The sequence below is a fragment of the Pseudomonas sp. TE3899 genome (assembly GCF_056279105.1).
In genome coordinates this window covers 6,185,343-6,300,685 of sequence record NZ_JBWBQR010000001.1, presented here as the reverse complement: position 1 = coordinate 6,300,685, position 115,343 = coordinate 6,185,343, and the positions used below count along the sequence as shown (strand labels likewise).

At 58.3% G+C, this 115,343-nt stretch carries 101 protein-coding genes, 1 other RNA gene and 2 pseudogenes (2 of these 104 cut by a window edge); 46 read left to right on the top strand and 58 right to left on the bottom strand.

Going from position 1 to position 115,343, the window contains the following annotated elements; all coding sequences use genetic code 11:
* The 4 genes from ACZ89E_RS28710 to ACZ89E_RS28695 form a co-directional block, all read left to right on the top strand.
* On the top strand, window positions 1-158 hold the final stretch of the coding sequence (locus ACZ89E_RS28710) for a helix-turn-helix domain-containing protein (protein WP_476256854.1). It extends 712 nt beyond the left edge of the window; 158 of the gene's 870 nt are visible here — the last part of the coding sequence; its start codon lies off the left edge, out of view; it ends in the stop codon at window positions 156-158.
* The gene (locus ACZ89E_RS28705; protein ID WP_476256853.1) at window positions 145-930 is read left to right on the top strand and encodes a hypothetical protein; all 786 of its coding nucleotides are present in this window, start codon (window positions 145-147) and stop codon (window positions 928-930) included. Before ACZ89E_RS28710 ends, ACZ89E_RS28705 begins: the two co-directional genes overlap by 14 nt.
* Entirely contained in the window at window positions 923-2,236 is a 1,314-nt protein-coding gene (locus ACZ89E_RS28700) for a tyrosine-type recombinase/integrase (RefSeq protein ID WP_476256852.1), read from the top strand. The genes ACZ89E_RS28705 and ACZ89E_RS28700 overlap by 8 nt, the downstream gene beginning before the upstream one ends.
* 311 nt (window positions 2,237-2,547) lie before the next feature.
* Complete coding sequence (locus ACZ89E_RS28695; RefSeq protein ID WP_476256851.1) at window positions 2,548-3,093, top strand: terminase small subunit; 546 nt, start codon at window positions 2,548-2,550, stop codon at window positions 3,091-3,093.
* Between the two features lie 55 nt (window positions 3,094-3,148).
* Here the strand turns inward: ACZ89E_RS28695 and ACZ89E_RS28690 are convergent, their stop codons facing one another.
* The 6 genes and pseudogenes from ACZ89E_RS28690 to ACZ89E_RS28665 form a co-directional block, all read right to left on the bottom strand.
* Window positions 3,149-6,847 carry an SIR2 family protein gene (locus ACZ89E_RS28690; RefSeq protein WP_476256850.1) on the bottom strand — a complete coding sequence of 1,233 codons (3,699 nt, stop codon included), beginning with the start codon at window positions 6,845-6,847 and terminating at the stop codon, window positions 3,149-3,151.
* Window positions 6,848-6,951: 104 nt separating this feature from the next.
* Window positions 6,952-7,155, bottom strand: coding sequence for a hypothetical protein (locus ACZ89E_RS28685; protein WP_476256849.1), 204 nt, complete (start codon window positions 7,153-7,155; stop codon window positions 6,952-6,954).
* A 139-nt stretch (window positions 7,156-7,294) separates the two neighbouring features.
* Window positions 7,295-7,496 (bottom strand): annotated as a pseudogene (locus ACZ89E_RS28680) (hypothetical protein); the annotation flags it as partial.
* 138 nt (window positions 7,497-7,634) lie between these two features.
* Window positions 7,635-8,678, bottom strand: a complete 1,044-nt coding sequence (locus ACZ89E_RS28675) for a histidine kinase (RefSeq protein ID WP_476256848.1) — start codon at window positions 8,676-8,678, stop codon at window positions 7,635-7,637.
* An 11-nt stretch (window positions 8,679-8,689) separates the two neighbouring features.
* Window positions 8,690-9,370: a hypothetical protein gene (locus ACZ89E_RS28670; protein ID WP_476256847.1), complete on the bottom strand. Its 681-nt coding sequence runs from the start codon at window positions 9,368-9,370 to the stop codon at window positions 8,690-8,692.
* Window positions 9,371-9,689: 319 nt separating this feature from the next.
* Complete coding sequence (locus ACZ89E_RS28665) at window positions 9,690-10,256, bottom strand: hypothetical protein (RefSeq protein ID WP_476256846.1); 567 nt, start codon at window positions 10,254-10,256, stop codon at window positions 9,690-9,692.
* Window positions 10,257-10,600: 344 nt separating this feature from the next.
* Here ACZ89E_RS28665 and ACZ89E_RS28660 point away from each other — a divergent pair, with 344 nt between their 5' ends.
* The 5 genes from ACZ89E_RS28660 to ACZ89E_RS28640 all read left to right on the top strand — a co-directional run bounded on the left by ACZ89E_RS28660 (window position 10,601) and on the right by ACZ89E_RS28640 (window position 26,354).
* Window positions 10,601-10,819 (top strand): hypothetical protein, encoded by a 219-nt coding sequence (locus tag ACZ89E_RS28660; protein ID WP_476256845.1) that lies wholly within the window; start codon window positions 10,601-10,603, stop codon window positions 10,817-10,819.
* Between the two features lie 271 nt (window positions 10,820-11,090).
* Window positions 11,091-16,364, top strand: a complete 5,274-nt coding sequence (locus ACZ89E_RS28655; RefSeq protein WP_476256844.1) for a hypothetical protein — start codon at window positions 11,091-11,093, stop codon at window positions 16,362-16,364.
* 720 nt (window positions 16,365-17,084) lie between these two features.
* Window positions 17,085-17,414, top strand: coding sequence for a hypothetical protein (locus tag ACZ89E_RS28650; protein WP_476256843.1), 330 nt, complete (start codon window positions 17,085-17,087; stop codon window positions 17,412-17,414).
* A 560-nt stretch (window positions 17,415-17,974) separates the two neighbouring features.
* Complete coding sequence (locus tag ACZ89E_RS28645) at window positions 17,975-25,552, top strand: CHC2 zinc finger domain-containing protein (RefSeq protein ID WP_476256842.1); 7,578 nt, start codon at window positions 17,975-17,977, stop codon at window positions 25,550-25,552.
* A gap of 490 nt (window positions 25,553-26,042) precedes the next feature.
* On the top strand, window positions 26,043-26,354 hold the full coding sequence (locus tag ACZ89E_RS28640; RefSeq protein WP_463258405.1) for a DUF3077 domain-containing protein: 312 nt from the start codon (window positions 26,043-26,045) through the stop codon (window positions 26,352-26,354).
* A gap of 143 nt (window positions 26,355-26,497) precedes the next feature.
* Here ACZ89E_RS28640 and ACZ89E_RS28635 read toward each other — a convergent pair whose 3' ends face one another.
* Both ACZ89E_RS28635 and ACZ89E_RS28630 read right to left on the bottom strand, forming a co-directional pair.
* Window positions 26,498-26,866, bottom strand: coding sequence for a PH domain-containing protein (locus tag ACZ89E_RS28635; RefSeq protein ID WP_149658098.1), 369 nt, complete (start codon window positions 26,864-26,866; stop codon window positions 26,498-26,500).
* A 12-nt stretch (window positions 26,867-26,878) separates the two neighbouring features.
* The gene (locus tag ACZ89E_RS28630) at window positions 26,879-27,331 is read right to left on the bottom strand and encodes a hypothetical protein (RefSeq protein ID WP_476256841.1); all 453 of its coding nucleotides are present in this window, start codon (window positions 27,329-27,331) and stop codon (window positions 26,879-26,881) included.
* A gap of 378 nt (window positions 27,332-27,709) precedes the next feature.
* Between ACZ89E_RS28630 and ACZ89E_RS28625 the strand changes: the two genes are divergently transcribed.
* From ACZ89E_RS28625 to ACZ89E_RS28610, 4 genes are read left to right on the top strand one after another with little or no spacing between them, the layout of a single operon-like run.
* Complete coding sequence (locus ACZ89E_RS28625; RefSeq protein ID WP_463258407.1) at window positions 27,710-28,189, top strand: formate dehydrogenase subunit gamma; 480 nt, start codon at window positions 27,710-27,712, stop codon at window positions 28,187-28,189.
* Window positions 28,186-29,718, top strand: a complete 1,533-nt coding sequence (locus tag ACZ89E_RS28620) for a formate dehydrogenase beta subunit (protein WP_463258408.1) — start codon at window positions 28,186-28,188, stop codon at window positions 29,716-29,718. Before ACZ89E_RS28625 ends, ACZ89E_RS28620 begins: the two co-directional genes overlap by 4 nt.
* Entirely contained in the window at window positions 29,715-32,597 is a 2,883-nt protein-coding gene (fdhF, locus tag ACZ89E_RS28615; protein WP_476256840.1) for a formate dehydrogenase subunit alpha, read from the top strand. The genes ACZ89E_RS28620 and fdhF overlap by 4 nt, the downstream gene beginning before the upstream one ends.
* Complete coding sequence (locus tag ACZ89E_RS28610) at window positions 32,594-32,815, top strand: formate dehydrogenase subunit delta (protein ID WP_149658103.1); 222 nt, start codon at window positions 32,594-32,596, stop codon at window positions 32,813-32,815. The genes fdhF and ACZ89E_RS28610 overlap by 4 nt, the downstream gene beginning before the upstream one ends.
* A gap of 55 nt (window positions 32,816-32,870) precedes the next feature.
* Here ACZ89E_RS28610 and ACZ89E_RS28605 read toward each other — a convergent pair whose 3' ends face one another.
* Window positions 32,871-33,620 (bottom strand): tetratricopeptide repeat protein, encoded by a 750-nt coding sequence (locus ACZ89E_RS28605; RefSeq protein WP_476256839.1) that lies wholly within the window; start codon window positions 33,618-33,620, stop codon window positions 32,871-32,873.
* Between the two features lie 198 nt (window positions 33,621-33,818).
* Between ACZ89E_RS28605 and ACZ89E_RS28600 the strand changes: the two genes are divergently transcribed.
* Window positions 33,819-35,081: a VWA domain-containing protein gene (locus ACZ89E_RS28600; RefSeq protein ID WP_476256838.1), complete on the top strand. Its 1,263-nt coding sequence runs from the start codon at window positions 33,819-33,821 to the stop codon at window positions 35,079-35,081.
* A gap of 54 nt (window positions 35,082-35,135) precedes the next feature.
* On the opposite strand, the gene ACZ89E_RS28595 is transcribed toward ACZ89E_RS28600, so the two are convergent.
* The 14 genes and pseudogenes from ACZ89E_RS28595 to ACZ89E_RS28530 form a co-directional block, all read right to left on the bottom strand.
* Complete coding sequence (locus ACZ89E_RS28595) at window positions 35,136-36,119, bottom strand: hypothetical protein (protein ID WP_476256837.1); 984 nt, start codon at window positions 36,117-36,119, stop codon at window positions 35,136-35,138.
* Window positions 36,120-36,208: 89 nt separating this feature from the next.
* Window positions 36,209-36,787 (bottom strand): TerD family protein, encoded by a 579-nt coding sequence (locus ACZ89E_RS28590; RefSeq protein ID WP_133840490.1) that lies wholly within the window; start codon window positions 36,785-36,787, stop codon window positions 36,209-36,211.
* Between the two features lie 32 nt (window positions 36,788-36,819).
* Window positions 36,820-37,395 carry a TerD family protein gene (locus tag ACZ89E_RS28585; protein ID WP_149658108.1) on the bottom strand — a complete coding sequence of 192 codons (576 nt, stop codon included), beginning with the start codon at window positions 37,393-37,395 and terminating at the stop codon, window positions 36,820-36,822.
* A gap of 33 nt (window positions 37,396-37,428) precedes the next feature.
* Window positions 37,429-38,463 carry a TerC/Alx family metal homeostasis membrane protein gene (locus ACZ89E_RS28580; protein WP_149658109.1) on the bottom strand — a complete coding sequence of 345 codons (1,035 nt, stop codon included), beginning with the start codon at window positions 38,461-38,463 and terminating at the stop codon, window positions 37,429-37,431.
* Between the two features lie 12 nt (window positions 38,464-38,475).
* On the bottom strand, window positions 38,476-38,925 hold the full coding sequence (locus ACZ89E_RS28575; RefSeq protein WP_149658110.1) for a tellurite resistance TerB family protein: 450 nt from the start codon (window positions 38,923-38,925) through the stop codon (window positions 38,476-38,478).
* Between the two features lie 48 nt (window positions 38,926-38,973).
* A complete protein-coding gene (locus tag ACZ89E_RS28570) occupies window positions 38,974-40,155 on the bottom strand; it encodes a TerD family protein (RefSeq protein ID WP_149658111.1) in 1,182 nt (393 codons plus the stop codon).
* Window positions 40,152-40,739, bottom strand: a complete 588-nt coding sequence (locus ACZ89E_RS28565) for a TerD family protein (RefSeq protein ID WP_149658112.1) — start codon at window positions 40,737-40,739, stop codon at window positions 40,152-40,154. The genes ACZ89E_RS28570 and ACZ89E_RS28565 overlap by 4 nt, the downstream gene beginning before the upstream one ends.
* The gene (locus tag ACZ89E_RS28560; protein ID WP_133840496.1) at window positions 40,720-41,499 is read right to left on the bottom strand and encodes an HAD-IB family hydrolase; all 780 of its coding nucleotides are present in this window, start codon (window positions 41,497-41,499) and stop codon (window positions 40,720-40,722) included. The genes ACZ89E_RS28565 and ACZ89E_RS28560 overlap by 20 nt, the downstream gene beginning before the upstream one ends.
* Complete coding sequence (locus ACZ89E_RS28555) at window positions 41,496-42,446, bottom strand: HpcH/HpaI aldolase/citrate lyase family protein (RefSeq protein WP_149658113.1); 951 nt, start codon at window positions 42,444-42,446, stop codon at window positions 41,496-41,498. Before ACZ89E_RS28555 ends, ACZ89E_RS28560 begins: the two co-directional genes overlap by 4 nt.
* Window positions 42,446-43,540, bottom strand: coding sequence for a cysteine protease StiP domain-containing protein (locus ACZ89E_RS28550; protein WP_476256836.1), 1,095 nt, complete (start codon window positions 43,538-43,540; stop codon window positions 42,446-42,448). The genes ACZ89E_RS28555 and ACZ89E_RS28550 overlap by 1 nt, the downstream gene beginning before the upstream one ends.
* The gene (locus ACZ89E_RS28545; protein WP_476256835.1) at window positions 43,533-44,291 is read right to left on the bottom strand and encodes an HAD family hydrolase; all 759 of its coding nucleotides are present in this window, start codon (window positions 44,289-44,291) and stop codon (window positions 43,533-43,535) included. The genes ACZ89E_RS28550 and ACZ89E_RS28545 overlap by 8 nt, the downstream gene beginning before the upstream one ends.
* Window positions 44,281-45,418: pseudogene (locus tag ACZ89E_RS28540) on the bottom strand (phosphoribosyltransferase domain-containing protein). Before ACZ89E_RS28540 ends, ACZ89E_RS28545 begins: the two are co-directional and overlap by 11 nt.
* Before the next feature lie 69 nt (window positions 45,419-45,487).
* On the bottom strand, window positions 45,488-46,627 hold the full coding sequence (locus ACZ89E_RS28535; protein WP_463258417.1) for a trypsin-like peptidase domain-containing protein: 1,140 nt from the start codon (window positions 46,625-46,627) through the stop codon (window positions 45,488-45,490).
* Between the two features lie 78 nt (window positions 46,628-46,705).
* Complete coding sequence (locus ACZ89E_RS28530; RefSeq protein ID WP_476256834.1) at window positions 46,706-47,704, bottom strand: ATP-grasp domain-containing protein; 999 nt, start codon at window positions 47,702-47,704, stop codon at window positions 46,706-46,708.
* A 251-nt stretch (window positions 47,705-47,955) separates the two neighbouring features.
* Here ACZ89E_RS28530 and ACZ89E_RS28525 point away from each other — a divergent pair, with 251 nt between their 5' ends.
* The 7 genes from ACZ89E_RS28525 (at window position 47,956) to ACZ89E_RS28495 (ending at window position 52,352) form a co-directional block, all read left to right on the top strand.
* A complete protein-coding gene (locus ACZ89E_RS28525; RefSeq protein WP_178129038.1) occupies window positions 47,956-48,132 on the top strand; it encodes a hypothetical protein in 177 nt (58 codons plus the stop codon).
* An 81-nt stretch (window positions 48,133-48,213) separates the two neighbouring features.
* Window positions 48,214-50,115, top strand: a complete 1,902-nt coding sequence (locus tag ACZ89E_RS28520) for a metallophosphoesterase family protein (RefSeq protein ID WP_476256833.1) — start codon at window positions 48,214-48,216, stop codon at window positions 50,113-50,115.
* Window positions 50,116-50,123: 8 nt separating this feature from the next.
* A complete protein-coding gene (locus ACZ89E_RS28515) occupies window positions 50,124-50,639 on the top strand; it encodes a P-loop NTPase family protein (protein ID WP_476256832.1) in 516 nt (171 codons plus the stop codon).
* Between the two features lie 13 nt (window positions 50,640-50,652).
* Window positions 50,653-51,078 (top strand): bleomycin resistance protein, encoded by a 426-nt coding sequence (locus ACZ89E_RS28510; RefSeq protein WP_463258421.1) that lies wholly within the window; start codon window positions 50,653-50,655, stop codon window positions 51,076-51,078.
* Complete coding sequence (locus ACZ89E_RS28505) at window positions 51,063-51,647, top strand: DedA family protein (RefSeq protein WP_476256831.1); 585 nt, start codon at window positions 51,063-51,065, stop codon at window positions 51,645-51,647. The genes ACZ89E_RS28510 and ACZ89E_RS28505 overlap by 16 nt, the downstream gene beginning before the upstream one ends.
* A 199-nt stretch (window positions 51,648-51,846) precedes the next feature.
* A complete protein-coding gene (locus tag ACZ89E_RS28500) occupies window positions 51,847-52,101 on the top strand; it encodes a type II toxin-antitoxin system prevent-host-death family antitoxin (RefSeq protein ID WP_123410196.1) in 255 nt (84 codons plus the stop codon).
* A complete protein-coding gene (locus ACZ89E_RS28495) occupies window positions 52,098-52,352 on the top strand; it encodes a Txe/YoeB family addiction module toxin (protein ID WP_123410195.1) in 255 nt (84 codons plus the stop codon). The genes ACZ89E_RS28500 and ACZ89E_RS28495 overlap by 4 nt, the downstream gene beginning before the upstream one ends.
* A 6-nt stretch (window positions 52,353-52,358) precedes the next feature.
* Here ACZ89E_RS28495 and ACZ89E_RS28490 read toward each other — a convergent pair whose 3' ends face one another.
* Entirely contained in the window at window positions 52,359-53,534 is a 1,176-nt protein-coding gene (locus tag ACZ89E_RS28490) for an aspartate aminotransferase family protein (protein ID WP_463258423.1), read from the bottom strand.
* A gap of 102 nt (window positions 53,535-53,636) precedes the next feature.
* On the opposite strand from ACZ89E_RS28490, the gene ACZ89E_RS28485 reads away from it, so the two are divergent.
* From ACZ89E_RS28485 to ACZ89E_RS28470, 4 genes are all read left to right on the top strand, one after another.
* Complete coding sequence (locus ACZ89E_RS28485; RefSeq protein WP_463258424.1) at window positions 53,637-54,542, top strand: LysR family transcriptional regulator; 906 nt, start codon at window positions 53,637-53,639, stop codon at window positions 54,540-54,542.
* 75 nt (window positions 54,543-54,617) lie between these two features.
* Window positions 54,618-55,631: a sensor domain-containing diguanylate cyclase gene (locus ACZ89E_RS28480; RefSeq protein WP_149658126.1), complete on the top strand. Its 1,014-nt coding sequence runs from the start codon at window positions 54,618-54,620 to the stop codon at window positions 55,629-55,631.
* Complete coding sequence (locus ACZ89E_RS28475; RefSeq protein WP_149658127.1) at window positions 55,628-56,032, top strand: GNAT family N-acetyltransferase; 405 nt, start codon at window positions 55,628-55,630, stop codon at window positions 56,030-56,032. Before ACZ89E_RS28480 ends, ACZ89E_RS28475 begins: the two co-directional genes overlap by 4 nt.
* Window positions 56,033-56,076: 44 nt before the next feature.
* The gene (locus ACZ89E_RS28470) at window positions 56,077-56,559 is read left to right on the top strand and encodes an N-acetyltransferase family protein (RefSeq protein WP_476256830.1); all 483 of its coding nucleotides are present in this window, start codon (window positions 56,077-56,079) and stop codon (window positions 56,557-56,559) included.
* Here the strand turns inward: ACZ89E_RS28470 and msrA are convergent.
* From msrA to msrB, 3 genes are read right to left on the bottom strand one after another with little or no spacing between them, the layout of a single operon-like run.
* A complete protein-coding gene (gene msrA, locus ACZ89E_RS28465; RefSeq protein ID WP_149658129.1) occupies window positions 56,554-57,261 on the bottom strand; it encodes a peptide-methionine (S)-S-oxide reductase MsrA in 708 nt (235 codons plus the stop codon). The genes ACZ89E_RS28470 and msrA overlap by 6 nt on opposite strands.
* A 31-nt stretch (window positions 57,262-57,292) precedes the next feature.
* Window positions 57,293-59,044, bottom strand: coding sequence for a cytochrome c biogenesis protein DipZ (locus ACZ89E_RS28460; protein ID WP_476256829.1), 1,752 nt, complete (start codon window positions 59,042-59,044; stop codon window positions 57,293-57,295).
* 43 nt (window positions 59,045-59,087) lie between these two features.
* Entirely contained in the window at window positions 59,088-59,606 is a 519-nt protein-coding gene (gene msrB / locus ACZ89E_RS28455) for a peptide-methionine (R)-S-oxide reductase MsrB (protein ID WP_476256828.1), read from the bottom strand.
* A gap of 152 nt (window positions 59,607-59,758) precedes the next feature.
* On the opposite strand from msrB, the gene ACZ89E_RS28450 reads away from it, so the two are divergent.
* From ACZ89E_RS28450 to ACZ89E_RS28435, 4 genes are all read left to right on the top strand, one after another.
* Window positions 59,759-60,475, top strand: coding sequence for a response regulator transcription factor (locus ACZ89E_RS28450; protein ID WP_149658132.1), 717 nt, complete (start codon window positions 59,759-59,761; stop codon window positions 60,473-60,475).
* Window positions 60,472-61,986 carry a sensor histidine kinase gene (locus tag ACZ89E_RS28445; RefSeq protein WP_149658133.1) on the top strand — a complete coding sequence of 505 codons (1,515 nt, stop codon included), beginning with the start codon at window positions 60,472-60,474 and terminating at the stop codon, window positions 61,984-61,986. The genes ACZ89E_RS28450 and ACZ89E_RS28445 overlap by 4 nt, the downstream gene beginning before the upstream one ends.
* A gap of 56 nt (window positions 61,987-62,042) precedes the next feature.
* Window positions 62,043-62,546, top strand: coding sequence for a DUF6622 family protein (locus ACZ89E_RS28440; RefSeq protein ID WP_149658134.1), 504 nt, complete (start codon window positions 62,043-62,045; stop codon window positions 62,544-62,546).
* A gap of 134 nt (window positions 62,547-62,680) precedes the next feature.
* Complete coding sequence (locus tag ACZ89E_RS28435; protein ID WP_476256827.1) at window positions 62,681-63,385, top strand: hypothetical protein; 705 nt, start codon at window positions 62,681-62,683, stop codon at window positions 63,383-63,385.
* Between the two features lie 77 nt (window positions 63,386-63,462).
* Here ACZ89E_RS28435 and ACZ89E_RS28430 read toward each other — a convergent pair whose 3' ends face one another.
* On the bottom strand, window positions 63,463-63,957 hold the full coding sequence (locus ACZ89E_RS28430; protein WP_149658136.1) for a RidA family protein: 495 nt from the start codon (window positions 63,955-63,957) through the stop codon (window positions 63,463-63,465).
* 142 nt (window positions 63,958-64,099) lie between these two features.
* Entirely contained in the window at window positions 64,100-64,591 is a 492-nt protein-coding gene (locus tag ACZ89E_RS28425; RefSeq protein ID WP_149658137.1) for a RidA family protein, read from the bottom strand.
* A 121-nt stretch (window positions 64,592-64,712) separates the two neighbouring features.
* Between ACZ89E_RS28425 and ACZ89E_RS28420 the strand changes: the two genes are divergently transcribed.
* Window positions 64,713-66,131 (top strand): aminotransferase-like domain-containing protein, encoded by a 1,419-nt coding sequence (locus tag ACZ89E_RS28420; protein WP_463258428.1) that lies wholly within the window; start codon window positions 64,713-64,715, stop codon window positions 66,129-66,131.
* Between the two features lie 121 nt (window positions 66,132-66,252).
* On the opposite strand, the gene ACZ89E_RS28415 is transcribed toward ACZ89E_RS28420, so the two are convergent.
* The 9 genes from ACZ89E_RS28415 to hmpA all read right to left on the bottom strand — a co-directional run bounded on the left by ACZ89E_RS28415 (window position 66,253) and on the right by hmpA (window position 75,321).
* On the bottom strand, window positions 66,253-66,705 hold the full coding sequence (locus ACZ89E_RS28415; protein WP_149658139.1) for a hypothetical protein: 453 nt from the start codon (window positions 66,703-66,705) through the stop codon (window positions 66,253-66,255).
* Entirely contained in the window at window positions 66,689-67,228 is a 540-nt protein-coding gene (locus ACZ89E_RS28410; RefSeq protein WP_476256826.1) for a DUF6036 family nucleotidyltransferase, read from the bottom strand. The genes ACZ89E_RS28415 and ACZ89E_RS28410 overlap by 17 nt, the downstream gene beginning before the upstream one ends.
* A 483-nt stretch (window positions 67,229-67,711) precedes the next feature.
* On the bottom strand, window positions 67,712-68,599 hold the full coding sequence (gene cyoE / locus ACZ89E_RS28405; protein WP_149658140.1) for a heme o synthase: 888 nt from the start codon (window positions 68,597-68,599) through the stop codon (window positions 67,712-67,714).
* Window positions 68,600-68,610: 11 nt separating this feature from the next.
* Entirely contained in the window at window positions 68,611-68,946 is a 336-nt protein-coding gene (gene cyoD, locus ACZ89E_RS28400) for a cytochrome o ubiquinol oxidase subunit IV (RefSeq protein WP_054045505.1), read from the bottom strand.
* Entirely contained in the window at window positions 68,946-69,572 is a 627-nt protein-coding gene (locus ACZ89E_RS28395) for a cytochrome o ubiquinol oxidase subunit III (protein ID WP_133840526.1), read from the bottom strand. The genes cyoD and ACZ89E_RS28395 overlap by 1 nt, the downstream gene beginning before the upstream one ends.
* 3 nt (window positions 69,573-69,575) lie before the next feature.
* Window positions 69,576-71,606, bottom strand: coding sequence for a cytochrome o ubiquinol oxidase subunit I (cyoB, locus tag ACZ89E_RS28390; protein ID WP_149658141.1), 2,031 nt, complete (start codon window positions 71,604-71,606; stop codon window positions 69,576-69,578).
* A gap of 3 nt (window positions 71,607-71,609) precedes the next feature.
* Complete coding sequence (gene cyoA / locus ACZ89E_RS28385; protein ID WP_149658142.1) at window positions 71,610-72,554, bottom strand: ubiquinol oxidase subunit II; 945 nt, start codon at window positions 72,552-72,554, stop codon at window positions 71,610-71,612.
* Between the two features lie 800 nt (window positions 72,555-73,354).
* The gene (locus ACZ89E_RS28380; RefSeq protein ID WP_149658143.1) at window positions 73,355-73,864 is read right to left on the bottom strand and encodes a disulfide bond formation protein B; all 510 of its coding nucleotides are present in this window, start codon (window positions 73,862-73,864) and stop codon (window positions 73,355-73,357) included.
* A gap of 275 nt (window positions 73,865-74,139) precedes the next feature.
* Window positions 74,140-75,321, bottom strand: coding sequence for an NO-inducible flavohemoprotein (gene hmpA / locus ACZ89E_RS28375; RefSeq protein WP_476256825.1), 1,182 nt, complete (start codon window positions 75,319-75,321; stop codon window positions 74,140-74,142).
* 148 nt (window positions 75,322-75,469) lie between these two features.
* Between hmpA and norR the strand changes: the two genes are divergently transcribed.
* From norR to ACZ89E_RS28350, 5 genes are all read left to right on the top strand, one after another.
* On the top strand, window positions 75,470-77,020 hold the full coding sequence (gene norR, locus ACZ89E_RS28370) for a nitric oxide reductase transcriptional regulator NorR (protein WP_476256824.1): 1,551 nt from the start codon (window positions 75,470-75,472) through the stop codon (window positions 77,018-77,020).
* 291 nt (window positions 77,021-77,311) lie between these two features.
* Complete coding sequence (locus ACZ89E_RS28365; RefSeq protein ID WP_133840532.1) at window positions 77,312-78,214, top strand: chemotaxis protein CheV; 903 nt, start codon at window positions 77,312-77,314, stop codon at window positions 78,212-78,214.
* Window positions 78,215-78,240: 26 nt separating this feature from the next.
* A complete protein-coding gene (locus ACZ89E_RS28360; protein WP_149658146.1) occupies window positions 78,241-78,699 on the top strand; it encodes a GNAT family N-acetyltransferase in 459 nt (152 codons plus the stop codon).
* Between the two features lie 135 nt (window positions 78,700-78,834).
* Complete coding sequence (locus tag ACZ89E_RS28355; protein WP_476256823.1) at window positions 78,835-79,161, top strand: hypothetical protein; 327 nt, start codon at window positions 78,835-78,837, stop codon at window positions 79,159-79,161.
* Window positions 79,162-79,244: 83 nt separating this feature from the next.
* Complete coding sequence (locus tag ACZ89E_RS28350; protein WP_476256822.1) at window positions 79,245-79,994, top strand: YkgJ family cysteine cluster protein; 750 nt, start codon at window positions 79,245-79,247, stop codon at window positions 79,992-79,994.
* Between the two features lie 120 nt (window positions 79,995-80,114).
* Here ACZ89E_RS28350 and ACZ89E_RS28345 read toward each other — a convergent pair whose 3' ends face one another.
* Both ACZ89E_RS28345 and ACZ89E_RS28340 read right to left on the bottom strand, forming a co-directional pair.
* Window positions 80,115-81,257, bottom strand: coding sequence for a transporter substrate-binding domain-containing protein (locus tag ACZ89E_RS28345; RefSeq protein WP_476257077.1), 1,143 nt, complete (start codon window positions 81,255-81,257; stop codon window positions 80,115-80,117).
* A 142-nt stretch (window positions 81,258-81,399) separates the two neighbouring features.
* On the bottom strand, window positions 81,400-81,657 hold the full coding sequence (locus ACZ89E_RS28340) for a hypothetical protein (protein WP_123410172.1): 258 nt from the start codon (window positions 81,655-81,657) through the stop codon (window positions 81,400-81,402).
* Between the two features lie 363 nt (window positions 81,658-82,020).
* Between ACZ89E_RS28340 and ACZ89E_RS28335 the strand changes: the two genes are divergently transcribed.
* The 7 genes from ACZ89E_RS28335 to ACZ89E_RS28305 all read left to right on the top strand — a co-directional run bounded on the left by ACZ89E_RS28335 (window position 82,021) and on the right by ACZ89E_RS28305 (window position 91,986).
* Window positions 82,021-83,181 carry an efflux RND transporter periplasmic adaptor subunit gene (locus ACZ89E_RS28335; protein ID WP_476256821.1) on the top strand — a complete coding sequence of 387 codons (1,161 nt, stop codon included), beginning with the start codon at window positions 82,021-82,023 and terminating at the stop codon, window positions 83,179-83,181.
* On the top strand, window positions 83,178-86,270 hold the full coding sequence (locus ACZ89E_RS28330) for a multidrug efflux RND transporter permease subunit (protein WP_476256820.1): 3,093 nt from the start codon (window positions 83,178-83,180) through the stop codon (window positions 86,268-86,270). The genes ACZ89E_RS28335 and ACZ89E_RS28330 overlap by 4 nt, the downstream gene beginning before the upstream one ends.
* Window positions 86,271-86,279: 9 nt before the next feature.
* A complete protein-coding gene (locus tag ACZ89E_RS28325) occupies window positions 86,280-86,957 on the top strand; it encodes a heavy metal response regulator transcription factor (protein ID WP_463258435.1) in 678 nt (225 codons plus the stop codon).
* Window positions 86,947-88,311: a heavy metal sensor histidine kinase gene (locus tag ACZ89E_RS28320; RefSeq protein WP_149658152.1), complete on the top strand. Its 1,365-nt coding sequence runs from the start codon at window positions 86,947-86,949 to the stop codon at window positions 88,309-88,311. The genes ACZ89E_RS28325 and ACZ89E_RS28320 overlap by 11 nt, the downstream gene beginning before the upstream one ends.
* A gap of 293 nt (window positions 88,312-88,604) precedes the next feature.
* Window positions 88,605-88,829, top strand: coding sequence for a hypothetical protein (locus tag ACZ89E_RS28315; protein WP_149658153.1), 225 nt, complete (start codon window positions 88,605-88,607; stop codon window positions 88,827-88,829).
* A gap of 247 nt (window positions 88,830-89,076) precedes the next feature.
* Window positions 89,077-90,345 carry an OprD family porin gene (locus ACZ89E_RS28310; RefSeq protein WP_476257076.1) on the top strand — a complete coding sequence of 423 codons (1,269 nt, stop codon included), beginning with the start codon at window positions 89,077-89,079 and terminating at the stop codon, window positions 90,343-90,345.
* A 147-nt stretch (window positions 90,346-90,492) separates the two neighbouring features.
* Window positions 90,493-91,986 (top strand): sensor domain-containing diguanylate cyclase, encoded by a 1,494-nt coding sequence (locus ACZ89E_RS28305; protein WP_476256819.1) that lies wholly within the window; start codon window positions 90,493-90,495, stop codon window positions 91,984-91,986.
* Window positions 91,987-92,151: 165 nt separating this feature from the next.
* On the opposite strand, the gene lpxC is transcribed toward ACZ89E_RS28305, so the two are convergent.
* From lpxC to rsmI, 18 genes are all read right to left on the bottom strand, one after another.
* A complete protein-coding gene (gene lpxC, locus ACZ89E_RS28300) occupies window positions 92,152-93,063 on the bottom strand; it encodes a UDP-3-O-acyl-N-acetylglucosamine deacetylase (RefSeq protein ID WP_054045542.1) in 912 nt (303 codons plus the stop codon).
* 112 nt (window positions 93,064-93,175) lie between these two features.
* Entirely contained in the window at window positions 93,176-94,369 is a 1,194-nt protein-coding gene (gene ftsZ, locus ACZ89E_RS28295) for a cell division protein FtsZ (protein WP_033061342.1), read from the bottom strand.
* Between the two features lie 78 nt (window positions 94,370-94,447).
* Window positions 94,448-95,707, bottom strand: coding sequence for a cell division protein FtsA (gene ftsA, locus ACZ89E_RS28290; RefSeq protein ID WP_054045544.1), 1,260 nt, complete (start codon window positions 95,705-95,707; stop codon window positions 94,448-94,450).
* A 15-nt stretch (window positions 95,708-95,722) separates the two neighbouring features.
* Window positions 95,723-96,592, bottom strand: a complete 870-nt coding sequence (locus tag ACZ89E_RS28285; RefSeq protein WP_054045546.1) for a cell division protein FtsQ/DivIB — start codon at window positions 96,590-96,592, stop codon at window positions 95,723-95,725.
* A 4-nt stretch (window positions 96,593-96,596) separates the two neighbouring features.
* Window positions 96,597-97,553: a D-alanine--D-alanine ligase gene (locus ACZ89E_RS28280; protein WP_149661086.1), complete on the bottom strand. Its 957-nt coding sequence runs from the start codon at window positions 97,551-97,553 to the stop codon at window positions 96,597-96,599.
* A complete protein-coding gene (murC, locus tag ACZ89E_RS28275; RefSeq protein WP_149661087.1) occupies window positions 97,550-99,010 on the bottom strand; it encodes a UDP-N-acetylmuramate--L-alanine ligase in 1,461 nt (486 codons plus the stop codon). The genes ACZ89E_RS28280 and murC overlap by 4 nt, the downstream gene beginning before the upstream one ends.
* Complete coding sequence (gene murG / locus ACZ89E_RS28270) at window positions 99,003-100,073, bottom strand: undecaprenyldiphospho-muramoylpentapeptide beta-N-acetylglucosaminyltransferase (RefSeq protein WP_476256818.1); 1,071 nt, start codon at window positions 100,071-100,073, stop codon at window positions 99,003-99,005. The genes murC and murG overlap by 8 nt, the downstream gene beginning before the upstream one ends.
* Window positions 100,063-101,280, bottom strand: a complete 1,218-nt coding sequence (gene ftsW, locus ACZ89E_RS28265; RefSeq protein ID WP_149661089.1) for a putative lipid II flippase FtsW — start codon at window positions 101,278-101,280, stop codon at window positions 100,063-100,065. The genes murG and ftsW overlap by 11 nt, the downstream gene beginning before the upstream one ends.
* Window positions 101,277-102,623: a UDP-N-acetylmuramoyl-L-alanine--D-glutamate ligase gene (murD, locus tag ACZ89E_RS28260; protein WP_476256817.1), complete on the bottom strand. Its 1,347-nt coding sequence runs from the start codon at window positions 102,621-102,623 to the stop codon at window positions 101,277-101,279. The genes ftsW and murD overlap by 4 nt, the downstream gene beginning before the upstream one ends.
* A gap of 5 nt (window positions 102,624-102,628) precedes the next feature.
* Window positions 102,629-103,711: a phospho-N-acetylmuramoyl-pentapeptide-transferase gene (gene mraY / locus ACZ89E_RS28255; protein ID WP_149661091.1), complete on the bottom strand. Its 1,083-nt coding sequence runs from the start codon at window positions 103,709-103,711 to the stop codon at window positions 102,629-102,631.
* Window positions 103,711-105,078 carry a UDP-N-acetylmuramoyl-tripeptide--D-alanyl-D-alanine ligase gene (locus ACZ89E_RS28250; protein WP_149661092.1) on the bottom strand — a complete coding sequence of 456 codons (1,368 nt, stop codon included), beginning with the start codon at window positions 105,076-105,078 and terminating at the stop codon, window positions 103,711-103,713. The genes mraY and ACZ89E_RS28250 overlap by 1 nt, the downstream gene beginning before the upstream one ends.
* Complete coding sequence (locus ACZ89E_RS28245) at window positions 105,071-106,534, bottom strand: UDP-N-acetylmuramoyl-L-alanyl-D-glutamate--2,6-diaminopimelate ligase (protein ID WP_149661093.1); 1,464 nt, start codon at window positions 106,532-106,534, stop codon at window positions 105,071-105,073. Before ACZ89E_RS28245 ends, ACZ89E_RS28250 begins: the two co-directional genes overlap by 8 nt.
* Entirely contained in the window at window positions 106,534-108,276 is a 1,743-nt protein-coding gene (locus ACZ89E_RS28240; protein ID WP_149661094.1) for a peptidoglycan D,D-transpeptidase FtsI family protein, read from the bottom strand. The genes ACZ89E_RS28245 and ACZ89E_RS28240 overlap by 1 nt, the downstream gene beginning before the upstream one ends.
* Entirely contained in the window at window positions 108,273-108,566 is a 294-nt protein-coding gene (gene ftsL, locus ACZ89E_RS28235; protein WP_133840304.1) for a cell division protein FtsL, read from the bottom strand. The genes ACZ89E_RS28240 and ftsL overlap by 4 nt, the downstream gene beginning before the upstream one ends.
* Complete coding sequence (rsmH, locus tag ACZ89E_RS28230; RefSeq protein ID WP_169373143.1) at window positions 108,563-109,510, bottom strand: 16S rRNA (cytosine(1402)-N(4))-methyltransferase RsmH; 948 nt, start codon at window positions 109,508-109,510, stop codon at window positions 108,563-108,565. The genes ftsL and rsmH overlap by 4 nt, the downstream gene beginning before the upstream one ends.
* Window positions 109,507-109,962: a division/cell wall cluster transcriptional repressor MraZ gene (gene mraZ, locus ACZ89E_RS28225; RefSeq protein ID WP_008147486.1), complete on the bottom strand. Its 456-nt coding sequence runs from the start codon at window positions 109,960-109,962 to the stop codon at window positions 109,507-109,509. The genes rsmH and mraZ overlap by 4 nt, the downstream gene beginning before the upstream one ends.
* Window positions 109,963-110,373: 411 nt before the next feature.
* An RNA gene (gene rnpB, locus ACZ89E_RS28220) (RNase P RNA component class A) lies at window positions 110,374-110,727 on the bottom strand.
* 76 nt (window positions 110,728-110,803) lie between these two features.
* Window positions 110,804-111,709, bottom strand: a complete 906-nt coding sequence (gene rsmI, locus ACZ89E_RS28215) for a 16S rRNA (cytidine(1402)-2'-O)-methyltransferase (protein ID WP_476256816.1) — start codon at window positions 111,707-111,709, stop codon at window positions 110,804-110,806.
* A gap of 175 nt (window positions 111,710-111,884) precedes the next feature.
* On the opposite strand from rsmI, the gene ACZ89E_RS28210 reads away from it, so the two are divergent.
* The 4 genes from ACZ89E_RS28210 to ACZ89E_RS28195 form a co-directional block, all read left to right on the top strand.
* Entirely contained in the window at window positions 111,885-113,717 is a 1,833-nt protein-coding gene (locus tag ACZ89E_RS28210; protein WP_149661096.1) for a penicillin-binding protein activator, read from the top strand.
* Window positions 113,717-114,079, top strand: a complete 363-nt coding sequence (locus ACZ89E_RS28205; RefSeq protein ID WP_463258442.1) for a YraN family protein — start codon at window positions 113,717-113,719, stop codon at window positions 114,077-114,079. The genes ACZ89E_RS28210 and ACZ89E_RS28205 overlap by 1 nt, the downstream gene beginning before the upstream one ends.
* 104 nt (window positions 114,080-114,183) lie before the next feature.
* On the top strand, window positions 114,184-114,774 hold the full coding sequence (locus ACZ89E_RS28200; protein ID WP_149661098.1) for a phosphoheptose isomerase: 591 nt from the start codon (window positions 114,184-114,186) through the stop codon (window positions 114,772-114,774).
* Window positions 114,771-115,343, top strand: the 5' portion of a protein-coding gene (locus ACZ89E_RS28195) for a BON domain-containing protein (RefSeq protein WP_123410152.1). The gene runs 6 nt beyond the window's last position; the window shows 573 of its 579 coding nt (coding positions 1-573); its start codon is at window positions 114,771-114,773; its stop codon lies off the right edge, out of view. Before ACZ89E_RS28200 ends, ACZ89E_RS28195 begins: the two co-directional genes overlap by 4 nt.

The following is a 115,343-nucleotide window of genomic DNA, read 5'->3' as shown; positions in this document are numbered from 1 at the left end:
TGGCCAAGGCCGAAGCCTACCGCACGCTGTGGGCGACCAACGCTCAGGTCAATTCCGTCACGGCGCGGCAGATTGAGAACACCCAGGCCAACCTGGACACCGCCGAACAGGCCAAGGCCATGATCCGCAACGAGGGTTCGAAAAATGCTTTCCTCTGACGAAAAATCGCAACTGGTCGACGCCTTATGCGTCACGGCGGAAGCCATGGGCACCACCTTGAGTCCCGGCGCCGCGAAAATGATGGTCGATGACTTGGCCAGGTTTCGGGTGGACGAGCTGGTGATCGCCCTGCGCGCGTGCCGTCATGAGGTCACCGGGCGCCTGACCCTGGCAGCGATCATGCAGCGGGTCCAGGCGGCCGATGGCCGACCGGGCAAGGACGAAGCCTGGTCCATTGCGCTCGCCGCGAATGACCAATTCGACACCGTGGTAATGACCGAAGAAATTTTGCTGGCCATGTCGGTGGCTGAGCCCGTTCTACACCAAGGCGACAAGGTCGGGGCCCGCATGGCCTTCATCTCGGCGTATGAGCGCCTGGTGTGTGCTGCCCGCCAGCAACTCAAGCCTACCGACTGGCGGGTGTCGATGGGGTTTGACCCTCAACGACGGGTCATGGCCATCGAACAGGCCGTACTGATGCAGCGGTTATCTGCGGACGTAGCCAAGCAAACCCTGATCAGTTTGGCCTGTGCACCGATGACCGAAAATGCACAAGCGATTGCCGGTCTGATCACCGGCGAACCTGGTGCCCCCTCGCCCGAAGTCAGGGATCAATTGCGCAATCTCCGCGACACCACGCTGCGCCAACATGAGCATCAGGAAAAAGAACGACGCGCAAGCGTGCAGGTGTCATGCAACCACCTGGCACCGCGTATGAGTGATCGGGTGTCCAAGGCTGCCCCGCGCCAGCAGGAGCGCCAAGATGACTAAGGTAGCTGCGCCGAGCAAAACGCTGCACGTGCTCGTGACGGACGCCGAGATTCGCAAATATGCGGCAACCCAGGTCCGGCAGTTGCGCGACCCACGCTTCCCGGCCTTACGCTTTCGCTACTCCTCCACCAATCGGGCCAAAGGTTCGTGGTTTGTCGTGGTGGGTGACAAATGGGGCAAGGCAGGCAACTACCCGGATATCAACGCCAAGGCCATGCAGGCCACGCTGCCGGCGATTCTGCTGCGACGGGCTGCCGAGCCGGGGGCACGCTCGACGCTCAACCGCTGGCAAACGGTCGGTGATCTGCTGACGTGGTACCTGGAGCGCATGTCCCGTGATCGCGGTTTATCGGCCAAACGCAAAGCCAGCGCCAAGTCGGCCGTGCGTCGCCAATTACACCCCCGACTGAACGCCTTGCCGTTGGCCGGCCTGGACCGCGCCACCCTCGACCAGCTGTTGTTGTGGCCGATGCAGGAACAGTACGCCCTGTCGTTTGTTCGCTCGGTGTACGGCGTGTTGACCGTGGCCTTCCGCCAAGCCGCGCGACTGGGTCTGATCGCGATCAATCCCATGGCCAGCTTGAAATTCAACGATTTTGTGCAGACCCGGATCAAGCCCAAGCCGGCGCATTTACGCGCGGAAGACCTGGAGGAGGTCTTGGCGAACCTCAGCACCGAGTTCGCGACATCCCCGGTCGGAGGCATGCTGGTGCTGATGATGCTGTGCCATGGCACCCGTTTGGGTGAAACCCGGGTGGCGCGCTGGAAGCACATCGACCTGACCCGCCGCCACTGGTTCATCCCTGCCGACGACACCAAGACCAAGCGCGAACTCACGCTGCCCCTGACCGATCAAGTGTGTGCGTTGCTGCGGCGCTACCGCGAGCACCAAGCTGCTCACGGCTACGTCGGGACCTACCTGTTTCCCGGCCAGTCGCGACACCCCTTGAGTGCGAGCAAGGCCAGCCAGGTGTTTGTTCGTTTGGGTCAGGGCAACTGGACCAGCCACGACCTGCGCAAGGTGGCCCGCACCGCCTGGATGGACCTGGGCGTGGACTACCTGGTGGGCGAGATGCTGGTCAACCATGCGATGAAAACCCTGACCGCCACCTACATCCACACCAGCGCCGACACGCTGAAACGCAAGGCGCTGGAGGACTGGCATGCATGGCTCGACGAGCGAGGGTTTGCGGCGCTGCATCACGGGACAGGACCGGGACAGGCGACTTCAACCAACGTGCTGCACGCCCCTGTGCGCAAGGCTCTCGGGCAATCCCAGAATCCATTGCCGAGGAGGATGTTTTGAGGTTCAACGAGAGGGGCCATCACTTTCGCTCATCACACCTTTTGATGCCAACCACTGACGGTGGATGCCGATGGTCTGACCGGCGAACCTCACGGTGCCTCCCGAGCAAAGACCGCAAAAACGCAGCGGTGAATCGAACGTTTCAAGCGACCGCGAAGGCCAACCCGGTCGGAGTCGGCCTCCCCTAATGTGGAAAGGTACTCCTGGCCCCCACCCCCCATTGCGGGTAATTCGAGCCCCGACGTCGAACGATGTATGAGTTTTTTTGACTTTCCCGGTTCCGCTTTCATTTATGTGTCATTGAGGTAGTTATGGCGAATCAAAAAGAGCTGGCCCAACACCTGGACTTGACCGATCGGCAAGTTCGCTACTTGCTTGCAACCGGTATCCTGCCTGCCTCGCGGGGCAATGGTGGTTTAAATCTAGCGGACTGTCGCCTCGCTTATTTTCGTTACTTACGAGGGCTCCGCAGTGGCCAAGTAAAAGCGGAAGCGGGTCATCTGATTGAGGACGATTTCGACCCCTTGGTCGATGACCGGCTGCAGGCCGCACGACTGAGGCTAACGACTGCGCAGGCCGTCGCCCAAGAGAAAAAGAACGAAGTCATGGAGGGGCAATTAGTCCCGGTAGAGTTTGCCACTCACGTCTTGAGCAAGATCGTTGCACAGATCGCCTCCCTGCTCGAAACGGTGCCACTCAAACTTCGACGCAAACATCCAGAGATGGATGTTAAGCAGCTCGAATCGCTACAGCGTGAACTGGCATTGGCGCGCAACCTAGCGGCGGAGGTAGATCTGATGCTACCGGAGTATCTACAAGACTACCTGGAGAGATACGTCGGACATTGGCGAGGGTGAGTGTTTATAAAATCCGAGGCGACTCACCGGATTGTCGGTCGTCAAGACCGATGATCTAGCTTCGCTCAACGAGATCTATTAAGCGCAAATAACGTGGATCTGATGTCAGGACAGGATCGGTTTCCGCAATCAGTGCTAGCACCGTAGGTAACTCATATGGCGGACGGGTGAGTACCTGTGGTGTGATTGTATTCATCAAATCCAGCGTCGCTTCAGGGAATAGAGCGGCAATCGGTTTTTTATCGCTGAGCTCTTGAGTGAACCGGAAAAACGGATGATCGTTCGTCTCCTGCGGTACCAAGAACTTCTTCACCGCTTCGTACACAGTTGGAAAATTGTCACCGGTATCATCAAGCAGGCCGATCCACGCTCTCATCGATGCAGAGGTCCTATATCGGCGCTCTCTTGGCCAGTTATCATTAACGAAAGGGATTACATGTTCGATCCAGCCGTTCTCGTTCTCCTGTCCAACACGCCCTAACCAGAAAATAAATTTATTCCGTGTATCGTCGGACATTGTCCGAAGGACCATACGCATTTCGCCTCGTGAAAGACCGCTTGGCTCATCCGGGTAAAACACCCGCATGAAGCCTAACCATTGGGCGGCTAACTCTGAAAAGTCGCGATCCCAAGAAAACTTTTCGACCCGCGGAATAAGGTCAAGCAGGATCGGCTTGATGATCTCAGCCAATAGGGGTGAAGGCACTCGACTATGAAGAAATCCGTTCCATGCTGGTTCCGAAGCGGGATGCTCGAAGGCCAACATCGGAATAAGGCGCTCCTTAGTCCAGCCGGGATCAACAAACATGAGCCAGTTCAGTCTACGAGTCGTTATCGACACAGCGTGGTCTGCCCCCTCGCCCTGCACGGTAAAGAGGCGCTCGATCCGAGATTTGATGTTATCTGGGATTAGTGACCCAGCTTCCTGTTTCTCTCCGGGCACTGCATGGAAAAGGGCCTCAGCACACATGCCGACGGGGCCGTTGATCGCATGGTCAAATGTGCGCCGTGACCGTCGAATGACTTTTCCACCTTGGCGGATCTCGCCAAGACTGCTATTCCCGGTGTCCTCTCCACCGCTCAGGATGCCATCGACGATGTGATCGTAGACTGCCCAACCGAGAGCGCCATCAAACTCAAGGACCGCGACCAGGTTCTGTTCGAGCCATCGGCCCAGGTTATGACGCAGTTCAGCTATAACCCCATATGGAAGTCGTGCTACTCGGTTCAGGAATACGCGTTTCAGCCTAGGCGTGATTTCTGTAGGAAGTTCACTGATCATGGATGACCAGAACGCCTGCGGATAGTCGCCAGTCCTTCCTGCAATCGTGAGCGCAGACAGCGCTTTTCTCGGATTGATCTTCACCAAACCAGTGAATGGCCTCTTCTCGGTGAAGTTGTCGAATTTGCGCTTAAGATCTTCTTTCGCCTTAAGGATGACCTCATTCACAGGGAGGTCTATAAGCTCGTCCGGCGCCTCGTCCGTACCAACCCAGCCCACCTGTGACCCCTGTTTGGTCACCGTCGAGGTAGCCCAACCGTCGTTCCATCCAGGAATGCTACTGATAATCTCGGCAAGCCGTTCACCGCGATCTGCCATGAGTTCACAACCTTGTAGTTCGAGATACCGAGCGTATCTGGCGGCGAACCCATCCCGCAGCCTATGGAACTCCTCGTCAGGCCAATGGGAAAGTTGATCGGGGCCCTTCAAGATTCGATCAGTGAGATGATTCCGGTACTCCTGAGAGAACTCTCTCCATCGGTCCACCAGTAGGAAAAGAAGCTCTCGGACCACATTGATGTCCCAGAATATCTCCTGATCTAGGGACAAGACTTCTTCGGCAACATGGTCTGCCTCAAAGACGTCGACTTTGCTGAACGCATACAGCTTGAGCTTCCGGAAGAAGAACAGGTCTGTCGCTGGCCAAGTCGTTGCATGTGCATTCGCCAGTTCTGGCCACCTGGCAGCCATTCGGTCAAAAAGTTGGACGAACCACGTCAAGACCTCCGCGACTTTTGTAACATGCTCTCTTCCATCGGCATCACGGTCCGGATAGCAGGTCGGGGAATTGAAGTAGACGGTCTCGATATCACCCAACAACCCTGAGGCGACGGTTAGCTGTTCCTCCAGGATGCCCAATACCTGTGGCAATAGATCGTCGGGGACGTCTAAATCTTCGTTGTGCCGATCAAGGAACGCGACTTCGTACTGACCGAGGTCGCCGAGATGAATTTCCTTCCAGGGTACGCAGGGAGGTCTGGACTGCCCCAAGCCAAACGGTGGTTTGATCTCCAATCGAGGGGTCGCTACTCTCCTGAATTCTCGTAGAACACTGGCAGTCCAACCTTCCGCATTCAACCTTTTCTTCAAGTCGAACCAGTCGCCATTCCACTGACGATTGCGAGGATCTCGATGGTGTTCGAGGATCAAGTTCCAGATATGACGAGCACGCTCGTGGAAAGCCTCCAAGCGTTCCAATTGCCATTCGAATTGTCGCAGCAGTCGCGGATGCAGTCCGTTCTGCCGAATGGCCCACCAAGCCAGCACAGGGCTATCGATTGACTTGCTGAACCAGGTGATGAGGTGGCCTAGCCTTGTCGGAGTTGCCTCGAAACCTTCGGCCTGTCGCGCACCCAACCGATGAAACTCATGTGGATTATCGTCTGCATCGCGCCAGACTAGGAGATTGTCGTTGCTGACGCCTTGTCTGCGATCAGAATCAGAAATATCCCGCAGATCGTCATCAAGCCCATAAGCGGCCACAGGGTCGAAGGTCTCTGCGTCAGCGCCATAGCCGCTACTCTGATTGCCTGATCGGACATTCGCATCCATCACACATACCCATTCAGGATGCGGTGTCGGATCAGCCTCCGAGAACGATCTTGCCCCCTGTACTGTGCGAAGGACATGAGCAACTTGGCCACGCTCATGAGGGGCCAGATCCTTCGGGTCTCGCTGGCTTTTAGCAATTATGGACGCACGCCAGCTGCGCGGATCGTCGGCACGGTCTGCCCAAGCTTCCATGCTCTTCCACAAGTCCAGATGATCGGAATAGGCTATGGCGGTGACACCTCGGTCACGCCACTTAGCCTCAATCTCTTCAGGAAGTCCTCGGTCAAAAGCGTAGAGTCTAGACCGGTCATACTGGCCGTCATGGTTGAGACCCTGAAGAAGATATTTGATTGGTGGGTCTTCCGCCTGATATCCGACCAAAACGACGGTATATCGTTCGAGGAGGTGCCTGATGAAATTGGTGGCCCACCCTTCTGAGAGGTAGGCGCGCCCAAAGTCCGCGCTGCTCAGTACGTAGGGATGACTTTCAGAGGCTGCTTCCACCAGTCGCCCATGTAGATACGTAATCCCTTCTATCTTCGATCCGAAATTCAGGTCGGGAAAAGCAGGGGGTACATGCCGGACCAAATGCTCTCCGCCCTGCCCTAACTCGAACAATCGGTCGAAGTTCGTCGTGACAATCTGCGGCACGTCGCTCTGACTCGAAGAAATGCGTTTTATCAGACCATGCTCACGTCCAAAATCTTTGATTTCCAAGGGAGCACTCAGCCGCTCCGTGACCAAAGCGTTGACTTCATCCTTGCCGTATTCAAGGTGGAGGAGGTTGAAAATTTGGTCGAGTGGGACATTCGCTGCAGATTGACCGTCCAGCCATGGCCGAAACGCGGCCATGATTTCTGAATCGGCTGGCGGGTCAAAGAATTCTATGACGTACCGAGTGAGGCCGACAAAGGTCGGCATTCCAGATGGCAACGAGACTCCGGCACCGCACAGAAACACGACGCGACCAGAATCACAACGTTCTAGGAGGGTATCCGGAATGGAGGGACCATCGGAATGGAATCTCATGAGCTCAATTCATAAATGTTATTCATAGATCCTGCTGCTGGATTGGCGAGTGCGCCTGCTTCGATGGTAGCTCCACAATACGGAACCGCATCAGGATAGGCGCACATCGACGATGCTGCGGTCACCGTCGCCAAATAGCTCTCGTCGACCAACATTTTTAACCCCAAGAGTATCAGCAAGGACGAATTGGACTTGAGCATTCTGCTCACTGAGGCTGGTCGGTAGCGGGCGATATTTCAAGGTCCAACCTATGCGCCTGACAGGTGACTCAAGTCATTCGCACCGCTGACCGGGAATGCATGCCAAGGAGTTCGGAAATGGCTGCACAGTCAGTGAGCTCGGCGTCATCATCACTGCGAGAGTCGTCTTAATGAACTCTTTGTTTCGGTCTATCGCGGCTAGTGGGCCGCGACGCTGTCTGCAACTTCGACCGATCGCGTTGTGCTACCCAGTTTGAAAGCTCCATGATGGCGAGTTCAAAGGCAAGTTGATTTTCGTTGATCTTGAACAGCAGGGAAGGTAGCAGGTCTGAGTTTGACATTGCGTTTCTGCGTGGAGAGGAAGCGCAGCAGAGATCCCGTTAGCCACGAGCAGATTTATGTTGGCTCTGCTGATGCCCTGCCATGGCACGCGGTTAGATGTATTGCCATATATCGTGTGTCACTAGAAGAAGCAACGTTTAGCCAAACGCAATTTCGAGAATATTCGTCTGGTAGGCTACTCCTATATAAATCTCAGAATGTAAATCTGGCCTAGGATAGAATTTTAGTTCTGCACCACTCAATGCCAATAGATTTTTTGCCCTTGTCATTCCAATACCGCTACCGTTTTTCCCAAATTTTTGTGCTTCCTGCCCAGAGTAGCCCTCGACAAAAATATTTTCAATTTCCTGCTCCGCAACCTTCAGGCTTATCATGTTTAATGTAATAGTTTGCCTTCCGCTATCTTTACATTTTTTTACCGAGATTCGGAGTTCTGAACGAGGCCGAGCGTATTTCGATGCATTCTCTATTATATGGTAAAACGCAACTTGGAAGGTATCGTAATCCAATCTAATATATTCATTTGTTTCTTCAACGCGAGCGTCTATTAAAGCGTCATCAAAAACTGAGAAAAAAGGATACATTGCATTCATTAGAACCTTATGAATCGGATGACTCAACAGTTCCAGATCTATTTTTCCGTTCATTAAAGCAGCATGGACATTGACTTCGCTTTTAAACTGCATGCTGTTCTTGGCAATATGTATTAATGCCTTCGCTGCCTTCAGGGAATCTCGCTCAACCGCTGTTGTGATGGCATCACCCCATTCCTCCCTTGTCATATATTTTTTTGAGAGTAGGTGCTGCGGAATTATAGAGAACACGCTTAAAGAATTATGTGCGTTGAGCGAAGTCAAATTATGTATGAGTCTGTTGACGTTCGCGCTTAGGTCTGTCTTGGATTCTTCATATGTATCTGAAATACGATCAGCAACAGCCAACAACACCTCTGCTTCGCGATTCATTATTTTAGAACTTAGAATATAAGTCTTCTCATCCGAGATGCATATAATACCTGCTTTATCATTTTTGCTTTTTGAGATTCGAAACTCTTTCTTCCCAATCTTAAATTTTTTAGAAGCGGTTAATAGCTCTACAGACAGTACCACCTGAAGATATTCTTCTGGAATACTGTTGAAAAGTACGGCGCCTTCGCCATCCGTTAGCCTAAAGCCGAACATTTGAGTACCTGCTATGAAAATTTTTCTATGAGAGCTTCAAATCGGTAAGGATCGGAATCTTTTGGCAAACTACCATCGACTATCTGTAGCACCCTATGAAACCATGCGCCTTTTTTTTCCGAAGAGTAAATTATGACTTTTTTATTACTCTTGTAGCGCTCCTTTAACGCTTCAGCAAGCCCGAGCCCTTCCTCTTTAAACTGAAGCTTTATGCCGACGCCTTTTATATCTACAAAAATAATATCAGCGTAGCGTATTTCATTTTGGCCGAGACTCTGAACATCTTTAATCTGCGAGGTATTTATCCAGCCAGACTCTTTGAGTATATCCGTTACTGGAAAGTCGATATCATCAATGAACAGGATTCTAGTTTTTTGCTGTCGTTCTTCAAGGGAAGTACTTTTGCTCTCTTTTTCGTTCAATGGTGAGGGTTTATTTTCCTCAGAAGGGTAAACATTTACGGAAACATTGGTGGCTTGACTGACGGCTCCGTCAGTGACTGTACTAACCACAGCGCCATTATCCCCAGTCGTTTCGATTGTTTGGCTATTGATAGCTGGTTCCACTGACTTGCCTGAATCAGCTTTAGGTTTGAACAGTTTAATGAGCCACACGCCAACTCCTGCTATAACCGTGACACCTATACCCGAAAATATCCAGCTAATATCTGTATTAACGAAAAGTGATGACATCCACAACTCCTATTTATTCAATTTTTAGAAAACCTATATTGGGCTGTAGAGTTTCTAATCGAGAAAATTCTACGTAATCTAGGTTAACTGCCTCGCCACCAACTCCATATTTCAGCACCGTCGCTGATACTCGATTATAACGAGATAGTAGCGGCACGATGATATCATCAGACATTTACTTGCTGGTCAAGCTACCTCAGTCGTGCAATCCGAGCGGACAGCTGCTTTTTGCCGAATTTACCATCAAGGCTCTCTCATCTCGGGGCTCCATAAAATGAGTGTCCACCTTCCGTTACATCCAACCACCCATGATATTTCCTCAAATATCAGGCTCAATGGCTGGAAGCGATAGGGCCGCACGAATTTCATTCACGTTTTCGTAGAAGTGCTCGCTTATTCCGAAAAGCCCTCTTCGAATCTCGCGAACGAGTGCTTCATCTTGCTTCGCGATCTCAATAAATAAGGCAAAAGTTAAAGAAATCCCTCGGGGGAGCAGAATGTAACCCCTATCTACTAGCTGCCTAGCACGTAGTTCAAGCAAAGGGAGATTGCCCTTAAAAACAGCATCTACTTTATCTGCGCTGCCTAACTCAAGTTTATTACTGAGGTAGCGATCGTATTGAATTGTATGTTCGCTTTCAAACCAGTTTGGAATGATTTCGATTCCGAGTTTGTTGGCGAGCTCAGAATCCATTGCAGAAACGAGCAAATTCGATCTGGCATACGTGGATATGCAGTTATAAAACTCTCTCTCTAGCGTCTCAATAATCAAAGCGTTTTTTGATTTGCCAAGCGTATTAGCGACTGCAGCGATAGTCTTGTCCAAACTACTGCTCAGATTACGCAGCGTAAATGAGACCGTCTCAATTTTTTCAGCGTCAGACATAGGATCACTCCGTTAAGCCTCCTCGACCTGAGGCGACGGATCCATATTTGCTCAAAAGAACCACAATGTCAATTGTGGTTCACAATATATATTTTGGTTCGATCTTGGAGCTAGCACATCATTGGCAGCCTGGAACAAGCCCGATCCGGGTTAGGTGGACTGCGCGACCCTACGCTCGCTTTTGGCCGAAAGCAGTAGCTATCTACAATGATGCATTGGTCACAGCTCTGTTCGCCCCCCCCAACTTTTGCTCGTAAAATCCATTCCTTTGTAGCAGTTTCTGAGCATCCATCATCGTGTTGAGGCGCTGCTATTCTTGGTGTTTCTCGAACGGAGTCGATTCCATGTCAGATGAATATTCGTTATCGGATGTGCTGGAAAGGATGTATCAGAACCAGCTCGGGCTGGAGGCAGCCTTAATGGAGCTGGCGCTTCAAGCTGAAAAGCAAGGGCTGACCGAAGTCGGTGAAAACGTTCGTGGTGCCCTATGGGCGATTGGAGAAAACGCTGGCCACATCAAGCAGGGGTTGGCCAAGCTCAGGGGAAAGAGCGCGGATAGATAGCAGTTTCTCTGTCGAATCAGGATCATTTTTACCATCTGACTGACAGGCCGCTTTTGACTCTTTGGGACGTTCAGGAGGTCTGCCCCGGATGCTACCGGCACGGTGGCTTCGGCACCTCCTCAACTGTACACTTTGCCGGCGCAACTCAGTGTTGCTGAACTAGCAATCGGGGATTTACGACGCACTTCAAGCCCACCATAAGGCTGCGAGGAGCCTGCCCCCCCTGCTTCTCGCCAAAAGATATGGCACAGCTACAAGCGTTCGGAAGCTAATGGCCCCATCTAAGAGCACATCGAAGCCGAAAGCTCCTGGCGGCGGCAGCGCGAAACGCGCGTCCGCGACGCTGCGGTCGACGAGCGGCGCCGGGTTCGAGTTCGAGGACCTGATAAGCGCTTGGCAATTAGTGAAGGCCCTGTCAGGTGAGCAGGCACCGGGTATCGGCGGCGTACTCACGCAGGTCCAAGCCCAAGTCTCGACCTTGGGATGGTGCATTGACGACCTGCTGCTGACGGCCAAGACCACCACCGCGCTGCGGCGGCTTGCGATCTCCGCGAAGGGCAATTTGCAGGTGACCGCGGCCGGCCTCCCCGCGGACTTCGTGATGCGCGCTTGGGAACAGTGGCGTGACCCGCAGGCGCTATTCAACCGAGCAGCCGACGGACTGGCCCTGGTCACGCTCGGCACCCATCAGGCGTTCGACCCGGCGTGGCGCGAAGTGAAGAACGCGTGCAGCGGCACGGATACCGCACTCGCTATGAGCCGCGTCCGCAGCAACAAAAGGCAGTCTGGCGTCTTCGACAGCGTCCAGAAGCCCGGCGGCGCGTCCGACGAGGAGACCATCGAACTCATTCGCCGCCTGCACGTGCTGCCGACCGACTTGCAGTTCGCGCATTCCGAGAACGAGACCCAGGCGATCGCGCAATGCCGCCGCTTGCTCGCGTCTGGCTGCGTCGACGAAGCGCAGACTCTTTGGAAGGGCCTCATCAACGTCGCGAAGGAGGTGCGCCTTCGCAGCGGGACCATCACCGTACTGGACTTATTGTCCTTGCTCCGGGTTCAGTTCGGCCTCCGCCATCATCTGGACTTCGAGCGTGATTGGGAGACACTCTTCAACATCACCGTGGACTACAAGGCGCGGATAGAGACGGAGTTACCGTCTGGCTACGTCATCCCGCGAACAGCGGAGAAGGCGTCGCTCCAAGCAGCTGTCGCCGACCACCCGTTCACGGTGGTCTTCGGGGAGTCAGGCTCGGGCAAATCGGCGCTGATCAAGTCTGTGTTGGACGGCGCGTACCCCTTCTGGAACCAGGTGTGGTTCGGCTCGGAAGACCTGAAGACGGCGCTTAGCGCCGCCCGCCGCGGTGCCCTCCCTCTCACGCACGAACTTTCGCTAGTGCTAAACGCCACGGTCAAGCCGCAGAACGTGTTGGTCATCGACTCTGCGGAACGCATTGAGGCCAGCGAGTTCGTCGTCATCCGCCAGCTGCTTCAGGCTATCTTGGCGAGTGACGGCGAAGAGGCCGAGGACACGTGGCGGGTCGTCATCGTTACGCAGACGCATAGCTGGGTCGAAGACGAAGAGACTATACTTGGCGGGCGGAAAGCGCATCTTGTCGAGGTCGAAGCACTCAAGAGCGATGCGGTGAAGCTGGCGCTTCTGCCTTCGCCCACCTTGGGCTGGCTGGCCGCGCATGACGACACCATTTTGGCGCTGACTAACCTGCGGACATTGGCGTGGGTCATCAAGGCGGGTGCAGCGCTGGGGGCGAACGTCGGCGGACTGGCGTCTCACACCGCCATCGCCGACCGCCTCTGGAAGTATTGGACGAAGGATCGCGCCGACTTGCAGGCTTTGATGATGCGCCTCGCCCAACGAGAAGCTTCGTTCGAGCGCAGCTTCGCGCTGACCGACTTGGAGCCGGCGGACGCGGCGACACTCACGCGGTGGCCAGTGGAGCTTCCGCTGCGCTTGGACGAGCGGACCAACCGCATCGAGTTCGAGCACGATCTCGCGGCGGATTGGGCGCGCTTCCAGTTCCTGAAGCAGATTTGTACTGACACGCCGCGGTGGGCCGCCTTGGCCAGCAATCCGCTCTGGACAAACGCTCTCCGGATGCTAGGCCAGTTCCTGCTGCGACAGCCGGCCGAGACTGGCACGGCTTGGGACGTCGCCTTCCGGCTCGCGGAAGCCGCGAAGAACGATCTGGCGGGCGATATCCTCCTTGACGCGCTCTGCTTGGATCCCTACGCCGAGCGCTTCCTGAACGAACGCTTCGACCTCCTGCTCGGCAACGGTGCGAAACACTTCACGCGGTTGCTTCTGCGCTTCCACCAAATCGCGACGGTGCCGACCGGCGGCGGAATGGGACTGAGCGCGGTGGTCGGGTTGTACATAGAGGCGCAAGACCGCTCGATTGTCTTCGGACGTTGGCCGCCCGTTCTCCGCTTTCTCATCGCCCAGCGAGAGCGACTGGCTGGTTTGGTTTCATCCGCTCTCGCAAAGGTCATCGAGACTTGGCTAGTAAAGACGCCACACATGCTGAGCAGCGGCAATCCGATGCCTTTCCGCCTGGAGATGGCGGAGATGGCGCTCGCCATGGCTCGTACCGTGCAGGTCGAGAAGGGCCACGGCGTGATGTACCTAATGCGTGAGTCGTCGCTGTACACCGCACCTCTGGCTGGCGCGGCAGACCTGCCAAACGAGGTCGGAAACTGGGCGCTCGAACTCGCAGGACGCCGAGAGGTCGATGCTGACGTCAGGAGACGCATCGCCGAGGCTCAGCTACAGAATACGAAGGTGCACGCCGAGCGCCTGAAGACCGATGCCAAGTACAAGGCACGGCACGAAGAACGGAAGCGGATGCCGCCATCCCTCGGATCGTTCCGCGAGCGATTGCCGCCTTGGCCGGCAGGGGCCCGCGACAGGGTCGACATGGATTTCCGGACCGCGTGCATCAAGAATAACGGCATCCAGTCTCTGATGCGTGCGCAGCCTGAGCTGGCGGCCGAAGTCCTGCTTGCGCTCATCATCGAAGAACAACCGGAACGGGTGTACGGGACCAATGGGTTCGGTATGGAACTCGGCCTTGAATACACCCGGGACGCGTACCCGACGGCCTTCTGGAAGAGTCCATTCTTTCCTTTTTTACAGCTGGCGCCGGAAACGGCGCTCGCCTCGCTCATCATGCTGGTGAACTTTTGCACGGAACTCTGGGTCGCCGAGGTCATGAAGGGGCGCACCGGTGAGGCTCTCGGGGTGACACTGCAATTCGCGGACGGATCGTATAAGACCTTCCCCGGCTGGTGGCAGGTTTTTGGCTGGCCGCAGTCCAATGACCCAATGCGCAACGGAAACCTGTTCTGCGTTCTCGATGCGTTGGAGCGCTGGTTGACGCTGCGGCTCGACGCGGGTGAGGACATCACCGCTGATATCGAGAGGATACTCCGGGAGGGGAACTCTGCGGCGCTCGTATGCGTGCTTCTTAACGTCGCCAAGTATCGACCGTCGTTGCTAATGGGGCCCCTCGCGGCCCTGATTACATTCTCAAAACTGTTCTATTGGGACCGCGTCCGCGTGGAACAGGTGGGCGACAACTTCATCGCGTGGAGCAACGGGCTTCGGGGTGGCCAGGCGATGTTTGACTTCGCGCGCGTTTGGATCCTGGCGCCCCATCGCCAGCAAAAGTTCCTCGATGTCGTTGTTGAACTCCTGTTGGTTAACGACAACGTTGCGCGGCGCCTTCAAGCCCTGCTTCCGACCTGGGTGCTGCCTGAAGACCCGAAGGAAGCATTGGAATTCAAGCTGCTATTCGCCGCGCTCGACCGAGTCAACTACCAGACCGTCACCGACCCAGCGACGGGCGCGGAGACCCAATGTCTCGTGTACCCTGATCAACTGCGCCTCGAAGTGCAGTCGTGGCAGACCGACAGCGTGCCAACCCTCGCGTACCTGCTCGGGCCAGACTGGTGCGACAAGCGGCTTCGGGGCGGCCAACTGCTCAACGACGATGAAGCCGCATATCTCTTCAATCTGATCCAAGAGTGTGAGGCCGGAGCGGAAGGTAAAGATGAGGCCGCAAAATCGAATTGCCGTTTCGCTGCGGCCGGTACGCTCGTCGCATTGGGAGGTGCTTGGCTCGTCCAGAATGCCGAAGCGCAGAAGCACGTACTCGAAGTCGTGCGCGCCGGAGTAGCGGCGGTCGCGTCGACAGGAGAAGAGATTCGCGGGCGGCGCATCGGGAGCCTCACAGACGAACTGAAGTTTGTCGCATACGCGATCATGCACCTTTGGTTCACCGATGGAGATGGCGCTCAGGAATGGGAGACCGCCGTCCTGCGCCTTTTGACGAGTGGCGACACGCAAGCGACCACCGCTGTGGTCGGTGTTGCCTACGCCAATCGAGAGCAGCTTGGCACCGCGTGGTGGCGGCTGCTCCGTGCCGGGCTCCTGTGGTCGGGCCTCATCCAGCTCGCTCCGCACCACAGTGATGACGACAATGCAGAGCGAGCCTGGAGGGTATGGCTCGCACGACTTCGGCGCTTTCCGCTCCGTGGACTGAGCGCGACGCCGGATGAGCTCGATTTCAAGCGTGTCGTCGCGGGCCAAGAACGTTTGGACGTCCAGCGCCGGACGCGGCTTTATAATGCGGGCGACCAAAATTGGCGCGGAAAGCCGGAGCGCGAACGAGGTGGTTCGCTGGACGGTCACTTCCTCGAAGTCCTGTTTAACTGGCTCATCGAAGGAAGTGGCACTGGCGACCGCAATCTCGACACGCGCTTGGCGCTGCGCATCTGGGATTACGACACCACGCGCGCTAAGGCGCGCGCGAAAAAGCATGGCGAGTACGACTTGCCGAGCCAGAACCTCGGCTACGACATCCTTCTGAAACTCGGCGCCCTGTCGATCGCGGCGCCCGTAGGGGAAGAGCGCGTGGTTTGGGAACCCGTTCTTGTCCACGGTCCGGCCGCACACTCCGCGCTGCAGCACTTCATTCGCAGCTTGTTCCTGCGCCTCGGGAAAGGTGACGACCCGGTGGCATTTGAGCGCGTCTGGCGGGCTACCGCGGAGTACGGCCTCTCAGCTGATTGGTCTCAACCTGGCCTCTGGTACTACGGCGAGCGCTTGACTTGCGAACTGCTTGGCTTCGGGAACGAAGATGCCCTGTCCCGGCTGCACCTTGGCGCGGCTCTCCGGATGAAGGATCTCTATAAACGCTGGGCCGTTACGCACTTGGCTCGCGACGAAGAATGCGTAACGCGTTTCTGCCACTTCCTGACGACAAAGTTCGGAGCCCCACTTCGGCTTGACGGGCTTCGCTGGCTCGCCGCCATGCTGAAGGAACGCGAGGCTTCCAGTCGCTGGTACCGCGAGGGTACGAGCGACGCATTAGTGGAGCTGGTGGCGGCGGCATTGGGTTCCGACGCGCAGGCCCTGTCACAATACGCTCAGGCGCGGCAGGCGCTTATCGAGATAGCGGCTGCACTTGCCGCCATGAACATCCCAGTCGCCTTGGCTCTCCAGGAGCGCATTAAGCAGCTGCGATAGGCTTGTTCGGCGTGACGCAAGTTCGCTCGCCGCTCCAATCTCAATGTCTGTAATTGCTAGCTTACAGCTGTTCGTCTAGCCAAATTCTGACCAACCATCACAGGTAACCAAATGAGCTGCTCTCAACCCAGTAGAGCACGCGTGGCCAGAGCAAAATCAATTAGGAATCCATACCATTCCTTGGTGTGGCATTTCGGGTACAAAAAAGCCCCGTCAGGTAATCACTGTACGGCTTGAACAGCATAACGAGCAGACCAAACTGTTCTATGAGTAACAACGCGTCATACAAGCCAGGTCCAGCGAGCAACTGAAATAGTCCTGCGGGCCTTAGCGCGAAGTGTTGTTTTATCCCTTCGCATTGGCCATCGGCCTGATCTGCATCGGCGCATTGCTTGATTATGGTCTGAGCAAGCTTGTTTAGGCTCAGCAAGCGCTGATAGGACGCTGGGGCGTAAACGAACAGAGGAAACTCTCCATCGGTCAGGAAGCAGCGGCAACTGTTGTGAGTAGAAATGTGAGTAGATTTTGGCGACACCACCCCTCCCACAGCTTAATATGGCGCCTGCAGACCAAAGTTCGAGTCTCCCTCGGGCACCAAAATTAAGAAAGGTCTTGCTTTGCAAGGCCTTTTTTTTCGCCTGCAATAAAGTGCCTGGCCCTCCACCACCCCGTAGATACCGTCTTAAAAATCGCCGAGCCAACGAATCAAGGATTCACACAATGGAATTGCCACTGGAAACCGTTGCCCTGTTCGCCCTCAAGCTGGCTTATGAGCGCGAGGGGGAAAGCCCGATACTGCGGGATGATCCGATCATGAGTGATTATGAGCGGGAGGTTTTTGGGTTGCTGGTGCGGCGGGGGGATGTTGAGGGGATTCAGTTTCGGGTGGGGCATTGTGTGGGGTTGGCGTTGGAGGCTATAGGTGGTGTTGATACGCCGCTGGGGCGGGAGTTGGATCGGTTGGCTGCTGATTTCAGTAGTGCGCCGACGATAGGTCTGCTTGAAGCGCCGCTAATGGCGCTCAAAGATTACTTAAAAGACATTCAGTGAATGATCAGTCCCCTGCAACACGCGGGTAAAGCATAGCGTTCGCAATCCTACTCCACCTCTGATAGTCCTAGGCTCTGCAGCAGTAGGTGTCGCGACTACAAGCCTCCTGTTTAACAACCACTACAGTGGTTCCAAAAAAACAGGATCTCCAGCAGCCATTACGCCCGTCATTTTGAATGCTGCGCTTCACCCCAATTGTCGAGTCAGCCCTTTACACATAGCCAATCAGCGTCCTATTCAACGCCATCAAATCGTGGGCAGCTTAGGATCGCAGTGCATCCCTTGCATAGGCGGACTTTTTAGAGTGCGGCTAGGGATGGCATTCATCGACAACAGGCACAACGGCACCAACGCGGTTTCGTGCCCGATTCGAACGGTAGATACATGACATCACGCAGAGACCGCAGCACGCGCCAGAGCCGCGAGCATTCGCTGCCTAGCCGTCGAGATTTTAGTCTGCGGGCTGGTCAATTGAAGAGCAGGGCAAACTAGCGATCAAAGCCGTGAAACCCGATTTTTCGCCTTGAAAAGTTCTAAAAGGCAAAAGAGTTTTTTTTGCAATGGAATGGTACATTCGGGCAAACCATTTTCGTGACGTACATAAGATGAGCAAAGGAAAGCTTGGTGAAAACCTCAGTCGAATGATTGAAAAACTGGGTAATACTATCGAAATAGAAGACGTCGCGCAGCGTCTGGGACTATCGGTAAAACGATCAAGCGGGAGAGCCGTCACCTTATGTATTGAGCATAATGAAAATAATCCATCTATGCAGCTGTATGCTAGTACGGCAAACGACAAGTCTCATTATCATTGTTATGTTTGTAATGCTCACGGTGATATTTTCAAACTAGTTCAAAAAGTGAAGAATATCGACTTCATATCTTCAGTAAAATGGCTAGCTACCACATATGGCCTTTCACTGGAAGAAACTACCACAAACACTAACAAAACCACACCAAAAAAAACTAGCAAAAAAGACGTACAAGGATATCACTTTAGCGCTTACGAAAAAGCATTAGCCATATACAAAAACAAAAAGATCAGCGCTTTAAATACTTGGCTAGAAAAACGAAAAATATCAGCACCAACAATTGAGTCTGCTGAAATATGCTTCTCCACCCCAGGACTCCTTACCAACAAGATCACTTCAGAAAAAAACAACTATCCAAAATATCGAGAACTCTTAGGGGAGCTTGAAAGCTCGGGGTTAATTAGAGCAACACGCCTCAAATCAGCCGTAACGGGAAACCACCATTTAGACATAGATGAACAATACCGAGATTTCTTCAACGACCCACGAATCTTACTTCCAATCCGAGACTTAAATCGTCGAATCGTTGGATTTGCGGGAAGAAAACTAGATGAAACCTCAAGAGCGCCAAAATATCTATACACACCTGGTTTACCCAAAGCTCAAATTCTTTATAGAGCTTATGAAGCTTTTCAAAAAATAAGCTTTAGTTTAAAAAATAACGATACACCTACACTTTACATATGCGAAGGGCTTTTTGATGCTCTGCGTTTAGAGGCGCTTGGATTTGCCGCTGTATCTATACTAGGGTCAAAACTATCAGAGTACCAGGCAAAAACCATTGCTCAACTAGCGAGTACTTTGCCTGAAATCATACCACTACAAGTACGTTTTTTTCTTGATCGTGATATGGCAGGACTCAAAGGAGCAGCAAGTTCAATCGAGACATTAATAAAAACAGATCAGGATATACGTACCGAAATCTCATTTATTTGGCCAAACGAAAACCACTTAAATTCTGAAATAGCACTTGGTAAAGATCCGGATGAACTATTCAAATTCGTCGAGGACCCGAAAGATGTATTTGAGTTCCTAGAGCGTTCAACTCACCCTGCAGCCGTTGCCATTATCGCTGAGAGGTTGAAGATCCTTCCTCTCGACGTCCTCGATAACTCTAGATGGAAATCCATACCCTACGGTGCAAAATCTAGACTCTCAAATCACCTAGCCAAACTTACAAACAACATACTATCAAGAGTTACTGATATTCATCAGCAGTCTTCTCAAGCAGACGAAAGTTGGAAATCAGATATTATCCCTATTCAGCAACCAACAATATTAGCATCCAATCAGTACTTTCAAGAGATTTCAACAGAAGAAGCTTCTTTACGTTTAAACCTTGCGCGAGAAGTAGCGCATGCGGGCGCGAATAAAGGAGAGGTATTATCGGATATTGCAGGATGGCGGAGAATTTCACTGGCTGCAACGGCATTTAACGAAGGTTTATCGAGTAGGTTAACGCAAAACCAATTCCAACCTATAGAGCCCTTCGACGCAGCATATGTATCCAGAGGATTCGGAAAATCGGAGGAACGCCTTAAAACGATGCCCTGTCCAGAGGATTTGATAATACAGCAATACCTAATGAACGAGTTGCTTACCGAGCGACTGGACAATAATTCTAAAACATCATATAGCAGTTGCATACCAGCCGTTCGATACTACCGTTCCCTCAACACAACAAAAACAACCGGAGAATCTCCAGGTGTTAGCGTTAACGAGACTTTAAGCTTTGCATATCAAATTGATATGGATGCAATTGAAGGAAGAGCCCCCCCAACCGTCGGAGGTATGTTTAGACCATACTTTGAATGTTGGAGAGAATTCATTTCATCACTTCTGAATCAAGGCAATAAAATGGATCAAGTCCATATGGTTCGTCTTGATCTAAAAAGATACTACGACAATATTAAACGTTCAATAATTAAAGCCACGTTATCTAAAAGCATTAATGCCGCACACTCTACATTAGACAATCCAGAGATATTTGCACCGTTATTTCGCCCAGACAAGCTTTTAGATGAGCGCCAGAACGCGGTAGTGGATTACCTTTTAGACCAAAGTTTTGGATTTAATTACTTCCATCCGGATACAGGTAATTTAGAGCAATCCGATTATGAGCAAGGTATCCCGCAAGGACCGGTACTGTCTGCCTGGCTAGGAAACGCCCTGCTGTTTCAACTCGACAATGCCTTCCGTAAAAAATTAAGAGAACTGAACGACGACGGTAAAACAAGGGCGGTTTATGCGCGCTATGTTGATGACGTAGTTCTACTAGGGGAAAACCTAGATGTTTTGGACGTCCTTCGAGCAACAACAGAAGACATTGCTAACTCTCTTGGATTAGAAATGATCTCAAAAGAAAGTTTTGCACCTATGACAACCGAAGAGTTTTCCCAACACCTTACGTCAGGCCGTGCTCTCACAGCTTCAGGGCCTAGAGAGGAGCCCGTTTTATTCGAGTCCACAAATCGCGATTGGGACATGTGGCAATCGGAGGAGATGACACGCCAAACATCGTTAGCTCTGCTAAGTGATGCAAGACTATACGTAGTACCTCCACATATAATTCAAAACCAAATTTTTACCGCATTACGCGCAAAGGATCTACGCCCTTCAGAACTTAAAAAAGCTGCTCGCTGGAGTTGGTATCTAGCTGCACTCAAAACAGAAGACTCTGATCCATTAGACATATTGACTAAATACTGGAATATTTGGGATGCGATTTCTACAGGAGTATCATTCTATCTTGATGAGAGTGTCCCATGGGACGATCCTGCAATCTATGCGCTGGAAGGGTTAGAGGCTCTACTCGAGCGTGCAAATGATTCAGACCAAGGGCTAACTTCTGAAGAGACACGTACAAAAATATCTTGCATATCTAAACTTGCTGTAGCGGCATGTAAATATGAATTTTCGCGATACTTTCTTTCTACAACAGACCCCACCGTTCCTACCCCACCTGGTTGGGGAGCAGGATATAAGAAACTTCGCAGAATGTTTATCCAGCGTATAATTTGCATCCAATGGAAAGCCGCACAACTTGCAAAAAATCTACAAACAGAAACATTCAAAACTCCATTCGTATTTGAGCTTATACAATCCCAGAACAAAACACTGCAAACTTCATTAAAACGTTCTCTAATAACCTATACAGACACTTGGAAGAAAGACTCGACAGCGCTCGCATCAATTGGTACTCAGCATGACAATCAAAGAAACGTTTTGGGCGATGCCTTTCTCCTCATACATCAAGCAATAGCTGCATTATCAATAGATCAACCAACCAATACAAAAGATCCTTTGTCAGTCTTTTCGGACGACTTACAAAAAATCAATAATCGTCTAAAAATTACTACACCACAATTTAAGCTAACAAGTGACAAGTTCCTCCCATTGCTAGGAGAGCTTTTCAGAACTGGGGGAGAAATAGAGAACACAGCGAACCCAGGTGCCAATGGAGAAATAGTCCTATTGGCGTTGCAGACGCTTGCAGCAATAGCCCCTCGACAATCGTTCCCTACCTTACTAGCAAACCGTCAACACCTGTTTCAAGAAGGAGAACCCAAGCTACCTTTGCCGCCTCTTCCAGGAATTCCGGCGAAGGGTCTTCTTCTGTGCTCATCATCAGAAAATATTGGCTGCTGGACAAAAGTAACAAAAATCTGGTGGATCACTTTGGCGCAAGAAGATCAAAGTGAACAGTATGTTCCTATGTTCAAGATCGCAAACAAAGACGACCCTGCTGTTGACTTTAATCTTGATTGGAAACTAAATCTCAATGGCCAACTAGCTGTTTTTGAAGCCGACTGGAACTCCACAGATACATTCTGGGCGTTGATCAGTCCGCCATCATTTCATGACGCCATCGAGAACCTAACATGGGTCGCAGATACATTTGATTCAATTTCTCGCATAAACGAAGATCTTTTTGCTGATGAAGAACTTTCTCAAGAGTACGCCTCGGCCTGGCCATATTTAGTAACCAACAGCAGACCCAACACTGATGATAACGCACTATTAAAAATATCCTTACTCACCCCCTCGTATCCAACTTCATTTCTCGATGGGGTCGCATATATTAAAGACGGCACTCGAGGATTAAGGACTTTTGACATACCTGAGCTTTATGGTCAATACTGGCGGATAGGCGTTTTCCTCTCGGAACTTTTTGGTTTTCGCCGTGACATCGATCAATTCGCAGCACTCGAATCCTTTGCAGATATTACTTCAGACATAAGGGACACCTTAGAGCCCTCCGCTCACTTATTGCGAAATATTTTCAGAAAACTACGCGGCACTTACTTTAACGGACAACTTTTAAAACAGCTACCCGACCACTCTATTCCGGCCACAATTTCAAGATCACTACATCTTCTTAGAAACTTCCCAAAAGAGGCCTCTTCTAAAAAAGCTGTAGCATATGTACTTGCGAGCGAGACAGAATCTGCGGCGATGTATATCCGCATCGGCGCCAACATATTATTAGAGTCTTATGGTATCGCCGCGGCTTTTGCGGAGCGAATTGCCATTCGAGTTACGAGCCAAATACCGCTCAGCTGGTCACAACGGCTAGCCACATCAACTCCTACTGCATACTATCGCCGCCAAAGAGAGATATCCAGATCATACATTGACCTGCGCGAAAGACTTGAACTGTTAAGTAGCGATGAAACCGGTCACTTTGATGATGCCAATTTCCGAATTCTTCTAGCTGGATTACGAATCGCTTCTGCTGCATCTTGGCTACGTGAACTTGCCTTCTGTATTCAAGCTTTAGGAGTAGAGGAAGATTGGCCTTACCCTTCCGACGGTGATCTTGCAGAAAATTGGCAGTTGGAAGAGCAGGGTTTCTCTTTCCAGAACCCGGATGACTCCATTGATACTTTATGCGCAAACTTCAGACGCTTTGTGAGTGATGGCGCTTCACAGTCTAGCTTCAATGATATAACACCATTTGGATGGGTGGTGTTAGTAGCAGGACGCTTAGGTTTATTAGGCGGGGAGTCAAAGCGCCCAATAGAAAAGGAATGGAATACTCAAATCATCGAACAATTCAAAATACTCGCCAACTATCTATCGCTGCCATTTTTAGTTCATGCTAACAATGATGAAAACGAATGGCCCTTTGAGTTTGAACGCGAGCAAATCATATCAATTTGGAATTCTTCACTTTTTTTTGAAAGCATGCGCTGCTTAGATGAAGCGGAACTTAATTTAAAACTGAACACTCGCAGTGTTGTCGCATCTTGGAAATTTGAACCAAACACGCATTCCTTTTCTGATGCTACTGGAGAATCGTGGATAGTTAAGAAATGGCAAATATCAATATCCGACGGCTATAAACCTGAACGGGTCGAACACGGAAGCCGAATACTTAGCAAGTGGAATGAAACTACCGACTCCACGGGAAACCTAATATTTATAAGTGCTAGAAGTGACCGCTTAAAAAAACTCTTGATTAATTCCGATCAAGAAGAAAACGTCGACTCTCACTCATCAAATATTTTATCTGCCCCAGAAAACACTTACAAAACTGTCGCTACCCCCACCACAACTTCAGAGACTGGAGACTCCGCAAAGAACATCCCCCCCCCTCAGACACCAGATAAAACTAAGGTTAACGACGGCATAGATCCCATAACTACTATATCACCTCCAACTCAATTAAATTATTCTTGGAAAGATCTGCAGGAACAATCGTGGAGCCTTAGGGAAAGAAGATCCCCTGGGCATACAAGAATAGCTCTAATGCAGTGGGAGGTAGATGAGTCTTACCACCATCCAATCTTTGATATAGAAAAAAAGAACATTAGTTGGCCTCCAGTTACCGCCCCCGCAGCAATGGAAGAAAGCAAGATAGAGGAACGGCGTCGAAAATTAATACTAGAGGCATTATTAACCTGCGAGAAATTCAGAGTCGATCTTCTGGTACTACCTGAATACTCGGTCAGGCCTGACACCGTTAAATGGCTTCAAGACATATTAAGTAGAAAGCCAAAGTGCCCTGCTGTGTTAGCTGGCACATATAAAGTTCACGGCAATATTAATGACGCAAACTTCACCGAGACTCATCACGAAATATTTGGGCTCACGGACCACTTAAAAAACTTCGGCACAGAATCTACAAACAGATACCTATCTCCGCATATATCCGGAGAGCACAGTGCAATGATGACACTTCTTGCTCCTCTAGATTTAATTTCCGGAGATCGTATTGTTTGTGTTTTTTCCAGAAGAAAAAAATATTCATCATTAGCCGCTTCGGAGGTTTTTTCCCCTCTATTAGATAAGCTACGGCCGTTATATTCAGCAGAAAACCTTCTACAAGAAATTGAGTCTAGATCTATATATGGCAAACGTCAGAACCCAGGCACTCCATTATCTCCATCTGCCATTTTACAATATTCTAAACAACTAAAGCATTTAGAGCACTTAGCTGAATTTATTTGCTCAGAACTTTTCTTACCTATGAGCCCTGTAAACTATAAAGCTCTAGCTGCAGAATTACATAAGCTAGCGTTGCGTTTTGGTGCAACCATGTCATTGGAGAACGCAGAACAGCATATAATTGAAGATCTAAAATCTATGGCTGATTATTTAGGGATTGCGGGCGATGGAGGAGAGCGTAGATCAATTATCACGGTCCCTGCGATGACAAATCGCTCTGCTGACTATTGGGTGTTTGGCCAATCGACGTTGTTATCGGGCGGAGCAACAACCGTATTTTGCAATGCAGTGAAAGACAAATATGCGATAGGCGGGAGTTGCTTCATCGGTCGAAACAGTTGGGTAAGAGAAAAACTATCATTACATACTGACACCATTACTCCTTATGCAGGCTGGTCGAAAGGAATTTATTACAATCAAGCAGCCGACGCATTGGGACAACGTGAACAGGCCATAGTAATAGCTGATGTAGATCCTTCATTTATGCAGGAGGGGCGGCCAAGACCTCAAGCGTTAGCCGTACCACTTCAATTAGTAGCTTACCTTCCAATTGTTGAATTAAAAACTTCTGAGGAATCTGAGTTTTTAGAAAAAATGAATGAAATTATACAAACCCTTAAAACCTCCAACATGCGCGGCCGAATCGTTTCACCGCTAGAGGCGGGACTACAAGATATTAAAAACCTAATATCAACACACTTACACGATCGAGATACCGGATCTTTTGCAAGCCGTTTCCATCATTGGGAAAAATATTGGAGATTGAACCCAATTTCTGGAATTCCACCTTCAATTACAGATTGGATTTTGATCGACTCCTCCGCTCGAAATGAAGCTCTCCCTACTATTTTTGTTCCTGAGTGCGATGTTCCATAACAGTAAAAGCCCGTTATGGGAACGTACCGTCCACTTTTTTATGCCAAAACACCTAACCACAATGGACTTGCTCAACACCTACGGGTGGCTCGGCGTCAATAAATTCGAAGGTTGCGGAAAAAGAGACTGCGCGATAATCTCCGGTCCGTCGCTGCCAATTCAGCGACCGGGTGTGGAAACCCGTGTAATTCAAGGCGCAACAGCGCCCCCATCACGTCTGCCGGCGCTTTTTTTGTGTCTGCGGCGTGAGTTATGGCGGCTGTGCGTGGGACGTCTTCGGGCGTGCCGGTTTCCTTGATTCCCGGTTTTCCACCCCGCGCACAGCTGTCACCCATTCGTGTGGAAACGGACGTGGCAGCTCCTCATATCAAGGAGTCTGATAATGCGCAGCATCAATCCGTACAAAACTTGGCTTTCCCCTCTACGCCCCCCCCCAATCGCATAACGCTTCCCCCCTGCCCCACCGCCTCTCCATCACCGGAGACGCCCAATGACCGATCAACCCGAACTCAAAACCATCGGCCTGACCCCGGCCATTTACTGTGCAGACCAACCGCTGTTCCACGTCACTCGCGATGTGCCGCTGGGTGATGCGTTGTCGATGGCTTCGGACTTTCTGTGTCTGGCGAAGTCGCTGACCAAAGAGGCTGCGTATGACCGGGAGACTGACCGTCATGCCTGGGCTGCGCATTATTTGACGTCGTTTAGTAAGGCGTTGGTGGATGATGCGGTGAAGGTGTTGACGCGGGATCGGCCTTCGACTGTGCCGCCTAAGCGGGCGGCGGAGAAGGCTGGGGGGTAGCGGTTGTTTGTGATGGGTTGTGTCAGTTGAGTTAGGTGGCGACTGGCCTATCGCTTTCGCGAGCAAGCTTTGCTCCTACGAGGGTTGTGGTGTTTTTGAGAGAGTGTTTAGCCCCGAGTTTTCGGGGCTTTTTCGTGTTTGGGTCAGAGGACGTGTTGGGAGATCAGTTTTGAGATTTCGACCATCGACGTCCGGCCGGTGAATTCGAATTTCACTTTGCCCAGGGACGAGAAGTAGATCTCCAGTTCGGAGTCCAGGTCGAAGGTGCCGGAGGTTTCCACGGAGTACGCGACGATGTTTTTGTAGGGCAGTGAGGTGAAGTCTTTTTTGCTGCCGGTGATGCCCTGGACGTTGACGGCGATGATGCGTTTATTGGTGAAGACGACGCCGTCGCGCATGGATTTGTAGGCGTCGATGACGTGTTCGCCGTCGAGCAAAAGGTCGGTAACGCGTTGGGCGTATTCTTCGTTTTGCTTGAGTTTGAAGAATCCCTTGTTGTTGAAATCAATCATGTGTCGCTCCTGTTATTCGATTTGAATCGGTCCTTTGGTCCCGGCATCGCTGTCCATCCAGTAATCCTGATTCTGCAAGCGCCGATCCCCCTGGATAGTGAAGGTGATCTTGCCCTGGCGGAACTGGAGCGTGCCGTCGGTGCGTTTGGCGTTGACCCGTTTGCCGTTGACCCAGACTTGTTCCTTGGCGTCGATGCGGATGGTGGCGACGGTCGCGCCGGCTTCGCTCTTGGCCACCCATTGCCCGACGTAGGGGGTTGGGGTGCTGGGGGTGTCGGTGGCGGGGTTGGTGAAACCGGCCTTGGCGTTTTCTGCCTTGGATTTGTGGATATCACAGCCTTGGGTTTCGCTGACTTGGGTGCAGCCGGATTGCTCCAGTTGTTTGCGGTATTTGTCGTTGATGGCGTAGGCCGGGGCTTGGGCGGCGATCAGGATGACCAGCGCCGGCAGGATGGCTTTCTTCATGTTGACTCCTTGGCGATCAGTTCGCGCCGAACGGCATCGTACGTTCACTGTAGTGGATGGGTGTGCAGTGCTTGTGCCACAAAAGATTTCAGACAGTGCGCGCCTTGGTCAGTGCTCTTCTAGACTTAACGGGTGGTCGTGGAAAGAACCGAGCACGTCGCTTTTGTGCAGTTGAACCGATGCCAGCGTGGCAAGCTGCAATTTATGCCCTGAAGAGGTGCGGCGAAGACCGTACCGGGCCCAACAAGATGCCCGCTCAGGGTGCCTGGCCACCGGCCTGAAAATGCCACGATACCGTGACGTGGTGTGAACGCCGCAGCCGACACTTTCGGACAACCGACGACCTTCTGGTGTGTCCGTGACCGTGAGGAATGCTGTATGCCTGATGAGATGTTGTTGCACCTGCCGCTGGTCAACAGCCTGTTGGAGCGCCATAAAGGCTCTGCGGGTGCGCTGTTGCCGATTCTTCATGATATTCAGGCTGGCCTCGGTTACATCCCCGATGCCGCCATTCCCGAGATTGCCCACGCCCTGAACCAGAGTCAGGCCGAGATTCGTGGGGTGATCAGTTTTTACCATGACTTCCGTACCGCGCCGCCGGCCCGACATATCTTGCGTCTGTGCCGCGCCGAGTCGTGCAAGAGTCGCGGCGCCGAGCAACTTGCCGCGCAGTTGCGTGAGCGTCTGCAACTGGACGATCACGGCAGCAGCGCCGACGGCCGTATCAGTTTGCGTCCGGTGTATTGCCTCGGCGCGTGTGCCTGTTCGCCGGCCCTGGAGCTGGATGGTCAGGTGCATGCGCGGTTGAGCGCCGAGCGTCTGGATGCCCTGCTCGACGCTTGCCGGGAGGACGCATGAGCCTCTATCTGCCCTGCGATTCCCTGGCCCGCGCCGTCGGAGCCGATGAGGTGGCGCTGGCCCTTGCCAGTCCGGAGCTGCAACGCACCAGTTCCCGTGGCCTGTATTGGCTGGAGCCGCTGCTGGAAGTGGACACGCCGCAAGGTCGGATCGGCTTCGGTCCGCTGACGGCGGCTGATGTGCCGTCCGTGCTTGATGCCCTGCAAGGCGACCCTTCCGCGCACCCACTGGCCTTGGGCCTGGTGGAAGAATTGCCTTATCTGAAGACCCAACAACGCCTGCTGTTCGCCCGCGCCGGCATCACCCGACCATTGTCGCTGGACGATTACCGAGCCCACGGTGGTTTCGAGGGTTTGAACAGGGCCGTCACGATTGGCGGCGATGAAACCGCGACGGCAGTGTTCGATTCAGGCCTGCGTGGCCGTGGCGGCGCGGCATTCCCCGCCGGGATCAAATGGCGCACGGTTCGCGCGACCCAGGCTGCGCAGAAATACATCGTGTGCAACGCCGACGAAGGCGACTCCGGCACCTTCGCCGATCGCATGTTGATGGAAGGCGATCCTTTCCTGCTGATCGAAGGCATGGCGATTGCCGGCATCACCGTCGGCGCCAGTTACGGCTACATCTATGTGCGCTCGGAATATCCACAGGCGGTTGCGACCTTGCGCGAGGCGCTGGATATCGCCCGGGCCAACGGTTACCTCGGCGCCAATGTCGGGGGCAGCGGTCTGGCCTTTGATATGGAAGTGCGGGTCGGTGCCGGCGCTTATATCTGCGGTGAAGAAACTGCGTTGTTGGATTCGCTTGAAGGCAAGCGCGGGATCGTTCGCGCCAAGCCACCGATTCCGGCATTGAAGGGATTGTTCGGCCTGCCAACCCTCGTACACAACGTGCTGACCCTGGCCTCGGTGCCGCTGATTCTGGCCAAGGGCGCGCAGTTCTATCGCGACTACGGCATGGGCCGTTCCCTCGGCACGATGCCTTTCCAATTGGCGGGCAACATCCGTCACGGCGGCTTGGTGGAACGGGCCTTCGGCCTGACCCTGCGCGAACTGGTGGAAGGCTACGGCGGCGGCACCGCCAGTGGCCGGCCGCTGAAAGCCGCGCAGGTGGGTGGCCCGCTCGGCGCTTGGGTGCCGCCCGCGGATTTCGATACACCGCTGGATTACGAAGCCTTCGCCGGCATCGGCGCGATGCTCGGTCACGGTGGTGTGGTGGTGGCAGACGACAGCCTGGACATGGCGCACATGGCGCGTTTCGCCCTGCAATTCTGCGCCGAGGAATCCTGCGGCAAATGCACGCCATGCCGCATCGGTTCGACTCGCGGCGTTGAGGTCATCGACCGCATGCTGGCCGCGCCGGACCAAAGCGGTCGCGATGAACAGGCGATCATCCTCAAGGACCTGTGCGACACGATGCAATACGGTTCGCTCTGCGCCTTGGGCGGCATGGCGCCGTTCCCGGTCGTCAGCGCCCTCAAGCACTTCCCCGCCGACTTCGGTCTGCAATCTTCGGAGGCCGACCAATGATCACCCTCTTCGACCCGAACACCGATATCGACCTGGGCACCCCGGCTCGTGAAAGCCAGGTGCAAGTGACCCTGAATATCGACGGCCGCAGCATCAGCGTGCCCGAAGGCACCTCGGTGATGCGCGCCGCGGCGCTGCTGGGCACGACCATTCCGAAACTGTGCGCCACCGACAGCCTCGAAGCCTTCGGCTCGTGCCGGATGTGCCTGGTGGAAATCGACGGCATGCGCGGTTACCCGGCGTCCTGTACCACGCCGGTCACTGAAGGCATGAGCGTGCACACCCAAACGCCGAAGCTCGCGACCCTGCGCCGCAATGTCATGGAGTTGTACATCTCCGACCACCCGCTGGATTGCCTGACGTGCTCGGCCAACGGCAATTGCGAGCTGCAAACCGTCGCCGGTCAGGTCGGCCTGCGGGAGGTGCGTTACGGCTATGAAGGCGAGAATCATCTGGCGGATGTGAAAGACACGTCCAACCCATATTTCGACTACGACCCGAGCAAGTGCATCGTCTGCAACCGTTGCGTTCGTGCCTGCGAGGAAACTCAAGGCACGTTTGCCCTGACCATCACCGGGCGCGGGTTTGAGTCTCGTGTTTCCGCCGCTGGGGGCGAGAACTTCCTCGACTCGGAATGCGTGTCCTGCGGCGCCTGTGTGCAAGCCTGCCCGACCGCGACCCTGATGGAAAAATCCGTGGTCGAACTCGGCCAGCCTGAACGCAGCGTGATCACCACGTGCGCCTATTGCGGCGTGGGCTGCTCGTTCCGCGCCGAGATGAAAGGCGACAAACTGGTGCGCATGGTTCCGGACAAAAACGGTCAGGCCAACCACGGTCACTCTTGCGTCAAAGGACGTTTTGCCTGGGGCTACGCCACTCACCCGGATCGCATCACCAAACCGATGATCCGCAACCACATCAACGACCCGTGGCAGGAAGTCAGTTGGGAGGAAGCGGTGACCTACGCCGCCAGCGAATTCCGCCGCTTGCAGCAAAAGTACGGCCGCGACTCGATTGGCGGCATCACGTCCAGCCGCTGCACCAACGAAGAAACCTATCTGGTGCAAAAACTGGTGCGCGCCGCGTTCGGCAATAACAACGTCGACACGTGCGCGCGGGTCTGCCACTCGCCGACCGGTTATGGCTTGAAACAAACCCTGGGCGAGTCCGCCGGGACCCAGAGTTTCGACTCGGTGATGCAGGCCGACGTGATCCTGGTGATGGGCGCCAACCCCAGCGACGCCCACCCGGTGTTCGCTTCCCAACTCAAACGCCGTCTGCGTGAAGGCGCGCGGCTGATCGTCATCGATCCACGGCGCATTGACCTGGTGGACTCGGTGCACGCCCGCGCCGAACTGCACTTGGCCCTGCGTCCGGGCACTAACGTCGCCATGCTCAACGCCTTGGCCCATGTCATCGTCACCGAAGGTTTGCTCGATCAGGCCTTTATCGACGCCCGTTGCGAGGGCAGCGATTTCGCGCGTTGGAGCGAACAGGTCAGCCGTGCGGAAAACTCGCCGGAAGTTCTTGGCGAGATCTGCGGTGTGGCCCCGGCCGACATTCGCGCCGCCGCCCGCCTCTACGCCAGCGCCGATAACGCAGCGATTTATTACGGCCTCGGCGTTACCGAGCACAGCCAGGGCAGCACGGCGGTGATGGGCATCGCCAACCTGGCCATGGCCACCGGCAACATCGGCCGCGAAGGTGTGGGCGTGAACCCATTGCGGGGGCAGAACAACGTTCAGGGCTCTTGCGACATGGGCTCCTTCCCCCACGAGTTGCCCGGCTACCGTCACATTTCCAACGAGGTGGTGCGGGCGCAGTTTGAACAGGCGTGGAACGTCACCCTGCAACCGGATCCGGGCCTGCGTATTCCGAACATGTTCGAGGCTGCTCTGAGCGGTAGCTTCAAAGGTTTGTATTGCCAGGGCGAAGACATCGCCCAGAGCGATCCGAATACCCAGCACGTGACTGCGGCGCTGTCGGCCATGGAATGCATTGTGGTGCAGGACATTTTCCTCAACGAAACCGCCCGGTTCGCCCATGTATTCTTGCCGGGTAGTTCGTTCCTGGAAAAGGACGGCACGTTCACCAACGCCGAACGGCGCATTTCGCGCGTGCGTAAAGTCATGGAGCCGCTCGGCGGCAAGGCCGACTGGGAAGGCACCGTGGCCCTGGCCAACGCGCTGGGCTACCCGATGAACTACAAACATCCGTCAGAGATCATGGATGAAATCGCCAGCCTGACGCCGACCTTCACCAACGTCAGCTACGCCGAACTGGACCGCCACGGCAGCCTGCAATGGCCGTGCAACGCCGCTGCGCCGGACGGCACGCCAACCATGCACATCGAGGAGTTCGTGCGCGGCAAGGGGCGTTTCATGCTCACTGGCTACGTGCCCACCGAGGAGAAGGTTAACAATCGCTATCCGCTGCTGCTCACTACCGGGCGCATCCTCAGTCAGTACAACGTCGGCGCGCAGACCCGGCGCACCGAGAACGTGGCCTGGCACGACGAAGATCGTCTGGAAATCCACCCGACCGACGCCGAGAGCCGTGGCATTAACGAAGGCGATTGGGTCGGCATCGGCAGCCGCGCCGGCCAGACCGTGCTGCGTGCGCGGGTCACTGAACGGGTCGCCCCGGGCGTGGTGTACACCACGTTCCACTTCCCGGAATCCGGGGCCAACGTCATCACCACCGACAACTCCGACTGGGCCACTAACTGTCCGGAGTACAAGGTCACCGCCGTGGAAGTCAGTCGCGTCTACCACCCTTCCGAGTGGCAAAAACGCTACCAGGCCTTCAGCGACGAGCAGGACCGCTTGCTCAAGGATCGCCGCCAGGCACGTGGCGCTAAAGCGGAGGTGCGTCGATGAGCACGGCCAACCTGATCAAAATGGTCAACCAGATTGCCCAGTACTTTGCCACTGAACCGGATCAGCAACAGGCCGTACTCGGCGTGCGCAATCACCTGCAACTGTACTGGACGCCCGGCATGCGCAAGGAATTGCTGGCCTGGCAGACGGAGCATCATGGGGAAGACTTGCATCCACTGGCGCAGGCAGCGGTCAGTGGCGCAGGTTGGGAAGCTTAGGATTTAACAGCCTTTGGATCAGCCCCGAGCTTTTCGGGGCTTTTCCTCTTTGCAACTACAGCTCGACCCGCTGATAAGTGCCGTCAGCCCCCACGTTATGGCCAAAACCGCAGGACTCACCCGCCGTGCGCGTGACCGTGAGCACATCCTTTTTAATGTCGAAGTCGTACTCACAATCGCCTTCGTCTTCCCCACTCATGGCGTAATGCGCCTTGCCGTTATCAAACGCTACTACCGTTGAAAACTCACCGAGATTGGGACCGTAATACATCGCCATCATGCCGGCGTAATAACCCTGGAAATCAACCTGGTACTGCTTGCCTTGTGGCTTGATCGTCATCGAGTTCCATAACGCAGCCCCGGCGTATTGCCAATACCGTCCTTCTGGTTTACTCGACAACTTCCCCAGCGAGTTATTGATATCGCCACTGATCTTGCCCAGGTTGAAGATCGACTTTTTGTCGTTGGGCAGAATACTCAGCCACGCCCGGGCCTTCAGGTAGTTGCCTTCATGGATGTAAGTCAGCGCAACGTTGTTGTAGGCCGTCGCCAGTTTTTCTTCGTCCAACTGACAACTCTCGGACCAGCCGGCCTGCTGTTGATATTGCTCCCGGGCCTTGGCGTATTGCTTGAGCTTGTAATACTTGCCGCCCTCGGCGGAATACTCGCTGATCTTGAGGCAATTGGCGGTCACCTCGTCCTCGGTAATGTCCGCTTGGGCAAAAAACGGTGTCATCAGGAGCAGGATGATCGCTTCGACTTGTATCAAGCGATGCAGCGAAGGATAGAAGTGCTTAATGTCCATATTGTTTTTCCCTGTTTAAAAGTCGGCATGCCCAGCGGTGCGGAGGGTAGCGTGGCCAAGTCACCGAGACAATCAGGGGCCCCCGTACATCTTCCGCCGGCGTCGATAAACTTCCCCCCAATTCGCGCGGCTACTCCCGCATAATCCCGCACTTCCCATGACGGCCTTCACCCGGCGCACCCACTACAAGGACGCAACATGCAAATCAGCCAAGGACAACGCTTACCCTTGTCCAGCCTTATGCAGGGCTCGCAACTTATCCTCTCGATCAACGTTCAGTCGCCCCATGTGTTGGACTTCGTGTGCTTCGGCATCGATGCACAGGGCAAACTTTCCGATGATCGCTACATGGTGTTTTTCAACCAGCCGACGACACCGTGCAACAGCGTGAGCATGGCCAACGGCGGTGACTTCACCCTCGACCTGTCGAAACTGCCCACCAGCATCGATCGCCTGGTGTTCACCACCTCGATCGACGGTGCCGGCGCGATGCGCGACATCCAGGCCAGCAGTTTCAGCATCAAAAGCCTGTCCGGCGAAGTCTTGGCGCAATGCCCGTTCTCGGGCGCCACCTTCGCCGACGAAAAAGCCATCATGGTCGTCGAGCTCTATCGCAAGTCGGGCGAATGGCGCCTGTCGTCCAACCTGCAAGGCTTTAACGCGGGCCTGGATGCGCTGGTGAAACATTTCGGCGGGGATGTCGCTGACGAACCGGCGCCGGCTCCCGTGCCGACACCGGCTCCCGCGTCCAAAGCAATCTCCCTTGAAAAGAAGATCGGCGACGCCGCTCCGCACTTGGTCAGCCTGGCAAAGAAAGCCCAGATCAGCCTGGAGAAAGCCAAGCTCACCGACGTCAAAGCGCGGGTCGGCCTGGTGCTGGATGCGTCCGGGTCCATGAACAACCAGTACCAGACCGGCCGCGTCCAGGAAGTGGTCAATCGACTGCTGCCGCTGGCGCTGCACTTCGACGACGACGGCACCCTCGACTGCTGGGCGTTTGGCGCCGAGACACAGCAGTTGTCCGCCGTGTCACTGGCCAATCACAAAGACTTCATCAAAACCGACCGCGGCGGCTGGCAGGATTGGGCGTTGGGCGCCCGCTATAACGACGAGCCCAAAGCCATCAAGAAGGTCATCGACTTCTACAAGAATTCCCGGGACACCACGCCGATCTACATCCTGTTCATCAGCGATGGCGGCGTGTCGGCCAGTGGCGCGATCAAGAAGCTGATGATCGAAGCGGCCAAGCTGCCGATCTTCTGGCAGTTCGTCGGCATCGGCGGCCACAACTACGGCATCCTGGAAAAGCTCGACACCATGACCGGCCGAGTCGTCGACAACTGCGGTTTCTTCGCCCTGGACGACCTGCACGACATCAGCGAAGAGCAGCTGTACGACAAGCTGATGGAAGAATTCCCGCAGTGGCTGAAGGACGCGAAGGCTAAAGGCATTATTTTTTAAGCCTGACCCCGCCCTCTCCCGCAGTGCATTGCATCGCACTGCGGGAGAGATTCGTTAGCCCTGTTTAAGCGGCGCTTCGCGCAGTTCTTCGAGGCGATTTCCATCCCAACGGTATGTTTGTTTCGACTCCAGTGTCGGGCAGCAACGGGCGTCCTCCGGTCCCACTTCAAGTGAGCTGACGCTGATGGTTTTGTCATCGAGCACCTGCAGGTCGGTGACTGCGCCGTTGACCACAGTGCTGCCCTTGAAATCGAAGGCGCCGTTGTTCGAATAGAAGATGCCCAGGGACGAAAACGAACCATTGCCCCCACCCTGCCCTTCGATGGTGTAGATCACCAAGGCATCGTCCTGGCCGTCGCCATTGAGGTCGGCACGAAGGATTTTGCGGCCTTCCTGATATTCGTCGCCGCCCTCTTCACGGGTCGCAACGTTTATGGCGTTGGAAATAGCGGCGTCCAGCGACCCGGCGATTGGCGCGGGTACTGTCTGTGGCGGTGCAGCCGGAGTCGGCACGGGCGCCGGGGCCTGGACGACTGGCGCGGGTGCAGGGGCCGCAAGCCGTGGCGCTATCCCTTTGGATTTGGCCTCGGCGACAAATTTCTTGAGAACGGCATCGCGAATCGCTTGAGCATCTTCATAGCCGATCAACATGTTTCTGGAACCGGAGAATGGCTGGCCATCGCCCAGGAACCAGCGTGCAAACCAGCCGGGGCGCATGTTTTCCTGTTGCTCGATGGCGCGATCGAGGACCTTCTCGCTGACGTCCACGTACAGCGCGTACCCCTCATCGCCGAACGCCTTCAACATCTCGTCTTTCTGGGCCCCGACCTTTGTCTTCATGACTTCCAGCATGATGATGTTGGTATCGACCAATTTGCTTTCGCACTCATTGGTGTAGCTGCCAAAGCAGGTTTCTTTGTATTCCTGAACCGCATTGTTGAGCTTGAAGTCGTTATACGCCCCACAACCTGCCAATAACATAAGGGCTGCGGTTGCCAAAAAGGCCCGATTTCTCATATCCCTGAATCCTTTTTCCATTAACCCGAACGCGATGCTCGGGGTTTGAACAAGATCGACCCCCCAAAAAAAGCCCCGCTCGAAAGCGGGGCTTCTTCAACCCGAATGGGTTAGCCGATGCTGACGCCGTGGGCTTCAGCCAGTGGCTTCAGGCCGCCGGCGAAACCTTGGCCGATCGCCTTGAACTTGAACTCTTCACCGCTGCGGTACAGCTCGCCAAAGATCATGGCGGTTTCGGTGGAAGCGTCTTCGCTCAGGTCGAAACGTGCCAGTTCTTTACCGTCAGCCTTGTTCACAACGCGGATGTAGCCGTTGGACACCTGGCCGAAGTTCTGTTTGCGTGCATCGGAGTCGTGGATGGTGACCGCGAATACCAGCTTCTTCACCAGCGGAGCCAGGGAGGTCAGTTTGACCGTCACTTGCTCGTCGTCGCCTTCGCCGGCACCGGAGCGGTTGTCGCCCATGTGTTCGACGGAGCCGTCAGCCGACTTCTTGTTGTTGTAGAAAATGAAGCTGTTGTCGTCGAGCACTTTGCCGTTTTCGCCTACGACGAAAATCGACGCATCGAGGTCGAACTCGGTGCCGTCAGTGACGCGAGGATCCCAGCCCAGGCCCACGAGCACTTCGGTCAGACCCGGTGCTTCTTTGGACAGGGATACGTTGCCGCCTTTGGAAAGACTTACAGCCATGGTTAGTTTCCTTATTCAATGGACCGAGGGGTTTAGAAGTTCATACCGTACGAGTTGGCCAGCGCCTTCAGGCCACCGGCAAAGCCCGAACCAACGGCACGGAATTTCCATTCGCCGTTGTTGCGATACAGCTCGGCGAAGATCATCGCGGTTTCGGTGGAAGCGTCTTCTGCGAGGTCGTAACGCACGATCTCGGCACCGCTGATTTCGTTGACAACACGAATGAACGAGCCGCCGACCTGACCGAAGTTCTGCTTGCGTGCATCAGCGTCGTGGATGGTGACGGTGAATGCGATCTTGTCGATATCGGCCGGAACGCGGCTCAAGTCGATTTTCAGTACTTCGTCGTCGCCATCGCCAGCACCGGTGCGGTTGTCACCGGTGTGCTCGATGGAACCGTCAGCGCTTTTGAGCTGGTTGTAGAAAATGAAGTCGGCGTCACCACGCACTTTGCCGTTGGCACCCAGCAGGAACGCACTTGCGTCCAGGTCAAACTCCGTGCCGTCAGTTGCGCGTGGATCCCAACCCAGACCGACCAGAATCTTGGTCAGAGAAGGATCGGTCTTCGATAGGGACAGGTTGCCGCCTTTTTGAAGAGTCAGTGCCATGAGTACAGCTCCTTGTGGTTAATGCGTTTTGAATTACTGATTGTCAGCCGGGGCAACTTCCTTTTCGGGGAAGATCACGCTGGCGAAAATACCGATGGCCAGCACTACGACAACGATGATCAGGCTGGTGTTCGGATCGATGTTGTAGCCGTGGTGGAACAGGTGGTCAGTCGCATTCAGGCCCAGCTTTACCGCGATGAAGAAGAGCAGCGCGATAACGGCTTTTTCCAGGTGTACCAGGTAGCGTTTCAGCGCTTCCAGCACAAAGTACATGGTCCGCAGGCCGAGGATGGCGAAGAGCATGGCCGAGAACACGATCAGCGGTTCGCGGCTGACGGCGATGACGGCCGGGACGGAGTCGAACGCAAACAGCACGTCGGACACTTCCATGACCACCAGGCACAGGAACAGCGGCGTGGCGAACAGACCGCCCTTGGCCGCCAGCGACATGCCTTTGTTTTCCGGCTTGGTCAGCTCGGCTTCCAGCGTCTTGCGACGCACGAAGAAGTCATGGCCATGCAGTTTCGGCCACACCGGGAACAGCTTCTTGGCGAAGCGGTACGCCATGTGCGTGGAGTAATCTTCTTCCTCTTCGTCGTCACCGCCGCTGCGCAGCATCATCACCGCAGTCCAGGCCACGATCAGTGCAAACACCACTTCGACCCAAGGACCCAGCGCCAGCAGGCCGGTACCGATGGCCACGAAGATCAGGCGGAACACGATCGCGCCGATGATGCCCCAGTACAGGACACGGTGGCGCAGGCCGTTCGGCACTTTGAACCAGGCGAAGATCGCCATGAACACGAACAGGTTGTCCACGCTCAGGACTTTTTCCAGCGCATAGCCGGTGATGAACAGGGTCGCGACATCCGGGCCATGTTCGTAGTACAGGAACCCTGCGAAGCCGAACGAGATGAGAATCCAGAACACCGACCAGGCTGATGCTTTGGCGAGGCTGATCGGCTGGTCACCGCGATGGGTGAACATGTCGAGGATCATCGCGCCGAGCGCCAGCGCCACGAATACAGCGATGGTCAGCGGGGGGAAACCCAGGTGAGAAACTTCCACAGTTATTGTTCCTTAGAGTTCAAAGTCAGCCGGGGGTAAGCCCAGCTCGAGGCAGATCAGGCGGCAAACGGCTTTTTCCTTGTCGTCGAAATTACCGTCCGACGCGCCGATGGCGCAGGCAACACGGACCAGCAGGCGACCTGCGCCGTCCTTGCCCTTGATCTTGCTGATGTTTTTCAGGGCTTCGGCCTGACCGATCTGGAAGTCGAATTCGAACTTGCCGCACGCGTCGTTGAAGACCTTGATGACGTCAGTCAGGTTGAACACTTTCAACTCGGGCGAGTTGTTGATGAACCCGGTCATTTTCATTTTTTCAGCCGAGCTGACTTCACCGTCCGCCGCCGCAACCATGGCGCAGCTGTTGGCAACCGCTTCCATGAACTCTCTGTTCTTGAACTTGGCCACTTCGGTGGTCAGCTTCTCGCGGGCAAGCGCCGCGTTTGTTTTCAACCATGACAACATGTTGTTCACCTCTAGGGCGGACCGGACCGGCCCGCCGTTTTCAAATAGTTACTTGGAACCTGCCGACCAGCGCATGCCCCAACCGTAAGCCTTGTCCATGACCGAATGACCTTTGTGGAAATCGACCCGGCGGCTGACCTTGACGCCGCCGCCCTCGTTCTCCAGCAGGGCGATGGCACACATGCCCAGGCGCCCGCCTTCTTCGTTCAGGCGAACTTCGATCGGTGGCTGGCCCGGGACATAAATGGTCACGACGCCATCGGTCTCACGCCAGTTCGGCGCACCTTCGTAGATGAACGCGAACACCAGCACCCGGCGGATTTCACTCCAATGCCGGCCGTTGATGTGCAGCCATTCGCCATCGCTGACGGCGCCGGTACGGTCATCGCCCATCAACCGGATGTAAGGGTCGTAGTCGAAATCGCCGAAGCTGTTGCCCAGTGCCTGGACCACCCCTTTGGAGCCATCCTGCAACTCGTAAAGGCAACCCACGTCGAGGTCGATGGCGTTGTTGCGCGAGAAGAAACCGCCGCCCTTGCCTTTGTTCCAGTTGAGGTTGACCTTGATCTCGCCGAAGCCTTCAGCGGTTTTCTCCAGGCTGATCGAGGAGCGGGTCTTGTCGAGGGTGATTTTGCTCAGGCTGATCGACGACTTCGGTGGCGCGGCCGGCACGGGTGCGGCAGGTGCCGCCACGGGTGCAGGAGCGGCCACTGGTGCCGGGGCAGGCGCGGCAATTTCGACACCGAAGTACTTGGCCAAAGGCTCAAGGCCACCGGCAAAACCCTGGGCGACGCAACGGAATTTCCACTCGCCCTGGCGGCGATAAAACTCGCCGAGGATCAGGGCGGTTTCTTTCATTCCGCTGGTGGGTATCTGCGCCTCGATACCGCCGGTGACGGTCAGCGCGAGATGGGATACACGGTCGAAGCTGGCTTTGTTCTCGTAGATCGTCGCCGTCAGCGCCACCTTCTCGACCACCGCGTCCAGACGCGACAAATCAAGGGTGAAGACCGCACGACCGGCAGACGACTCGGTCATTTGTACCGTTCCGCCCAGCACATTGGTCTGGCCGTAGAAGCACATATCAGTGTCGCCGCGGACTTTACCCGCGGCATTCAGGACGAATGCAGACACGTCGATATCGGCACCCGGGATGGCCGAGTAGCTGATATCGATCCGCACCTGGCCGGTGGTTACCGGCGCGTTCCCGCCAGGAACCAGGGTGGTCATGCACGCACCGCCTGAACCGCCAGGTTGACCAGGTCGTCAGCGGTGCGGCCGTTGGTCACCTGACCGATGGCCTTGAAGTCCCAACCGCCGTTCTCGCGCACCAGGCTGGCCATGACCACGCCGGTGTGACGGCCCTTCTCGGACAGATTGAAACGCGCCAGTTCGGTCTTGTTGCTCGCGTTGAGGATGCGGCAATACGCGTTGGCGATCTTCTCGAAGTTCTGGCCCGTGAAGCTGTTCACGGTGAATACCAGCGATTTGACGGTGGCCGGCAGGCGCTGCAGATCAACGGTGATGGTTTCGTCGTCGCCATCGCCTTCACCGGTGCGGTTGTCGCCCGAGTGCTGGATCGAACCATCGCGGGAGGTCAGTTGACGGAACCACACCAGGTCCACTGGCTTGAAGTCGGCATCGAACAGAATGCAGGAGGCATCCAGGTCGACGTCACCACCGTTACCCATCAACCGGCCCATGAACCCGGCTTTCTCCGGATCCCAGCCGAGGCCAAGCGTGATCGCCGTGAGGCCACCGCCAGCGGTTTTTTCCAGGGAGATTGATTGGTTTTTAGTCAGAGTTAGGGCCATCGGTACGCTCCTTGTTGGTCGTCAATTGCGAGGGTGTAGCGTTGCTGTCCTCAACCGGACGAGTTGCCATCGGCGCAACGCCGGCATCTCGGGCCAAGGTCTTGGAGACCCGCAGACGCCCACGGCGCCATGCAGGGTGGAAATGTCGCCAGTGCGCATCTTGCGCAGCAGCCAGAAGTTCGTGATCACCGCGGGTGTCGCCCCAGGCGCGCAGGCGGTATTGCGTCAGGTCGCCGTACACCGCTTCAAGGCGCTGCACCTTCGCTTCACAGCGGCAGTTGTTGCCCGAGATCCGCCCGGTCAGGCGCCCATCGACGACTTCCAGTTCGGTGGCGATCAACTTGATATTGAGGCGATCGGCAAACGGTTTCAGGACCAGCGCCGGAGAGGCGGAACACAGGGTGACTTCACTGCCGGCCTGTCTTTCAGCGGCCACCGAGGTCAAGCCGGCGGGACGCATCAGGCGGGTCCAGTACAGGCCGCAGAATTCCGCGGCCTTGTGCCGCACCCATTCTTCCTTGGCATCGGTGAGGAATGCGGCGATCAGCCGGGCCTTGAGTTCGTCGCGCGACAGGCGACGCGTCAGGTAACGCACCCCCGGACCGGCGAGCAGGCGCAAGCGCTTGGCAAATTCGATTTTGCCAAACGCAAATTTCAGAAAGGGAACGAAGCTGTCGTGCCGGGTCAGGGTGCCGTCGAAGTCAAAGACCGACAGGACCTTGGCCCCGGCCGGGCCCATTTCAAGCATTTCCTGGGTCATCGGCCGGCCTCTGCAAGACGGATCGACTGATCACTATGGCTCGGCTCCGCATGCCTGACCCCATGCCACTTGGCACGCTCAAGGATATTTGTGGCCCATTTGAAGTGAGTTGCTGGTTCGCACATCGTGTCATTGTGATTGAAGACCGCTGGCGCGACTTCATTCAGCATCAATTTGGCACAATTTAGATCTTCGAGACTGACCCGCAGGCTGTCCTGAATGCTGCTGATCTGGCTTGGATGAATCGCCGTTTTACCGACCAGGCCGTGGGCAATGTCCAGGCTCAGTTCTTCCAGCAGCAAATGCGGCGTCGCCAAACGCTCAAACACCGGGGCGGTCAAAGCGAACCCTTGCGACCCCATGACCCCGGCCAGCATTGGAATCACGTAACCCATGGGCGTGCTGTACAGCGTGGTCGCCGGATTGCGCCGAAGGCCCAGGCAGCCCAGCAGATCATTGCCACCGATGCGCAGGGCAATGATGCGGTGGTCCAGGGTCTGCTTGAGCGCTGCGCCCAGCTCGACCATCGCCACCGGGTTGAAGACCTCGCGGGTCTCCAGGGTCGGCATCAGGAAGATGTCGGGGTTGGTCACCGCCAATTCCCACGCGCGCAGATTGGACAGGCTCAGCTTGGGCAGGACAAACCCGTCCACATGCACCATCAACGGCCAGTCATTGAGCACGGCCGCCATCTGCGAATCCCGCGGTCGCACGAACAGCATGGGGCCATCGACCGTGCGGCCGCCCTGTTGGTCAATCGAGAGCAGTAACTTGTGCAGATTGGCCAGCGCCGTTTCGACGTCGATCTCCGCGACCGCATCCTCGAGGCACACCACCATCGAACGCAGTTCGGGCAGTTTTTTGTGCAAGACCACATCGAGGATGTCCTCGCGGGTGGCCGGCATGTAGAGCGTTGCACCGAGGGCGTAGGGCGAGAGTATTTTCATCAGCTCAAACTCCGGATAACGGTCACGGCACGATAAGGACCGAGGGCGGCCCCCATCTCCTCAACCGTCACGTTCGCGCGCTCAGTCAGGTGCATCAGCAATTGCACGTCCGGATCGCTGCGATCGCGCACCAGCACCTGATCCGGCACCCGGCGCAGAACGGCACGCGTGGCCTCGGCAATGCCGGGTTTGACCCGATTCAGATTGGTAATGCCCCATTGCGCGGCAATCGCGTCGATGACACCCAGTGCCGAAGCCTGCAGCTGATTGCGTTGCGCTTCAGTCCAGGGAGCGGCAGCTTCGACCGCCGGCAGCGCCTGGCGCTCGGCTTCGATCTGGTCGATGAATTCACGCGTGACGTCGTGTTCGTGCAAGTGGTCGTAGACCACGCACCCATGCAGGCCGCCATTGGCCGGCCAGATGGAACGCGAGACCAGGCCGGACACCGTGGCCCCGAGGATGCCGGACGGAATCACCCAGTCTTCGGCCGACGCCGCCAGCCAGGCGCGCCCGCAAGGGTCGGCCAACACCACAAGGCGTGGCTGCTCGGGAAAGCGCGTGTCGCCCTTGAGGCTGCGCTGGATCTCGCCGGAGATGGCGCCCTTGCCGGTCCAGCCATCGACAAACACGATGTTTTCCGCGCCGTGGGCCTGGATCACCGCGTCCAGGGCAATCATGTCGATGCCCCGGTCACGCACGATGCTGATCCCGTAATGGTGGGCGTCACGCCCCAAGTCCAGCTGCGCGCGGCGCAGCAGGACGCCCAGAGGCAGCCCCGCGCGCACGAACGAAACCAGCGCGATCGAAGGGCCGTCACAGGCCTGGTCGAGCGCCAGTGCCAGGGCCTGGACATCCCGGGCCATCCTGACCGAGTTCTGCGCCATGGCACGCTGGTACAGCCCTTTGTGGACCTCGGTCGGCGCCGATTCCTGGCTGATCATCTCGGAGTAATGCTTCTGCCGCGTCTGGATCAGGCGCTCTTTCTCTTCAACGTCCGTCACTTCGATGTCGACGGGTTGCAGCAAAAAGTGCACGTCATCGGGCGCGTAACTGCCACTGCCAACCGTGGTCAGATGGGCAAAGGCATTAACCATGGATCATCGCCTCCACAACTTTAGCCAATTGGCTATTGGCAGGCGTCGCCCAGAAGTTGCATTCGTTCATGAAGCCCAGGTCGGTGACGCTGTCACCAAAGCCCAGCACCGGACGTTCGCCATTGGCGGCGCGATCGCGGCGCAGCAGCTCTTGGACCGCCAGACGCTTGGACAAGCCGTGTGGCAGGAACGCGAGGTTGTTGCCGTTGCCGTGGATATGCATGTCGTCCAGCAGGCCACGGGCCTGAACCTCGGCCAACACCTGTTGCAGCACCGAATCGTCCGACTCGTTGTGCTTGGTCACCACGTAATTCAACAGGCCTTGCTCTTCCACTACCCATCCGCGCAGGGAAAAACCCATTTCCTCGCCGATGGCCAGGGTCGCCGCACTCAGGGTCGCAAGACGCTCCTGATACGCCGCCAGCGCCTCAGTCATCTGCCCATGCCAATCGCGATCCAGCGAGCCATCGGGTTGCAGGATCACGCCACCATGGGAACACACGGCCCCCGCGACGAAGGGCAATTGCACGCGACTGTAAGCTTCGACGCTGCGCGCCGTGACCGGCACGACATCGGCCGATGCCAGCAACCATTCGACAAAGTTTTTCTGCACGGCGCTCATGTAGCCGTTGGGCTGGCCGTCGACATCCAGCGTCGCGGTATGGCGTTCAGCGCCTTGCGGCATCTTGCGCGCGGTCTGGAACATGGTGTCATCAAGATCGATGAGTATCAGGGGACGCTTATTGCTCATCGACAATGACCTCCGCGTTCAGCGCCTCAATCAGCGATTGGGGAACCGCTTGCGCCGGCGTTTCGGTACAGATCAACACACGGTCGAACTGCCCCGGACGCACGTTATAGAGAAAGTTCGGAATGCCCAGGCCGTAGTTATCGGAGAACGACAAGGCGTGCCCGATCTCATGGCCCAGGGCAATCGGCGAGCGGCTGGTGGAGCTGAAGTGAACGTCAGCCCCGGCGCGTTCAAGACGTTCGGCCAGCAGAAACGGACGCCACACGAATTCGCTGGTGCCCACGACCATCACGCGCTCGCCCGGCTTGACCTGAATATGCGGGGCCAATGTGTCTTCGACATGACGCACACCCAGGCGTCCCCAATCGTTACGCGGGTCGAGGGGCCATTCGCCCACGGCCACCGCGCCCACATCGGGCATTTCCGGCAGCGGGCGCGTCTTGATCCTCGCAGAAGCGATAAGCACCCTGCAGCAGCGACACCTGGGTGGCGGATTCGCCCAGAAGGTTGCGCACCGCGCCACGGGACCAATCGGTGAGCACGCAGGTCACGACCCGCTCCACGTTGCTCAGGCCGGCATCCACGAGGGCGCGATGCAGGTTGATGAAGGTCTTGCCGGTGGAGGCTTCATCGTCGACCAACACCAGGGAACGCGCGTTCAGCATCATTTCCCGCACATCGAGATCGGTGGGCTGGTGAATCAGGTGCGCGCTGGCGTGGCTGTGTTCTTCTTCAAAACGGGTGAACAGCTCGGTGCCGACCGGATGGCGCGTGCTGACCATGTAGACGGTGTCCGGGCGGGTCTTGCTGTAGGCGCGGTGTACACCGGCACCCAGGCCGACGGCCGTCTCGGCCATGCCGATCACCAGGACCGGGCCGGGCAAGTCAGCGGGAATCTTGGCCGCCAGGGTTTCGTAGCTGGCCTGCATGATCGATGGACGCACCGGAATATGGCGGCCCAGCACGCGGGACACAAACAGGAACGCCCGTTTAGGATTACGGCGCTCGGCGAACCCGAATAACGAATGGGGTTCGATGGAGGATTCATCGACATCGACTTCCATCAGCCCGCGCTTCAATTGAGCGCTGAGTGTGGTGGTCGTGGATTTTTCTACTGCGGATTCCATGTGCAACATTCCTAAAAGAGGCGAATTAGTGAACTGACAACCCTTCACTATTTTTAAAGCAGGGTGCCTCTACGGATTTCGGGCTTCGATCCGCCAGAGTGACGACTGGGCTTCACGAGCCATTTCGGCGGTCGAGAAAACCCGACCGGTTGGAGATTTAGGCGGCGAAACATGACAGGCATCCAGAAAGGCCAACAACAACCCGGCCTTGACCGCGAAGTTCATGTTTTGCGCATCCGGCAGCGACGACGTCACCATCCCGATGACCGCCCCGCTGCTATCGAATAAAGGGCTACCGCTGGACCCAGGCTGGATGGCCGCGGTGAACTGCAGCAGGCTTGCATCGTTGTGCAACCCGAACAGACCGGACACTCCGCCCTGCGTCACGTGCACGCCACCGCCCGCCAGGCCAGCCATCGGAAAGCCCAGGGCAATCACCGACTCGCCCAGCGCACAACCGACCCCTTCCTTGAACACCACGGGCGACAGTGGCGGGCAATCCTGAATACGCAGCAACGCCATGTCGTTGCGCTGATCGACCACCACCACTTCGGCGCGATAACGACCGGCAAACGAGGCAATGTGCAGTTCCTCCATCCCCTCGATCACGTGGGCGCAGGTCATGACCTGGTTGGGTGAAACGGCGAACCCGGTGCCCGTGGCCGAAGCACGGCTCCTGCCTGAATCACCTGAATACGGACGGCGATTGGGGTGCGCATCATCAATCGTGATGCCCATGCGCCGCCCCATCGCGGCCAGGCCATAGGCCGAGCCTTCGGCCAGCGCGCGGAATTTCCATTGATCGTTGCGGTTGTAGAACTCGCCAATGACGATGGCTGATTCACCGTTGCTTTTCAGGTCCAGGGACAGTTCGACCTGATTGTCGACTTGCAGGCGCAGGTCCTTGAGTTCGCTGACAGGACCGGCGGCGGAAAAGGTATACACCACCAGCAGCAGACGTTCGCTGCCGCCGGGAAGACGGGACAAGTCCAGGGAACAACCGATAGACGACGGCGTACCGCTCCATTCCATCCACTGTTGAGTGACTTGAAACAGAGCCGGGTCACCTGTCGGAAGACGCTTCTCAGTGACGGGCAGCAGCGCTACGGCTGCGTATTCCCCAAAGGCGGTGGAGTGGCTGCACTCCAGCGTCCATGCACATTTAACGCCTGAAATAGCGGCGTTGGCTCCAGGCGTAAGCGCCTTCATCCTGTCGTTCCTTGATCGGTAGCTGGCAATTATGCCAAGACAGCAACAATCATTCACTGTCTATGTGGCGTTGTAATATCAGGAAGGCGCTATAACGGCAACTGTGATTGGCTTCACCCGAACGTTGTCCACCCACTGGCCCGCAGGTTCCGGCAGACCGAGCCGACGAACGGCGAAGATTCCGGCCAGGTTTATCCCGGTTGCCCTCGTGTAGCCAATGCCGCCGGAGTAACGCGGGTTGATTTCCAGCAGATGGGGAACACCGTTGTGGTCATCCCGGGTCTGGACATTGACCAGCCCATCGCACTTGAAATGCGCGGCGGCCTTGAGTGCCAGCTCAACGGCGGCGGACTCGCGCTCGAACGTCTGGTGAACACCCTGCTTTCTTCTGCCGACGAACGCAATCGGCTGGCCCGCTTCGCACACCATGTCGACGGAACACTCGCTGCCCGGCAAATACGGCATGACCAGCATCGGCTTCCGCTCGGGACTGGCCTTATAGAGGCTGAGGTAGGTATCGAAATCGACTTCCCGCGCGTCCGGGTTTTCCAGGCAGCGGAACGGCTCGACATCGGCCTTGAACCGCCAGAAACCTTGCCCGTAAATACCGACGACCGGTTTGATGCACACCTCGCCTTGCGCGGACAGCAACTCATAAGCCGCCGCCAGTTCCTGGGCAGTGTTGACCGTCACGGCGGGAATGCACGCCAGCCCGGCGCGCTCGGCCTCTGCGGTGAAACGACTCTTGTCGTCGACGTTATCGAAGGTGTCCATGGACATCCCGCCCGTCACCAGCTGCAAACCGGCGGCTTCGAAGCGATCTCGCGCCACTTCGTAGAAGCTGCCGATACGCCCGGCCAGGATCACCTTGATGCCGTGCTCAAGCGCCGTGGCGATCACCCAGTCGATGCGTTCCTCGTTATCCAGAGGCTCTTGAAAGCTGACATCGGCCTGCCCCGTGATTTCAGGTCGATCCTGACGATGAGAGGCAAAAATCCGGACGTTCGCCGGCAGTGCCTCGCGCGCGCCTATAAGAATGTCGCGCTGGCTGGATTGACCTTCGAGAAACCAGATCACGTTTACGCTCCTGAATGAATATCGACCGGGATGGCGACTCGCGTTGAGTCACCAGATCCCTGCGGCAGCTGAATTTCCCGTCACGATAACGGACATGCAACAAAAGGCTACTTAATTCCCCGCAGACGCTTCCTACAGCGCATAGGGACAGTGGCGCAAACCTCTGCTTTTGATATCGTGCCGCCCATCGTCAATGCTCAGCGACAGTCGAGCATGGGTTTTATTGTTACTGCGCGTAAGGAAGGGAGCGAATGGAGTTTCTACGCTTTGTGATATTTGCCGCAGCCTGGGGGTTCATGTGGCGCTGGGTGGTGCTCAATCGCGGCAGCTGGGGCCTGCTTTTCGGCAACATGGCCGGGGCGGTGTCCGGTTTTATCGTCGGGCTGGTGCTGCTGTCTATCACGCTGTCCCTGGTGCCGATGCGCTAGGCACCTTAGCGCCCTGCTTAAAGGCAAAGGAAGGCCGCTGCGTTATCATCGCCGGCCTGTGTGCCCAGAGCCTTGACCCGGATGTCCGTAACCCTGCCATTTCCCGACGATCACGCCTCACTGCCTGCGGTCCTTGCCGGGCCGCTGTTGCGGCGCCTTGAGCCCACGCGGCTGGTGCTGTGGCTGGCAGGTTCCCGGGCGTTGTCCCTGACTTTGCGTTTGCAAGGTGTAAACGACATTCGCCTGGATGACTCGACCTGCACCGTCATTCCCGTTGGCACCCATGCCTTTATTCACTTGATCGATGTGCCGCTGGACACCGCCCTGCCCTGCGACACGTTGATCGAGTACGACCTGCTGATTGACGACGCAGGCATCGCCGACTGGGCCCCACACTTGCTGTACGGCGACGCCCGCTGCCCGAACTTTGTCCTGCGCTCACGCATCGATCAGTTGCTGCACGGCTCCTGCCGTAAACCCCACCACCCGGCGGCGGACGGTTTGCTGTGTGTGGATCGTCTGCTGGCGACTGAACAGGCAGCCATTGAGCGCCCGGCCCTGTTGATGATGAGCGGCGACCAGGTCTACGCCGACGACGTGGCCGGGCCAATGCTGCGGGCCATCCATGCGCTGATCCAGCGGCTGGGCTTGTTCGACGAGCACCTCGAAGGGGCGGTGGTCAGCGATAGCGCCACCCTCTACGAACACGCGGCCAGCTACTACCATCGTGCGGATTTGTTACCGGCGCTTGAGAGCAATGAAACCCTGCGCGAGCGATTTTTCGGCGGTGCGCGTAAGCCGATTTTCACCAGCAGCAGCGCCGACAATCATCTGGTGACGTTCGCCGAAGTCATGGCGATGTACCTGTTGGTCTGGTCGCCCAGTGCCTGGACGCTGATCGATCCGCAGCCACCCGTTCTGCCCCCCGAAAGGCTTCAGCGCTATGTACTCGAACAGTCCCGCATCGATGCCTTCAAGGCCGGTTTGGGTGGCGTTGGCCGGGCGATGGCGCACCTGCCGTGCCTGATGATTTTTGATGACCACGACGTGACCGATGACTGGAATCTGTCCGCGCAATGGGAGGAAACCGCCTACGGCCATCCTTTCTCCAAGCGCATCATCGGCAATGCGTTGCTCGCTTACATGCTGTGTCAGGGCTGGGGCAATAACCCGGATGCGTTCGCCGATGTGCTGGAGAAAACCCGTGCGTTAAGCAACACCGAGCGCTACCTCGATAGCACGGCTCAAGACCACTTGATCGACGACTTGCTGGGCTTCCAGAACTGGCACTACGTGTTGCCGACCACCCCGGCCCTGGTGGTGCTCGACACCCGCACCCGGCGCTGGCGCAGCGAGATGAACCTCAAGCAGCCTTCGGGCCTGCTGGACTGGGAAGCCCTCAGCGAGTTGCAACAGGAACTGCTGGATCACCCGTCGGCGATCATCGTTTCGCCGGCGCCGATCTTCGGCGTCAAATTGATCGAGACCGTGCAACGAGTCTTCAGTTGGTGCGGCTTTCCCCTGCTGGTGGACGCCGAAAACTGGATGGCCCATCGCGGCGCGGCCCAGGTGATCCTGAACATTTTCCGACACTCGCGTACACCCGGGAACTACGTGGTGCTGTCGGGTGATGTGCATTATTCCTTCGTCTACGAAGTACTGATCCGACACCGCAAGGCCGGTCCGCGGATCTGGCAGATCACCAGCAGCGGGATCAAGAACGAATTCCCGCCGGCCCTGCTCGAATGGTTTGACCGCCTCAACCGCTGGCTCTACTCGCCCCGTTCGCCGCTGAACTGGTTTACCAAACGCCGGCTGATGCGCATCGTTCCGCACACCCCCGAACATGCCGAAGCGGGTGAACGGTTGTGGAACTCGGCAGGGATCGGGCAGGTGCTGTTTAATGAAAAGGGTCAGCCGCGGGAGATCTATCAGCACAATGCCGATGGCTCGCCGCGTACCCGCATGGTTGCGCCTGAGTAGTCGTCCTCATGAACGTGAACAACCTGAACCTCACCCGGACGTTGATCATCGGCAACTCCGGCGCAGGCAAGAGTTGGCTGGCCAAGCGCCTGGCCAAACGGCAGCAGGTGCCGTGGATCGATCTTGACCGGGTTCACTGGATTTCGGATGAACACAGCATCGCCCGGCCTCGAAACGAAGCCCTGGAAATAGCCCGGGTCGCGGCCAGTGAAGAACAGTGGGTGATCGAAGGCGTCTACGGCTGGATCATCCGCGAACTCCTGCCCCGGGCGACCGCGCTGATCTGGTTGAGCCTGGACGATGACGATTGCGTCGCCCAAATCCGTCAGCGAGAAGCCCGGCGCGACGCCGACGATGAGTTACTGATCGCGCTGCTGGACTGGGCCGGCAGCTATCGCCGTCGCGAAGGGTCCAGCGGATTCAGGGTTCATCAGCGTCTGTTCCAGGGCTTCAGCGGTTCGAAACAGCAACTGACGAGCCGGGCTGACGTCACCACGTTCAACAACGCGTTACCACCCCGCTAACCAAGGAAGCATCATGTTTGCACGGAGCAACTCAGTCCCCGAATTGATGGTCACCGACCTCACTGAAAGTCTGCATTTCTGGACCTCGCTGATCGGTTTCGACATCGCCTATGAACGCCCCGGTTTTGCCTACCTCGATCGACAGGGCGTGCAGTTCATGCTTGAGCAATACGACCCGGACGAAGGCCAATGGCTGGCCGCGCCGCTGGAAACGCCACTGGGGCGCGGCATTAACTTTCAGATCACCGTCGATTCAGTTGAACCCCTCCTCCAACGACTGGCCGAAGTTCAATGGCCGCTGTTTCGTCCCTGCGCCGATACCTGGTATCGCGCGGACGCAGTAGACGTCGGCCAGCGTGAGTTTCTGGTGCAGGATCCGGACGGTTACCTGCTCCGGCTGGTGGAAAGTCTGGGGGAGCGACCGTGTTTGAACATATAGACCTGCATTACCTGCTCGGCACCTATGGCTATTGGGCGGTGTTCTTCGGCTGTTTGCTGGAGGGTGAAACCATCCTGATCCTCGGCGGAATGGCCGCCCACCAGCACCTGTTGCACCTGTGGCCAGTGATTGGCTGGGCGAGCCTGGGCGGGATGCTGGGGGATCAGTTGCTGTTCTGGAGCGGGCGCTATTTTGGCGGGCGCCTGCTGCCGCGCCTGCATCGGCAACAAGCGGCGATCGATCGTGTTACGGGGCTGATCGGGCGCTACCCATCGACCTCGGTGTTTGCCGTACGTTTTCTGTATGGCATGCGCCTGGTGGGGCCGATGGTCATCGGCGCCAGCGGTTTATCGCCTTTGCGGTTCGCATTGTTGAATGCCTTGGGCGCGGTGGTCTGGGCCACGGTGTTTGCCAGCGCCGGGTATTGGGCGGGCGAAGCGCTGGAAACGATGCTGGGGAATTTGAAACCTTATCGTTTGCCGATTGCTTTGGCGGTTGTGGGGTTGGCGGTGGTGGTTGGGTTGGTTCGGTATTGGCGGGCGAAGCATAAGGCGCGGCATGTTGAGTGAGTTATTTCGGGGTGACGCTCGGGCTGATCACATACTTATCGGAATGGGATTACAGGGGTTGCGGAAACGTCTTGAAGAAGCTTAGGCGATACTCAATGCAGATGCGGATACATCGTCTGCGTAACGACCACTCGGAGGTATCGCCTTGCCATCCTGTACTCATTTCTGTACGTTCTTTGCATTGAGCGAGGACTACATCATGCAAACCATCAACTACACCACCGCGCGTGCACATCTGGCTGAAACCATGGATCGGGTCAATGAAGACCGTGCCCCCCTCCTGGTAACTCGTCAGAAAGGCGAACCCGTGGTGATGATGTCTCTGGCGGAGTACAACGCTCTAGAGGAGACCGCGTACTTGCTACGTTCCCCGGCCAATGCTGAACGTTTGATCAAATCGATCGGCAACCTGCGAGCAGGGAAAGCCAAAGCCAGGCAACTCATTGAAGAATGAATATCGAGTTCACTACTGAAGGTTGGAACGACTACCTGTGGTTCCAGCAAAACGATAAGGCCGGGCTCAAACGGATCAACCTGTTGATCAAGGCAATTCAGCGCGAACCTTTTAGCGGCCCCGGCAAGCCTGAACCGCTGAAACACAATCTGAGCGGTTTCTGGTCTCGCCGGATTACAACGGAGCATCGCTTGGTCTACGCGATCGAAGAGGGTGCGATACAGATCGTGATGTGCAGATATCACTACTAAGTATTCTCAGGCTGCGTTCAGCACCCGGCATATCCCTCTGACAATCATCTCCACTTCCCGCTCATCAATTGTCAGCGGCGGCAGCAAGCGAATGGTTTTGCCCCGGGTCACGTTGATCAGCAGGCCATGATCCCGTGCGGTGATCAGGGTCAGGTCGCGGATCGGTTGCTTGAGTTCGATGCCGATCATCAGGCCCTGGCCGCGGATTGCCAGGACGTTCGGATTGTCGGCCAGTTCAATGCGCAATCGGGCGAGCAGGCGTTCGCCTTGCAGCTTGGCGTTTTCCCGCAGGCCTTGTGCTTCGATGATCTCCAGCACGGTGCAACCGACCCGGCAGGCCAGTGGATTGCCACCGAAGGTGCTGCCATGGCTGCCGGGGGTGAACAGCTCGGCAGCGCGACCCCGGGCCAGGCAGGCGCCAATGGGCACGCCGTTGCCCAAGCCTTTGGCCAGGGTCATGACGTCCGGGACGATGCCTTCGTGCTGGAATGCGAACCACTGGCCGGTGCGGCCGATGCCGGTCTGGATTTCGTCGAGCATCAGCAACCACGAACGCTGATTGCAGAGTTCACGTACGGCCTTGAGGTAACCGGGCGGCGCCAGCTGCACACCGCTTTCGCCCTGGATCGGCTCCATCAGGATGGCCACGATTCTGGGGCCGTGAGCTTGCTGCACCTTGTGCAGGGCTTCGAGATCGCCAAATGGCACTTTGACGAAATCCCCCGGCAATTCACTGAAACCCAGGCGTACCGCCGGGCCATCACTGGCGGACAAGGTGCCAAGGGTCCGTCCGTGAAACGCGTTCTCCATGACCACCACCAGCGGTTGTTCGATGCCCTTGTGCCAGCCGTAAAGCCGCGCGAGTTTCAGCGCCGTCTCGTTGGCCTCGGCGCCGGAGTTATTGAAAAATGCCCGGTCCATGCCCGATAGCTGCGTCAGTTTCTGCGCCAGCTGTTGTTGCCAGTCGATGCTATAGAGGTTCGACGTATGCAGCAGCAAACCCGCCTGTTCGCTGATGGCCGAGACGATTTTCGGATGAGAGTGGCCGACATTGGTGACCGCCACGCCCGCCACCGCATCCAGGTACTCGCGACCGGCCTGATCCCACAATCGCGTGCCCAGGCCTTTGGTAAAACTCAGGGCCAACGGTTGGTAGGTGGTCATCAGGCAGGCGGCGGTCATGACATCAAGCTCCATCAATGGTCGGTGTTTTTGCAGTATGGTTAGCCACCTGAGCTGGATAAACGCTGCAATACTTCAATCATTTAGAAGTCAGGCTTGATAATGGATCTGTTCCAGGCAATGACCGTTTACGTGCGAGTGGTGGAAACCGGCAGCATGACCGCCGCCGCGCTCCAGTGCGAAATGTCCACGACCATGGTCGGCAACCACCTGCGCGCCCTGGAGCAACGTCTCGGCGTGCGCTTGCTCAACCGTACGACCCGGCGCCAGCGCCTGACGGAATTTGGCACCGCGTATTACCAGCGTTGCCTCGAAGTGCTGGGGCTGGTGGCCGACTCCGAACGCCTGGCCGAGCAGGCCCTCGATGAACCGAGCGGCACCTTGCGCATCACCGCGCCACTGACGTTTGGCACCGAACGACTGGCGCCGGCACTTAGCGAATTCTCCTTGCGCTGTCCACAGGTCAAGCTTGACGTGGTGCTCACCAACGGCCGCCCGGACCTGCTGGAAAACGGTTTTGATGCGGCGATTCGCCTGGGCGCAATCGAGCCGTCCAACATGATTGCCCGCCCACTCATCGATTACACCCTGACCATGTGCGCCTCGAAGGCGTACCTGGCGCGCCGGGGCACTCCGCACAAGCCCGAAGACCTGCAACATCACGACTGCCTGGCCTTCGCCTATCCGGCCGGAGACGATTGGCACTCGGTGGAAAAACAATGGCGCCTGACCGGCCCCGAAGGCGAAGTCCTGGTTTCCGTCAGTGGGCCGATGCTGATCAACAGTTCGGCGGGTCTGCATCAAGCGGCGCGCACCGGCATGGGCATCGTGATGGTCCCCGACGCGCTGGTGGAGCAGGACCTCAAGGATGGAAAACTGGTGGCCTTGCTGCCGGATTACCGGCTGCCGAGCCGGCCCATGCATTTGGTCTACGCCCAGGATCGCTACCGTTTGCCGAAACTGCGTAGCTTCGTCGACTTCGCCGTGCAGAAGTGGGGCAAGCACTAGCGGCGTCGAGGTGCCATGGACTAATCTGCTCGACGGGCGAATGACTTCGATATCAGGACGGCAAGGAGAGCGGTGATGGGCGACGCGTCGAGTATCGAGCCGGTGAAATTCAATCTGTCGGACTTCAACGAAGACTTGCTGCACACCATTATGGAACTGGTCAGCGACGGTATTTGGGACTGGAATGCCAATACCGGTTTCGTCTACCGCAACCCCGGCTGGTACCAGATGCTCGGCTACCCGCCGCACTCACTGGAAAACACAGTGTTGACCTGGGAAACCGTGATGCATCCCGACGATTATCCGCGGGTCATGGCGTTGTTCGATGACTACCTGAGTCAACGCGCGTCCGGCTATAAGGCCGAATATCGATGCCGCAGACAGGATGGCACCTACACCTGGATCGAAGACCACGGCTATATCCTGGCACGCAATGCCGATGGTTCGGTGGCGCGGATGGTCGGGGCGCACCGCAGCATCGAAGACAAGAAACGCCTGCTCGAACAACTGGAGCGGCGCAATCACTCCCTTGAAGCCCTCGTCGAAGAACGCACCCGGGAGCTGTCCCGGGTCAATCAGCAACTGCAAATCCAGCTCGAAGAAAACCGCAAACTGGCGGAAACCGATGCCCTGACCGCCGTCGCCAATCGCTATCGCCTGGAAAAAGTCCTGCCCCAGGAATGCGACCGCGCCCAGCGCTTCCGCCAGCCGCTGTCGCTGATCGCCATGGACATCGACGACTTCAAAATCATCAACGATCACTACGGCCATGCACTGGGCGATGCAGCGTTGGTGCAAGTGGTCGACTGCCTGAAACGCTGTGTACGCGACGGTGATTTGCTGGCCCGCTGGGGCGGCGACGAATTCATCATGATTCTGCCCAACACCTCACTGGCCGGTGCCCGCGGGATCGCGGAAACCATCCGCCAGGGCCTGACGGGCTTGCTACCCGTGGGGGACTTTCAAGTCACCCTGAGTTTTGGCGTGGTCCAGCGCTTTGAAGAGGAACAACAGACCGGGCTGCTGGCCCGGGCCGATCAGGCGCTGTATCGGTCGAAGGTGATGGGCAAGAACGTGATTTCGGGATGAGCGCCGATCTGCTTGTTCGCGATGTGCAGCCTTCGGACGTCGAATCCGTGAGGCTTTTTCTTGAGCACAATGGCTGGGCCCACCGTATCGGTTCGGCCGAGCATTTCGCGCAACTGCTCGCCAACTCCCAGCGCACGGCGCTCGCGGTGAAGGACTCGCGGATCATCGGGTTTGCCCGAGGCATTACCGACGGACTGTCCAACGGTTATCTGTCGATGGTGGTCGTGTGTGGGCAGCATCGACGTGAAGGTGTAGGTCGTGCGCTGGTCGAACATGTGATGGGTGAAAATCCGCACATCACCTGGGTTTTACGCGCCGGCCGGGAAGGTGCTCCCGCGTTTTTCTCCAGCCTGGGTTTTGAGGCATCGACCATTGCCATGGAGCGTCCGCGTAGCAAGTGACCGGCCGTATGCTCGCTGAAATCAATCAACGCTAAGGATAGCCAATGACGCCCCCTCCCCTGTATCGCCGGGCCAAGCCGGACGATCTTCTGGCCATTTGCGAATTGGGCCAGCAACTCAACAGCCTTCATCACCGTGAACGACCGGACATCTATGCACCGGCCACTGAGGATTTCGCGCGGGACAGCGCTCACTGGCAGCCGCACCTCGACAGCGAACATCAAGTGACCTTTCTTGCCGAACAGGCTGGCAAGGCGATTGGCTTCATCACTGTGCAAGTCACTGCGTTCAACAGCCCACTGATTCAGCACCAACAGGTGGGTCGGGTGGGCTCGGTCTGTGTTGACGACATTGCTCGTGGCCAAGGTGTTGGGCGTGCACTGATGGAGCGCGCTCAGGCCTGGGCCATCGAACAGGGCGCCACGGACCTTCGGTTGACCGTTTGGGCGTTCAACGCACCGGCCCTTCGTCTGTATGAGGAGCTGGGTTATGAAATGCGCGCCTTTGAAATGGGCAAGCGCTTATAACCCGGCCTTCACCAACACCGCTTTCTCCTGATACCGATCCGGATACAGCTGCTTCAACTGCGCCACCTTCGGCATGTCGTTGATCACGATGTACGGATACGTCGGGTGCTCGGTCAGGAAATCCTGGTGGTAATCCTCCGCCGGGTAGAAGCCGTTATAGGTTTCCAGTTTGGTGACGATGGGCTTGTTAAAGGAATGCGCGGCGTCCAGCTGGGCGATATAGGCCTGGGCGACCCGTTGCTGTTCGGGGTTCTCCGGGAAAATCGCTGAACGATACTGGGTGCCGGTATCAGGGCCCTGGCGATTGAGTTCCGTGGGATTGTGGGCCACCGAGAAATAGATTTGCAGCAAGGTGCCGTAGCTGACCTGGGTCGGATCGAAGGTGACTTCAACGGACTCGGCATGTCCGGTATCACCCTCGCTGACCTTCTCGTAGTCAGCGGTGGTGGCGGCGCCCCCTGCGTAACCGGACACGGCTTTCGTCACGCCTTTGACATGCTGGAACACCCCCTGGACGCCCCAGAAACAACCGCCGGCGAAGACCGCGGTTTCGCTGTGAGCCTGGGTGGTTTCGTCAACGGTCGGTGCCGGGATGACCACGGCGTCTTCGGAAGCACCGAGAGAGAACGCCGAGCATTGGCCGATAACGCTGGCGGCTGCCAGGCCCAGCAGGGTACGACGCCAGGTGAATGGGGTTTTCATAGGGCTGACTCCTTGGAAAATGGGATCGTTATCAACCAAACGTAAAGGCATACGCCGAGACACCCGGGTCGAGAAACTCAATGCTGAAGGTGCGGTCCGAGACATCGCCGGACTGACGCACCAATTGATACAAGCGTTGTTCGGACACGCTGCCGCTACCATCGGGCGCCACGTCGGTACCGTGGGCATCGCCCGGGGCCTTGCCGTCGATCAGGACTTTGAAGCGCACCGGTTTGCCGTCAGCGCCAGGGCCCAGCACCAGATGCAGGTCACGCGCATGGAAGCGGTAGACGATGCGGCTGGCGGGTACGCTGGAGGTGGCACGCTCCGGGCCGACATTCCATTGCCCACCAAGGCTCCAGTCATTGAGGGCCAATTGTGCCGGTGGGTTGTAGGTCGCGACCTTGTCGGCCGTGAAGCCTTTTTCAGGTACGAAGTTCTCCGCACGCTGGTAGCCGACATAGGTTTCCGGAGACAGCGCTTCCTTCTTGTCCGGGGCGAGCTGCACGCCCTCGGCGCTGGCATTGATCAGGCCGTCCGCCACCTTCGTCGCCCCGGCCTCACGCAGCAGTTGCTGGATCACCCGCTCCGACTCGGCGTACTCGCCTTCGCCAAAGTGGTGATAACGGATGCGCCCCTGGGCGTCGGCAAAGTAGTGCGCCGGCCAATACTCGTTGTTGAAGGCGCGCCAGATCTTGTAGTCGTTATCGATGGCTACCGGGTAGTTGATGCCCAGGTCCTTCATGGCCTTGGTGACGTTGCCGACATTGCGTTCGAAGGCAAACTCCGGTGCATGCACGCCGATCACCACCAGCCCCTGGTCGCGGTACTTCTCGGCCCAGGCTTTCACATAGGGCAACGTGCGCAGGCAGTTGATGCAGGAATAAGTCCAGAAATCCACCAGCACCACTTTGCCCTTCAACGCCTCGGCGGTGAGGGGTGGCGAGTTGAGCCATTGCACGGCACCGTCCAGCGGCGGGAGGTTGCCCTCGACAGGCAGTGTGCCGGGTGTTTTGTCCGCCACTTGCAGGGCACTGCCCGACGTCGGGCTGTTCGGTGATTTACCGGCCAGTCGCCCGACCAAGGCCTGTTCGATGCCGCCGGTGGACGCCGTCGACACCCGCGCCAGAATCCCGGTATCCAGCCCCAGGGCGATGGCCGCCACACCGGCCAGCATCAGCGCACCCAGCCCACGTCGCACCCACTCGCCAGCGCCTATCGAGCGCTTCATTGCCGCAAATACCTTGCCGCCCAGCAGCAATGCCACGGCCAATGACGTTGCCGCGCCGGCGGCGTACGCTAGCAGCAACAAGGTGGTGCCGATGCTCGCCCCTTGCAGCGCCGCCCCCGTCAGTACCAACCCCAGAATCGGCCCGGCGCACGGCGCCCAGAGCAGGCCCGTGGCGACGCCGATCAGGAACGACGCACCGGGACGTGGCCGGGCATCGGCGCCCGCCACTTCCGACAATCGACTGCCGGCCGCTACCAGCGGGCGTGTGAGGCGATCCGCCAACCGGGGCAACAACAGCGTCAGCCCGAACAGTGCCACGAACACCAACGCGAGCCAGCGACCGTACTGATTGAGTTGCACCACCCAACCGCCGCCCACTGCCGCCAACGTGGCGACGAGCGCGAACGTCATGGCCATCCCCACCAGCAGCGGCAGGCCACTTTTCACAAAGGGCTGCCCGGTGCGTGCAAAGACAAACGGCAGGACCGGGAGAATGCACGGGCTGACAATCGTCAGCACACCACCGAGGTAAGAGAGAACCAGAAGCCACATAGCGTCGACCTGCATCAGGAGAAAGAAAGGAGGCGCCCGCGGATCAAGCCGCCTGTGGCTCGAAGGTCATGGCCAGGCCATTCATGCAGTAGCGTAGCCCCGTCGGTTTTGGCCCATCGTCGAAGACATGACCCAGGTGACCGCCGCAACGCCGACAGTGAACCTCTTCACGCAACACACCAAACGAGCGGTCCTGACGCGTGGCAACGGCCTTGTCCAGCGGCGCCCAGAAGCTTGGCCAACCGGTACGGCTGTCGAACTTGGTATCGGATGAAAACAACGACAGATCACACCCGGCACAGGCGAACGTGCCCGCCCGATGCTCGTTGTTCAAAGGGCTGCTATAGGCCCGCTCGGTGCCTTCTTCACGCAGGATTTCGTACTGTTCAGCACTGAGGAGGGAGCGCCATTCGCGGTCGGTGTGAGTCACCTCGAACACCTCCGCCGCATCGGCCTCGCCGATCAGCGCCGAACTCGCCGCAAATTTTGGCAATACACCGATCACCAGGGCTGCAGCCCCCAGCCCGCCGCTGGTTAAAAGAAATTGTCTGCGTGAAAACATGGCCGTCTCCAAAAATCCCAGGTACCTGTCATGGAACACAGCCTAGGCTTGGGTTGATCGCCAAATCCTCACGGGGAGTTAAACAATTCGTGATAACTGAACCCGAGGAAAACCCGCACAATGTGCCCATTCGCAGCAAAGGATTGAGCTTCATGGAACAGACCAAACGCGTCCTGGTGGTCGAGGACGACCTGCATATCGCCGACCTTATCTGCCTGCATCTGCGCGATGAGCAGTTCGAGGTGGTGCATTGCGCCGACGGGGACGAAGGCATGCGCCTGTTGCAGCAAGGAAGCTGGGACGCGCTGATCCTCGACCTGATGCTGCCCGGTGTCGACGGCCTGGAAATCTGCCGCCGCGCCCGGGCCATGGCCCGTTACACACCGATCATCATCACCAGCGCCCGTTCCAGCGAATTGCACCGCATCCTCGGTCTGGAGCTGGGCGCTGACGATTACCTGGCCAAACCGTTTTCCATGCTGGAGCTGGTGGCCCGGGTCAAGGCGCTGCTGCGACGGGTCGATGCCATGGCCCGCAACCTGAAAATGGACGCCGGCAGCCTGACCGTCGACGGCTTGTCCATCGACCCGATCACCCGCGATGTCGCCCTCGATGGCCGACGCCTGGACCTCACGCCACGGGAGTTCGACCTGCTGTATTTCTTCGCCCGCCAACCGGGCAAGGTGTTTTCGCGCATGGACCTGCTCAACGCGGTGTGGGGCTACACCCATGAAGGCTACGAGCACACGGTCAACACGCACATCAATCGCCTGCGGGCCAAGATCGAGAAAGACCCCGCACAACCGGCACGCATTCTCACGGTGTGGAGACGCGGTTACAAATTCGCCGCACCGGAGGACCAGCCATGAGATTGACCCTGACGCAGCGCCTGTCCCTGGTGTTCGCCGTGTTGCTGTTGGTGTGTTGCGGCACTTCGGCCTGGATGCAGGTGCGCGCCAACCAGATGCATGAGTTGGAAGTGGTGCAAGGGTTGTCCCGGGACCTGGCCCAGCACATCGCCCACGATACTGTGCTGATGGACGCCAAAGGCCTGATGCCCAACGCCGTGCGCGACCTGTTCAGCCAACTGATGCTGGTCAACCCGAGTGTCGAGGTCTATCTGCTCGACAGCCAGGGGCGGATTGTCGGCAGTGCCGCCCCTGAAGGGCGGATACGCCGCAATAAAGTCGATCTGCAGCCGATCCAGCATTTGCTCAAGGGCGATGCCCTGCCGATTCTTGGCGACGACCCGCGCAGCGTCGATGGCCGCAAGGTGTTCAGCGCCGCGCCGTTGCAGGTCGATGGCAAGCCGGCCGGCTATCTGTATGTGGTGTTGCTCAGTGAAGAACACGACCGCTTTGCCGAACGCGGTGCCACCAGCGCCGCGCTGAATACCGCGCTGTTGTCCATCGGCCTGGTGGCGTTGTTGTGCCTGATTGCCGGCCTCACGGCTTTTGCCCTGATCACCCGGCCGTTGCGGCGCCTGACCGAGACCGTCAGCCAGTTCGACATCGACGGCATCCCGGTCACGCCACCCACGGCAATCCCGGTGGAAAAAGCCGCCAGCCACGATGAAATTGCCGTCCTCGACGCCGCCTTCCGGCAGATGCAAACCCGCCTCAGCGAACAATGGCGTTCGCTGACCCGCCAGGACCAGGAACGTCGCGAACTGGTGGCGAACATCTCCCACGACCTGCGCACACCGCTCGCTTCGCTGCACGGTTATCTGGAAACCCTGTCGCTCAAGGACGCCACGTTGTCCTCCGCCGACCGGCGGCGCTACCTGGGCATCGCGCTTGATCAAAGCCGCAAGGTCGGTGGCCTGGCGCAATCGCTGCTGGAACTGGTGCGACTGGAACACGGTTTTGTGCAACCGGTGCTTGAGCGTTTCTCCGTAACCGATCTGGTGCAGGACATCTTCCAGAAATTCGAACTCACCGCCGAGGCGCGCCAGGTGGAACTCAAGGCCACTTTCGCCCCGAACGTTTCCGCCGCCTGCGCCGACCTCGGACTGATCGAACGGGTCCTGACCAATCTGTTCGACAACGCCCTGCGCCATACACCGCAAGGCGGAGAAATCGAACTCAGCCTGCGTCCGCAAGGTACTTTTGTCGAAATCACCATCAGCGACACCGGCCCCGGCATCGCCGCCGAACTGCGCGAAGGCCTATTCCTGCGTCCATTCAATATTGGCGGCGCACGGCGTGATGGCGGGCTGGGGCTGCGAATCGTGCATCGGATCCTGCAACTGCATGGCCGTGACATCCAGTTGGTCGATGTTCCGGGACGCGGTGCAACCTTCCGCTTCACATTGCCCGTGGACCCGCAAATGGCTGAGCAAATGGTGGTTCGCTCGATGAATCTGAATTCGCCGGGGTAATAACCGGGCGCTAGCGCTATGATCCCGGCACTCAATTTCGGCAAGGATGCTGCGTCATGTTGAACACCCTGCAAAACACCCCGTTATGGGTTTACGTGGTATTTCTGCTGCTGTGCTACGACGGCATCAAAACCCTGTCCCCCACTCGGGAAGGCAAAACTTCATGGCTGATCACGCCGACGATTCTGCTCGCCTGGTCGCTGTATTCGCTGAATCTGACGCTCAATCCACCGTTGACGCTGACTTGCTGGTTGATCGCAGTCTTGGTCGGTAGCCTCGCTGCGCTGTTGATTTTCACGCGCAAGGGCATCGAGCTGGATGATCCGCAAACCGGACTGATCCTGCCGGGCTCGCCCAAGGCACTGACGCTCTATCTCATGCTTTTTTCCGTGAACTATTACTTCGGCTATCAGGCCGAGGTGTATCCAGAACTGTCGGCGACGCTGCAGATGGTCTTGTTCAAGGCGTGTGCTTCAGGCTTTGCCACCGGGTTGTTCTGCGGCCGTACGCTCAAGTTTTACCGGGTTTTCCAATCCCTGAAGTCCGCGCCTACAGGGTGATCCGCGCACCCGGCATACTGCCCGCCCGCCTGTTGGGTCGTGACAACGCGGCTCAGGTCCAATAGATTAGGCGGCCTGAAAAGGCCCAGCGCTTTCTCGCCTCAACTCAAGTTAAAAGAAGTAGTGAAATTTCAATGTCCGATTCCAACACCGCTGAATCCGTAGTCACCTTGTCGTCCAAAGCGGAATACGAAAACTCCATCAATCTTTCACAGCATGTGCCCCAGGCCAAGACCATCAGCGAAATGGTGCTGGATGCTTTCCAGTCCACTCGCGAAAGCGACCAGATCCGCGAGCTGCGCGCTGCGATCCGCCACGCTCACGACAACTTCGACGACGATAAAGCCTACGAACTGATGGGCGAACTCAAGCAACTCAAGGACGCCGAGGCTTCCGACATTGCCGCCCTGGAAGACCTGAGCAGCAAATTCCCGATCAGCCGCATTCTGTCCAGCTTCAAGGACGACCCGGCGTTTCAGGAAATCGTCTATGGCCTGGCGCTGAAGGTGCTGAATCAGACCCATCAAGCCATCAGCAACCCGAGCAGCGGCAAGAGCAAGACCGCCAGGGCGAAGAAGGAAGTCGAAGTGTTCACCATCAGCAAGGATGGCGTGAACGTCACCCTGCCGTTGCGCACACCGCGCTCACGCCTGAATGTTGACCGTGAAGCCCTGGAGTTCCTCGGTTTCACCTTTGTCGGCGAAGGTGAGGAAGCGGAACTGGAAAGCGAGACTTTCCTGGACAATGCCGGGACTGAACAAGCGGTCAACCGCAAGAACATCATCACCGCGCTGCAACAGCAAACCGCGTTCGAGGGTTACAGCATCTCCGCGCAGTAATACACCCTGGCGGTACTGCAAAACTTAAAGCCCCGCGCTGAGGCTCAGCGCGGGGCTTTTTGTTGTCCGAAACGCTGTCACAGCGCTGGAGGACGCAAGGCAACAATCATGTCCAGCTCCACTGCCGCGTTTTTCGACAATTGATAAACACCGATCGTCACTCGTGTATGTTTTCCGGCATCACCCAATACATGCCTGAATACATCCGACGCGCCGTTGGCCACTTCGCTCAGGTCAGCAAAGTCCGCCGTCGACTTTATGTACACCGTGATGCGCAACAGCGACTTGATTTTATCCAGTGAGCCGATAGTTTCGACAACCAATGCCAGGCCACGCATCGCACAAATGCTGGCGGCAACTTGAGCATCGGCCAGGGTCAACTCAAGGCCCACTCTGCCCGGGTACTGAACCTTGCCATGCTTAAGCGGTATCAGCCCGCTGACATACAGTTCATTGTTGTGCCGAACCAGTGGCTCGAAATGCCAACCGGTGGTGCTTTCGCCATAGATGTCGTAGCCAAGCTCAGCAGCCAGGGCGATGAAGCGTTCATCGCACGTCATGTGGTCAGTCATTTCCCCCTACCTACCCCTTTGTATCAATCCATTAACAATCCAACTTCTGACAGATTAGCCCAAGGCAGGTCTTTACCACGACATTGAATGAAAAAGCCCCGCGCTTCTTGCAAAGGCGGGGCGTTTTAACGGCTGATTTCATTCACAACGTAGGTTGCAACGCGACGATCATGTCCACTTCTACCGGGGCATTTTTCGGCAACTGATAAACGCCGACCGTGGTTCGGGTATGTTTGCCGGCATCGCCCAGCACGTGGGTAAAGACATCCGAGGCACCGTTGGCCACTTCACTCAGATCAACGAAATCAAACGTGGATTTGACATAGACAGTGACGCGAATCAGTGACTTGAGCTTATCCAGTGAACCGACGGCATCCATGATCAGTGCCAGTGCGCGGATGGCACTGATGCTGGCGGCGGCCTGGGCATCCGCGAGGTTGAGTTCCAGCCCAACCCGGCCGGGGTACTGGATTTTGCCGTTCATTCGCGGCACCAGGCCACTGACGTACAGTTCATCACCATGGCGGATCAGCGGGGAGTAATGGCCGCCGACGGTGTTCTCGTCGTAGAGGTCGAAGCCGTGCTCCCTGGCCAGCTCGATAAAGCGTTCATCACGGGTGGTTGGCTTGTTCATCACGGCACCTTCTTGATCATTCAGGCAAAACACGCCGTCGAGGGTAAGCACAGACGCTTGCCTTGAGCAGGGCAAGTTCGGATAGAATCCAGCGAACTTTACTGCCAGGGAGACCAGTAAAATGCAGGCTCAACGCGCCGTGATTGCGGCCATCGAGTTCCAGCCGGGCGTGCCGCTGGTGCAGCAGATCGTCGATCAATTGTCGATCGCCATTAGCCAGGGAGGGCTGCCCCACGGCGCCAAGTTGCCGCCGATCCGCGAACTGGCCGAGCTGTTGAACGTCGGAAAATCCACGGTGGTCGACGCCCTCGATCACCTGCGCGCCAAAGGCCTGGTGGTGTCGCGCCAGGGTTCGGGGCATTACGTACACCGTTCCAGCACAACCATCCCGAGCGAAGCCGGCCCGGACCTGCTGCCCCAGGACACCCTCAGCGTGGTACGCCGCGCCGTGCTGGTGGATAACGGCGCCCTGCGCCCCGGTTGCGGATTCCTGCCCTCCTCCTGGCTACCCGCCGAAGAATTGCTCAAAGCCGTACGCGGCACCCTGCGCGCCACCGCCCTGCGCATGGGCGAATACGGCGTAGTGGGCGGTTACCTGCCGCTGCGCCAGGCGTTGCGGGTCAAACTGTCGTCCTTCGGCATCGAAGTGCCGGTGGAACAGATCATCACCACCTCCAACACCATGCAAGCCATCGACCTGCTGATGCGCCTGTTGCTCAAACCCGGTGACACGGTGCTGCTCGACGATCCGTGCTACTTCAACCTGCACACCAACCTCGCGCTGCATGGCGCCCACGTCATCACCGTCCCCCGCCATTGTGACGGCCTGGACCTCGACGCCTTCGAGCAACAGGTGATCGCCCACAAGCCCGTGCTCTACATGACCAACAGCACGCTGCATAACCCGACCGGGCACTCGTTCTCCCCGGCTCAGGCTTATCGTTTGCTGGAGTTGAGTCATCGGCATGGTTTCCACATTGTCGAAGACGATTTGTATGGCGACCTGCAACAACGCCGGACACCGCGCCTGGCGGCGAGCGGGCTGGAGAATGTGAGTTATGTGTCAGGGTTCTCCAAGACCCTGACCGCCAATAGTCGGGTCAGTTATGCCGTGCTGTCACCGCCCCTGGCGGCGCGACTGATCGCGCTGAAAATGGCCTGCGGTGGCGTGACCTCGGAGTTCGCGGAGCAGATTACCTGCACGATGCTCAGCAATGGCAGCTATGCCAAGCATGTGCGGCGCACGGTGGATCGATTGTATGAGTCAAGCAGTCGGGTGGCGCGCTGGTTGGTCGAGGCCGGGTGTTCGGTGTCATCCCTGCCCGGTGAAGGCTTGTTTATCTGGACGCGATTGCCCGAAGGGCTGCACGCCGAAACACTGGCGCGCAAAGGTCTGGAAACCGACCTCGTCTTGGCACCCGGCACCTTGCTCAGCAAAGCGCCTGATGCCAGCCGATTCCTGCGATTTAACGTGGCACACAGCGATCAACCTCAAGTGCGTGAGCGATTCTTCCGCCTGCTCGACACACCTCACGAATAATTGATCGCACTCACCATAGGGACTGCGCCTGACTGGCATTTGCTGATCACATCAAGTCCCGTCCTGAACGAAAAGCCCCGCTCTTCTCTCGAAGGCAGGGCTCTTGTCATGCAGCCGACTTTCAGGAAATCGTTGAACGCTGCTCAGCCTCATAATGCCGTGTCTGAAACGGCATGAGGGTTTGAGCCTTTAAGCCAAGGCCTTCACTTAACCCCCAGGAATCGGCAAGTTCATCACGACGCAGGCGAAGTGGAGTGACTGCTTGAAGCTTCACATCTTGCTTGGAAGTCGTGAACGCAAAAAGCTCCAGCACGTTGAAGGTTTCCAGCACGCGGCTATCAGACACACACGCAAAACGGGTGAAACGCTCGAGCAGGTAGCCTGCACGACGAACCTCGATCTCAGCAGAATGACGACTCAAAAATGCTGTGACTTCACTTTCAAGGTTCGCGTTCGTGTACCAAACAGCCTTGGCCGCACTGACAAGCGCAGCATCATCTGCCTGATTCAAAGGGCTTTTGACCAGCGTGTCCAAAGCGGCTGAGAGGACGTGGCCGTTACGGGGCTTCGTCATCTGTATTCTCCAGATAATCTTGCAAAATACTGTCGAGGACAGAGCTTGGTGGCTCTTTATTGCCAACATATACATCAATCGCCTGCAATGCCAGTCGACGGAGTTCGGTGGTCAGTATGAAACCACTCCTGAGAAGCGCCCTGATATCGCCAATGTCCTGATCCGTAGCCCTGCCCAATTTTGAAATGGCAATGTCGATAGGCGCTGCAATATGAACATGCAGAGGAGACTCAATCGAAAACTCGGCAAGCGGCAGACTCCGCTCCCAATAGTCCTCGTGAATTGGACCAAAGCTTGTGTTGTATTGAAGGTCGTAGTTCAGTTCCATCAATCGACCGGATCGTTCATCGACGAATGGCTCGGGCATCTCTGCCAGCATTGATTGAAGGTGCAGGCCTTTGGGGACATTAGCCTCGTAAACCTCGGCATCGACATCCGTGGAAACACGGTGACTTGTATAGAGATGAACGGCGCATCCACCGAACACGATAAATTTGACAGCTCCCGCCTCTGCGTCCTCCAAGGACCAGTTCCGCTTCGACAGATTTGAACATGGAAACCAACGCCTGCCCCAACGTTGTGTTCGTATTCACGCGGGGAATGATTACATCCGGCAACTCCATGCTCGAACCTCTAACCTGCTGTGAAATAGCAACGCCTGTGATGACGTAACGGCGAAGCGCCTGGCAGCAATTGCAGCTGGATTGGCGACATCCCGAAGGTTAGGCAGACGACTTCCGACCGACAACCTGAAAGCTTTGTAGGAGGTTTCCGCTGTGTGAGTGGGCAATGGTCTATGGGCTTGCCCCCGTTTGAGTGCGAAGCACTCCCCTGTATGTCATCAGGCACACCTCATGCACAGGTTTTACGAATGCTGCGCAGCCGGACGGGAGCAAGCTCCCTCGCCACAGAGGCGGAGTCGATCAATAAAATTGGGCAACGAATCCCCAATAAAAAACCCCGCTCTCCTCTCGAAGGGCGGGGCTTTTCGTACAGCGTCTAAACCTTACGGCGCATAAGTCAGCAACAGCTCACTCGGCACTTTGAAGTCCAGCGACATCATGACGCTCAACGCGGTAATGGTGAAGATCGAGAACACGAACAGCTTGCGTGCCCAGACCGTGTCATCCACTGCCTTGTAGCCGGTCCAGGCCATGTACAACCAGTACATGCCCATGGCCGCGGCGACGGCGAGGTAGCTCATGCCGGCGTAACCGCTGAAGGTCAGCATCAAGGTCGCGATCAGGAAGGCCAGGATGTAGAGCAGGATGTGCTTCTTCGCTACTTGAATCCCGCGCTTCACTGGCAACACCGGAATCGATGCGGCCAGGTAATCGTTGAAGCGGAAGATCGCGATGGCGTAGGAATGCGGCATCTGCCACAGGCTGAACATCACCAGCAACGTCAGCGCGGCCATGTCGAAGCTGTTGGTCACGGCAACGTAACCAATCACCGGCGGCATGGCGCCCGACAGGCTGCCCACCAGCGTGCCGTGAACCGACTTGCGCTTGAGGTACAGGCTGTAGAAGCCGACGTAGATGACAAAACCGATCACCGCGAACAGCGCGGCCAACGGGTTGGCCACCTTGTACAACAGTGCAACGCCGGCAATGCCCAGGACGGTCGCGTAGATCAGGGCCAGTTTCAGGGAGATCAAGCCCTGGACCAGCACCCGGTTCTTGGTGCGTTCCATCTTCAGGTCGATGTCGCGGTCGATGCAGTTGTTGAACACGCAACCGGAAGCCACCACCAGGGACGTGCCGATCATGGCGGCCAGGAAGATGGCCAGATCGACATGCCCTTTCGAGGCCAGGAAAAATCCGCCCGCCACAGAAAGCACGTTACCGAAAATGATCCCCGGTTTGGTGATTTGGATAAAGTGCTTAAAGGACATCCGGACTTTCCTCAGTGCGCCATCATGACGGTGTGGATGCTGAACATGATCCACAGCGACAAGCCAACCAGCAGGACGATCACCATCGCAGCGAACACAAACGCGATCACGTTATTGCGCTGGGCGGCGGAGCGGTCCAGGTGGAGAAAGTACACCAGGTGAACCAGTACCTGGATCACGGCGAAGGCCAGTACGATCCACAACGTCCAGACTTTCGGCAGCGACGGGTACATCACCAGGCCGAACGGAATGATCGTCAGGATCACCGACAGGATGAAGCCGATGGCGTAGGACTTTACGCTGCCATGACCGGCGTCGTGGCTATCGTGGGAATGTGCATTAGCCATTACAGGGTCCCCATCAGGTAAACAACGGTGAATACGCAGATCCAGACCACGTCCAGGAAGTGCCAGAACAGGCTCAGGCAGCTCAGGCGGGTCTTGTTGGTCGACGTCAGGCCGTGCTTGTTGACCTGATACATCATGATCGCCATCCAGATCAGACCGCTGGTCACGTGCAGACCGTGGGTGCCGACCAGGGTGAAGAACCCGGACAGGAAGCCGCTGCGGTTAGGACCGTAGCCTTCGGAGATCAGCATGTGGAACTCGTTGATCTCCATGCCGATGAAGCCCAGGCCGAACAGGAAGGTGATGGCCAACCAGCCCAACACTGCCTTCTTGTTGCCCTTGAACAACGCCAGCATGGCGAAGCCGTAGGTGATCGAGCTGAGCAACAGGCAGGCGGTTTCGCCCAGCACGTATGGCAGCTCGAAGATGTCGTGGCCCGACGGGCCACCCGCTACGTTGTTAACCAGTACCGCGTACACCGCGAAGATCGACGCAAACAAAATGCAGTCGGTCATCAGGTAGAGCCAGAAACCGAATACGGTCATCTCGCCCGAGTCGTGGTGATGGTCATCGTGCCCATGTCCATCGACATGGACGTGTCCAGCATTGGTCACTAAGTTCGACATGGTTTAAGCCTGTTCCAACGAGGTTTCAACACGGGTGGCGCCAGCCGGGATTTTCCCTGCTGCTACCAGACGCTTGTGCTGCTCGGCTTCGATGCGCTCGATCACGTCGACCGGCACCATATAGCCCTGGTCATCACGGGCAGCATGGATAACGAAGTAGATCACGGTACCGGCGAGGCCGAAGATGGCCATCCACCAGATGTGCCAGATCATGGCGAAACCGAACACGGTCAACAGAGCACCCATGACCAGGCCGGTCGCGGTGTTGTTTGGCATGTGGATCGGCTCGTACTTGGCCGGAGCCTGGTACGCAGTACCGTTTTCCTTGGCTTCAGTGAACGGGTCGATGCCAGGAGCCTTCGGCAGTACGGCGAAGTTGTAGAACGGCGGTGGCGACGAGGTCGACCATTCCAGGGTATGGGCATTCCACGGGTCGCCGTGTTCGCACATGTTCTCTGGCTTCTTGCGGTCACGCACACTGACGTACAACTGGATCAACTGGCAGGCAATACCGACGGCGATCATGACCGCGCCGAACATTGCAACGTGCAGGTAAGGCACCCACTCAGGGTTGGTGGTGGCGTTCAGACGACGGGTCATGCCCATGAAGCCCAGTGCATAGAGCGGCATGAACGCGACGAAGAAGCCCGAAATCCAGAACCAGAACGCTGCCTTGCCCCAACCTTCGTGCAGCTTGAAGCCGAACGCTTTAGGGAAGAAGAAGGCGAAACCAGCGATGTAGCCAAATACTGCGCCGCCGATGATCACGTTGTGGAAGTGAGCGATCACGAACAGGCTGTTGTGCAACACGAAGTCAGCACCCGGGATGGCCAGCAGTACGCCGGTCATGCCGCCGATGGCGAAGGTCACCATGAAGCCCAGGGTCCAGAGCACCTGGCTGGTGAACTGCAAGCGACCGCGATAGATGGTGAACAGCCAGTTGAATAGCTTCACCCCCGTCGGAATCGAGATCAGCATCGTCGCCAGCCCGAAGAAGGCGTTGACGCTCGCACCCGAGCCCATGGTGAAGAAGTGGTGCAGCCAGACCATGAAGCCCAGGATCGAGATCGCGCCCGAGGCGTAGATCATCGAGTGGTGGCCGAACAGACGCTTGCCGGAGAAGGTCGAGATGACTTCGGAGAAGACCCCGAACGCCGGCAGAATCAGGATGTAAACCTCGGGGTGACCCCAGGCCCAGAACAGGTTGACGTACATCATTGGATTGCCACCAAGTTCATTGGTGAAAATGTGGAAATCCATGTAACGGTCAAGCGTCAGCAAAGCCAAAGTAGCGGTCAGAATCGGGAACGAAGCCACGATCAGCACGTTGGCCCAGGTGCAGGTCCAGGTGAAGATCGGCATGTCCATCATCTTCATGCCCGGGGTACGCATTTTCAGCACGGTGGCCAGGAAGTTAACCCCGGTCAGCGTCGTACCTAGACCCGATAGCTGCAGTGCCCAGATGTAGTAGTCCACACCCACGCCCGGGCTGTAGCCCAGTTCCGACAGCGGTGGATACGCAACCCAACCGGTACGGGCGAACTCGCCGACACCCAGGGACACGTTCACCAGCACGACGCCGGAGACCAGCAGCCAGAAGCTCAGGGAGTTCAGGAACGGGTAGGCAACGTCACGGGCGCCGATCTGCAGCGGCACTGCAAGGTTCATCAGGCCGGTGAAGAATGGCATCGCCATGAAGATGATCATGATCACACCGTGAGCGGTGAAGATCTGGTCATAGTGTTCAGGCGGCAGGTAGCCAGGCGAACCCTCGGTGGCCATGGCCAACTGGGAACGCATCATGATGGCGTCGGCAAAACCGCGCAGCAGCATGATCATGGCGACGATGATGTACATCACGCCGATTTTCTTGTGGTCGACCGACGTCAGCCACTCGGTCCACAGGTAGGTCCACTTCTTGAAGTAGGTGATCAACCCGAACACAGCCAGACCACCGAGCGCGATCATGGCGATGGTAATCATCACAATCGGTTCGTGGAACGGGACCGCTTCCCAACTTAATTTACCAAACATCGTTTACTCCTCTGCCCCGGCAGCTGAATGCGAACTCATGTCCATCCCTTCCATGGCGGCCATTTCGTGCTCTTTTTTCTCGTGATGCATTGGCTGGCCCGGTTTCATGCCTTCGTACTTGTCGACGATGATCTGGAACAGGTTTGGCGTGAACGAGGAGTAGAGCTCGACTGGGTTGTTCTGGCTTGGTTTGGAAAGGGCTTCGTATTCAGCTTTTTCCAGCTGTTTAGGTGCCTTCTTGACATCACTGACCCAGGCATCGAAATCCGCCTGGGAAGTGGCGATAGCTTTGAACTTCATGCCGGTGAAACCCGCGCCGCTGTAGTTGGCGGAGATACCGTCGAATTCAGCGTTCTGGTTGGCAATCAGGTGCAGCTTGGTTTCCATGCCCGCCATCGCGTAGATCTGGCCACCCAGGCCCGGGATGAAGAACGAGTTCATCACGGTGTCGGAGGTGATTTTGAAATTGATAGGCGTGTTGGCCGGGAACACCAGTTTGTTAACAGTGGCGATGCCTTGTTCCGGGTAGATGAACAGCCACTTCCAGTCCATGGAGACCACTTCAACGGTGATCGGCTTGACGTCGGATTCCAGCGGCTTGTACGGGTCCAGGGCGTGGGTCGAAATGTAAGTCACGTAACCCAGGGCAATGATGATCAGGACCGGAACAGCCCACACCGCGATTTCGATCTTGGTGGAGTGCGACCATTTAGGCGCGTACACCGCGTTCGGGTTGGAAGCGCGATATTTCCAGGCGAACAGGAACGTCATGACGATGACCGGCACAACGACCAACAGCATCAGCAGCGTTGCGGTGATGATCAGGTTTCGCTCATCCAGGCCGACCTGGCCCTTGGGGTCGAGCAAGGTCATGTTGCAGCCTGACAGCAACAACGTGCCGAGCAGCGGCAATAAGCCTAGTAGTCTGGGGTACCTGTTTTTACTCATCTCACGACCTCTAAAGCAGCTTGCGCAATGCAGTTGGGTTTTGATCGCCAACACTTCACCCTGCCAAGGGTTGGCATTTTTCTTGGATTGAATAAGGGCTGCCCGTCGCGCGTCAGACGCTGTTCGACAAATCCTGGGCTAGCGGTGAGTTCTTATTCGAATTCGTGGTCAAAGGCCTTGTTACAGACCAATTCCATTTGGTGCGGATAGTCGGAAAGGCACCGACACCTGGGAGTCGCATAAAGCCGTCAGGCCTTTCGACGCCCTATCTGCTCAGTCGAGAGCAGCGCCGGGAATTCAGTGCGGGCGATTGTAGATACGTCGCGACGCATAAACCATGTCTCATCCCGAAATAATTTTTATCCATTCCAGCAACAATCATTAACGGATTTTGCAAAAGTTCAGCATGGTATCGAAATTAATTCTCAACAAAAACACCAAAATTTGTGGGGCTACCACCCTCGGTTCAGACAGCCTTCATGGCGCCTTGCCATCCGCCACCCCCGGCAAAGCCCCGATAGGCAAGGGGTGTGGCGATTCACCAAGGCTTGTTAAAACTGCCTGTTACACCCTGAAGATGAACAATTGGCTAGCGTCGCCAATCGGTTCAAATCGTTGCGTAGCTATGCACCGATTCCGCCCCTTGAAATGAGTTGCGACACTCCGGCTGTGACAACATGTCGCACACGTTGCGCACCCTTCGCTGTCGCACATCACGATCTGCTGACTCGCGCTCTGAAATGCAAAACGCCCCGGCCCTCTCAACGAGGACCGGGGCGTTTTTTGTTTGCTGCCGCGGGTTAGCGCAGCGCCTTGCGGTTACGCGAGACCAGCAGCGGCACCAGCACCACCACGAGTACAAACGACACCAGCGCCCACTGCGCCAGTGACAGGCCGAGGATCGGCGGGTACGGCGTGTCGCAGAAGCCGTCGACCTGGAAGCCCAGCGGAAAGATCTTCGCCAGTGGCAGGCCATCGACAATCGGTTGCAGCACGTCAACACCGCAGCTGACCGCCGGGTAGAACTGCGTATAGACGTGATGCCCGGCCGCCGCCACACCGCCGAGCGCGGCGATGACCACCAGCACCTCGAACACCGTGAGGCTGCGACGGGTGCGCATGGCCGCGCCGATAAAGGCAAAAATGGCGATCAGCAACAACGCATAACGCTGCAGGATGCACAGCGGGCACGGTGCTTCTTCCAGCACCACCTGCATGTACAGCGCGCCGCCGATCAGCGCCAGGCAGATGATGCCCAGCAACACCAGATATCGCCGCTCACGGCCCAATCGCATGGTTTCGTCACTCATCGCGTTTCCCTTCTAGATATCGATTGCCGGAAGTCTACACGCAGACCATGACCGTGGAGAGCCTGGCGCGCGCCGGTAGATGTCGGGGAATAGACGATAGGCTGGTTAAGGAGGGATTAACTTTTAAACAGAAGGTGAGAATTCACCGTTCAAGACCGAGGTGTGGCTATCGCGGGCAAGCCTTGCTCCTACAGATTTATGGCGTGACGTCTGTAGGAGCAAGGCTTGCCCGCGATTGAAACGACGCGGTGAGACGGGCTCACCTCGCCCCTCGCTTACTCCAGCGCAGAAGCCGGCCCGAAGAACTCATAACGACTCTGCTTCTCCGGCACACCCAACGCTTTCAAGTGACGCTTGATCGCCGCCATAAAGCCCTTCGGCCCCAGGAAGTAAGCATCCAGGTCGCGCTGCTGCGGCAACCACTCGCCCAACTGCTCCTGACTCAACAACCCAACCTTGTCCGCCGCCGGGCTCACGCCATCATCTTCGGCGTAGCAATAGAAGCGCTTGAGCTGCGGGTGACGCTCGGCCAAGCCATCGATCCAGTCACGGAACGCATGGACGCTGCCGTTACGCGCGCAGTGGATAAAGTGCACCGGCCGCTCGGTGGCCAGCGCCGCTTGGAGCATGGCCAGGGTCGGGGTGATGCCGACGCCGCCGCTGATCAGCACCAAGGGTTTGTCGCTGGCGGTCAGGGTGAACTCGCCCGACGGCGGGAACAGTTGGATGCTCGCGCCGACATGCAGTTGATCGTGCAAATGGTTGGAGGCGCGGCCACCGGCTTCGCGCTTGACGCTGATGCGGTACTGGCCGTTGTCGGACAGGGACGACAGCGAGTAGTTACGGCGAATCTCTTCACCGTCGAGGATCAGCTTCATGCCGATGTACTGGCCCGGCTCGGCGGCGAGGATCGGGCCTTTGTCGGCAGGTTCGAAGTAGAACGAGATGATTTCCGCGCTTTCTTCAACCTTGGCCGCGACGATGAACTCCCGAGCCCCGCGCCAGCCGCCCGGAGCCTGCTCCTTCTGGTCGTAGATGCTGGTTTCGGCGCCGATCAGGATGTCGGCCAATTGGTTGTAGGCTGCGCTCCAGGCGCCGATGACTTCCGGGGTGGCGATCTCTTCGCCCAGCACTTCGGCGATGGCGCGCAGCAGGCAGGTGCCGACAATTGGGTAGTGTTCCGGCAGGATTTGCAGGGCCACGTGCTTATTAATGATCTTGGCCACCAGGTCGCCCAACTGGTCGAGCTGATCGATGTGCCGCGCATACATCAATACGCCGTTGGCCAGGGCGCGGGGCTGATCGCCGCTGGCCTGGTGGGCCTGGTTGAACAACGGGCGGACTTCCGGGTATTCGGAGAGCATCATGCGATAGAAGTGAGTGATCAGCGCTTCGCCACCGCTTTCCAGCAGCGGCACGGTGGATTTGACGATGGCACGGTCTTGAACGCTAAGCATTAGGGCAACTCCTGAACTTCGATGTGAATGCCTTAGGCTTATCAGTTTCCATGCCAACAATTAAAACCCTATAAATCAACGACTTAAATACAACGTAGTCATATCGACACAGACTGCCTTATAGTCATCGCGACTACACGGAGTCACTATGACTGCAAAATCCCTGCTCACCGCCCTGCTCCCCCTGGTCTCCGACCTGTCCCGCGAACTGCCCGAAGGCGAGCGCTATCGGCGGTTGCTTGAAGCCATGCGCGCCCTGCTGCCCTGCGATGCCGCCGCCCTGCTGCGCCTCGACGGCGAATGGCTAGTGCCGCTGGCTGTGGACGGTTTGAGCACCGACACCCTCGGCCGGCGCTTCAAAGTCAGCGAACACCCACGTTTCGAGGCGCTGCTCAGCAGCCCCGGCCCGACCCGCTTCGCCGCCGACAGCGACTTGCCGGATCCTTATGACGGTTTGGTCGATGGCCTCGACGAGCACCTGGAAGTCCACGATTGCATGGGCTGCCCACTGTTTATCGATGAACGCCCGTGGGGCCTGTTGACCCTCGATGCCCTGGACCCGGAACGCTTCGAACCGATCGAACTCGACGCCCTGCAAGCCTTCGCCAGCCTCGCCGCCGCCACCGTCAACGCCGCCGAGCGCATCCAGCGCCTGGCCAATCGCGCCGAAGACGAACACCAGCGCGCCGAGGTTTACCGTCAGGCCAGCGGCCAGCAGAACCGCGAGATGATCGGCCAGAGCAAGGCCCATAAACGTTTGGTGGAAGAGATCAGCCTGGTGGGCGGTAGCGACCTGACCGTGCTGATCACCGGGGAAACCGGGGTCGGCAAGGAACTGGTGGCCCAGGCGATCCACGCCGCGTCCTCCCGCGCCGACAAACCGATCATCAGCCTCAACTGCGCCGCCCTGCCGGACACCTTGGTGGAGAGCGAATTGTTCGGCCATGTACGTGGCGCCTTCACCGGGGCAACCAGCGACCGTCGCGGCAAGTTCGAACTGGCCAATGGCGGCACGCTGTTTCTCGATGAGGTCGGCGAACTGTCCCTGACCGTGCAGGCTAAGTTGCTGCGGGTGCTACAAAGCGGCCAGTTGCAGCGTTTGGGCTCGGATAAAGAGCATCAAGTGGACGTGCGGCTGATCGCGGCGACCAACCGTGACCTGGCCGAAGAGGTCCGCAGCGGCCGCTACCGCGCCGACTTCTATCATCGCCTGAGCGTTTATCCATTGCTGGTCCCGGCGCTGCGGGATCGCGGGCGCGATGTGTTGCTGCTCAGCGGCTTCTTCCTGGAACAGAACCGTTCGCGCATGGGCCTTAATAGCCTGCGCCTGAACAGCGATGCCCAGGCGGCGCTGCTCGCGTATCAGTGGCCGGGGAACGTGCGGGAACTGGAACACTTGATTGGCCGCAGCGCATTGAAGGCGCTGGGCAACTGCAATGAACGGCCGAAGATTCTCAGCTTGAGCGCCGCGGACCTGGATTTGCCTCATGGCAGTGTTGAAGCGCCCGCGGAACAACCGGCTGTCGCCCCTGTGGCTTTAGTCTCGGGTGACTTGCGAGTCGCGACCGAGGATTATCAGCGGCAACTGATCAACGCCTGTCTGGAACGCCACCACAACAACTGGGCAAGCGCGGCCCGTGAGCTAGGCTTGGATCGGGCGAATCTGGGGCGGATGGCCAAGCGGTTGGGGATGAAATAACCCCACTCTTGAGTTCAGTGAAACCCTGTGGCGAGGGGGCTTGCCCCCGTTGGAGTGCGAAGCGCTCCCCCGCTTTACAGAGAGAACTTCACCGGTTTTTTACGACCGCTTCGCGGCCGAACGGGGGTAAGCCCCCTCGCCACCAGCAAGCGCCCTCGCCACAGGGGTTCGCCGTTTGGCCGGTGGTGGGGATTTAACCTAAAGCCTGCCCCCAACAAGTCGATAACCCGGCATCAATAGTTTTTGGCGACTCTTCACTCGCCCATCACCTTTCGCCAAAGAAGGTTTTTTATGTCCACCACCAAAGCCCGCGCAGATTCACTTTCGCTTCTTCTGTTTACCTTGCGCAGCGGCAAGCTGATGGCGATCAACCTGCTGAAAGTCAGTGAAATCATCCCCTGCCCGCCGCTGACCAAGCTGCCGGAGTCGCATCCCCACGTCAAAGGCATCGCCACCCTGCGCGGCGCCTCGTTGTCGGTGATCGACCTGAGCCGCGCCATCGGCGAGCGGCCGCTGGAAGATCCCAACGGTGGCTGCCTGATCGTCACCGACGTCAGCCGCTCCAAGCAGGGCCTGCACGTGCAGGCCGTGAGCAAGATTGTGCACTGCCTGACCACCGACATCCGTCCGCCACCCTTCGGTTCCGGCGGCGTGCGCTCGTACATCACCGGCGTGACGTCGGTCGACGGCGTGCTGGTGCAGGTGCTGGACATCGAGAAAGTCATCCACGGTATCGCCCCGGCGCAGATTGAAATGGCCCCGACCGAACTGAGCATGGAAGACGCCGAAGTGCTGGGCAACGCTCGCATCCTGGTGGTCGATGACAGCCAGACCGCGTTGCAGCAATCGGTACACACCTTGCGCAACCTCGGCCTGCAATGCCACACCGCCCGCAGCGCCAAGGAAGCCATCGATTGCCTGCTGGACCTGCAAGGCACCGCGCAGCAGATCAACCTGATCGTCTCGGACATCGAAATGTCGGAGATGGACGGCTACGCCTTCACCCGCACCCTGCGCGAAACCCCGGACTTCTCGCACCTCTACGTGCTGCTGCACACCTCGCTGGACAGCGCGATGAACAGCGAAAAAGCACGTCTGGCCGGGGCCAACGGGGTACTGACCAAGTTCTCCTCGCCGGAATTGACCAAGTGCCTGATCGAAGCCGCCAAGGCTGTCGCCGAACAGGGTTACTGAGATTGGCCGAGGACTTTTGCTTTCTGATGCGGCGCAACCTTACGCAGGCGGTGCCGGACATCGCTTGGCCCACCGGTATTGAGCTGACTCAATACCGCCCCGAACTCGCCGCAGCCGTACATCACTTGATGGAACTGGGTTATCGCGAAGGCGGCGGCCGCGTGCCGACGCTGGAGGTCTGGCAACAGCGCTTTGAAACCGATCCCGAATACGATCCGAGCCTGTGCTTTATCGCGCTGGATGGCGAAGGGATTGTTGGCGTGTGCCAATGCTGGACCAGCGCCTACATCAAGAATCTGGTGGTGCACCCACGCGCCCAAGGCCTCGGACTGGGCCGCGCCTTGCTGCTAAATGCTTTCAAGGCGTTTCAGCAGCGCCGCGAAGGATTTGTCGATCTGAAAGTGCTGGAAGACAACCGGCGGGCGCAGCGGTTGTATGAAAGTGCCGGAATGCGGGTGGTTCGGCGGGAGCCGGTGCCGGTTTGATACATCACCTTCGCGCGCAATCAGAAGATCGATCCCTGCAGGAGCGAGGCTAGCCCGCGAAGAGGCCCGCAAAAACACCCCACAACCATCAGGCATACTCCAACCTTGGCCAACACACACAAGGATGCCCAACCCATGAAAACCACCACCCTGCTCTTCCTCAGCCTCACCGCCCTCGCCACCCAGGTTCACGCCTCCAGCCCCGACGCCTGGGCTGCCTATGACAAAGCCGTACTCGCCAGTTGCACCAAGGCCAGCGGCCTGAAGGACGCCAAACCCGTCGGCACCGCCGCACAATTCGACGACCGCGTGGGTTACACCGCCCTCCTGCTGCAAGGCCAATACCCGCAAAAGCACATGAAGGGCCAACAAGGCACCGAGCTGTGCCTCTACAACAAACAAAGCAAAACCGCCTACGTGACCGAGTGGGACTCCATCCGTTCGCCCGCCAAAAAGCCGTGAATGGCGCATAACTTGCTTCGAGACACGCCTGTGCGGTGGATTTCCGTCGCGCTTTCATGACCTCACCGGCGACTGATCGACCCATGAATACGACGTTTTCCTGCGTAGGCTGCGGCAAATGCTGCAACGATCACCACGTCCCCCTGACCCTGGCGGAAGCCCGCATGTGGGCGAACGATGGGGGTCAGGTGATCGTGCTGGTGGAAGGTTTCCTGGGCAATGGCCTGGGCCTGCCGTTGCAGCAACGCGAACATGCCGAACGCCGGTCGGTGAGGGTTCGAAGCGGCGCCAGCGATGTCTACGTGGCCATCACCTTCGCCGCCTACAACGTCGGGCCCTGCCGGAATCTTGACGAAGACAACCTCTGCCGCATCTACGAACGCCGGCCGCTGGTGTGCCGCATCTATCCGATGGAAATCAATCCGCACATCCCGCTGAACCCGGCGGTGAAAGACTGCCCGCCCGAGTCGTGGGAACAGGGTCCGGACTTGATTGTGGGTGGGGAATTGGTGGATCAGGAACTGGTGGCGTTGATCCAGCGCTCGCGCCAGTCAGATCGCGACGATGTTCAGGCCAAGGATGCGATCTGCCAGTTGTTGGGAATCCGCATCACAGCGCTGAAAGGTGATGGGTTTACCGCTTATCTGCCGCAGATGGACGCTTTTGCCTCAGTCATCGATCAGGTTGTGGCGCAGCCACTGGCCGCACCCGACAGTGAATGGCTATTTCATGTCTCGGGCGAGGACATTGCCGGGCAAGTGTTGGCGGCCGGGGCTGACGTAGCGATTGAAGCACCGCTCAACTATGCGTTTATCTCGTTGCGGGCGGCTTGAGCCCGGACCGTTGGTATCTGTCGGGCCTTATCGCGAGCAAGCTTTGCTCCTACAGGTTGATGACACCTCTGTAGGAGCAAAGCTTGCTCGCGATGACGCCAGACCAGCCCCCGCCATCCCTCAGCGGGCGGCGACCGCCAGGCATTCAACTTCAACCCGCGCATCCAGCACCAACGCCTTGGCGGCGAATGTCGTGCGGGCCGGCAAACGATCTGCCGGGAAATAGCGCTGGTATACCTCGTTCATTGCCCTGAAATCCTTGATGTCGTTAAGGATGACTGTGCATTTGGCGACATGTGCCATGGACGAACCGCTGCGTTGCAGTGCGCTGCGCAGGTTCTCCATGGTCTGGGTCATCTGCGGGACGATGCCGCCCTTCACCAGTTCGCCATCCGCCCCGATACCAAGTACCCCTGACAGATAAACAGTCTCACCAACCTGAACGGCATCGGAGAATGGCAGGCCTTCGTCGTTCGGCAAGTAGCTGGGCGAATCCGCCGTCGCCGACGGCAGGTAGCGTTGGGTAATCGCCTGATACTGGCCGTTTTGCTTGAGACGCTCGAGTGCCGCGTTCAGGTTGTCGCGCAAGACGCTATCGCTTTTGCGCAGGGCCATCGCCACGCCACTGCCCAGCATCGGGTCCTTGAGGGCGGCCCCGGCGAAGGCGAAATCCCGGCCTTGTGGATGGTTCATCAAGGCATGGGTGATTTCGATGGCGTCTTGCAGGGTGGCGTCGATTTCCCCGGCCTGCAGGGCGGCAATCAGTTGATCGTTGAATTGGAAACTGCGCACCGTCACGCCCGTGTCAGCCCAGCGCGCCTTGGCGAACGCCTCGCGGCTGGTGCCTGCCAGGACGCCGACACGCTTGCCCTTGAGCGAGGCTGCCGTCGGTTGCAGGCCAGAACCCTCACGCGCGACCAGTCGACTGCTCAACGGGTAAAGGTTGTCGGTGAAATCGATCCGCTCACGACGCGCCGGGGTGGCGGTCATCGGCATGATCACGTCGAAACGATTGGCTTCGAGGGCTTCGATGTTGGTGGCGTAGTCCTGGTCGATCCAGACACAGCGGGATTGGAGCTCGGCACACAGCGCATTGCCCAACTCGATGTTCAGCCCGACCAGCTCACCGCTGTCGTTGCGGCTCTCGAATGGCGGGACCAGGGCTTCGACCCCGAAGCGGATCTGTGGCTCGACCACAGACGACACACAACCGCTGGTCAGAACCGCCAGCGACAGGACAGAGAGGATTTTCAGCAGGGGCATTTCGGTGGCCTTCGTCGAAGAATTCACGGACCTGAATCTTCGACGAGTGGCCACCGACTTTCCCAGAGGACGAATCGCTCATCCTTGTGGGAATTGTCTCGATGACGGGGAGACTTTTTTCCAGCCGAGCAGCGGCTGGCGGTCAGCGTTTACCCATCGAACGACGCGTACCCGGTGGCGCGGCGCCAGGGGTTTTGGTGTGGCCGTTTTTGGCGCCGTTCTTGTACCACGGCTGGCTGGCGTTCTTGGCGGCGGCCAGTTCGCCCGGTTTGAACGGAAACTTGAACGCCGGGATCGCGGCTTTGGTTTCGCTGTCTGCGCTGGAGTCGACGCTGTCTGGCAGGTCTGCCGGGTCGTCGCTCAAGGCGTCGGCGACCGGCGGTTGTGTCGGGGAAGTCATGAAAGCTCCGGGTGGTGCATAAAGAGTCGGGCCCGGTGGGTGGGCCGCGAAAGGCGCGAGTATAACTGGATGGAGCGCTGCAAGCTGCAAGCATCAAGCGGCATGTCGTCGGTCAGTGGGTTTTGGCGGTGTCACCGCTGACGCCTTCGCGGGCAAGCCTCGCTCCTACAGGGGAATGCATTCCAAATGTAGGAGCGAGGCTTGCCCGCGAACAACGATAACGCGGTCCATCTGCATGACTACGGAGCCCAAACTGACAGCCCCGTCAGTTAGCGGTCACCTTCCTGACCGGGTAACAGGACTATAAGGGGAGGTATAAAATCTGACCCTATTCCTGTCCCTCTAGCCCGGCGCCTCACTCGCATGCGAATTCAGAAAAAAACCGCCTTGATCGCAGCCCCTCTGATTGTCCTGGCAGCGCTGGGCCTGTGGTACGCGACCAAACCGGCCACCGCCAAACTGGCGGTCCCGACGGCAATCCCGGTGCGGGTCGTGGCGGTGACGGCAAAAGACGTGCCGCGCTACGTCAGCGGCATCGGCTCGGTGCTGTCCTTGCACAGCGTGGTGGTGCGGCCGCAGATCGACGGCATCCTCACCAAGTTGCTGGTCAAGGAAGGTCAACTGGTCAAGGCCGGAGATTTGCTCGCGACCATCGACGACCGCTCGATCCGCGCCAGCCTGGACCAGGCCCGCGCCCAATTGGGTGAAAGCCAGGCGCAACTGCAAGTAGCCCAGGTCAACCTCAAGCGCTACAAGCTGCTGAGTGTCGACGACGGCGTGTCCAAGCAGACGTACGACCAGCAACAAGCCCTGGTCAACCAACTCAAAGCCACCGCCCAAGGCAATCAAGCCTCCATTGATGCCGCCCAAGTGCAGCTTTCCTACACCCAGATTCGCTCCCCGGTCACCGGTCGTGTCGGGATTCGTACGGTGGACGAAGGCAACTTCCTGCGCATGACCGACGCCCAAGGGCTGTTTACCGTGACGCAGATCGACCCGATTGTCGTGGAGTTTTCCCTGCCGCAGCAAATGCTGCCGACCCTGCAAGGCCTGATCGGCGACCCGCAACGCGCTCAGGTCAAGGCTTACATCGGCGCCGACACCGATGGCGAAACTGGCAACCTGCTGGGCGAAGGCCACCTGACCCTGATCGACAACCAGATCAACGCCAACACCGGGACCATCCGCGCCAAGGCTGAATTCAACAACCCCGGCCAGAAGCTCTGGCCCGGCCTGCTGGTCACGGTAAAGATTCAGACAGCGCTGGATAAGGATGCGCTGGTGGTACCGCCAACGGTCGTACAACGCGGCCTCGATCAACATTTTGTGTACCGCGTCAAAGGCGACAAGGTCGAAACCGTACAGGTGCAGATGGTCTACCAAGGCAGCGGCCAGGACATCATCAGCGGCGTCAAACCCGGCGACGTGCTGGTCAGCGACGGCCAGTCGCGGCTCAAGCCCGGTTCGACGGTGCAGGTGCTGACCGACCCGCCGCAAGTGGTGCAAGCGGAGCCTAAACAATGAGAGGCCCGTCCGCGTGGTGCATCGATCACCCGGTCGCCACCATTCTGCTGACCTTTGCCCTGGTGCTGCTGGGCGTGATCGCCTTCCCGCGCCTGCCCATCGCGCCATTGCCGGAAGCCGAATTCCCGACCATTCAGGTCAACGCGCAACTGCCCGGCGCCAGCCCCGACACCATGGCCTCGTCCGTGGCCACGCCGCTGGAGGTGCAATTCAGCGCCATCCCCGGCATGACCCAGATGACGTCCAGCAGCGCCCTCGGCTCCAGCCTGCTGACCCTGCAATTCACCCTCGATAAAAGCATCGACACCGCCGCCCAGGAAGTCCAGGCCGCGATCAACACCGCCGCCGGCAAGTTGCCCAAGGACATGCCGACCCTGCCGACCTGGAAGAAGGTCAACCCGGCCGACAGCCCGGTGCTGATCCTCAGTGTCAGCTCCACGCAAATGCCCGGCACCGAACTCAGCGATCTGGTGGAAACCCTGCTCTCGCGTCAGATCAGTCAGATCGACGGCGTAGGCCAAATCAACATCACCGGCCAGCAACGTCCGGCGATCCGCGTCCAGGCCTCGGCGGACAAACTGGCCGCCATAGGCCTGACCCTGGCCGATATTCGCCTCGCGATCCAGCAGACCAGCCTCAACCTGGCCAAAGGCGCGTTGTACGGGGAATCGAGCATTTCGACCCTGTCGACCAACGACCAGTTGTTCCACCCCGACGAATACAGCCAACTCATCGTTTCCTACAAGGACGGTGCACCGGTTCACCTCAAAGATGTCGCCAAAGTCGTCAACGGTTCTGAAGATGCCTACGTTCAGGCCTGGGCCGGCGATCAACCCGGGGTGAACCTGGTGATCTCCCGGCAACCGGGGGCGAACATCGTCGAAACCGTGGATCGCATTCAAGCCGCCCTGCCGGGCCTGGAAGCGATGTTGCCGGCCTCGGTGCAGGTCAAGGTGTTGATCGACCGCACCCAGACCATTCGCGCGTCGTTGCACGAAGTGGAAATCACCCTGCTGATCGCGATCATGCTGGTGGTGGCAGTGATGGCGCTGTTCCTGCGCCAGTGGTCGGCGACCATGATTGTGTCGGCGGTGCTCGGTGTGTCGCTGACCGCCAGTTTCGCCTTGATGTACATCATGGGTTTCAGCCTGAACAACCTGACCCTGGTGGCGATCGTGGTGGCCGTGGGGTTTGTGGTGGACGATGCGATTGTGGTGGTGGAGAACATTCACCGTCACCTGGAGGCCGGCGACGGCATGCGCGAGGCGGCGATCAAGGGCTCCGGCGAGATTGGCTTCACCGTGGTTTCGATCAGCTTCTCGCTGGTGGCGGCGTTTATTCCGCTGCTGTTCATGGGCGGCGTGGTCGGGCGGCTGTTTAAGGAATTCGCCCTGACCGCGACCTCGACCATCATGATTTCGGTGGTGGTGTCCCTGACCCTGGCCCCAACCCTGGCCGCGCTGTTCATGCGCGCCCCCGTGCATCACGCCCACAGCAAAAAGACCTTCGGTGATCGCTTGCTGGCCGGCTATGAAAAATACCTGCGCCGCGCCCTCGCCCATCAGAAAACCATGATCGGCGTGTTCTGCCTGTCGTTGTGCCTGGCCATCGCCGGTTACATCTTTATCCCCAAGGGCTTCTTCCCGGTCCAGGACACCGGTTTCGTGCTCGGCACCACCGAAGCGGCTGCCGATATCTCCTACGGCGACATGGTGAAAAAACACCTGGCGATGGCGGAAATTGTCGCGGCAGACCCGGCGGTGCAGGCGTTTTCCCACTCGGTCGGCGTCTCGGGCAGCAACCAGACCATCGCCAACGGCCGGTTCTGGATCGCCCTGAAAAAACGCGGCGACCGCGATGTCAGCGCCAGCCAGTTCATCGACCGGATTCGTCCGCAACTGATGAAAGTCCCCGGCATCGTGCTGTATCTGCGCGCCGGCCAGGACATCAACCTCAGTTCCGGCCCGAGCCGCGCCCAGTACCAATACGTGCTCAAGAGCAACGACGGCCCGACGCTCAGCACCTGGACCCAGCGTCTGACGGATAAACTGCGGACCCTCCCGGCGTTCCGCGACATTTCCAACGACCTGCAACTGGGCGGCAGCATCACCCACATCAGCATCGACCGCAGCGCCGCCGCGCGTTTCGGCCTGACCGCCAGTGACGTCGACGAAGCGCTGTACGACGCCTTCGGCCAGCGCCAGATCAATGAGTTCCAGACCCAGATCAACCAGTACAACGTGATCCTGGAACTGGACACCAAGCAGCGCGGCAAGGCCGAGAGCCTGAACTACTTCTACCTGCGCTCGCCGTTGAGCGGCGAGATGGTGCCGTTGTCGGCCCTGGCGAAATTCGACGCGCCGACCATTGGCCCGTTGTCCATTGCCCACGACGGCATGTTCCCGGCGGCCAACCTCTCGTTCAACCTGGCGCCCGGCGTCGCGTTGGGCGATGCGGTGATTCTGTTGAACCAGGCCAAGGCCGAAATCGGCATGCCGGCGGCCATCAGCGGCAACTTCCAGGGCGCGGCCCAAGCGTTCCAGAGTTCCCTGGCCAGCCAACCGTGGCTGATTCTCGCGGCGCTGGTGGCGGTGTACATCATTCTTGGCGTGCTCTATGAGAGCTTCGTCCATCCGCTGACCATCATCTCGACCCTGCCGTCGGCAGGGCTTGGGGCGGTGATCATGCTGTGGATCTGGGGCCAGGACTTTTCGATCATGGCGTTGATCGGCCTGGTGCTGCTGATCGGTATCGTGAAGAAAAACGGCATCCTGATGATCGACTTCGCCCTCGAAGCGCAGCGCAAGGGTGGTTTGCCACCGGAAGAGGCGATTTTCCAGGCCTGTATCACCCGGTTCCGCCCCATCATCATGACCACCCTCGCCGCCCTGCTCGGCGCCTTGCCACTGATGCTCGGCTACGGAACCGGCGCCGAACTGCGCCAGCCATTGGGGATTGCGGTGGTCGGCGGCCTACTGGTGAGCCAGGCGCTGACGCTGTTTACCACGCCGGTCATATACTTGTGGCTTGAGCGTCTTTTCCATAGACCCAAACCCGCGCCACTGCCGGCGCTGGCGACCACAGACTGAGGCGGGGTCATGCGCGTTCTGATTATCGAAGATGAAGAAAAAACCGCGGATTATCTGCACCGCGGCCTGACGGAACAGGGTTACACCGTGGACCAGGCGCGGGACGGCGTCGAAGGCCTGCACCTGGCGCTGGAAAGCGACTACGCGGTGATCATCCTCGACGTCATGTTGCCGGGCCTCGACGGCTTCGGCGTACTGCGAGCCTTGCGCGCCCGCAAGCAAACCCCGGTGATCATGCTCACCGCTCGCGAGCGGGTCGAAGACCGGATCAAGGGCCTGCGCGATGGCGCCGACGATTACCTCGGCAAACCGTTTTCCTTCCTCGAACTGGTGGCGCGCCTGCAAGCCCTGACCCGGCGCAGTGGCGGGCATGAACCGGTGCAAGTGAGCATCGCCGACCTGTGGATCGATTTGATCAGCCGCAAGGCTACTCGCGCCGGCGCTCGGCTGGACCTGACGGCCAAGGAGTTCTCGCTGCTCAGCGTGTTGGCCCGTCGTCAGGGTGAAATCCTGTCGAAAACAGCGATTGCCGAGTTGGTGTGGGACATCAATTTCGACAGCGACGCCAACGTCGTCGAAGTCGCGATCAAACGCCTGCGGGCCAAGCTCGACGGGCCGTTCGACGAAAAACTGCTGCACACCATCCGCGGCATGGGTTATGTGCTGGAGAGCCGTGGTGTCCAGTAATTCGATTGCGCTGCGTTTGAGCGGGATGTTCACGCTGGTGGCGCTGCTGGTGTTTCTGTTGATCGGCTGGGCGTTGTATCAGCAGGTCGACAAAGGCCTGGGCCTGTTGCCCGAAGCCGAATTGGATGCGCGCTACAGCGTGCTCGAATCCACGGTCGGCCGTTACGGCACGCCCGAGCATTGGGTGAAGATCAACAACAAGCTCAAGTTGCTCGGCGAAGAAGACAAACGCATCAGCTTCTGGATCGTCAGCGGCGATTCCCAGTACGAATACGGCAACATCACGCCGCAGATCCGCGCCTTCGCCGAAGGGCCGTTGGGTCGACGCGACTTGCTGCTGCCGGAGCATTCCTATCCGCTGAAAGTGCTGGTCAGCCAGTTCCCGGCCAAGGACCAGCGCCCGGCGTTGCGCTTTATGATCGGCATCGACACCGAGACGTTTCTGCAGACGCAGCATCATTTGCTGATCGCCTTGATCAGCCTGGCGATTATCGGCGTGCTGCTGGCCTCGGCCCTGGGTTATTGGGTGGCGCGGATCGGGCTCAAGCCGTTGATCAAGTTGTCCCAGGAAGCCCAGCGCCTGGCGACGCCGTTGCGTGCCGGGCGTTTGCGCCTGTCGCCGTTGCCACCGGAGCTGGATCAGTTTGTCAGCTCGTTCAACTCGACCCTGGAACGGGTCGAACAGGCCTATTCGCGGCTGGAGTCGTTCAACGCCGACGTCGCCCATGAACTGCGCTCGCCGCTGACCAACCTGATTGGCCAGACCCAAGTCGCCCTGACTCGAGGGCGTTCCGCCGAACACTATTTCGAAGTGCTGCAATCGAACCTCGAAGAACTGGAACGGCTGCGCTCGATCATCAATGACATGCTGTTCCTCGCCAGCGCCGATCAGGGCAGCAAGGCCACCAAACTGACCTCCACCTCCCTGGCCGATGAAGTAGCGACGACCCTGGAGTATTTGGATTTCATTCTGGAAGATGCGCAGGTTCAGGTGCAGGTCAGCGGCGATGCGCAGGTGCGGATCGAAATTGCGCATCTGCGTCGGGCATTGATCAATTTGCTGAGCAACGCGGTGCAGCACACCGAGCCTGGGCAGGTGATTGAGGTGCACATTGGGGTCGAGGAGCATCAGGTCAGTATCGGCGTCGCCAATCCGGGGTCGCCGATTGCCAGCGAGCATTTGCCACGGTTGTTCGAGCGGTTTTATCGGGTGGATGCGTCGCGCAGCAACAGTGGCAATAACCATGGGTTGGGCTTGGCGATTGTGAAAGCGATTGCGTTGATGCATGGCGGGGATGTGTTTGTGCGCAGTGATCATGGGATGAACACCTTCGGTATCCATCTCCCGGTTTAACGCGCCTCCCCCTGTTTTTAACACCATCTTTGTGGCGAGGGGGCTTGCCCCCGTCGGGCTGCGCAGCAGCCCCAAAACATCCGACGCCATTCCTTCAGACACACTGTGCAGTCCGGTTTACGACTGCTTCGCAGCCGAACGGGGGCAAGCCCCCTCGCCACAGGGTTTCGCTGCGGCCCCCACTATTGCTTCCCACGCAACAGTCCTTTCTGAAATCCGCTCTGTTTCCCATCGTTCTCGAACCTTAACCTTGGCGCACCAAACAGCACTTGCCAAGCAAGAAGGTTTTAAAGATGTCCAACACTATGGGTATTGCCAGCGCTTTCGTTTTGTCGACTTTGTTCCTGTCACCGTTCGCCATGGCTGAAGAGTCGCAAGCCTTCGTCGCGCAGAATGCAGCACGCGCCAATGCGTTCGAACAGTCCCAGGCCGAGATGACCGCCAAAGCCCACGACGCTGCGCAAACCCCTCAAGCGTCCACTTCTGCAGCCCTGCCACAGGTTGAGAAAGACAGCTGATCTACCGTATCGCTCTCTGTTTCCCTCGACACTTTTCATCGGCTCTTCCCTTTGAAAAGTTGTCTTCAAAGCCGCTGCTATCAGCGGCTTTTTTTATTGTGCAGAAAACACGCCTCGCTTCGTCTCCCTAAACAAGAAATAAAAAAACGTCGATACATGAACTGACGTTAATGACCCAAAAGGAGCTGTACCGCACGTGTCTTTTTCTCTAAAGCTCAGCCCGTTGTTCATTGCAATCGCTGCAACGATGGCCGCCAATGCCCAGGCCGACGATGACTCCAGCCGCGAAGGTTTTGTCGAAGGGTCGAGCCTCAACCTCAACGCCCGCAACTACTACATGAACCGCAATCGCCACCAGCACACCGATGACAACATCGAATGGGGCCAGGGCTTTCTCGGCAAGTTCGAATCCGGTTTCACCCAGGGCACGGTCGGTTTCGGTATCGACGCCCACGCCATGCTCGGGTTGAAACTCGACGGCGGTGGCGGCACTGACGGTTCGAGCATCCTGCCGATCAGCGATGGCAACGGCAAAGCGCCGGGCTCGTTTTCCACGGCCGGCGGTACGTTGAAAATGCGTGCCTTTGATACCGAATTGAAGGCTGGTGACCTGTTTCTCACCAACCCGGTAATCGCCGGTGGCGACAGCCGCATGTTGCCGCAGACGTTTCGCGGCGTCAGCCTGAGCAACCATAGCTTTGACGGGTTCCTGATCGAAGGCGGTCAGGCCAGTTTCACCAAGCCTTACAACCAGAGCGGCCACACGCGGATCGGCACGTCTTATGGCACCCTCGCCGATGGCGACGACAGCCAGCATCTGAACTGGGCCGGTGTGGCCTGGAGCGGTCTGCCGGGCCTGACCAGCAGCCTGTACGCGTCTGAGCTCAAGGACATCTGGAACCAGTACTACTACGATCTGGATTACACCTACCAGCTCAATGACTTGGTCAGCCTCAACCCGGGCCTGCACTTCTATCACACGCAAGACACCGGCGAAGCGCTGCTGGGCAACATCGACAACAACACCTACAGCCTGCATTTCACCGTGGGCGTGGGCAATCACAGCGTCACGGCCGCGTACCAGCGGGTCAACGGCAACACTCCGTTCGACTACATCAGCCAGGGCGACAGCATCTACCTCGACAACTCCCAGCAGTACTCGGACTTCAACGGCCCGAACGAGCGCTCGTGGAAGCTCAAGTACGCCTACGATTTCGTGGGGCTCGGCCTGCCTGGCCTGACCTCGGCGGTGTCCTACTCACGGGGTGAAACCGACCTGACCAAAGTCGACCCGGACAGCAAGGGCTATGCTTCGTGGTACAGCGCCGACGGTAAGCACGCCAAGCACTGGGAACGCGACATTGATCTGAAGTACGTGGTCCAGGAAGGCAAGGCCAAGGACCTGGCGTTGCGCCTGCAATGGGCGACCAACCGTGGGGGCAATGGCTACGGCGCACTGGATCAGGACACTGATGAATACCGCGTGATCGTCGACTACCCGATCAATGTCTTCTAAGCTTGGATAAACAAAAGGCCAGCACGTTTTGCTGGCCTTTTTATTGCCTGCCATTTATACAGGCGCCTTGGACGCAACCGGTTTCTGCGATTCTGCCCGACGCTCGCCACCTACTTTCCAAACGCCCCATTAGCAGAAGTCAGAACCATGAGTGTGAGCAGTGCACTACCTGAGCATTCGATCCGGTCAACGCGATCGGAACGGATTCTGGTGCTCACCAGTTTATTGCTGGTGATTGCGATCTTGAGCATCGTGGCGTTCCTGCTGGTTCGCGAACGCGCCAACGCCCAACTATCGGCCACTCGTGCCGCCACCAATATCGTGCAACTGATCGAAGCAGACGTGCTGCGCAACGTCGAACTCTATGACCTGTCCTTACAAGGCTTGATTGCCGCCTCACGCCGCGACGACCTCAAGACCGTGTCTCCCATCATTCGCCATTTAGCCTTATTCGACCGCGCCACCGCCGCACCGTACAAGGGCGACATTTTATTGCTAGACCCCCATGGTGATGTGATCGCCGACTCGGCTTCGGTGGAACCGCGCAAAGGCAATTTTGCGGACCGTGAATACTTCCAGGTCCATATCAATAACCCGGATCCGGCCATGTTCATCAGTCGCCCTTTTCGAACGCGGCTGGCCGAGCATGAATGGCGTATCAGTTTCAGCCGTCGAGTCAGCGGAACACAGGGCGAATTCCTCGGCGTCGCTGAAGCGGCGATGCGCCTGAGCTACTTCGATCAGTTGTTCAGCAGCTTGACCATCGGACCGAACAGCTCGGTTAACTTGATCAGCAAGGACGGGATTCTCCTGGCACAAGAACCGCGTCTGGCCGAAGAGTTGGTCGGCAAGGATTTCAGCAGCCGCCCCAACTTCCAGCGCATAGTCAAAGAAGGCGACGGCAGCTTTACCGGCATCTCAAGCCTCACCCAGGATAAACGCCTGTACACGTTCTCCAAGGTGGGCAACTTGCCGTTGATCGTCATTGTGGCGCTGTCCAGCGATGAAGTGTTCGCGTCGTGGAAACGTACGGCGCTAGTGGTTAGCCTGGCCACCCTTGCGCTGTGCATCAGCCTGCTCTGGCTGACGTGGTTACTCTGCCGGGAATTGCGCCTGCGCCACAGCGCCGAGCGGGAACTGGCGCAACTGGCGGCCACCGATGCCCTCACTGGCGTAGCCAACCGTCGAACCCTGGATCAAACCCTGCGCCATGAATGGTTTCGTGCCCAACGATCGGGCCTGCCCTTGTCCTTGCTGATGATCGATGCCGATCACTTCAAGGCGTTCAATGACCGGCACGGTCATCTGGCCGGTGACGACGCGCTGTGCTCGCTGACCAAGGTCATCAGCACCAGTGTGCGACGGCCGGGAGACCTGGTCGCCCGTTACGGCGGTGAGGAGTTCTCGGTGATCCTGCCGGAAACCGACAGCGCCGGTGCCCGGCAGATTGCCGAAGCCATCCGTGTCGCCGTGGAGCAATTGCCTTTGGTGCCAGGGGCCGAGATGCCGATGACTGTCAGTATCGGGATCAGTACCTGGACCAGTGCGAGCGAGACGAATCTGGAGCGGTTGTTGTTTGCGGCGGACAAGGCGTTGTATCAGGCCAAGGAAGGGGGGCGCAATCGGGTGGTGGCCGGATGATCGTTCCCACGCTCTGCGTGGGAATGTAGCCCGGGACGCTCCGCGTCCCATCAAGAGCCGAACGCGGAGCGTCCGTTGAGGCATTCCCACGCAGAGCGTGGGAACGATCGGGCATAAAAAAAGGCCACCCGAAGGCAGCCTTTAAAAACTAGAGAGGTTTTTTGCTTACACGGCCGCAACAGGACGCATGTAAGAGATCGGTGCGGTGCTGGCGTCTTCGAAAGTCACGACTTCCCAAGCATCTGTCTGCTCAATCAACTTGCGCAGCAGCTGGTTGTTCAATGCATGTCCGGACTTGAAGCCCTTGAACTCACCAATCAGGCTATTGCCCAGCAGGTAGAGGTCACCAATGGCATCGAGGATCTTGTGCTTCACGAACTCGTCTTCATAGCGAAGGCCGTCTTCGTTCAGTACGCCATCCGCGTCGACCACAATAGCGTTTTCAACGCTGCCGCCGAGTGCGAGGTTGTGCTTGCGCAGGTACTCGATGTCACTCATGAAACCAAAGGTACGGGCGCGGCTGACTTCTTTTACGAACGAAGTGCTGGAAAAATCCACGCTTGCACTTTGTGTGCGGTTACGGAAAACCGGGTGATCGAAATCGATTTCGAAGCTCACTTTGAAACCTTCGAAAGGGACGAAAGTGGCGCGCTTGTCGCCGTCTTCCACTGTCACTTCCCGCAGGATCCGGATGAACTTCTTGGCCGCGTCCTGTTCTTCCAGGCCGGCCGATTGAATCAGGAATACGAAAGGTCCAGCGCTACCATCCATGATCGGGACTTCGGACGCGGAGAGCTCGACGTAGGCGTTATCGATGCCCAGGCCAGCCATGGCCGAGAGCAAGTGCTCCACCGTATCCACTTTGACGTCACCGTTGACCAGCGTGGTCGACATCGTGGTTTCGCCAACGTTTTCCGCGCGAGCAGGAATCTGCACCACAGGGTCCAGATCGGCACGAACAAACACGATGCCGGTGTCGATAGGTGCAGGCTTGAGGGTCAGGTATACCTTCTCCCCGGAGTGCAGGCCTACACCTGTGGCACGGATAATATTTTTCAGTGTGCGTTGTTTAATCATGGCTTGGGCCGCTTCAGCGCAAATTGCGAACTGGTATCAACAAAGGCTGGCGATGATAGCAGACCATGCCTTTGCTGAACACCAATCACCTTCATAGCCCTGATACATTCCATCAATCAGCCTGACGACGCAGGAATGCCGGGATGTCCAGGTAGTCCAGATCGTCTTGCGGATTCATCTTCGCGGCAGTCGCAGCACCGGCCTGAGCCTGGTTGCGCATGACGGTCGGACGGTCCAGGTCACGGTAGTTCACAGCAGGCGCTTCCTGACGCGAAGGCGCTTGTTGCTGCGGCTGCGAAGCCACGGACGTGTGCATGGTGTTGTCGATAACCTTGACAGGCTTCTCGATTTTCGCGCCCAGACCCGTGGCAACCACGGTTACGTGCAGCTCGTCGCGCATGTCCGGATCGATAACGGTACCGACCTTGACCATCGCGTGCTCGGAAGCGAAAGCTTCGATGATGCTACCCACGTCGGAGTACTCACCCAGGGACAGGTCAGGACCGGCGGTGATGTTCACCAGGATGCCGCGTGCACCTTGCAGGTTCACGTCTTCAAGCAACGGGTTGCGAATGGCCGCTTCGGTGGCCTCGCGTGCACGGTTCGGACCGCTGGCGCAGCCAGTGCCCATCATCGCCATGCCCATTTCGCTCATGACAGTCCGTACGTCGGCAAAGTCGACGTTGATCATGCCCGGGCGCTTGATGATGTCGGAGATACCGCGAACGGCACCGGCCAGTACATCGTCAGCCTTGGCGAAAGCCGACAGCAGGCTTGCGTCTTTACCGAGGATGGTCAGCAGCTTCTCGTTGGGAATGGTGATCAACGAGTCGACGCTTTCAGACAGCAGACGGATACCTTCGTCGGCGATCTGCATACGCTTGCGGCCTTCGAACGGGAACGGACGGGTCACCACCGCAACGGTGAGGATCCCCATTTCCTTGGCCACTTCGGCAATGATCGGCGCAGCACCGGTACCGGTACCGCCGCCCATGCCAGTGGTGATGAACACCATGTTGGTGCCCTGCAGGACTTCGGCAATGCGCTCACGGTCTTCGAGAGCGGCCTGACGACCTACTTCAGGGTTGGCGCCGGCGCCCAGACCTTTGGTCACACCGGTACCCAGTTGCAGGATGGTCCGCGCGCCGATGGATTTCAGCGCCTGGGCATCAGTGTTGGCGCAGATGAATTCGACGCCTTCAATGTTGCTCTTGACCATGTGGTTGACAGCGTTGCCGCCGCCTCCGCCAACACCGATAACTTTAATAACCGGGCTTGCGGGGATGTTGTCTACGAGTTCGAACATTTTCCCTCTCCTTTACATTCTCTAGTTTTTTCGCCTACTGCTTTTGCTGCTTGTCGCTTGCCGCTTGAAACTGCTTCGTCAGAAGTTGCCTTGCACCCAGCTCTTGATGCGATCGAGCAAGGCGGGTTTGGCTTCTTCATTGCTGTAACTGTCGCGGCTGCTGATGCCCGAGAACGAAATCCCGTCGGACTGCTTTTGCAGGCCGTACATCAACAGGCCAACGCCAGTGGAATAAATCGGGTTGCGGACCACGTCATCCAGGCCCTTGACGCCGTGCGGCACGCCCAGGCGGACTGGCATGTGGAAGATCTCTTCGGCCAGTTCGACCGCGCCTTCCATTTTCGACGTACCGCCGGTCAGCACGATGCCGGCCGGGATCAGGTCTTCGTAGCCGCTGCGACGCAGTTCGGCCTGGATCAGCGTGAACAGCTCGTCGTAACGCGGCTCGACCACTTCGGCCAGGGCCTGGCGGGACAGCTCGCGCGGTGGACGGTCGCCCACGCTTGGGACCTTGATGGTTTCCCCGGCACCGGCCAGTTTGGCCAGGGCGCAGGCGTAGCGAATCTTGATTTCTTCGGCGTACTGGGTCGGGGTGCGCAACGCCATGGCGATGTCGTTGGTCACCTGGTCGCCCGCAATCGGGATCACGGCGGTGTGACGGATCGCGCCTTCGGTGAAGATCGCGATGTCAGTGGTGCCGCCGCCGATGTCCACCAGGCACACGCCCAGTTCTTTCTCGTCGTCGGTCAGGACCGAGTAGGCCGAGGCCAGTTGCTCGAGAATGATGTCGTCGATTTCCAGGCCGCAGCGGCGCACGCATTTTTCAATGTTCTGTGCGGCATTGACGGCGCAGGTGACCACGTGGACCTTGGCTTCCAGACGTACGCCCGACATGCCCAGCGGCTCACGAACGCCTTCCTGGTTATCGATCACGTAATCCTGCGGCAGGGTGTGCAGCACGCGCTGGTCAGCCGGGATCGCCACGGCCTGGGCCGCATCGAGGACGCGTTCAAGGTCGGCGGCGCTGACTTCGCGATCACGAATCGCCACGATGCCGTGGGAGTTCAGGCTGCGGATGTGATTGCCGGCCACGCCGACGAACGCCGAGTGGATCCGGCAACCGGCCATCAGCTGCGCTTCTTCGATGGCGCGCTGGATCGACTGCACGGTGGACTCGATGTTCACCACCACGCCTTTCTTCAGGCCGCGGGACGGATGAGTGCCGATCCCGACGATTTCGAGCGTGCCGTCGTCCGAGACCTCGCCGACCAGCGCCACCACCTTGGAGGTGCCGATATCGAGACCGACGATCATTTTGCCGCTTTGCACGTTTGCCATGGGTCCTGCCTCTTCTTAATTCTTCGCGACAGCGGGTTGGGCTGTCGTGGGCGCTACAGGTTCCCGCCAGCCAACAGCGAGGCCGTTGGCGTAGCGCAGATCGATGCGCGCAATGTTCGTAATCTGTTCTTTAAGCGTCTTGTCGTAGATGGCAATGAAGCGGCGCATCTTTTCCACCAGGTTGCCGCGTCCCAGCAGCAGTTCGATCCCCGGGCCAGAACTACCGGCACCGGTGGTCAGGAACCAGCTGCCTCGTTCACGCAATTCCAGGCGTGCAATCGAGAAGCCCAATGGCCTGAGCATCTGGCTCAGCACCTGGTATTGCTGCATCACTTGCTGCTGGGCCCGTTGTGGGCCGAACAGCTGTGGCAAGTGTTCGTAGTTCGCCAGCTCACGCGGGGTGAACGCCTGGCCCTGGTTGTTCAACAGCGACTCGTCGCCCCAACGGGCCACCGGCAGCTGTTCTTCCAGGCGAATCACCACTTGGTCCGGCCACACCCGACGCACTTCGGCGTGGGCAATCCATGGCATCGTTTCCAGCTCGGTGCGCATGCTCTCCAGGTCGATGGTGAAGAAGCTCGACGCCACGTACGGGGCGATCCGCTGCTGCACCGCTTGCTGGCTGATGTAACTCAAATCGCCCTGCACATTGATCTTGGTGATCGGCCGGTCGGCGTAGGGCAGCAAACGCTGCGCGCCTTCGTAAGTGCCGAAACCCAGCGCAACCAACAGCACCGGCCAGAACAAGGCTTTGAGAAAACCAAAATTGGCTTTCGGCAGGCGCGCAGACATCGGCTCTTTGGCCACCATTCGGCTGGCACCCCGCGGCACCGGCTTGCGGCCGGGTGGTGCGGGGGGCTGATGTCTCAACTGAGCGCCTTGCATGGTCTTACCCTCGCGGCTCAATGCTTGCGGCCAAAATCGCCAGGACCAATTGCTGGAAATCCAGACCGGCAGCACGGGCCGCCATCGGCACCAGGCTGTGATCGGTCATGCCCGGTGCGGTGTTGACTTCCAGGAACCAGAATTGCCCATCGGCGTCCTGCATCACGTCTGCCCTGCCCCAACCGGCAATACCCAGCGCCTCACAGGCTTTGGCCGTCAGGTCCATCAGTTCTTTTTCTTTGTGGCTGTCGAGGCCACACGGGATCCGGTACTGGGTATCGGAAGCCACGTACTTGGCGTCGTAGTCGTAGAAGCTGTGCGTCGTGCCCAGGGCAATCGGTGGCAACACCTGGTCACGCAGGGTGGCGATGGTGAACTCCGGACCTTGAATCCATTGCTCGACCAACACTTGCGAATCGTAGGTAGCGGCCGCTTTCCAGGCGTCGATCAACTCCGACGCGGAACTCACTTTGGCCATACCGATACTTGAACCTTCATGGGCCGGTTTGACGATCAAAGGGAAGCCCAGTTCCGTCGCCGCCGAAATACAATCGGCCTCCGAACTCAGTACGGCGTGGCGTGGCGTCGGAATCCCGAGGCTGTGCCAGACCTGCTTGGTACGCAGCTTGTCCATGGCCAAAGCCGAAGCCAGGATGCCGCTGCCGGTGTAGGGAATGCCCAGGCATTCGAGCAGGCCCTGCATGCTGCCGTCTTCACCGCCACGACCGTGGAGAATGATGAAGGCGCGATCGATTTTTTCGTTGAGCAAACGCTGCAACAGGTCATCGCCGACGTCGAGGCCGAACGCATCCACACCGGCGCTTTGCAGCGCTTCGAGAACGGCGTTACCCGACTTCAGGGACACCTCACGCTCGGCACTCTTGCCGCCGAACAGCACGGCGACGCGGCCGAAGTCTTTCGGCGCGAGGGTGGAGACGAGGTTGGCGTAAGCAGCAGTCATTTCAACTTCCCCACGGCAGGCGCGGCAACCGCACCCACGAACAACGGACTGTTCAACAATTTCGGCGCAAGGCCGCCGATATCACCGGCGCCCTGGCACAGCAGGATGTCGCCGGCACGCAACAGCGGCTTGACGATTGGCGCGAGGTCGACACCGCGCTCGATGTAGATCGGGTCCAGCTGACCGCGCTGGCGGATGCTGTTGCACAGCTTGCGGCTGTCGGCGCCCGGGATCGGTTCTTCACCGGCCGGATAGACTTCCATCAGCAGCAGCACGTTGGCGTCGGCCAATACATTGACGAAATCGTCGTACAGGTCCCGCGTGCGGCTGTAACGGTGCGGCTGGTACACCATCACCAGACGACGCTCCGGCCAGCCACCGCGTACGGCTTTGATCACTGCTGCGACTTCGGTCGGGTGGTGACCGTAGTCATCGACCAGCATCACGTTGCCGCCGTCTACCGGCAGTTCGCCGTAGACCTGGAAGCGCCGGCCGACACCCTGGAACCCGGACAGGCCCTGGACGATGGCTTCATCGCTGACACCCTCGTCGGAGGCGATGCAAATGGTCGCCAAAGCGTTCAATACGTTGTGGTTGCCCGGCATGTTCACCGAGACATCCAGCGGCTCGCGCTCAGGACGCAGCACGGTGAAGAAGGTCTGCATGCCTTGCTGGCGCACATTGATTGCGCGCACGTCGCAGTCGTCGCCGAAGCCATAGGTCACCGTCGGGCGTTTGACCAGCGGCAGGATTTCGCGCACCACCGGATCGTCCAGGCACACCACCGCCAAACCGTAGAACGGCAGGTTGTGCAGGAACTCGACGAAGGTTTTCTTCAGTTTGTTGAAGTCACCGTCGTAGGTCGCCATGTGGTCGGCGTCGATGTTGGTGACCACGGCCACCAACGGCTGCAAGTGCAGGAAGCTCGCATCGCTTTCGTCGGCTTCGGCGATCAGGTAACGGCTGGTGCCGAGCTGGGCATTGGTGCCCGCGGCATTCAGACGGCCACCGATGACGAACGTAGGGTCCAGGCCACCGGCGGCGAACACCGAAGCGATCAGGCTGGTCGTCGTGGTTTTGCCGTGCGTGCCGGCGACGGCGATGCCGTGGCGATAGCGCATCAGCTCGGCGAGCATTTCGGCACGGGGCACCACCGGGATCCGGCGTTCCAGGGCGGTGGCGACTTCCGGGTTGGAAGTGTTCACGGCACTGGACGTAACCAGTACATCGGCGTTCGCGGCGTTCTCGGCGCGGTGGCCGATATAGATGTGCGCGCCAAAGGATTCCAGGCGCTCGGTCACCGGCGATGCCTTGAGGTCGGAACCGGACACTTCATAGCCCAGGTTCAACAACACTTCGGCAATACCGCACATGCCCACGCCGCCGATGCCGACGAAGTGGATGCGACGGATGCGGCGCATTTCCGGGTGCGGCATGGCTTTCTGATTCTCAACCATGGGCCACCTCCAGGCAGGTGTCGACAACGTTACGGGTTGCATCAGGTTTCGCCAGGCGGCGGGCCGCGTTGGCCATGTCATTGAGTCGTTGCGGTTGCATCAGGACCTCTGTCAGGCGTGCGGCAAGATCTGCGGCGCCAGTCGTTCTTTGCGGCATCAGGTAGGCAGCGCCTTCACGGGCCAAATATTCGGCGTTGCGGGTCTGGTGATCGTCGATTGCGTGGGGCAAAGGCACCAGCATCGAGGGCAGACCGGCGGCGGCCAGTTCACTGATGGTCAACGCGCCGGCTCGGCACACCACCAGGTCGGCCCAGCCATAGGCTTGGGCCATGTCTTTGATGAAAGGCTGCACTTGCGCCTCGACGCCTGCCTCGCGATAGCGCTGCGCAGTCACTTCATCGTGGTTTCTGCCGGCCTGATGAAACACTTCCGGGCGCAGGTCGGCGGCGACTTGCGACAGGGCTTCAGGCAGCAACTTGTTCAACGGTTCTGCGCCCAGGCTTCCGCCCAGGATCAGCAAACGCGCCTTGCGACCGGCCAGAGCGGGTCGCGGTGTGTCGAGGAACAGCTCGGTGCGCACCGGGTTACCGGTGGTCCGACGGCTGTCCGACAGGGTAAAGGTGTCGGGGAACGCTTCACACACCCGGGCGGCCAACGGCATGAGCAACCGATTGGCGGTACCGGCGACGGCGTTCTGCTCGTGAACGATGACCGGCACGCCAGACAATTTGGCCGCAACACCGCCAGGGCCCGTCACATACCCGCCAAAGCCGACCACACACACCGGCCGCAGCTTGCGAATGATCGCCCGCGCCTGCCAGATCGACTTGAGCAACATGAACGGCGCCTTGAGCAGCGACAGCTTGCCCTTGCCCCGCAGGCCAGTGGCATTGATGCGATGCAGTTCCAGACAGGCCGCCGGGACCAGGTCGTTTTCGATGCCGCGCGGGGTGCCAAGCCAATGCACGGTGTAACCGCGGGCCTGGAACTCACGAGCACAGGCCAGCGCCGGGAACACGTGCCCGCCGGTGCCGCCCGCCATGATCAATACGTTAGCGCCCATGGGGTGGCTCCTCGGCGAAGTCACTCTCATGGAACTCCATCTCTTCACTGCCCAGGTGGGTTCGACTCTCCCACTCAATGCGCAGCAACAAGCCGAGACAGGCACAGCAGATCACCAACGAGCTACCGCCATAACTGAGGAACGGCAGGGTCAGGCCCTTGGTCGGCAGCAGGCCGACGTTCACCCCAATGTTGATCAGGAATTGACCAATCCACAGGAACGACAAGCCGTAGGCCACATACGCCGCAAAAAACTGCTTGGCCTTCTCAGCCCACAAACCGATGTACATGCCACGAATACAGACGAAGACGAACAGCGCGACGGTGCACAAGGAGCCCACGGCCCCCAGTTCTTCGGCCAGGACCGAGAACACGAAGTCGGTATGCGCTTCCGGCAGGTAGAACTGTTTCTGCACGCTGTTGCCCAGGCCAACGCCCAGCCATTCACCGCGACCAAACGCAATCAAGGCTTGCGACAACTGATAGCCGGCACCGAACTGGTCGGCCCACGGATCCGCGAAGTTGGTCAGGCGCGCCATTCGATACGGCTGCACCTGAATCAACAACACCACAGCCCCGACCGCCAGCACCACCATCAAGGAGAACCGGAACAGCCCGACCCCGCCGAGGAACAGCATCGCCGCCGCCGCGCCCATCATTACAACGGTGGCACCGAAGTCCGGTTCCATCAGCAACAGACCGGCCATTGGCAGCAGCACGATGAATGGCTTGAAGAAGCCCATCCAACTCTCGCGCACTTCTTTCTGCCGACGCACCAGGTAACCGGCGAGGTAAATCACCACGAACACCTTGGCGATCTCGGATGGCTGCACGTTGAAGAAACTGAACCCGATCCAGCGCATCGAACCGTTCACTTCGCGGCCGATGCCGGGGACGATCACCATCACCAGCAGGCCGAACGCGCCAATCAGCATCAGCCAGCCCAGGCGTTGCCAGGTGGCGATCGGAATCATCATGGTGACGATGCAGGCAGCGAGACCCAGCACGATGTAGATCAGGTGGCGAGTCATGTAGTACAGGGCACTGCCCGACTGCACGGCCGCCACTTCGGTCGATGCCGAGGCGATCATGACCAGCCCCAGGCCGATCAACGCCAGGCAACCGACGAGCATCGGGAAGTCGAGGTCGATACCGCGCCCGGTGATGATGGGCGATGGATACGGCTTGATGATATTTCGCAGGCTCATGCCAGATCCTCCACAGCGCGGACGAACTGGTGACCACGGTCTTCGTAATTCTTGAACATGTCGAAACTGGCGCAGGCCGGGGACAGCAGCACCACATCGCCCGGGTGCGCAGCGGCGCGGCATTGCTCGACGGCTTCGACCAGCGAGCCGACGCGAATCAGCGGCACGGGGTCGCCAATGGCCTCGCCGATCTTGTCGGAGTCGCGGCCCATCAAAATGACCGCGCGGCAATTGACCGCTACTGGATCGCGCAGATCCTTGAATTCGGCACCCTTGCCATCGCCACCGGCGATCAGCACGACCTTGCCGTCGATGTCCGCGCCCAGGCCTTCGATGGCGGCCAGTGCGGCGCCGACGTTGGTGGCTTTGGAATCGTTGTAGTAGCCGACGCCATCCAGATCACGGACCCATTGGCAACGATGTTCCAGGCCGGCGAAGGTGCGCAGGCTCGACAGCATCGCGTCGAACGGCAGGCCGACGGCGTGACCCAGCGCCAATGCCGCCAGGGCGTTGGACTGGTTGTGGGCGCCACGAATCTTCAACTCGCGCACCGGCATCAGGTTCTGGAATTCGAAGGCCAGGTACTTCTCGCCGTCCTCTTCGCGGATACCGAACGCCTTGAAATCAGGTTTGCTCAAACCGAAGGTCCAGCATGGCTGGCCCTCGCCCATCAGCGGACGGCTCAAGGCGTCCTGACGGTTGACCACAAACTGTTTGGCCCCGCGGAAGATCCGGTGCTTGGCCAGGTGATAGGCCGGCAGGCCGCTGTAGCGGTCCATGTGGTCTTCGCTGACGTTAAGCACAGTCGCCACTTCGGCGTTGAGTTGATCGGTGGTTTCGAGCTGGAAGCTCGACAGTTCCATCACGTACAACTCGACGTCATCGCTGAGCAAATCCAGCGCCGGCGTACCGAGGTTACCGCCGACCGCCACACGCTTGCCTGCCGCCGCAGCCATCTCACCAACCAGGGTGGTAACGGTGCTTTTCGCGTTGGAACCGCTGATGGCGACAATCGGCGCCTTCGCGTTACGCGCGAACAGCTCGATGTCGCCGGACAATTTCACGCCACGGGCGGCGGCAGCCTGCAGGGCCGGGGTCGCCAGCGCCAGGCCGGGGCTCACGTAGAGCTCGTCGGCGCGGCACAGGAACTCGACGTCCAGCTCGCCACAACGCACTTCCACGTGCGGATAGTCACGCTTGAGCGTGGCCAGTTCCGGTGGATTTTCCCGCGTATCGGCCACGGCAAACGACGTGCCCCGGTTCGCCAGGAAGCGAACCAGGGACATGCCGCTCTTGCCGAGGCCGACAACGATGCGGAAGTGGTCAGAAGCGATCAGAGACACTCGTTCTACCTCAGCTTCAGGGTGGCAAGGCCGACCAGTACGAGAATCACGGTGATGATCCAGAAACGGACGATCACGCGCGGCTCAGGCCAGCCCTTGAGTTCAAAGTGGTGGTGGATCGGTGCCATGCGGAACACGCGGCGCCCGGTCAACTTGAAGGAAGCTACCTGGATGACCACCGACAGGGTTTCCATCACGAACACGCCGCCCATGATGAACAGGACGATTTCCTGACGGACGATCACTGCGATGGTGCCCAGGGCTGCGCCCAGCGCCAGTGCGCCGACGTCGCCCATGAAGACTTGCGCCGGATAGGTGTTGAACCAGAGAAAGCCCAGGCCCGCCCCGATCAAGGCGCCGCAGAACACGATCAGTTCACCCGCGCCCGGTACATAAGGGATCAGCAGGTATTCAGCGAATTTCACGTTACCGGACAGGTAGCAGAAGATCCCCAGGCCGCCACCGACCATCACGGTCGGCATGATCGCCAGGCCATCGAGGCCATCGGTCAGGTTGACCGCGTTGCTCGAACCGACAATCACGAAATAGGTCAGGACCACAAAACCTGCGCCCAGTGGAATGCTGTAATCCTTGAGCATCGGCAGGATCAGGGTGGTTTCCACCGGGGTGGTCGCGGTCATATAAAGGAAGAGCGCCGCGGCCAGGCCGAACACCGACTGCCAGAAATACTTCCAGCGGCTTGGAAGGCCTTTGGAGTTTTTCTCGATCACCTTGCGGTAGTCGTCGACCCAACCGATGGCGCCGAACAGCAAGGTCACCAACAGCACGGTCCAGACATAGCGGTTGCTCAGGTCAGCCCAAAGCAGCGTACTGACGCCGATGGACGACAGGATCAGTGCGCCGCCCATGGTCGGGGTGCCCGACTTGGACAGGTGCGATTGCGGACCATCGTTGCGAACGGACTGGCCGATCTGACGGTTCTGCAACGTGCGGATCATCCACGGGCCATAGCACAGCGACAAAACCAACGCGGTCAGCACACCGAGGATCCCGCGCAGGGTCAGGTACTGAAAGACCGCGAAGCCTTTGTGGAACTGTTGCAAGTACTCCGCTAACAGCAGCAGCATTAATGTTTCTCCAGACTGGACCCGCACAAAGCGGCGACGATGTTTTCCATCGCAGCGCTGCGCGAGCCCTTGATCAAAATAGTGGTGTTTGTATCTTGCTCGGCGCCCAGGGCCTCGATCAGTTCAGCCTGAGTGCTGAAGTGCCGGGCCTGCGGGCCGAATGCGTTCACGGCGTGAGCCATCATTGGCCCGACTGCGTAAAGCGCAGAAACCTTGCCACGGGCGTACTCGCCCACGTCGCGGTGCCCCTGCTCCGCCCAGTCGCCCAACTCGCCGATATCCCCGAGCACCAGAACGGTGCGGCCGGAAAAGCCGGCGAGTATATCAACGGCAGCGCACATGGAGGTGGGGTTCGCGTTGTAAGTGTCATCAATCACGCGCATGCCGTTGGTCGCCAGTTGCGCAACGGTGCGGCCCTTGACCGGTTGTACCGCGCCAAGGCCGGTGGCGATGCCGAACAGCGACACGCCCAGGGCATGGGCAGCCGCGGCGGCGGCCATGGCATTGGCGACGTTATGGGTGCCGAGCAGGTTCAGTTGCACCCGCTCCACACCTTCGGGGCTGTGCAGGTTGAACGCCGGGCAACCGCGAGCGTCGCGGTCCAGATCGCTGGCGTAGAAATCGGCACTGGGGTTGTTCAGGGCAAAGGTCAGCACTTTGCGACCGGCAGCACGGGTCTTCCAGATGCCGAACGCCTTGTCGTCGAGATTGAGCACGGCGACGCCATCGGCCTCCAGCCCTTCAATAATCTCGCCCTTGGCTTCTACGATTTTGTCCGGCCCGCCGAACTCGCCGACGTGGGCGGTCCCTGCGTTATTAAGAATGGCCACGTGGGGCTTGGTCATGCCCACGGTGTAGGCAATTTCGCCCAGGCGCGAAGCACCGAGTTCAATCACGGCGGCGGTATGTTCCGGCGCCAGTTCGAGCAGGGTCAGCGGTACGCCGAGGTCGTTGTTCAGGTTGCCACGGGTCGCATGCACCGGACCGCGGGTGCGCAGGATGCTCGCGAGCATTTCCTTGACCGTGGTCTTGCCGCTGGAACCGGTAACGGCCGCGACCGGGTTGTTATAGGCCGCACGGTTCAGCGCGCCCAACTGGCCGAGGGCCTGGCGCGTATCTTTCACAATGAGCTGCGGCAGCGTGCTGTCGGCGACTTCACGCTCGACCAACGCCGCTACGGCGCCTTTGGCGGCTACGTCATTGAGGTAGTCATGACCATCGAAGCGTGGACCGGTCAGGGCAATAAACAGCTGGCCTGGCTTGATCGCACGGCTGTCGATGCTGACACCGTCGAAACTGGCGTCGGCAGCCACCAGGCGCGCCTTCAGCACGCTGGTCAGCTCGCTCAGTTTCAAGGCTTTAAGCATGGGCCACCTCCCACGCGGTCAAGGCGTGATCGGCCTCGACCAGATCGGAGAACGCGTGGCGCTCGCCGTTGATTTCCTGATAGTCCTCGTGACCTTTGCCGGCCAGGACAATGACGTCATCCGCCGAGGCACTGGCGATCAACTGGGCAATCGCCTGGCCACGGCCAGCCACGAAGGTGACGTTATCCACAGCCGTGAAGCCGGCGCGGATGTCGTCGAAAATGACGGACGGGTCTTCGGTGCGCGGGTTGTCGTCGGTGACCAGCACGCCATCGGCCAGGCGCTCGACCACTTCGGCCATCAGCGGGCGCTTGCCGCGATCGCGATCACCGCCGCAACCGAACAGGCACAACAACCGGCCTTTGGCGTGTGGACGCAGGGCCATCAAGACTTTTTCCAGCGCATCCGGGGTATGGGCGTAATCGACCACCACCAGTGGCTGAGTACCGCCGCCCAAGCGCTGCATGCGACCGGCCGGGCCTTCGAGTTTCGGCAGGACCTTGAGGATTTCGTCCAGCGCGTAGTCCAGGCCGAGCAAGGCACCGACCGCAGCCAGGACGTTGCTCAGGTTGAAACGACCGAGCAAGGTGCTGCGCAAATGGTGCTCGCCTTGCGGCGTGACCAACGTGGCGCGCACGCCTTCGTCGTCGAACTGCGCTTCGCGGCAATACAGGTAGGCGCTGGCGTCTTCCAGGCTGTAGGTGATCAAGCGCGACTCACGTTTATCAGCCGCGAGTTCACGGCCGAATTCGTCGTCGAGGTTGATCACCCGGCACTTCAGATCGTTCCAGGCAAACAGCTTGGCCTTGGCTTCGCCATAGGCCTGCATGGTGCCGTGGTAATCCAGATGATCCCGGGACAGGTTGGTCATCACCGCCACATCGAACGCCAAGGCGGTCACGCGCCCCTGATCCAGACCGTGGGAAGACACTTCCATGGCCACGGCTTTGGCGCCGGCCTTTTTCAGGTCGGCGAGGGTCGCCTGTACGGCAATCGGGTTTGGCGTGGTGTGCAGGCCGCTTTCCAGCGCGCCGTAGAAACCGGTGCCCAGGGTGCCGACGATGCCGCAATGTTGGCCGAGCAGATCCAGGGCTTGCGCAACCAATTGGGTCACGCTGGTTTTGCCGTTGGTGCCGGTCACGCCGACCAGGTTCAGGTGGCGGCTCGGGTCGCCATAGAAGCGCCCGGCAATGTCCGACAACTGCGCCGCCAGGCCTTTGACCGGAATCAGCGGCGCATCGGTAATCGGCAGCACGGTGGCGCCTTCGACTTCATAAGCCACGGCAGCCGCACCGCGCTGCAAGGCATCGGCAATGTGCGCGCGCCCGTCGAACTTGCCGCCCGGGACCGCAAGGAACAAGTCCCCTGCCCGCACATTGCGGCTGTCGAGGGTCAGTTCGCGGATCAACAGATCACGACCGGCGTGGGCAAAAATTTTATTCAGACTCAGAGACATCAGCCGCGCCCTCCATTGGCTTTCAGCGGAACGACCGGTGCTGCGTTGGCCTGTTGGGTCGGCGGCAGGTTGTCCGGGGTGATGTTCATCAGGCGCAAGGTCCCGGACATCACTTTGCTGAACACCGGCGCCGATACCAGGCCACCGAAGTAACCGGCCTTGGTCGGTTCATCGATGACTACGACGATGGCGAAACGCGGATCGCTCATCGGGCCGAAACCAGCGAACAGCGAGCGATAGGAATTCTCGGCATAGCCTTTGGTGCCCACCGAGGTCTTACGCGCAGTACCCGACTTGCCGGCCACGTGATACGCCGGCACCTGCGCACGGAATACACCGCGCGGGGCCTCGATCACCTGGGTCAGCATGCCTTGCATGGTTTTGGCGACGTTTTCCGGGATCACCTGGGTGGTCTGCGGTGGCTTGTCAGTCTTGATCAGGGTCAGCGGCGCAATGCGACCGTTGTTAGCCAGTGCCGAGAAGGCGTGGACCAACTGGATCGCCGTCACCGAAATACCGTAGCCGTACGACAGCGTGGCGGTTTCAGCCTTGCGCCATTCGCGGTAGTTCGGCAGGTTGCCGACGCGCTCGCCCGGGAAGGCGAGGCCGGTGTCCTGGCCGAGGCCGACTTTCTGCGCCAGGCGGAAAATGGCTTCGCCGCCGATATCGAACGCGACCTTACTCATGCCGACGTTGCTGGAGTTGATCAGGATGCCGGTCAGGTCGAGCACCGGGCCTTCGGACTTCGATACGTCCTTGATGGTGTACTTACCAATCTGCAAGGTACCCGGATAGACCTCGACGGTGTCGCTCGGCTTCCAGCGCCCGGTTTCCAGGGCGGCACTCATGGAGATCGCCTTCATGGTCGAACCGGGTTCGAACACGTCGATCATCGCGCGGTTACGCATCATCGCCGGTTGCAGGTTGCGACGGTTGTTCGGGTTGTAGGTCGGCTGGTTGACCATGGCCAGGATTTCGCCGCTCTTCACGTCCATGATCACCAGGCTGCCGGCCTTGGCGCCGTTCTCGATGATCGCGTTGCGCAGTTCGCGGTTGGCCAGGTATTGCAGGCGCAGGTCAATGGACAACGCCAAGGGCTTGCCGGCCTTGGCGTTTTTGGTGACCTGGACATCCTTGATCAGTCTGCCGCGCCGATCCTTGATGACCTGTCGCTTGCCGGCGACCCCGGCCAGCCATTCGTCGTAGGCCAGCTCGACGCCTTCGCGCCCGTGATCATCGATGTCGGTAAAGCCGACCATGTGCGCGGTGACTTCGCCGGCAGGATAGAAACGGCGGAACTCTTCGATGCCGTAGACGCCGGGCACTTTCAGATCGAGTACCGACTGGCCCTGCTCGGGGGTCAAGCCGCGCACCAGATAGATGAATTCTTTGTTGGCCTGGGCTTCGAGGCGCTCGCTCAGGGCTTTGGGGTCCTGGCCCAGCGCGGCGGCGAGTGCCGGCCACTTCTCTTTGGCCAGTTGCATTTCCTTGGCGTTGGCCCACAGCGTGGTGACCGGGGTACTCACGGCCAACGGCTCGCCGTTACGGTCGGTGATCAGACCACGGTGAGCCGGAATAGGAATGTGACGAACGCTGCGCGCATCGCCCTGCCCTTTGAGGAAGTCACGGTCGACCACTTGCAGGTCGATGATGCGCCAGCAGATTGCGGCGACCATGATGCCGAGCAAACCCAGCACCACGCGGAACCGCCAAGGGAAGAGTGCACCTTCGATTTTCATCATGGCGCCACCATCCGTACTTCAGCGGCACCAGGGATGCGCATTTTCAGTTGTTCGGTGGCCAGCACTTCGATACGGCTATGGGCGGTCCAGGTGCTCTGTTCGAGAATCAACCGGCCCCACTCGGCCTGCGCCTTGTCGCGCACGCTCAACTCGTTGTACAGCGAGTTCAACAGCTGGCGGTTCCAGTGGGCGCTGTAGGACACGCCGATGGCAGACACGAGCACGCCGATGAACAGCAGCATCATGAAAAAGCTTCCGCCGGGAAGTGGCTTGGCGAAAAGCTTGCTCACCGCAGCTTCTCCGCGACGCGCATGATGGCGCTACGAGAACGTGGGTTGGCTTTGAGTTCGGCCTCGGAGGCGGACTGCGCTTTGCCATGGACTTTGATTTTCGGTTCGAAAGCGACGTGACGGACCGGCAGGTTGCGCGGCAGGTTGTCGGCTTCGCCTTTCACCAGCTTGCGCATGAACAGTTTGACGATGCGGTCTTCCAGGGAATGGAAGCTGATGACCACCAGGCGACCGCCGATTTCCAGGCTTTCCAGCGCGGCTTCGAGGCCGGCCTCCAGATCGCCCAGTTCGTTGTTGACGTGAATGCGCAGGCCCTGGAACGCGCGGGTGGCCGGGTTCTTGCCCTTTTCCCACGCCGGATTGGCGACTTTCAGGACTTCTGCCAGGTCGGCAGTGCGCTCGAACGGCTTGATGTCGCGGCGCTCGGCCACGGCACGGGCCATGCGGCCGGAGAAACGTTCTTCGCCGTATTCCTTGAACACCCGGGCGATTTCTTCCACCGGCGCGGTGTTGACGAATTCGGCCGCACTGATCCCGCGGGACGGGTCCATGCGCATGTCCAACGGGCCATCGTTGAGGAAACTGAAGCCGCGTTCAGGGTCGTCGAGCTGCGGCGACGACACGCCGAGGTCGAGCAAAACACCGCTGACCTTGCCGGCCAGACCGCGTTCGGCCACTTCCGACCCCAGCTCGGCAAAGCTGCGCTGCACAACGACAAAGCGGCCGTCTTCGGCCGCTAGCGTTTGCCCAGTGGCAATCGCTTGAGGATCCTTGTCAAATCCGAGCACCCGGCCATCGGGGCCGAGCTGGCTGAGGATCAACCGGCTATGTCCGCCGCGTCCGAACGTGCCGTCCAGATAGCAGCCATCAGGACGTACGGCGAGAGCCTCCACGGCTTCGTCGAGCAGTACGGTGATGTGGTTAAAGCCGCTATCAATAGTCACAGGATCAAATCACGCAGTTCATCAGGCATGGCGCCCGGTTGTTGAATAGCAGCCAGGTCAGCGGCAGAAACCGCATCCCAGGCATCCTCGTCCCATAATTGGAACTTGTTCAGTTGGCCCACCAACATTGCGCGCTTATCCAACTTGGCATATTCACGCAGACGCGGCGGAACCAGAAAACGACCACTGCCATCGAGTTCGAGGTCGACGGCATTACCAATCAGCAAACGTTGCAGGCGGCGGTTCTCTTCGCGAAGCGAAGGCAGTGCGCGCAGTTTGGTTTCAATAATTTCCCACTCATCGAGGGGATAAACACACAAACACGGATCAACGGCATCGATTGTCACGATCAATTGACCGGAACTGCGCGAAACCAACTCGTCACGGTACCGGCTCGGCATAGCGAGACGGCCCTTTGCATCGAGACTGATTGCGTTAGCTCCGCGAAACACGTCTGCGTTTCTCCAATTTTTAGCGTTTTGAGCTCAAAAAACCCACTTCATGCCACTTTCCGCCACTTGCGCACACTATAGGAATGCGCCCACCACACCGTCAAGGCGCGGATTAAAGGAAAAGCCTTACAGAACGGAGATTTAGGAGCGTAAAAGCAGGGGTAACGAGAATCTGGCGTTTGTTTTTGACCAATAACTTGATTCAGCACGGATGGCTGCGCTCGAAAGTTAAAGTAGTTTGTTAAGAGTAAGATTTTTTCGGTATTACGACGGAGGGTCTGCTGGTGTTTAAGTACGGAGGGAAATCGGTGTCGCGGGGAGATTTGTAAAGTGCTGTCAGTACAGGCTAATGAATATCACAAAAGCCTGCCATCAGCACCTGCCTGATGATTCAGGCAGGGAATGAAAAAGGTGGAGAGTCGATCTGTAAGCCGGGTTCTGTCTTGAACAGTCATTCGTCTACGATGGCCATCACTGGACATCTTTAGCAACCTACCCGGTCCCAGCGCGGGCCACGCCTTGGGACCCTATTTGGTCTTGCTCCAAGTGGGGTTTACCTAGCCACGAACTGTTGCCAGTCGCGCGGTGCGCTCTTACCGCACCTTTTCACCCTTACCGGCGCTTGAGCGCTTAGGCGGTTATTTTCTGTGGCACTTTCCGTAGGCTCACGCCTCCCAGGCATTACCTGGCACTTCGCCCTATGGAGCCCGGACTTTCCTCCCCCCCCTAATTTTCATAGAGGGCAGCGACTGTCCAATCGACTCTCCGGCGCAAAGGTTAACGGCAGAGCGCCCGAAGAACAAGCGCTAAACGCCTTTGGCCGCTCCTGCACGTCAGGTTTCTACTCGCTCTTCTGCTGATCCAGCGCAACTTGATACAGCACATTCTTGCGCTCGCCGGTAATTTGCGCCGCCAAGGCTGCCGCACGCTTGAGCGGCATTTCTTCGAGCAACAGATTGAGGATGCGCACGGCTTCGCTGCTGACCGCATCCTCCGTCTCCGGTGCCGACCAACCGGCCACCAGCACCACGCATTCACCGCGCTGCTGATTGCTGTCGGACTCGACGAATTCGCGCAACTCGGCGAGCGGCAGCCCCTTGAGCGTTTCGAAGGTTTTCGTGATTTCCCGGGCCAGCAACGCCGGACGCTCGCCGCCGAACACCAGTTCCATGTCTTGCAGACATTCAAGGATGCGGTGCGGAGCTTCGTAGAAAATCAGCGTACGCGGCTCTTCCTTGACCAATTCCAGGCGCGCCCGGCGCCCCACGGCCTTGGCCGGCAGGAAGCCTTCGAAGATAAAGCGATCCGACGGCAGACCCGCCGCCGACAGCGCTGCAATCAAGGCACAGGCGCCCGGCACCGGCACCACATTGATCCCCGCCGCACGCGCCTGGCGCACCAGGTGATAACCCGGATCGGAAATCAGCGGCGTCCCGGCATCAGAGATCAACGCCACATCGTCGCCGGCCAGCAGGCGCGTAATAAAACGGCTACCTTCATCGCGCTCATTATGCTCATGGCAGGCTGCCAGCGGCGTCGGGATACCGAAGTGCTGCATCAAACGCTGGGAGTGACGCGTGTCTTCGGCGGCAATCAATGCCACCTCACGCAGGATTTTCAGCGCACGGGCGCTGATGTCGTCCAGGTTGCCGATGGGCGTCGCCACCACATAAAGCGAGCCAGCAGCGGAATTCAAAGCACCTGGAGCAGTCAAAGCGCACACCTCATGATCGGTAAAAGTCGCCATTGTAACGCGTAGAGACACTTGCGATACGCGCAAGCCACCCTCGGTTTTGCGACCTTTTGTGCAGTTGCGCAACGTTTGCAGCAGTTAATTGACAGTTTCATGCCAGTAACATCGCGCCCCGGCCAGTGCTTGGGTACAATTCCACGCTTATTTGATCGAGTAACAGGAACACTACATGATCGCTTGCCTGCGGCTGTTCACTGCCCTCTGCCTCGCTGCCCTGCTGGCGGCTTGCGCCAGCACATCGTCATCCAGCCTTGGCGAACTTCCACGCACCCCGGATGCCAGTATCGAGCAACTGCTCGAAAAGGCCGCTCAAAGCAAAACGCCGGAACAAGCCGCGCTGTTTCGCCTGAGCGCGGCAGACCTGGCCTACCGCCAGGGCAACGCCGGCCAGTCCGCGCAAATCCTGCAACAAGTGCCGGTGGAACAACTCAAGCCGGGCCAACAGGTCTTCGCCAGTACCCTGGCGGCTGAACTGGCCATGGTGCGCAATCAGCCAAAAGCGGCGTTGACGGCCTTGAGCCATCCGAGCCTGCAACGCCTGGGCGAACTGCCCGTCGAGCAACAGGTTCGCACCGGTACCGTTCACGCCCGCGCCCTGGAAGCTGATGGCCAGACCCTGGCCGCTGCACGGGAACGTATCTTTATTGCCCCGATGCTCGAAGGCGAGGCCGCCAGCAAGAACCATGAAGCGATCTGGACCCTGATCGCCTCGCTGCCGACCGATCAATTGCAGCCGACCACCACCGATGACCTCGGCGGCTGGATGAGCCTGGCCCTGGCGGTGAAAACCGCCGGCACCCTGGAACAGCAGCAAGCAGCGATCGACAACTGGCGCGCACAGAATCCAAAGCACCCGGCTGCGCTTCAACTGCCACTGCCACTGACCCAACTCAAGGAACTGGCCAGCCAGCCCCTGGGCAAAATCGCCGTGCTGCTACCTCAGACAGACGGCCCGCTGGCGGCGGCCAGCAAGGCACTGCGCGAAGGTATCGTGGCTGCTCACTATCAGGCGCAACAAGCCGGGCAGAAACCGCCAGCCATCGTATTTTATGACAGCTCGCCAATGACCATGGTGCCGCCACGGATGTCGCTGGACGAGTTCTATCGCAAGGCCCAGGCCGACGGAGTGCAATTGGTCATCGGCCCGCTGGAGAAGCCGCTGGTCAAACAGCTCAGCCTTCGCCCGCAATTGCCTATCACCACCCTGGCGCTGAATTACAGCGAAGGTGAACAAGGACCGGCCCAGCTGTTCCAGTTCGGCCTCGCTGCTGAAGACGAAGCCCGCGAAGTGTCCCGCCGCGCTCGTGCCGACGGCCTGCATCGCGCCGCCGCCATGGTGCCGAAAGGTGAATGGGGCGACCGCGTATTGAAGGCGTTCAGTCAGGACTGGCAGGCGAATGGCGGTAGCATCGTCGCCGTCGAGCACATTGACCAACCGGTACAACTGGCGCAACAGATTGCCGACATGTTCCAACTGCGTCAGAGCGAAGGCCGCGCCAAGGCCTTGCAGAGCACCGTAGGCTCGCAAGTCGCCGCACAACCTTCCCGTCGTCAGGACATCGAGTTCATCTTCCTTGCGGCCTCCCCGAAACAGGCGCAACAGATCAAACCGACCCTGAACTTCCAGTACGCCGGTGATGTGCCTGTTTATGCGACCTCCAATGTGTTCAGTGCCAGCGGCGACGTAAACGAGTACAACGACATGAACGGCGTTCGCTTCTGCGAAACTCCGTGGCTGCTGGACGTCAATGACCCACTGCGCAAACAGGTCACTGCACAATGGCCACAGGCCGGTACCAGCCTCGGCCGCTTGTTCGCGATGGGTGTTGACGCTTATCGCCTGGCACCGCGCCTGGGACAGCTCAAGACCTTGCCGGACAGCCGCATCGAAGGTCAGTCGGGCAGCCTGGGCATGACCCAGAACCAACGCGTGGTTCGCCAGATGCCGTGGGCACAGTTCGTCAATGGCCAGGTTCAACGCCTGCCGGACACCCCGCGCTGATGCCTGACCGGTCACGCCAGCAAAGCGGCAAAGATGCCGAGCGCCATGCGCTCGAGCATCTTCAACAACAGGGTCTGCGCCTGCTGGCGCAGAACTGGTTGTGCAAACGCGGCGAGCTTGATCTGGTCATGCTTGATGGCGATACAGTAGTATTCGTTGAAGTCCGCTACAGAAAAAACACTCAATGGGGTGGCGCGCTCGATAGCATCGATGGGCGCAAACGGCAGAAACTGATTTTCGCCGCGCAGTATTTTCTTCAGCGCGAGTCGCGTTGGGCCAATTCCCCTTGCCGCTTCGACGTGGTTGCCATCGACAGCCACCTGGATCAGCTGAACTGGCTGCAGAATGCCTTCGACAGCTGATGGCTTGCACCTCGAACCGGACACTTTCACCCAACATTTTTGCTCTTTGCTTTGCGGGCTGCACATTCATGTGCCAGGTAGCCGCGCTAATTAAGGTCACACAGATGGACATGCAATCCCGAATTCGCCAGCTTTTTCAGGCCAGTATCGACACCAAGCAACAGGCGATGGACGTACTTGCACCGCACATCGAGCAAGCCAGCCAGGTGATGGTCAACGCCCTGTACGATGGCAAAATACTTTCCTGCGGTAACGGCGGTTCCGCCAGTGACGCCCAGCACTTCTCGTCGGAGCTGCTCAACCGCTTCGAACGTGAACGCCCGAGCCTGCCCGCCATCGCACTGACCACCGACAGCTCGACGATCACCTCAATCGCCAACGATTACAGCTACAACGAAATCTTCTCTAAACAGATCCATGCCCTTGGCCGACCGGGCGATGTATTGCTGGCGATTTCCACCAGCGGTAACTCGGCGAACATTATTCAAGCGATCCAGACCGCACATGATCGCGAAATGATTGTCGTAGCATTGACCGGTCGCGATGGCGGCGGCATGGCGTCGCTGCTTTTGCCTGAAGACGTCGAGATCCGCGTACCGGCCTATGTCACCGCACGTATTCAGGAAGTCCACCTGCTGACGATCCACTGCCTTTGCTACTTGATCGACAGCCAACTGTTCGGGAGTGAAGAATGACCCCTAATCGCCTAGGCCTTCTGGCCTTGACCCTATGCCTCGGCATCAGCGGCTGCACCTCGGTGGTTAAAGCCAGCCGCGAAGCACCGATTGAAGATGACCGCGGCACACGCACCTTCGGCAGTAAAATCGACGACTCCCTGATCGACACCAAGGTCGGCGTCAACGTCGCCAAGGCCGATCCGGCGCTGGATAACGACTCGCACATCGTCGTCACCAGCTTCAACGGCGTCGTGCTGCTGGCCGGGCAAACGCCCACCGCCGACCTCAAGGCCAAGGCCGAACAGGCCGCTTCCGCGGTCCAGCGCGTGAAGAAGGTCCATAACGAGCTGCAAGTCCTGCCGCCGTCCGGCTTCCTGGCCCGCCAGAACGACACCTGGCTGACCTCCAAGATCAAAACCCAGATGCTCACCGACCCGAACATCCCGGGCTCGCGCATCAAGGTCGTCACCGAAAATGGCATCGTCTATCTGCTGGGCTTGCTGACCAAGCAGGAAGCCGCTCAAGCCACCAACCTGGTGCAGAGCGTTTCCGGGGTGCAGAAGATTGTGAAGTTGTTTGAGTACATC

Excerpts from the sequence above, each read along its gene's own strand:
- ACZ89E_RS28705 (WP_476256853.1), top strand. The coding sequence starts at position 145 with ATGCTTTCCTCTGACGAAAAATCGCAACTGGTCGACGCCTTATGCGTC.
- ACZ89E_RS28700 (WP_476256852.1), top strand. The coding sequence starts at position 923 with ATGACTAAGGTAGCTGCGCCGAGCAAAACGCTGCACGTGCTCGTGACG.
- ACZ89E_RS28695 (WP_476256851.1), top strand. The coding sequence starts at position 2,548 with ATGGCGAATCAAAAAGAGCTGGCCCAACACCTGGACTTGACCGATCGG.
- ACZ89E_RS28690 (WP_476256850.1), bottom strand. The coding sequence starts at position 6,847 with ATGCCGACCTTTGTCGGCCTCACTCGGTACGTCATAGAATTCTTTGAC.
- ACZ89E_RS28685 (WP_476256849.1), bottom strand. The coding sequence starts at position 7,155 with ATGCTCAAGTCCAATTCGTCCTTGCTGATACTCTTGGGGTTAAAAATG.
- ACZ89E_RS28675 (WP_476256848.1), bottom strand. The coding sequence starts at position 8,678 with ATGTTCGGCTTTAGGCTAACGGATGGCGAAGGCGCCGTACTTTTCAAC.
- ACZ89E_RS28670 (WP_476256847.1), bottom strand. The coding sequence starts at position 9,370 with ATGTCATCACTTTTCGTTAATACAGATATTAGCTGGATATTTTCGGGT.
- ACZ89E_RS28665 (WP_476256846.1), bottom strand. The coding sequence starts at position 10,256 with ATGTCTGACGCTGAAAAAATTGAGACGGTCTCATTTACGCTGCGTAAT.
- ACZ89E_RS28660 (WP_476256845.1), top strand. The coding sequence starts at position 10,601 with ATGTCAGATGAATATTCGTTATCGGATGTGCTGGAAAGGATGTATCAG.
- ACZ89E_RS28655 (WP_476256844.1), top strand. The coding sequence starts at position 11,091 with ATGGCCCCATCTAAGAGCACATCGAAGCCGAAAGCTCCTGGCGGCGGC.
- ACZ89E_RS28650 (WP_476256843.1), top strand. The coding sequence starts at position 17,085 with ATGGAATTGCCACTGGAAACCGTTGCCCTGTTCGCCCTCAAGCTGGCT.
- ACZ89E_RS28645 (WP_476256842.1), top strand. The coding sequence starts at position 17,975 with ATGGAATGGTACATTCGGGCAAACCATTTTCGTGACGTACATAAGATG.
- ACZ89E_RS28640 (WP_463258405.1), top strand. The coding sequence starts at position 26,043 with ATGACCGATCAACCCGAACTCAAAACCATCGGCCTGACCCCGGCCATT.
- ACZ89E_RS28635 (WP_149658098.1), bottom strand. The coding sequence starts at position 26,866 with ATGATTGATTTCAACAACAAGGGATTCTTCAAACTCAAGCAAAACGAA.
- ACZ89E_RS28630 (WP_476256841.1), bottom strand. The coding sequence starts at position 27,331 with ATGAAGAAAGCCATCCTGCCGGCGCTGGTCATCCTGATCGCCGCCCAA.
- ACZ89E_RS28625 (WP_463258407.1), top strand. The coding sequence starts at position 27,710 with ATGCCTGATGAGATGTTGTTGCACCTGCCGCTGGTCAACAGCCTGTTG.
- ACZ89E_RS28620 (WP_463258408.1), top strand. The coding sequence starts at position 28,186 with ATGAGCCTCTATCTGCCCTGCGATTCCCTGGCCCGCGCCGTCGGAGCC.
- fdhF (WP_476256840.1), top strand. The coding sequence starts at position 29,715 with ATGATCACCCTCTTCGACCCGAACACCGATATCGACCTGGGCACCCCG.
- ACZ89E_RS28610 (WP_149658103.1), top strand. The coding sequence starts at position 32,594 with ATGAGCACGGCCAACCTGATCAAAATGGTCAACCAGATTGCCCAGTAC.
- ACZ89E_RS28605 (WP_476256839.1), bottom strand. The coding sequence starts at position 33,620 with ATGGACATTAAGCACTTCTATCCTTCGCTGCATCGCTTGATACAAGTC.
- ACZ89E_RS28600 (WP_476256838.1), top strand. The coding sequence starts at position 33,819 with ATGCAAATCAGCCAAGGACAACGCTTACCCTTGTCCAGCCTTATGCAG.
- ACZ89E_RS28595 (WP_476256837.1), bottom strand. The coding sequence starts at position 36,119 with ATGGAAAAAGGATTCAGGGATATGAGAAATCGGGCCTTTTTGGCAACC.
- ACZ89E_RS28590 (WP_133840490.1), bottom strand. The coding sequence starts at position 36,787 with ATGGCTGTAAGTCTTTCCAAAGGCGGCAACGTATCCCTGTCCAAAGAA.
- ACZ89E_RS28585 (WP_149658108.1), bottom strand. The coding sequence starts at position 37,395 with ATGGCACTGACTCTTCAAAAAGGCGGCAACCTGTCCCTATCGAAGACC.
- ACZ89E_RS28575 (WP_149658110.1), bottom strand. The coding sequence starts at position 38,925 with ATGTTGTCATGGTTGAAAACAAACGCGGCGCTTGCCCGCGAGAAGCTG.
- ACZ89E_RS28570 (WP_149658111.1), bottom strand. The coding sequence starts at position 40,155 with ATGACCACCCTGGTTCCTGGCGGGAACGCGCCGGTAACCACCGGCCAG.
- ACZ89E_RS28565 (WP_149658112.1), bottom strand. The coding sequence starts at position 40,739 with ATGGCCCTAACTCTGACTAAAAACCAATCAATCTCCCTGGAAAAAACC.
- ACZ89E_RS28560 (WP_133840496.1), bottom strand. The coding sequence starts at position 41,499 with ATGACCCAGGAAATGCTTGAAATGGGCCCGGCCGGGGCCAAGGTCCTG.
- ACZ89E_RS28555 (WP_149658113.1), bottom strand. The coding sequence starts at position 42,446 with ATGAAAATACTCTCGCCCTACGCCCTCGGTGCAACGCTCTACATGCCG.
- ACZ89E_RS28550 (WP_476256836.1), bottom strand. The coding sequence starts at position 43,540 with ATGGTTAATGCCTTTGCCCATCTGACCACGGTTGGCAGTGGCAGTTAC.
- ACZ89E_RS28545 (WP_476256835.1), bottom strand. The coding sequence starts at position 44,291 with ATGAGCAATAAGCGTCCCCTGATACTCATCGATCTTGATGACACCATG.
- ACZ89E_RS28535 (WP_463258417.1), bottom strand. The coding sequence starts at position 46,627 with ATGAAGGCGCTTACGCCTGGAGCCAACGCCGCTATTTCAGGCGTTAAA.
- ACZ89E_RS28525 (WP_178129038.1), top strand. The coding sequence starts at position 47,956 with ATGGAGTTTCTACGCTTTGTGATATTTGCCGCAGCCTGGGGGTTCATG.
- ACZ89E_RS28520 (WP_476256833.1), top strand. The coding sequence starts at position 48,214 with ATGTCCGTAACCCTGCCATTTCCCGACGATCACGCCTCACTGCCTGCG.
- ACZ89E_RS28515 (WP_476256832.1), top strand. The coding sequence starts at position 50,124 with ATGAACGTGAACAACCTGAACCTCACCCGGACGTTGATCATCGGCAAC.
- ACZ89E_RS28510 (WP_463258421.1), top strand. The coding sequence starts at position 50,653 with ATGTTTGCACGGAGCAACTCAGTCCCCGAATTGATGGTCACCGACCTC.
- ACZ89E_RS28500 (WP_123410196.1), top strand. The coding sequence starts at position 51,847 with ATGCAAACCATCAACTACACCACCGCGCGTGCACATCTGGCTGAAACC.
- ACZ89E_RS28495 (WP_123410195.1), top strand. The coding sequence starts at position 52,098 with ATGAATATCGAGTTCACTACTGAAGGTTGGAACGACTACCTGTGGTTC.
- ACZ89E_RS28490 (WP_463258423.1), bottom strand. The coding sequence starts at position 53,534 with ATGACCGCCGCCTGCCTGATGACCACCTACCAACCGTTGGCCCTGAGT.
- ACZ89E_RS28485 (WP_463258424.1), top strand. The coding sequence starts at position 53,637 with ATGGATCTGTTCCAGGCAATGACCGTTTACGTGCGAGTGGTGGAAACC.
- ACZ89E_RS28480 (WP_149658126.1), top strand. The coding sequence starts at position 54,618 with ATGGGCGACGCGTCGAGTATCGAGCCGGTGAAATTCAATCTGTCGGAC.
- ACZ89E_RS28475 (WP_149658127.1), top strand. The coding sequence starts at position 55,628 with ATGAGCGCCGATCTGCTTGTTCGCGATGTGCAGCCTTCGGACGTCGAA.
- ACZ89E_RS28470 (WP_476256830.1), top strand. The coding sequence starts at position 56,077 with ATGACGCCCCCTCCCCTGTATCGCCGGGCCAAGCCGGACGATCTTCTG.
- msrA (WP_149658129.1), bottom strand. The coding sequence starts at position 57,261 with ATGAAAACCCCATTCACCTGGCGTCGTACCCTGCTGGGCCTGGCAGCC.
- ACZ89E_RS28460 (WP_476256829.1), bottom strand. The coding sequence starts at position 59,044 with ATGTGGCTTCTGGTTCTCTCTTACCTCGGTGGTGTGCTGACGATTGTC.
- msrB (WP_476256828.1), bottom strand. The coding sequence starts at position 59,606 with ATGTTTTCACGCAGACAATTTCTTTTAACCAGCGGCGGGCTGGGGGCT.
- ACZ89E_RS28450 (WP_149658132.1), top strand. The coding sequence starts at position 59,759 with ATGGAACAGACCAAACGCGTCCTGGTGGTCGAGGACGACCTGCATATC.
- ACZ89E_RS28445 (WP_149658133.1), top strand. The coding sequence starts at position 60,472 with ATGAGATTGACCCTGACGCAGCGCCTGTCCCTGGTGTTCGCCGTGTTG.
- ACZ89E_RS28440 (WP_149658134.1), top strand. The coding sequence starts at position 62,043 with ATGTTGAACACCCTGCAAAACACCCCGTTATGGGTTTACGTGGTATTT.
- ACZ89E_RS28435 (WP_476256827.1), top strand. The coding sequence starts at position 62,681 with ATGTCCGATTCCAACACCGCTGAATCCGTAGTCACCTTGTCGTCCAAA.
- ACZ89E_RS28430 (WP_149658136.1), bottom strand. The coding sequence starts at position 63,957 with ATGACTGACCACATGACGTGCGATGAACGCTTCATCGCCCTGGCTGCT.
- ACZ89E_RS28425 (WP_149658137.1), bottom strand. The coding sequence starts at position 64,591 with ATGAACAAGCCAACCACCCGTGATGAACGCTTTATCGAGCTGGCCAGG.
- ACZ89E_RS28420 (WP_463258428.1), top strand. The coding sequence starts at position 64,713 with ATGCAGGCTCAACGCGCCGTGATTGCGGCCATCGAGTTCCAGCCGGGC.
- ACZ89E_RS28415 (WP_149658139.1), bottom strand. The coding sequence starts at position 66,705 with ATGACGAAGCCCCGTAACGGCCACGTCCTCTCAGCCGCTTTGGACACG.
- cyoE (WP_149658140.1), bottom strand. The coding sequence starts at position 68,599 with ATGTCCTTTAAGCACTTTATCCAAATCACCAAACCGGGGATCATTTTC.
- cyoD (WP_054045505.1), bottom strand. The coding sequence starts at position 68,946 with ATGGCTAATGCACATTCCCACGATAGCCACGACGCCGGTCATGGCAGC.
- ACZ89E_RS28395 (WP_133840526.1), bottom strand. The coding sequence starts at position 69,572 with ATGTCGAACTTAGTGACCAATGCTGGACACGTCCATGTCGATGGACAT.
- cyoB (WP_149658141.1), bottom strand. The coding sequence starts at position 71,606 with ATGTTTGGTAAATTAAGTTGGGAAGCGGTCCCGTTCCACGAACCGATT.
- cyoA (WP_149658142.1), bottom strand. The coding sequence starts at position 72,554 with ATGAGTAAAAACAGGTACCCCAGACTACTAGGCTTATTGCCGCTGCTC.
- ACZ89E_RS28380 (WP_149658143.1), bottom strand. The coding sequence starts at position 73,864 with ATGAGTGACGAAACCATGCGATTGGGCCGTGAGCGGCGATATCTGGTG.
- hmpA (WP_476256825.1), bottom strand. The coding sequence starts at position 75,321 with ATGCTTAGCGTTCAAGACCGTGCCATCGTCAAATCCACCGTGCCGCTG.
- norR (WP_476256824.1), top strand. The coding sequence starts at position 75,470 with ATGACTGCAAAATCCCTGCTCACCGCCCTGCTCCCCCTGGTCTCCGAC.
- ACZ89E_RS28365 (WP_133840532.1), top strand. The coding sequence starts at position 77,312 with ATGTCCACCACCAAAGCCCGCGCAGATTCACTTTCGCTTCTTCTGTTT.
- ACZ89E_RS28360 (WP_149658146.1), top strand. The coding sequence starts at position 78,241 with ATGCGGCGCAACCTTACGCAGGCGGTGCCGGACATCGCTTGGCCCACC.
- ACZ89E_RS28355 (WP_476256823.1), top strand. The coding sequence starts at position 78,835 with ATGAAAACCACCACCCTGCTCTTCCTCAGCCTCACCGCCCTCGCCACC.
- ACZ89E_RS28350 (WP_476256822.1), top strand. The coding sequence starts at position 79,245 with ATGAATACGACGTTTTCCTGCGTAGGCTGCGGCAAATGCTGCAACGAT.
- ACZ89E_RS28345 (WP_476257077.1), bottom strand. The coding sequence starts at position 81,257 with ATGCCCCTGCTGAAAATCCTCTCTGTCCTGTCGCTGGCGGTTCTGACC.
- ACZ89E_RS28340 (WP_123410172.1), bottom strand. The coding sequence starts at position 81,657 with ATGACTTCCCCGACACAACCGCCGGTCGCCGACGCCTTGAGCGACGAC.
- ACZ89E_RS28335 (WP_476256821.1), top strand. The coding sequence starts at position 82,021 with ATGCGAATTCAGAAAAAAACCGCCTTGATCGCAGCCCCTCTGATTGTC.
- ACZ89E_RS28330 (WP_476256820.1), top strand. The coding sequence starts at position 83,178 with ATGAGAGGCCCGTCCGCGTGGTGCATCGATCACCCGGTCGCCACCATT.
- ACZ89E_RS28325 (WP_463258435.1), top strand. The coding sequence starts at position 86,280 with ATGCGCGTTCTGATTATCGAAGATGAAGAAAAAACCGCGGATTATCTG.
- ACZ89E_RS28315 (WP_149658153.1), top strand. The coding sequence starts at position 88,605 with ATGTCCAACACTATGGGTATTGCCAGCGCTTTCGTTTTGTCGACTTTG.
- ACZ89E_RS28310 (WP_476257076.1), top strand. The coding sequence starts at position 89,077 with ATGGCCGCCAATGCCCAGGCCGACGATGACTCCAGCCGCGAAGGTTTT.
- ACZ89E_RS28305 (WP_476256819.1), top strand. The coding sequence starts at position 90,493 with ATGAGTGTGAGCAGTGCACTACCTGAGCATTCGATCCGGTCAACGCGA.
- lpxC (WP_054045542.1), bottom strand. The coding sequence starts at position 93,063 with ATGATTAAACAACGCACACTGAAAAATATTATCCGTGCCACAGGTGTA.
- ftsZ (WP_033061342.1), bottom strand. The coding sequence starts at position 94,369 with ATGTTCGAACTCGTAGACAACATCCCCGCAAGCCCGGTTATTAAAGTT.
- ftsA (WP_054045544.1), bottom strand. The coding sequence starts at position 95,707 with ATGGCAAACGTGCAAAGCGGCAAAATGATCGTCGGTCTCGATATCGGC.
- ACZ89E_RS28285 (WP_054045546.1), bottom strand. The coding sequence starts at position 96,592 with ATGCAAGGCGCTCAGTTGAGACATCAGCCCCCCGCACCACCCGGCCGC.
- ACZ89E_RS28280 (WP_149661086.1), bottom strand. The coding sequence starts at position 97,553 with ATGACTGCTGCTTACGCCAACCTCGTCTCCACCCTCGCGCCGAAAGAC.
- murC (WP_149661087.1), bottom strand. The coding sequence starts at position 99,010 with ATGGTTGAGAATCAGAAAGCCATGCCGCACCCGGAAATGCGCCGCATC.
- murG (WP_476256818.1), bottom strand. The coding sequence starts at position 100,073 with ATGGGCGCTAACGTATTGATCATGGCGGGCGGCACCGGCGGGCACGTG.
- ftsW (WP_149661089.1), bottom strand. The coding sequence starts at position 101,280 with ATGAGCCTGCGAAATATCATCAAGCCGTATCCATCGCCCATCATCACC.
- mraY (WP_149661091.1), bottom strand. The coding sequence starts at position 103,711 with ATGCTGCTGCTGTTAGCGGAGTACTTGCAACAGTTCCACAAAGGCTTC.
- ACZ89E_RS28250 (WP_149661092.1), bottom strand. The coding sequence starts at position 105,078 with ATGCTTAAAGCCTTGAAACTGAGCGAGCTGACCAGCGTGCTGAAGGCG.
- ACZ89E_RS28245 (WP_149661093.1), bottom strand. The coding sequence starts at position 106,534 with ATGTCTCTGAGTCTGAATAAAATTTTTGCCCACGCCGGTCGTGATCTG.
- ACZ89E_RS28240 (WP_149661094.1), bottom strand. The coding sequence starts at position 108,276 with ATGATGAAAATCGAAGGTGCACTCTTCCCTTGGCGGTTCCGCGTGGTG.
- rsmI (WP_476256816.1), bottom strand. The coding sequence starts at position 111,709 with ATGGCGACTTTTACCGATCATGAGGTGTGCGCTTTGACTGCTCCAGGT.
- ACZ89E_RS28210 (WP_149661096.1), top strand. The coding sequence starts at position 111,885 with ATGATCGCTTGCCTGCGGCTGTTCACTGCCCTCTGCCTCGCTGCCCTG.
- ACZ89E_RS28205 (WP_463258442.1), top strand. The coding sequence starts at position 113,717 with ATGCCTGACCGGTCACGCCAGCAAAGCGGCAAAGATGCCGAGCGCCAT.
- ACZ89E_RS28200 (WP_149661098.1), top strand. The coding sequence starts at position 114,184 with ATGGACATGCAATCCCGAATTCGCCAGCTTTTTCAGGCCAGTATCGAC.